At 51.5% G+C, this 100461-nt stretch carries 97 protein-coding genes, 1 other RNA gene, 2 pseudogenes and 1 other annotated feature; of the genes and pseudogenes, 54 read left to right on the plus strand and 46 right to left on the minus strand.

Annotation, left to right across the window (positions count from 1 at the left end; genetic code table 11):
* Window positions 1-8: 8 nt before the first annotated feature.
* A complete protein-coding gene (gene sppA / locus OGY19_RS07980; protein ID WP_115602155.1) occupies window positions 9-1865 on the minus strand; it encodes a signal peptide peptidase SppA in 1857 nt (618 codons plus the stop codon).
* 174 nt (window positions 1866-2039) lie between these two features.
* Here sppA and OGY19_RS07985 point away from each other — a divergent pair, with 174 nt between their 5' ends.
* The 3 genes from OGY19_RS07985 to OGY19_RS07995 all read left to right on the plus strand — a co-directional run bounded on the left by OGY19_RS07985 (window position 2040) and on the right by OGY19_RS07995 (window position 5702).
* Window positions 2040-2591, plus strand: a complete 552-nt coding sequence (locus OGY19_RS07985) for an NAD(P)H nitroreductase (protein WP_061067766.1) — start codon at window positions 2040-2042, stop codon at window positions 2589-2591.
* Between the two features lie 116 nt (window positions 2592-2707).
* Entirely contained in the window at window positions 2708-3751 is a 1044-nt protein-coding gene (gene selD / locus OGY19_RS07990) for a selenide, water dikinase SelD (RefSeq protein WP_115602154.1), read from the plus strand.
* A gap of 4 nt (window positions 3752-3755) precedes the next feature.
* Window positions 3756-5702, plus strand: coding sequence for a DNA topoisomerase III (locus tag OGY19_RS07995; RefSeq protein WP_115602153.1), 1947 nt, complete (start codon window positions 3756-3758; stop codon window positions 5700-5702).
* Between the two features lie 89 nt (window positions 5703-5791).
* Here OGY19_RS07995 and gdhA read toward each other — a convergent pair whose 3' ends face one another.
* Complete coding sequence (gdhA, locus tag OGY19_RS08000; protein WP_040233659.1) at window positions 5792-7135, minus strand: NADP-specific glutamate dehydrogenase; 1344 nt, start codon at window positions 7133-7135, stop codon at window positions 5792-5794.
* A gap of 252 nt (window positions 7136-7387) precedes the next feature.
* On the opposite strand from gdhA, the gene OGY19_RS08005 reads away from it, so the two are divergent.
* Window positions 7388-7648, plus strand: coding sequence for a YnjH family protein (locus tag OGY19_RS08005; protein ID WP_170973109.1), 261 nt, complete (start codon window positions 7388-7390; stop codon window positions 7646-7648).
* On the opposite strand, the gene OGY19_RS08010 is transcribed toward OGY19_RS08005, so the two are convergent.
* Window positions 7608-8021 carry a pyrimidine (deoxy)nucleoside triphosphate diphosphatase gene (locus OGY19_RS08010; protein ID WP_115602151.1) on the minus strand — a complete coding sequence of 138 codons (414 nt, stop codon included), beginning with the start codon at window positions 8019-8021 and terminating at the stop codon, window positions 7608-7610. The genes OGY19_RS08005 and OGY19_RS08010 overlap by 41 nt on opposite strands.
* A 79-nt stretch (window positions 8022-8100) precedes the next feature.
* Here OGY19_RS08010 and OGY19_RS08015 point away from each other — a divergent pair, with 79 nt between their 5' ends.
* Together OGY19_RS08015 and OGY19_RS08020 are read left to right on the plus strand one after the other, a co-directional pair.
* Window positions 8101-8670, plus strand: coding sequence for a carboxymuconolactone decarboxylase family protein (locus OGY19_RS08015; protein WP_115602150.1), 570 nt, complete (start codon window positions 8101-8103; stop codon window positions 8668-8670).
* Complete coding sequence (locus tag OGY19_RS08020; RefSeq protein WP_115602149.1) at window positions 8663-9286, plus strand: CDP-alcohol phosphatidyltransferase family protein; 624 nt, start codon at window positions 8663-8665, stop codon at window positions 9284-9286. Before OGY19_RS08015 ends, OGY19_RS08020 begins: the two co-directional genes overlap by 8 nt.
* Window positions 9287-9293: 7 nt before the next feature.
* On the opposite strand, the gene OGY19_RS08025 is transcribed toward OGY19_RS08020, so the two are convergent.
* The 7 genes from OGY19_RS08025 to xthA form a co-directional block, all read right to left on the minus strand.
* Window positions 9294-10601 (minus strand): sulfurtransferase, encoded by a 1308-nt coding sequence (locus OGY19_RS08025; protein WP_115602148.1) that lies wholly within the window; start codon window positions 10599-10601, stop codon window positions 9294-9296.
* 88 nt (window positions 10602-10689) lie between these two features.
* Window positions 10690-11322, minus strand: a complete 633-nt coding sequence (locus OGY19_RS08030) for an ATP-binding cassette domain-containing protein (RefSeq protein WP_115602147.1) — start codon at window positions 11320-11322, stop codon at window positions 10690-10692.
* Window positions 11322-12857 (minus strand): ABC transporter permease family protein, encoded by a 1536-nt coding sequence (locus tag OGY19_RS08035; RefSeq protein ID WP_115602146.1) that lies wholly within the window; start codon window positions 12855-12857, stop codon window positions 11322-11324. Before OGY19_RS08035 ends, OGY19_RS08030 begins: the two co-directional genes overlap by 1 nt.
* Window positions 12830-13999, minus strand: coding sequence for an ABC transporter substrate-binding protein (locus tag OGY19_RS08040; RefSeq protein WP_115602145.1), 1170 nt, complete (start codon window positions 13997-13999; stop codon window positions 12830-12832). The genes OGY19_RS08035 and OGY19_RS08040 overlap by 28 nt, the downstream gene beginning before the upstream one ends.
* 31 nt (window positions 14000-14030) lie before the next feature.
* The gene (locus tag OGY19_RS08045) at window positions 14031-14741 is read right to left on the minus strand and encodes a TVP38/TMEM64 family protein (RefSeq protein WP_115602144.1); all 711 of its coding nucleotides are present in this window, start codon (window positions 14739-14741) and stop codon (window positions 14031-14033) included.
* Complete coding sequence (locus tag OGY19_RS08050; protein ID WP_186336751.1) at window positions 14738-15394, minus strand: TVP38/TMEM64 family protein; 657 nt, start codon at window positions 15392-15394, stop codon at window positions 14738-14740. Before OGY19_RS08050 ends, OGY19_RS08045 begins: the two co-directional genes overlap by 4 nt.
* A 223-nt stretch (window positions 15395-15617) precedes the next feature.
* Complete coding sequence (xthA, locus tag OGY19_RS08055) at window positions 15618-16424, minus strand: exodeoxyribonuclease III (RefSeq protein WP_101741723.1); 807 nt, start codon at window positions 16422-16424, stop codon at window positions 15618-15620.
* A gap of 444 nt (window positions 16425-16868) precedes the next feature.
* Here xthA and astC point away from each other — a divergent pair, with 444 nt between their 5' ends.
* From astC to ves, 7 genes are all read left to right on the plus strand, one after another.
* Window positions 16869-18089 (plus strand): succinylornithine/acetylornithine transaminase, encoded by a 1221-nt coding sequence (gene astC, locus OGY19_RS08060; RefSeq protein ID WP_048211893.1) that lies wholly within the window; start codon window positions 16869-16871, stop codon window positions 18087-18089.
* On the plus strand, window positions 18086-19120 hold the full coding sequence (astA, locus tag OGY19_RS08065) for an arginine N-succinyltransferase (protein WP_101741722.1): 1035 nt from the start codon (window positions 18086-18088) through the stop codon (window positions 19118-19120). Before astC ends, astA begins: the two co-directional genes overlap by 4 nt.
* Entirely contained in the window at window positions 19117-20595 is a 1479-nt protein-coding gene (astD, locus tag OGY19_RS08070) for a succinylglutamate-semialdehyde dehydrogenase (protein ID WP_115602143.1), read from the plus strand. The genes astA and astD overlap by 4 nt, the downstream gene beginning before the upstream one ends.
* The gene (gene astB / locus OGY19_RS08075) at window positions 20592-21935 is read left to right on the plus strand and encodes an N-succinylarginine dihydrolase (protein WP_061067776.1); all 1344 of its coding nucleotides are present in this window, start codon (window positions 20592-20594) and stop codon (window positions 21933-21935) included. Before astD ends, astB begins: the two co-directional genes overlap by 4 nt.
* Window positions 21928-22893: a succinylglutamate desuccinylase gene (gene astE / locus OGY19_RS08080; RefSeq protein ID WP_115602142.1), complete on the plus strand. Its 966-nt coding sequence runs from the start codon at window positions 21928-21930 to the stop codon at window positions 22891-22893. Before astB ends, astE begins: the two co-directional genes overlap by 8 nt.
* Window positions 22894-23241: 348 nt before the next feature.
* On the plus strand, window positions 23242-23727 hold the full coding sequence (gene spy, locus OGY19_RS08085; RefSeq protein ID WP_115602141.1) for an ATP-independent periplasmic protein-refolding chaperone Spy: 486 nt from the start codon (window positions 23242-23244) through the stop codon (window positions 23725-23727).
* Window positions 23728-24079: 352 nt separating this feature from the next.
* Window positions 24080-24655: an environmental stress-induced protein Ves gene (gene ves, locus OGY19_RS08090; protein WP_286596332.1), complete on the plus strand. Its 576-nt coding sequence runs from the start codon at window positions 24080-24082 to the stop codon at window positions 24653-24655.
* A 57-nt stretch (window positions 24656-24712) separates the two neighbouring features.
* On the opposite strand, the gene nadE is transcribed toward ves, so the two are convergent.
* Entirely contained in the window at window positions 24713-25543 is an 831-nt protein-coding gene (gene nadE, locus OGY19_RS08095) for an NAD(+) synthase (protein WP_115602140.1), read from the minus strand.
* 210 nt (window positions 25544-25753) lie between these two features.
* Here nadE and osmE point away from each other — a divergent pair, with 210 nt between their 5' ends.
* From osmE to cedA, 8 genes are all read left to right on the plus strand, one after another.
* Window positions 25754-26095 carry an osmotically-inducible lipoprotein OsmE gene (gene osmE / locus OGY19_RS08100; protein ID WP_003030621.1) on the plus strand — a complete coding sequence of 114 codons (342 nt, stop codon included), beginning with the start codon at window positions 25754-25756 and terminating at the stop codon, window positions 26093-26095.
* 298 nt (window positions 26096-26393) lie between these two features.
* Window positions 26394-26714, plus strand: coding sequence for a PTS N,N'-diacetylchitobiose transporter subunit IIB (gene chbB / locus OGY19_RS08105; protein ID WP_115602139.1), 321 nt, complete (start codon window positions 26394-26396; stop codon window positions 26712-26714).
* 82 nt (window positions 26715-26796) lie between these two features.
* The gene (gene chbC, locus OGY19_RS08110; RefSeq protein ID WP_040233680.1) at window positions 26797-28155 is read left to right on the plus strand and encodes a PTS N,N'-diacetylchitobiose transporter subunit IIC; all 1359 of its coding nucleotides are present in this window, start codon (window positions 26797-26799) and stop codon (window positions 28153-28155) included.
* 54 nt (window positions 28156-28209) lie between these two features.
* The gene (gene chbA, locus OGY19_RS08115; RefSeq protein WP_101741716.1) at window positions 28210-28557 is read left to right on the plus strand and encodes a PTS N,N'-diacetylchitobiose transporter subunit IIA; all 348 of its coding nucleotides are present in this window, start codon (window positions 28210-28212) and stop codon (window positions 28555-28557) included.
* Window positions 28558-28570: 13 nt separating this feature from the next.
* Window positions 28571-29410 (plus strand): transcriptional regulator ChbR, encoded by an 840-nt coding sequence (gene chbR, locus OGY19_RS08120; RefSeq protein ID WP_005120798.1) that lies wholly within the window; start codon window positions 28571-28573, stop codon window positions 29408-29410.
* A 123-nt stretch (window positions 29411-29533) separates the two neighbouring features.
* Window positions 29534-30889, plus strand: a complete 1356-nt coding sequence (locus tag OGY19_RS08125; RefSeq protein WP_048211884.1) for a 6-phospho-beta-glucosidase — start codon at window positions 29534-29536, stop codon at window positions 30887-30889.
* Between the two features lie 12 nt (window positions 30890-30901).
* Window positions 30902-31660, plus strand: a complete 759-nt coding sequence (gene chbG / locus OGY19_RS08130; protein ID WP_101741715.1) for a chitin disaccharide deacetylase — start codon at window positions 30902-30904, stop codon at window positions 31658-31660.
* A 169-nt stretch (window positions 31661-31829) separates the two neighbouring features.
* Window positions 31830-32093 (plus strand): cell division activator CedA, encoded by a 264-nt coding sequence (gene cedA, locus OGY19_RS08135; protein ID WP_071887334.1) that lies wholly within the window; start codon window positions 31830-31832, stop codon window positions 32091-32093.
* Between the two features lie 65 nt (window positions 32094-32158).
* Here the strand turns inward: cedA and tcyP are convergent, their stop codons facing one another.
* The 4 genes from tcyP to hxpB form a co-directional block, all read right to left on the minus strand.
* Entirely contained in the window at window positions 32159-33550 is a 1392-nt protein-coding gene (gene tcyP, locus OGY19_RS08140) for a cystine/sulfocysteine:cation symporter (protein WP_061067781.1), read from the minus strand.
* A gap of 135 nt (window positions 33551-33685) precedes the next feature.
* Window positions 33686-34285, minus strand: a complete 600-nt coding sequence (locus OGY19_RS08145; RefSeq protein ID WP_086523651.1) for a metal-dependent hydrolase — start codon at window positions 34283-34285, stop codon at window positions 33686-33688.
* An 83-nt stretch (window positions 34286-34368) separates the two neighbouring features.
* Window positions 34369-35130 (minus strand): 2-dehydro-3-deoxy-D-gluconate 5-dehydrogenase KduD, encoded by a 762-nt coding sequence (gene kduD, locus OGY19_RS08150; RefSeq protein WP_115602137.1) that lies wholly within the window; start codon window positions 35128-35130, stop codon window positions 34369-34371.
* 147 nt (window positions 35131-35277) lie between these two features.
* Window positions 35278-35946, minus strand: coding sequence for a hexitol phosphatase HxpB (gene hxpB, locus OGY19_RS08155; protein WP_115602136.1), 669 nt, complete (start codon window positions 35944-35946; stop codon window positions 35278-35280).
* A gap of 167 nt (window positions 35947-36113) precedes the next feature.
* On the opposite strand from hxpB, the gene OGY19_RS08160 reads away from it, so the two are divergent.
* Window positions 36114-36650, plus strand: a complete 537-nt coding sequence (locus OGY19_RS08160; RefSeq protein ID WP_048211877.1) for a YniB family protein — start codon at window positions 36114-36116, stop codon at window positions 36648-36650.
* A 75-nt stretch (window positions 36651-36725) separates the two neighbouring features.
* On the opposite strand, the gene OGY19_RS08165 is transcribed toward OGY19_RS08160, so the two are convergent.
* Window positions 36726-37586 (minus strand): fructosamine kinase family protein, encoded by an 861-nt coding sequence (locus OGY19_RS08165; RefSeq protein ID WP_101741711.1) that lies wholly within the window; start codon window positions 37584-37586, stop codon window positions 36726-36728.
* Between the two features lie 270 nt (window positions 37587-37856).
* Window positions 37857-38786, minus strand: a complete 930-nt coding sequence (pfkB, locus tag OGY19_RS08170; RefSeq protein WP_115602134.1) for a 6-phosphofructokinase II — start codon at window positions 38784-38786, stop codon at window positions 37857-37859.
* A gap of 287 nt (window positions 38787-39073) precedes the next feature.
* Here pfkB and OGY19_RS08175 point away from each other — a divergent pair, with 287 nt between their 5' ends.
* Window positions 39074-39832: a DUF481 domain-containing protein gene (locus OGY19_RS08175; protein WP_048211874.1), complete on the plus strand. Its 759-nt coding sequence runs from the start codon at window positions 39074-39076 to the stop codon at window positions 39830-39832.
* Window positions 39833-39997: 165 nt separating this feature from the next.
* Here OGY19_RS08175 and yniD read toward each other — a convergent pair whose 3' ends face one another.
* On the minus strand, window positions 39998-40105 hold the full coding sequence (gene yniD / locus OGY19_RS08180; protein ID WP_003030590.1) for a small membrane protein YniD: 108 nt from the start codon (window positions 40103-40105) through the stop codon (window positions 39998-40000).
* 303 nt (window positions 40106-40408) lie between these two features.
* Here yniD and thrS point away from each other — a divergent pair, with 303 nt between their 5' ends.
* The 14 genes from thrS (at window position 40409) to selO (ending at window position 53201) form a co-directional block, all read left to right on the plus strand.
* Window positions 40409-42337, plus strand: coding sequence for a threonine--tRNA ligase (gene thrS / locus OGY19_RS08185; protein WP_040233697.1), 1929 nt, complete (start codon window positions 40409-40411; stop codon window positions 42335-42337).
* A 3-nt stretch (window positions 42338-42340) separates the two neighbouring features.
* The gene (gene infC / locus OGY19_RS08190) at window positions 42341-42883 is read left to right on the plus strand and encodes a translation initiation factor IF-3 (protein ID WP_048997935.1); all 543 of its coding nucleotides are present in this window, start codon (window positions 42341-42343) and stop codon (window positions 42881-42883) included.
* A gap of 96 nt (window positions 42884-42979) precedes the next feature.
* On the plus strand, window positions 42980-43177 hold the full coding sequence (gene rpmI, locus OGY19_RS08195; protein ID WP_003030583.1) for a 50S ribosomal protein L35: 198 nt from the start codon (window positions 42980-42982) through the stop codon (window positions 43175-43177).
* Between the two features lie 55 nt (window positions 43178-43232).
* The gene (gene rplT, locus OGY19_RS08200; protein ID WP_003030578.1) at window positions 43233-43589 is read left to right on the plus strand and encodes a 50S ribosomal protein L20; all 357 of its coding nucleotides are present in this window, start codon (window positions 43233-43235) and stop codon (window positions 43587-43589) included.
* A gap of 120 nt (window positions 43590-43709) precedes the next feature.
* Window positions 43710-43834, plus strand: a sequence feature (Phe leader region).
* The gene (gene pheM, locus OGY19_RS08205; protein ID WP_001386830.1) at window positions 43715-43759 is read left to right on the plus strand and encodes a pheST operon leader peptide PheM; all 45 of its coding nucleotides are present in this window, start codon (window positions 43715-43717) and stop codon (window positions 43757-43759) included. It overlaps the preceding feature by 45 nt.
* Window positions 43835-43958: 124 nt before the next feature.
* Window positions 43959-44942, plus strand: coding sequence for a phenylalanine--tRNA ligase subunit alpha (pheS, locus tag OGY19_RS08210; RefSeq protein WP_003832580.1), 984 nt, complete (start codon window positions 43959-43961; stop codon window positions 44940-44942).
* Between the two features lie 15 nt (window positions 44943-44957).
* A complete protein-coding gene (gene pheT / locus OGY19_RS08215) occupies window positions 44958-47345 on the plus strand; it encodes a phenylalanine--tRNA ligase subunit beta (protein WP_115602133.1) in 2388 nt (795 codons plus the stop codon).
* Window positions 47346-47349: 4 nt separating this feature from the next.
* The gene (gene ihfA, locus OGY19_RS08220) at window positions 47350-47649 is read left to right on the plus strand and encodes an integration host factor subunit alpha (RefSeq protein WP_003030571.1); all 300 of its coding nucleotides are present in this window, start codon (window positions 47350-47352) and stop codon (window positions 47647-47649) included.
* A 120-nt stretch (window positions 47650-47769) separates the two neighbouring features.
* Window positions 47770-48750, plus strand: a complete 981-nt coding sequence (gene btuC, locus OGY19_RS08225; RefSeq protein ID WP_101741707.1) for a vitamin B12 ABC transporter permease BtuC — start codon at window positions 47770-47772, stop codon at window positions 48748-48750.
* A gap of 74 nt (window positions 48751-48824) precedes the next feature.
* Window positions 48825-49376 carry a glutathione peroxidase gene (locus OGY19_RS08230; protein ID WP_048211871.1) on the plus strand — a complete coding sequence of 184 codons (552 nt, stop codon included), beginning with the start codon at window positions 48825-48827 and terminating at the stop codon, window positions 49374-49376.
* Window positions 49376-50125, plus strand: coding sequence for a vitamin B12 ABC transporter ATP-binding protein BtuD (gene btuD, locus OGY19_RS08235; RefSeq protein WP_115602132.1), 750 nt, complete (start codon window positions 49376-49378; stop codon window positions 50123-50125). Before OGY19_RS08230 ends, btuD begins: the two co-directional genes overlap by 1 nt.
* Window positions 50126-50202: 77 nt before the next feature.
* Window positions 50203-50667 carry an NlpC/P60 family protein gene (locus tag OGY19_RS08240; RefSeq protein WP_003832591.1) on the plus strand — a complete coding sequence of 155 codons (465 nt, stop codon included), beginning with the start codon at window positions 50203-50205 and terminating at the stop codon, window positions 50665-50667.
* Window positions 50668-50983: 316 nt separating this feature from the next.
* Window positions 50984-51694 carry an EAL domain-containing protein gene (locus OGY19_RS08245; RefSeq protein ID WP_048211869.1) on the plus strand — a complete coding sequence of 237 codons (711 nt, stop codon included), beginning with the start codon at window positions 50984-50986 and terminating at the stop codon, window positions 51692-51694.
* A gap of 64 nt (window positions 51695-51758) precedes the next feature.
* Window positions 51759-53201, plus strand: a complete 1443-nt coding sequence (gene selO / locus OGY19_RS08250; RefSeq protein ID WP_115602130.1) for a protein adenylyltransferase SelO — start codon at window positions 51759-51761, stop codon at window positions 53199-53201.
* On the opposite strand, the gene OGY19_RS08255 is transcribed toward selO, so the two are convergent.
* The 8 genes and pseudogenes from OGY19_RS08255 to ppsR all read right to left on the minus strand — a co-directional run bounded on the left by OGY19_RS08255 (window position 53198) and on the right by ppsR (window position 61322).
* Entirely contained in the window at window positions 53198-53977 is a 780-nt protein-coding gene (locus tag OGY19_RS08255) for a heme ABC transporter ATP-binding protein (protein WP_048211867.1), read from the minus strand. The two genes, selO and OGY19_RS08255, sit on opposite strands and share 4 nt — an antisense overlap.
* On the minus strand, window positions 53970-54962 hold the full coding sequence (locus OGY19_RS08260; protein ID WP_115602129.1) for a FecCD family ABC transporter permease: 993 nt from the start codon (window positions 54960-54962) through the stop codon (window positions 53970-53972). The genes OGY19_RS08255 and OGY19_RS08260 overlap by 8 nt, the downstream gene beginning before the upstream one ends.
* Window positions 54962-55783: a heme/hemin ABC transporter substrate-binding protein gene (locus OGY19_RS08265; RefSeq protein ID WP_286596314.1), complete on the minus strand. Its 822-nt coding sequence runs from the start codon at window positions 55781-55783 to the stop codon at window positions 54962-54964. The genes OGY19_RS08260 and OGY19_RS08265 overlap by 1 nt, the downstream gene beginning before the upstream one ends.
* Complete coding sequence (chuS, locus tag OGY19_RS08270; RefSeq protein WP_048211864.1) at window positions 55780-56811, minus strand: hematinate-forming heme oxygenase ChuS; 1032 nt, start codon at window positions 56809-56811, stop codon at window positions 55780-55782. The genes OGY19_RS08265 and chuS overlap by 4 nt, the downstream gene beginning before the upstream one ends.
* Before the next feature lie 47 nt (window positions 56812-56858).
* Window positions 56859-58844 (minus strand): TonB-dependent hemoglobin/transferrin/lactoferrin family receptor, encoded by a 1986-nt coding sequence (locus OGY19_RS08275; protein ID WP_286596317.1) that lies wholly within the window; start codon window positions 58842-58844, stop codon window positions 56859-56861.
* Window positions 58845-58917: 73 nt separating this feature from the next.
* Window positions 58918-59106, minus strand: a pseudogene (gene hemP, locus OGY19_RS08280) (hemin uptake protein HemP).
* Between the two features lie 209 nt (window positions 59107-59315).
* Complete coding sequence (gene aroH, locus OGY19_RS08285) at window positions 59316-60362, minus strand: 3-deoxy-7-phosphoheptulonate synthase AroH (protein ID WP_005120291.1); 1047 nt, start codon at window positions 60360-60362, stop codon at window positions 59316-59318.
* A 126-nt stretch (window positions 60363-60488) separates the two neighbouring features.
* Complete coding sequence (ppsR, locus tag OGY19_RS08290; protein WP_003030553.1) at window positions 60489-61322, minus strand: posphoenolpyruvate synthetase regulatory kinase/phosphorylase PpsR; 834 nt, start codon at window positions 61320-61322, stop codon at window positions 60489-60491.
* Window positions 61323-61651: 329 nt separating this feature from the next.
* On the opposite strand from ppsR, the gene ppsA reads away from it, so the two are divergent.
* Complete coding sequence (ppsA, locus tag OGY19_RS08295) at window positions 61652-64030, plus strand: phosphoenolpyruvate synthase (protein ID WP_115602126.1); 2379 nt, start codon at window positions 61652-61654, stop codon at window positions 64028-64030.
* A gap of 67 nt (window positions 64031-64097) precedes the next feature.
* Here the strand turns inward: ppsA and fadK are convergent, their stop codons facing one another.
* The 5 genes from fadK to OGY19_RS08320 form a co-directional block, all read right to left on the minus strand.
* A complete protein-coding gene (gene fadK, locus OGY19_RS08300) occupies window positions 64098-65735 on the minus strand; it encodes a medium-chain fatty-acid--CoA ligase (protein WP_115602125.1) in 1638 nt (545 codons plus the stop codon).
* An 81-nt stretch (window positions 65736-65816) separates the two neighbouring features.
* Window positions 65817-66110 (minus strand): ferredoxin family protein, encoded by a 294-nt coding sequence (locus OGY19_RS08305; RefSeq protein WP_048211858.1) that lies wholly within the window; start codon window positions 66108-66110, stop codon window positions 65817-65819.
* Window positions 66107-67396: an FAD-dependent oxidoreductase gene (locus OGY19_RS08310; RefSeq protein WP_115602124.1), complete on the minus strand. Its 1290-nt coding sequence runs from the start codon at window positions 67394-67396 to the stop codon at window positions 66107-66109. Before OGY19_RS08310 ends, OGY19_RS08305 begins: the two co-directional genes overlap by 4 nt.
* A 57-nt stretch (window positions 67397-67453) precedes the next feature.
* Window positions 67454-68389: an electron transfer flavoprotein subunit alpha gene (locus tag OGY19_RS08315; RefSeq protein WP_115602123.1), complete on the minus strand. Its 936-nt coding sequence runs from the start codon at window positions 68387-68389 to the stop codon at window positions 67454-67456.
* A gap of 21 nt (window positions 68390-68410) precedes the next feature.
* Complete coding sequence (locus tag OGY19_RS08320) at window positions 68411-69175, minus strand: electron transfer flavoprotein (protein WP_286596324.1); 765 nt, start codon at window positions 69173-69175, stop codon at window positions 68411-68413.
* 509 nt (window positions 69176-69684) lie between these two features.
* On the opposite strand from OGY19_RS08320, the gene OGY19_RS08325 reads away from it, so the two are divergent.
* A complete protein-coding gene (locus OGY19_RS08325) occupies window positions 69685-70575 on the plus strand; it encodes an AraC family transcriptional regulator (protein ID WP_048211854.1) in 891 nt (296 codons plus the stop codon).
* A 54-nt stretch (window positions 70576-70629) separates the two neighbouring features.
* Here OGY19_RS08325 and OGY19_RS08330 read toward each other — a convergent pair whose 3' ends face one another.
* From OGY19_RS08330 to ydiK, 9 genes are all read right to left on the minus strand, one after another.
* Window positions 70630-71781, minus strand: coding sequence for an acyl-CoA dehydrogenase (locus tag OGY19_RS08330; protein ID WP_040233722.1), 1152 nt, complete (start codon window positions 71779-71781; stop codon window positions 70630-70632).
* A 13-nt stretch (window positions 71782-71794) separates the two neighbouring features.
* Window positions 71795-73390 carry an acyl CoA:acetate/3-ketoacid CoA transferase gene (locus tag OGY19_RS08335; protein WP_115602122.1) on the minus strand — a complete coding sequence of 532 codons (1596 nt, stop codon included), beginning with the start codon at window positions 73388-73390 and terminating at the stop codon, window positions 71795-71797.
* Window positions 73391-73546: 156 nt separating this feature from the next.
* Window positions 73547-74305 carry a type I 3-dehydroquinate dehydratase gene (gene aroD, locus OGY19_RS08340; RefSeq protein WP_048211851.1) on the minus strand — a complete coding sequence of 253 codons (759 nt, stop codon included), beginning with the start codon at window positions 74303-74305 and terminating at the stop codon, window positions 73547-73549.
* A 34-nt stretch (window positions 74306-74339) separates the two neighbouring features.
* Window positions 74340-75206, minus strand: coding sequence for a quinate/shikimate dehydrogenase (ydiB, locus tag OGY19_RS08345; RefSeq protein WP_048211850.1), 867 nt, complete (start codon window positions 75204-75206; stop codon window positions 74340-74342).
* 21 nt (window positions 75207-75227) lie between these two features.
* On the minus strand, window positions 75228-76463 hold the full coding sequence (locus OGY19_RS08350) for an MFS transporter (protein WP_061067799.1): 1236 nt from the start codon (window positions 76461-76463) through the stop codon (window positions 75228-75230).
* Window positions 76464-76705: 242 nt separating this feature from the next.
* Window positions 76706-77926: an MFS transporter gene (locus OGY19_RS08355; protein ID WP_199962783.1), complete on the minus strand. Its 1221-nt coding sequence runs from the start codon at window positions 77924-77926 to the stop codon at window positions 76706-76708.
* 146 nt (window positions 77927-78072) lie between these two features.
* Window positions 78073-78429, minus strand: coding sequence for a YdiL family protein (locus tag OGY19_RS08360; RefSeq protein ID WP_061067800.1), 357 nt, complete (start codon window positions 78427-78429; stop codon window positions 78073-78075).
* Window positions 78430-78624: 195 nt separating this feature from the next.
* An RNA gene (gene rprA / locus OGY19_RS08365) (antisense sRNA RprA) lies at window positions 78625-78732 on the minus strand.
* A 188-nt stretch (window positions 78733-78920) separates the two neighbouring features.
* A complete protein-coding gene (gene ydiK / locus OGY19_RS08370; protein WP_048211846.1) occupies window positions 78921-80030 on the minus strand; it encodes an AI-2E family transporter YdiK in 1110 nt (369 codons plus the stop codon).
* 213 nt (window positions 80031-80243) lie between these two features.
* On the opposite strand from ydiK, the gene ydiJ reads away from it, so the two are divergent.
* The 3 genes from ydiJ (at window position 80244) to OGY19_RS08385 (ending at window position 83973) form a co-directional block, all read left to right on the plus strand.
* A complete protein-coding gene (gene ydiJ, locus OGY19_RS08375) occupies window positions 80244-83300 on the plus strand; it encodes a D-2-hydroxyglutarate dehydrogenase YdiJ (RefSeq protein WP_286596328.1) in 3057 nt (1018 codons plus the stop codon).
* Complete coding sequence (gene menI / locus OGY19_RS08380) at window positions 83297-83707, plus strand: 1,4-dihydroxy-2-naphthoyl-CoA hydrolase (RefSeq protein ID WP_005120251.1); 411 nt, start codon at window positions 83297-83299, stop codon at window positions 83705-83707. Before ydiJ ends, menI begins: the two co-directional genes overlap by 4 nt.
* Window positions 83708-83784: 77 nt before the next feature.
* The gene (locus OGY19_RS08385) at window positions 83785-83973 is read left to right on the plus strand and encodes a YdiH family protein (protein ID WP_005120249.1); all 189 of its coding nucleotides are present in this window, start codon (window positions 83785-83787) and stop codon (window positions 83971-83973) included.
* Window positions 83974-84043: 70 nt separating this feature from the next.
* On the opposite strand, the gene OGY19_RS08390 is transcribed toward OGY19_RS08385, so the two are convergent.
* Window positions 84044-84895 carry a Vmh family MBL fold metallo-hydrolase gene (locus OGY19_RS08390; RefSeq protein ID WP_101741696.1) on the minus strand — a complete coding sequence of 284 codons (852 nt, stop codon included), beginning with the start codon at window positions 84893-84895 and terminating at the stop codon, window positions 84044-84046.
* A gap of 122 nt (window positions 84896-85017) precedes the next feature.
* Between OGY19_RS08390 and OGY19_RS08395 the strand changes: the two genes are divergently transcribed.
* The 8 genes from OGY19_RS08395 to ldtE all read left to right on the plus strand — a co-directional run bounded on the left by OGY19_RS08395 (window position 85018) and on the right by ldtE (window position 93032).
* Window positions 85018-85893, plus strand: coding sequence for a LysR family transcriptional regulator (locus tag OGY19_RS08395; protein WP_115602119.1), 876 nt, complete (start codon window positions 85018-85020; stop codon window positions 85891-85893).
* Between the two features lie 491 nt (window positions 85894-86384).
* On the plus strand, window positions 86385-86753 hold the full coding sequence (sufA, locus tag OGY19_RS08400; protein ID WP_115602118.1) for a Fe-S cluster assembly scaffold SufA: 369 nt from the start codon (window positions 86385-86387) through the stop codon (window positions 86751-86753).
* 8 nt (window positions 86754-86761) lie between these two features.
* Window positions 86762-88249: a Fe-S cluster assembly protein SufB gene (gene sufB / locus OGY19_RS08405; RefSeq protein WP_061067803.1), complete on the plus strand. Its 1488-nt coding sequence runs from the start codon at window positions 86762-86764 to the stop codon at window positions 88247-88249.
* A 16-nt stretch (window positions 88250-88265) separates the two neighbouring features.
* Entirely contained in the window at window positions 88266-89012 is a 747-nt protein-coding gene (gene sufC, locus OGY19_RS08410) for a Fe-S cluster assembly ATPase SufC (RefSeq protein ID WP_061067804.1), read from the plus strand.
* Window positions 88987-90258: a Fe-S cluster assembly protein SufD gene (sufD, locus tag OGY19_RS08415; RefSeq protein ID WP_115602117.1), complete on the plus strand. Its 1272-nt coding sequence runs from the start codon at window positions 88987-88989 to the stop codon at window positions 90256-90258. The genes sufC and sufD overlap by 26 nt, the downstream gene beginning before the upstream one ends.
* A complete protein-coding gene (gene sufS / locus OGY19_RS08420; RefSeq protein ID WP_048211839.1) occupies window positions 90255-91475 on the plus strand; it encodes a cysteine desulfurase SufS in 1221 nt (406 codons plus the stop codon). Before sufD ends, sufS begins: the two co-directional genes overlap by 4 nt.
* A gap of 12 nt (window positions 91476-91487) precedes the next feature.
* Window positions 91488-91904 (plus strand): cysteine desulfuration protein SufE, encoded by a 417-nt coding sequence (gene sufE, locus OGY19_RS08425; RefSeq protein WP_115602116.1) that lies wholly within the window; start codon window positions 91488-91490, stop codon window positions 91902-91904.
* 123 nt (window positions 91905-92027) lie between these two features.
* Window positions 92028-93032 carry a L,D-transpeptidase LdtE gene (ldtE, locus tag OGY19_RS08430; protein ID WP_286596334.1) on the plus strand — a complete coding sequence of 335 codons (1005 nt, stop codon included), beginning with the start codon at window positions 92028-92030 and terminating at the stop codon, window positions 93030-93032.
* A gap of 68 nt (window positions 93033-93100) precedes the next feature.
* On the opposite strand, the gene lpp is transcribed toward ldtE, so the two are convergent.
* The 3 genes from lpp to ynhH all read right to left on the minus strand — a co-directional run bounded on the left by lpp (window position 93101) and on the right by ynhH (window position 95259).
* On the minus strand, window positions 93101-93337 hold the full coding sequence (gene lpp / locus OGY19_RS08435; RefSeq protein ID WP_003029373.1) for a murein lipoprotein Lpp: 237 nt from the start codon (window positions 93335-93337) through the stop codon (window positions 93101-93103).
* 307 nt (window positions 93338-93644) lie between these two features.
* A complete protein-coding gene (gene pykF, locus OGY19_RS08440; RefSeq protein WP_003029366.1) occupies window positions 93645-95057 on the minus strand; it encodes a pyruvate kinase PykF in 1413 nt (470 codons plus the stop codon).
* Between the two features lie 7 nt (window positions 95058-95064).
* The gene (gene ynhH, locus OGY19_RS08445) at window positions 95065-95259 is read right to left on the minus strand and encodes a protein YnhH (RefSeq protein WP_245163452.1); all 195 of its coding nucleotides are present in this window, start codon (window positions 95257-95259) and stop codon (window positions 95065-95067) included.
* 375 nt (window positions 95260-95634) lie between these two features.
* Between ynhH and OGY19_RS08450 the strand changes: the two genes are divergently transcribed.
* The 4 genes and pseudogenes from OGY19_RS08450 to OGY19_RS08465 all read left to right on the plus strand — a co-directional run.
* Window positions 95635-96657, plus strand: coding sequence for a methionine ABC transporter ATP-binding protein (locus OGY19_RS08450; RefSeq protein ID WP_048211836.1), 1023 nt, complete (start codon window positions 95635-95637; stop codon window positions 96655-96657).
* On the plus strand, window positions 96650-97318 hold the full coding sequence (locus tag OGY19_RS08455; RefSeq protein ID WP_048211835.1) for a methionine ABC transporter permease: 669 nt from the start codon (window positions 96650-96652) through the stop codon (window positions 97316-97318). Before OGY19_RS08450 ends, OGY19_RS08455 begins: the two co-directional genes overlap by 8 nt.
* A gap of 21 nt (window positions 97319-97339) precedes the next feature.
* Window positions 97340-98152: a MetQ/NlpA family ABC transporter substrate-binding protein gene (locus tag OGY19_RS08460; protein WP_048211834.1), complete on the plus strand. Its 813-nt coding sequence runs from the start codon at window positions 97340-97342 to the stop codon at window positions 98150-98152.
* 16 nt (window positions 98153-98168) lie between these two features.
* A pseudogene (locus OGY19_RS08465) lies at window positions 98169-98277 on the plus strand (hypothetical protein); the annotation flags it as partial.
* A gap of 65 nt (window positions 98278-98342) precedes the next feature.
* On the opposite strand, the gene OGY19_RS08470 reads toward OGY19_RS08465, so the two are convergent.
* Window positions 98343-98735, minus strand: a complete 393-nt coding sequence (locus OGY19_RS08470; protein WP_048211833.1) for a hypothetical protein — start codon at window positions 98733-98735, stop codon at window positions 98343-98345.
* A 59-nt stretch (window positions 98736-98794) separates the two neighbouring features.
* Window positions 98795-100204 carry a PAAR domain-containing protein gene (locus OGY19_RS08475; protein ID WP_115602114.1) on the minus strand — a complete coding sequence of 470 codons (1410 nt, stop codon included), beginning with the start codon at window positions 100202-100204 and terminating at the stop codon, window positions 98795-98797.
* Window positions 100205-100461 lie beyond the last annotated feature (257 nt).

Here is a 100461-nt window from a genome sequence, read left to right on the forward strand (position 1 = left end):
GTCAATAGTTAGCGAACGTTGGCGCAGGTCAGGCAAAACGCATAGCGGTTTTGCGGATCGTTGAATGCGGCCAGCTTATCGCTTTCGGCTTTTACTGCACTGGCCGCAGAGGCCAGCGGTGGCGGGAGCATAGCCTGAATGGCGTCAGGCAGCATGGCACGAACGGAGCCAGACATGCTGTCCATCACCATATCAACGAATGTTGGTTCGTCCTGATAATACTCAATGTGCCACTGTTTCAGTTTGCCAAGCTCAGCCGCTTTCGCGACGGCGTCGTCAAAATCACCGAGGCTGTCAACCAGACCGTTGGCTTTCGCATCCTGACCGGTCCAGACGTGGCCCTGCGCGATTTTGTCAATCTGCTCAGGCGTTGTCTTACGCGCATCCGCAACCAGCGTGATAAAGCGTTTGTAGCCGTTCTCAATGCTCAGTTGCATCATCTGCTGCACTTCCGGCGGTAACGCTTTGGTGATGGAGATATCCGCCAGTGGGGACGTTGCAACACCGTCAGTATGCACGCCAATTGAATCCAGGCTGTTTTCTATCGTGTTGATAACACCAAAGATGCCGATGGAGCCGGTCAGGGTGCTGGGGTTTGCCACGATGTAGCTGGCAGGCGTAGAGATCCAGTACCCACCAGAGGCCGCCATGCCGCCCATGGAAACGACAACCGGTTTGCCCGCCGCTTTTGCCGCTGCCAGCTCAGAACGGATTACTTCCGAGGCGCTGACGCTGCCGCCAGGGCTGTTAACGCGCAGAACAATGGCTTTCACTTTCGGATCAAGACGCGCTTCGCGGATCTGTGCGGCAGTGGTGTCGCCGCCCACATTCCCAGGGGTTTCTTCACCGTCCATAATCGCGCCATTGGCGAAGATAACGCCAATGCTGTCGCCGGTATCAGCCGGGGTTTTCAGCGTGTAATCGTAGTAGCTGACAGAGCGGTAGTTTTTATCCGCTTTACTCCAGCCAAACTGTTTGGTCAGCATTTTTTCGACTTCAGCGCTGGAGGCGAGTGCATCCACCAGTTTGTTGTCGAGCGCATATTTCGCGGTATCACCATCGACTCTCGTCAATCCGTCAAGCATCGCCTGCGCGCCCGGGAACACCTGCTGCGCAGGGATTTGGCGGTTGGCGGCGACCGTGTCGAGATAGTTCTGCCACAGCTCGCCTATCCAGCGGCTGTCGGCTTCACGCGCGGCAGGAGACATATCATCGCGGATAAACGGTTCTACGGCAGACTTATAGGTACCGACGCGGAACACGTGCGTGGAAACTTTCAGCTTGTCGAGCAGGGATTTGTAGTACAGACCGTTAGTGGCAAAGCCGTGCAGATCAACGGAACCCTGCGGAGAAAGATAAATTTTATTGGCGAAACTGGCGAGGTAGTACTGCCCCTGGCTGAAGTTATCGCCTACGGCGAAGACCGGTTTGCCGCTGTCGCGGAATTCCCGCAGCGCTTTACCGATATACTGCATGGAAGGCTGGTCGGCCCCGGCAAAATTTTTCAGATCCATCACGATGCCGGTGATGTTGCGATCATCTTTTGCCTGGCGAATAGTATTCACGATATCGAACAGGGAGTTTTCCTGCAGGCGATCGGAACTGGCGCCAAACAGTTGACGACCAATAACGCTTAAGCGACTGGTGCTCGATGGCTTATCGACAATCACCCCCGAGATATCCAGCAACAGTGCGCCTCGCTCAGCATGTTCGCTGGTACTGCTGCTACTGACCTGCATCCAGATACCCACGCCAACCAGCACCAAAAAGATGAAGAACAGGTTAAGCACAAATTCACGGACGAAATTGAGTAATCGCCATGTCCATTTAAAAAATCCGGCAATAAATCGCCACAGGGTTCGCATGTATTCTCCCTACCGATTAACAACACGCCACCCGAAATTCCGGAGAAAGGCGTTAAGATGAGGCTATCGTAATGACCCGGCAGGCACTTGTCAGCAGGAATCGCCGCCTGTGCTGTAACAAAATCCGCCCACGTGTTAATTTTGTGAACAAATATCATTGTTGGAGTTAAGCAAATGGATGCACTCGAATTACTTATCACCCGTCGTAGCGCTTCTCGTCTTGTCGAACCGGCCCCGGCCGGAGAGCAACTGCAAAACATTCTGCGGGCGGGAATGCGCGCACCGGACCACAAGTCGCTACAACCGTGGCAATTTTTTGTGATTGAAGGTGAAGGACGCGAACGCTTTAGTGCCGTGCTTGAAAAAGGCGCAATCGCCGCAGGTAGCGATGAGAAAGCTCAGGAAAAAGCGCGCAGCGCACCGTTTCGCGCGCCGCTGATTATTACCGTGGTGGCGAAATGTGAAGAAAGCGACAAGGTTCCTCTCTGGGAACAAGAAATGTCTGCCGGTTGTGCTGTGATGGCTATGCAGATGGCCGCAATTGCCCAGGGCTTTGGCGGTATCTGGCGCAGCGGCGCATTAACCGAAAGTGCGGTCGTTCGTGAAGCATTCGACTGTCGCCCGCAAGATAAAATCGTCGGTTTCCTCTATCTGGGAACGCCGCAGCTAAAAGCCTCCACGACAATTAACCTTGCCGATCCGAGCGCATTCGTCCGTTATTTCTGATATCAACGGCAAAACTGTCTGGATTATGAGCAAAGACACCCGAATTCAGACAGTCACTCTTACCACATCATGGAATGAGCGCTACCATATCCGGATTGCAATGACAGGAGATGTCCATGAGCGAGCACGCTATTCGTTTAACGCAATACAGCCACGGAGCCGGTTGCGGTTGTAAGATTTCCCCCAAAGTACTGGAAACCATCCTGCACAGTGAGCAGGCGAAGTTTGTTGATCCGAACTTACTGGTGGGTAATGAAACTCGCGACGACGCGGCGGTATACGATCTGGGGAACGGCACCAGCGTTATCAGCACCACCGATTTCTTTATGCCGATTGTCGATAATCCGTTTGATTTTGGGCGTATTGCCGCCACTAACGCCATTAGCGATATTTTCGCCATGGGTGGCAAACCGATTATGGCAATTGCTATTCTGGGCTGGCCGCTGGATAAGCTGGCGCCGGAAATCGCCCGCGAAGTCACCGAAGGTGGACGTTTTGCCTGCCGTCAGGCGGGTATCGCGCTGGCGGGTGGTCACTCTATTGACGCCCCTGAGCCTATCTTTGGCCTTGCGGTAACCGGCGTTGTGCCGACCGAACGCGTGAAGAAAAACAGCACCGCAGAGGCAGGGTGTAAGTTATTCCTGACCAAGCCTCTGGGGATTGGCGTTCTGACGACAGCAGAGAAAAAATCGCTGCTGAAGGACGAACACAAAGGACTGGCGACGGAAGTGATGTGCCAGATGAACATTGCCGGCGCGGCATTCGCCGATATCGACGGCGTGAAAGCCATGACCGACGTTACCGGTTTTGGTCTGCTGGGGCATCTGAGTGAGATGTGTCAGGGCGCAGGCGTTCAGGCGCAGATTGTCTACCAGGCTATTCCTAAGCTGCCCGGCGTTGAAGAGTACATCGCGCAGGGTGCAGTACCCGGCGGTACCCAACGTAACTTTGCCAGCTACGGACACCTGATGGGTGAAATGCCGCAATCGGTACGCGATCTGCTCTGCGATCCGCAAACCTCCGGCGGTCTGCTGCTGGCGGTAACGCCGGAAGCTGAAGCCGAAGTGAAAGCCGCAGCGGCGCAGTTCGGTATCGATCTCACCGCCATTGGTGAGTTAGTGGAAGCTCGTGGCGGTCGCGCCATGGTTGAGATTCGTTAACCCGATGCGGTTGTTTATTGCCGAAAAACCAAGTCTGGCGCGCGCCATCGCCGATGTGCTACCCAAGCCGCATCGCAAAGGTGACGGCTTTATTGAATGCGGAAATGGACAAGTGGTGACCTGGTGTATTGGTCACTTGCTTGAGCAGGCGCAACCAGACGCCTACGACAGTCGTTATGCTCGCTGGAGTTTGGTCGATCTGCCGATTGTCCCGGAAAAGTGGCAACTGCAACCGCGCCCCTCGGTGACCAAACAACTTAACGTCATTAAGCGCTTTTTGCATGAGGCCAGCGAAGTTATTCACGCCGGTGACCCCGATCGTGAAGGGCAACTGCTGGTGGATGAAGTGCTGGATTACCTGCAACTGGCGCCTGAAAAGCGCCAACAGGTGCAACGTTGCCTGATTAACGACCTCAACCCGCAGGCCGTGGAGCGGGCTATTGAGCGTCTGCGCGCCAACAGTGAGTTTATCCCGCTGTGCGTCTCGGCGCTGGCGCGTGCGCGTGCCGACTGGCTGTACGGCATCAATATGACGCGCGCTTACACCATTCTCGGACGTAACGCGGGCTATCAGGGCGTACTTTCGGTCGGGCGCGTACAAACGCCGGTGCTCGGGCTGGTTGTGCGTCGTGATGAAGAGATTGAAAACTTTGTCGCCAAAGACTTCTTTGAGGTAAAGGCGCATATCGTAACGCCCGCCGATGAGCGGTTTACCGCTATCTGGCAGCCGAGCGAAGCGTGTGAGCCGTATCAGGATGAAGAAGGGCGCTTGCTGAATCGCACGCTGGCTGAACACGTGGTAAACCGCATTAACGGTCAGCCGGCGATAGTCACCAGCTATAACGATAAACGGGAATCAGAATCCGCGCCGCTGCCTTTTTCGCTGTCGGCGTTGCAGATTGAAGCGGCGAAACGCTTTGGCTTAAGCGCACAAAACGTTCTGGATATCTGCCAGAAGCTGTATGAAACCCACAAATTGATTACCTATCCGCGTTCGGATAGCCGTTATCTGCCGGAAGAACACTTTGCCGGACGTCACGCGGTGTTGAACGCGATTAGCGTCCATGCGCCGGATCTGCTCCCGCAACCGGCGGTCAATCCCGATACGCGAAACCGCTGTTGGGACGATAAAAAAGTGGATGCACACCATGCCATCATTCCTACCGCACGCAGTGCATCCATCAACCTGAATGATAACGAAGCGAAAATCTACAACCTGATTGCCCGTCAGTATCTGATGCAATTTTGCGCGGATGCGGTATTCAGGAAGTGCGTTATTGAGCTGGACATCGCCAAAGGCAAGTTTGTTGCCAAAGCGCGTTTTCTGGCGGAGGCCGGATGGCGCACGCTGCTCGGCAATAAAGAGCGCGACGAAGATAACGACGGAACGCCGTTGCCGGTGGTGGCAAAAGATGACGAGCTGTTGTGCGAAAAAGGCGAAGTGGTTGAACGTCAGACCCAACCGCCACGACACTTTACCGATGCCACGCTGCTGTCAGCGATGACCGGGATTGCGCGATTCGTGCAGGATAAAGAACTGAAAAAGATCCTGCGCGCGACAGACGGACTGGGAACGGAAGCGACGCGCGCCGGGATTATCGAGTTGCTGTTTAAGCGCGGGTTCCTGGTGAAAAAAGGGCGTTATATCCATTCCACCGATGCCGGAAAAGCGCTATTTCACTCACTGCCTGAAATGGCGACGCGTCCGGATATGACCGCGCACTGGGAATCTGTCCTGACCCAAATCAGTGAAAAGCAGTGTCGTTATCAGGATTTCATGCAACCGCTGGTGGGAACGCTGTATCAGCTTATCGATCAGGCGCGCAGCACACCGGTACGACGCTTTCGTGGAATTGCTGCACCTGGCGGTAGTGGTGGCGATAAGAAAAAGAGTGCGCCGCGTAAACGTCCGGCGAAAAAAAGCCCGCCATCCGAAGATGCGGGCCTGTAAGTCTGTAGGCCTGGTAAGCGTAGCGCCATCAGGCTTAGCCGGATGCGGCACCCGTGCTTTATCCGGCCTACGGGTCTATAGAGACGATATTAAATCACACCCTGGCCCAGCATCGCGTCGGCAACCTTTACGAAGCCCGCGATGTTGGCGCCACGTACGTAGTTGGTCTGCTTGCTTTCGCCGCCGTATTCAACGCAGGCATGGTGAATATCCAGCATGATGTGGTGCAGGCGCGCATCCACTTTCTCCGCTTTCCAGCCCAGACGTGCGGCGTTCTGCGCCATTTCCAGACCGGATGTGGCGACGCCACCGGCGTTGGCGGCTTTACCCGGTGCGAACAGTACACCTGCCTCGAGGAACAGGTCGGTGGCTTCGATGGTGGTTGGCATGTTCGCACCTTCAGCCACGGCCTTGACGCCGTTGGCGATCAGCATTTGCGCGGCTTCCACATCGAGTTCGTTCTGCGTGGCACACGGCAGGGCGATATCGACCGGAACTGACCACGGTTGTTTGCCTTCCAGGTAGGTCAGGCCAAACTCACGGGCATAATCCGCTACGCGACCGTCGCGGCTGTCTTTGATTGCGCACAGACGCGCCAGTTTTTCTTTGGTAAATCCGCTTTCGTCAACTACGGTGCCGCTGGAATCGGAGGCGGTAACCACCCGCGCGCCAAACTCCATGGCTTTCTCAATGGCGAATTGCGCTACGTTACCGGAGCCAGAAACCGCCACGCGCATGCCTTCAAAGCCCAGACCATGGCGTTTGAGCATCGCTTCGGTGAAATACACCAGACCGTAGCCGGTCGCTTCCGGGCGGATCAGGCTGCCGCCGAAAGAAAGACCTTTACCGGTAAAGACGCAGGCGCTGTTGTTGGAGAGTTTTTTCATCATCCCGGCCATAAAGCCGACTTCACGGCCACCCACGCCTATATCGCCCGCCGGAACGTCGGTATCGGGACCTAAATGGCGGAACAGTTCGGTCATCAGCGCCTGGCAGAAACGCATGATTTCGCCTTCGCTTTTCCCTTTCGGATCGAAATCGCTCCCGCCTTTACCCCCGCCCATTGGCAGGGTGGTGAGGGCATTTTTAAACGTCTGCTCGAAGCCGAGGAATTTCAGGATCGACAGGTTCACGGACGGATGGAAACGCATACCGCCTTTGTATGGGCCAATGGCAGAGCTAAACTGCACTCGCCATGCGCGGTTGACCTGCACCTGATTGCGGTCGTCAAGCCAGACTACGCGGAACTGGATCACGCGCTCCGGTTCAACCAGACGTTCCAGCAATGACATCTGGCGATAACGCGGGTTTTGCTCGAGGAAGGGCCACAGCGTGGTCATTACCTCACGAACGGCTTGCGCGAACTCGGTCTGATTCGGGTCGCGCTTTTGCACATGGTTAAGAAATGACTCCAGAGAACATGTCTGATCCATAGATATAAGAACCTCTTATGTATTGATATGGTTATATTTTTGATATTTGTGTTAAGTGTTTTGCAGTTTTTGACTATACCACCAGCACTGTGACGAGACGCAAGAAAAAATTAATCCCGCTAAGTAAATTAATATTGCGTCGTGGGTCATAACCAAAAACGATGATCGAAGAGGCTAAAGTTTCTGCCGGTTTATACCGTTATACTGAGCATAGATGTCAGTTAAAAAGGAAAGAATATGCGCCGTTTAATCATGGCAGGTGCGTTGGTGATGTTATCCAACGGGGTACTGGCAAATCAGCTTTATCGTCCGGATGTGCAAGTGAATGTGCCGCCGGAAGTGTTTAGTTCCAGCGGCCAGCGCGCACAGCCATGTAATCAGTGCTGCATTTATCAGGATCAAAACTATTCAGAAGGGGCGGTGATTAAAGCCGATGGCGTTCTGTTGCAGTGCCAGCGTGATGATAAAACGATCAGCACAAATCCGCTGGTCTGGCGGCGCGTGAAAGGATAAACGCTTCTAACAACGGGATATCGGCAGGTGCCAGCGGATAACGCAGCGCCTCTTCGGGTGAACACCAGACGATATCCTGATGCTCATACGCCTTCAGTTCTCCCTGATATGACGGTACATGCCAGGCATGTAAGTGAATCAGTCGGCCCGAAACCTCGCGTTGATGGCTGGCAATGTAGCGCCCCACGACTGCCTCAATGCCCAACTCTTCACGCAGTTCTCGGGCCAGCGCATCTGGCTGACTTTCGCCCAGCTCAACCTTACCGCCGGCAAACTCCCACATGCCTGACTGATCCGCATGCTGCGGACGCTGAGCCAGTAAAATTTTGCCATCACGTTCAATAATAGCGGCGACCACGTCGAGGGTTTTCATTATATTCATCAAGATCTAACGACAGAAAATGACATACTATCGTTATCTTTGTTTTATCTAAAGTATTCAGGAGCAACCGTTGAACGATCCTCAGTCGTGGGTAAAACCGTTAACGCGCATCCCTTCAAGTTTAAAACCGCTCGTTGCTACGCAGAAAAAACATTATGGCGATGTGCTGCATCCCACGCGCTGGTGGGGGCGGATGCCGTTTCTGTTCTGGCTGGTGGCGCTGTTTGTCGGGTTTCTGGAGCGTAAAAAGGCGCGCTTAACGCCGGTGATGCGCGCGCTGTTGATGACCCGCGTTTCTCAGGTGTGCCACTGCGCTTTCTGTGTTGATGCTAATAGTTTACGGCTGGCTGAACGCTGTGGCGCGCTGGATAAAGTCTTACAGGTTGCCAACTGGCAAGAATCGGCGCTATTTAGCGCAGAAGAGCGAGTAGCGCTGGCCTTTGCCGATGCGGTCACTGCCACGCCTCCACAGGTTGATGCTGCGCTGAAAGCGCAGATGAAGCAGCATTTTACCGAGGACGCCATTACGGAAATGACCGCGTTGATTGCGTTTCAAAATCTCTCGGCGCGTTTTAATGCTGCTCTCGATATTCCTTCCCAGGGGCTGTGCGACAGCTTTAAAGGACGCCCGCATGCTTGATCGTCATATTCATCCGCGATTAAAACCGCTTTTGCATCGCTGCGTAAGCATTATTGATAAACCGGCGATTACCCCGGACGGGCTTACGCTGGTCGGTTTTGCCATTGGTGTGTTGGCCTTGCCATTTCTGGCGTTAGGCTGGTATCTGGCAGCGCTGGCGGCCATTGTGCTCAATCGGCTTTTTGATGGGTTGGATGGGGCGCTGGCGCGGCGCAGAGGGCTAACCGACGCAGGCGGATTTCTTGATATCTCGCTCGATTTTCTGTTTTACGCCTTAGTACCATTCGGTTTTATGCTCGCCGATCCGGCGGCTAACTCGCTGGCTGGCGGCTGGCTGCTGTTCGCCTTTATGGGAACCGGCAGCAGCTTTCTGGCCTTTGCCGCGCTGGCAGCGAAACATCAAATTGATAACCCGGGCTACGCGCATAAATCGTTTTATTATCTGGGGGGACTGACCGAAGGTACCGAGACGATTTTGCTGTTTGTGTTGGGGTGTCTGTTCCCGGAATATTTTGCCGTGATGGCGTGGGTCTTTGGCGCGCTGTGCTGGATGACGACGTTTACCCGGATCTGGAGCGGATACCTGACGCTGAAAACAGTTCAGCGCCAGGAATAATCAGAGATTACTTGCTGCTGTCCGGACCCCGTTCACCGCTGGCGACCGGGTTTTTCGGATTGCTGCTCCACTCGTACCAGCCACCATCGTAAACAGAGACGTTTTTCCAGCCCATCGCGCGGGCATACATAAACGTTTCTGAAGCGCGCCAGCCGGTACCGCAATAGAAAGAGACCTGTTGATTCGGCAGGATATTCCATTGCTTCCACATGGCGGCGATGTCATCCGCGCTGCGCATGGTGCCATCCGGGTTATGAAAATCTTCCATATGCGTGGAGTCGCTGCCTGCGTGGCCCCAACGTGCGCCTGCAATCTCACCTTTTGGCTTAATGTAGCTATAGCCGCTGGTGGTACCGACAAATTCTGGCCATGAACGAATGCTCACCAAAGACGCATCCTGGCGATGCAGCAGACCGCGAGCCTGTTCCATATCGAGCATCAACTGCGGCTGGGCAGGAATGGTCACGCCGAAATCTGGTTCTGGTTTCACCGATGGCGGAGTGCCGCGTTCGACCGGTAAGCCCGCGTCGGACCAGGTTTGCCAACCGCCGTCGAGCAGACGAACATCTTTCACGCCGGCGTACAGCATAATTTGCGCCACGCGCGCAGCGGCATAGACATCGCGGCCGTATAAAATCACCGTGGTGTCGTGGCGGATACCGTGTTTCGCCAGCATCGTTTTGAGCTGTTCGTCGGACACTTTGTTCCACAGCGGTTCGCTTTCGACTTCGTTGGTATCAATGTAGCCCGCACCAGGGATGTGGCTCAGCAGATACAACTTCGGCGCGCCCCAGGCGGCCTCAATCACTTTCCAGTCGCCCGCCGGTTTAGCAGTTACGTTTTTACCCTGCTGCAGGTCGTGCAGCCACTGCGGGTACACCAGCTGTTCGAAGTGCGGCAGACGTTGCAGGCGGGCTGGGTCCGTAAGCGCATCGCTGAGGGTGGAGATATGGTTAAAGCCCACTTTTTGCAGGCGGGCTTTGACAGCCTGTATGTCGTTATCGCTACCATACAGCGCTACTGGCGCATCAGTTTTCAACTGATGTGACTGAACCCAGGCGTTGAGTTGTTCATCATTCATCTTGTCGAGCCAGGCGGCAGACAGGTTCAGTGCGAAAGGTTCGTGTCCTGAAGGACCATTAAGCGACTGCGGCCAGCCGTTGTAAAAAGCGCTCTGACGGGTATCGATTGCCGCGCCTTGCTTTTGCTGTAACTGGTCGAGGGTGAGCGTCTGTGCTGTTTCAGCAGCCCAGGAAGAAGCGCAAGCGAGCCCTAAAGCCAGTGCCAGCGCGGTCATTTGAGAAACACGTTTCATCGAATAGCCCGACGTTGAAAAAAAGAGGACGACATTCTGTGCCGCCGGTTAAGTAAAAACCTTGCGTTAACGCAGCATATCGCCACATTCACGCCCAGTTTTCCATCTGAAGTACGCGGCCTGCTGGCGGAACGTCCTGCGCGTCATGGGTCACCTGTACCACCGGGATCCCCAACTTACGCACCTCGGTGAAGACCCATTGGCGAAAGGTGTCGCGTAGCGACGCATCCAGCCGACTAAAGGGTTCATCAAGTAACAGTGCCTGGGGCTGCGCCAGTAGCGCGCGGAGCAGGGCGACACGCGAGCGTTGTCCGCCGGAGAGCGATGCCGGATCGCGCGAATAAAAACCGGCCAGGTCAGCGCGTGCGAGAGCACTTTCCACCGCATGGCTTCTGGCGGGACCTTGCAGGCTGGCAGGTAGGGCCAGCAGTAAATTCTGCCCAACGCTGAAATGGTCAAACAACAACGCATCCTGGAACAGAATGCCAATCTGGCGCTGCGCCGTAGGCAGCGCGTCAACGCGTCGTGCGTTGAGCCACAGCTCGCCTGATGCCTGAAATTGAGGTGACAACGCCCCGACCATCCACGAAAACAGCGAAGACTTTCCACTGCCGGAGGAACCCATAATCGTGACAATGTCACTTTTATTAACCTGAAAGGTAACGTTCTTCAGCAGCGCAGTCGCACCCTGGTACAACGAAAGGTTTTGCACAATGAGCATTAGCGGAGTCCTTGTCGAAAGCGGCCAATCCACGCAGCGAGAAACGCCGTGAGTGCGAAAACTAACAGCGGTAACAGAAGCTGCCATAGCGCCTGAGTTGCCAGAATCGCAGTGCTACCGCCGCTGCTTAATGCCACCGCTTCGGTGGTCAACGTGGGAAAGCGTCCAGCGCCTAACCACAGCGTCGGCATATACAGGGCGATACTGACAGAGAATCCGACCGCGAAGGCAATCAGAGCCGGGCGAGCCAGTAGCGGGCATTTTACCTGCCAGAATATGCGGCCCCGCGTCCAGCCCAGCGTTTGCGCAATCAAAATCAATCGCGGGTCAATGCGCTGCCAGGCCGGTTTAAGCACAAATAGCATCCAGGGCATCACCCATAGCAGGTGTCCCCAGACAATGGTCCTCATCAGTCCATCCTGCCCGGCATATAACGCCAGCAAATACTGGCCGGTTACCAGCGGCAGTGCAGGCAAAATCAGCGGTAGCCAGACCCAACGGTGTCCGGTTTGCGGTCCCCATTCCAGCCAGGCAAAAAGTATCAGCAGCGCCAGCAGGCTGGAGACGAGTCCCAGTTGCAGACTATTGCCGAGCGCCTCGCTATTTAGCGATGAATAGTTGGCGAGCAGCGCCAGAACCAGTGCGCATAGCACACCGTTAAGGGGCAAAAGTTGTACTAATGAACGTTCGATTGTACAGGATGGAAAACGCAGGCGTTCACCGGTTGCCGCAGGAATGGTGTGGCGCCAGGCGCGCCATAACAGATACCCTGCCAGCGCGATGATGAAGAGCAACAGCACCAGCAACAGGCTGGCGAGCGCGCCTTTAGCCTGCTGCCCGGCATCGCCCTGACTGAGCCATTGCCAGCTCAACACGGCAAGCGTTGGCGGATTTCCGGGGCCAAGAACGATTGCCACATCCACAACGGAGAGTGACCAGGCAACAATCGCCAGCATAACTTTGCCTAATGCCGGGCCGATAGCGGGCAGTACCAGCCAGTTCAGGCATTGCAGTCGGCTGTAACCCAGCGAATCCAGCACGATAACCTGCTGCGAAAGGTGTTTTTCACTCAGTAGAGCCGAGAGGATCCATAACAAAAAAGCGCTCTCTTTCACCGCCAGCGTCACGCCAAGCCCAATGCCGTAACGGTCTGGCTGTGGGCTGAGGAACGGAAGCCATTGCCAGATTTTACCGCCTTCGGCAAAAATCAACAGCGCGCTGGTGGCGAAGGCAACATGCGGGATCGCCAGCAGCCACGGAAGACGGGTGCTTAGTCGCGCCCAGCCTGCACCGGGCCATAAAGCGAGGATCGCCAGCAGCGCGATGATTAGTGCGCCGCTGGCAGCCAGCCCTGTGGAAACCAGCGTCGCCAGTAACGCCTGCGGAAGTTGAGGGTCGGCAAAGAGAGCCAACCAATGGGTGAGGCTAAGGGCTGGCGCTATCAGAGAGAAAGCCGCTGGCGCCAGCGGCAGATAAACTGCCGCCATGATGGCCCAGAGTAGCAAAATTAATGCGTACCGTAGCGGCGTAGCCATTCTTGTTCCAGAGCGTTTACCCAGGCAGCATGCGGTTCCGGCAGAACGGCAGGGAGTCCTTGTGGGATCCGCGCCAGCAGCACATCACGCTGTTCGACAGGTAATTTTTGTGGATCAAGCACCGAAGGATCTCCCCAGACAGTTGAGTCGGCTTTACGCAGTTGTGCTTCGGGCGAAAGCAGGAAGTTTGCCACGACTTTTGCTCCGGCACTGGCGCGGGCATTCGCCGGAATGGTAACAAAGTGCACGTTGCCGAGCATGCCTTGTGAGAAACCAAAACTGTAGCTGCTTTTAGGCAATTCGCCGCTGGCTACTTTTTGCTGCGCGTGGGCAGGGTTAAAGGTCAATGACAAACGCAGGGTGCCGCTATTGAGCAGTACATCCATTCGTGCTGGCGTGGGCGGAAAATCTTTGCCTTCACGCCAAAGTACAGGGTGCAAGGTATCAAGATAATGCCACAATGGCGCGGTAACGTCGGCGAATGTCGCTGTATCAGGCGCGATTTTAAGTGCTTGTGGTTTGGTGGTGAGCGAAATTAACAACTGCTCCAGAAACGCCGTGCCGGTAAAGTCTGGCGGGCGCGGATAGGTCACCGTGCCAGGGTGCGCCTGCGCAAATTCAAGCAGTGCCTGCGGAGATTGCGGCGGCTGCGCGGTGAGATCGCGCCGGGCAATGAAGGTGAGTTGGGCACCGCCCCATGGTGATTCAGCTCCCTCCGTCGGAACGGAGAAATCTTCGGTCACCGGTTTCTGGGTATCAACATAGCGCCAGTTAGGCAGCGTTTGCGCCCACTGAGTTTGCAGCAGCCCGGCTTCTTTCAGGGTGCGGAAGTTTTCGCCGTTAACCCACAATAAATCGACAGAACCGCCGGTTTTTCGCCCGGATGCCGCTTCCGTCTGGATGCGTTTTACTGCGTCGGCGGCATCTGCCAGGCGTACGATTTTCAGGTTAATGGCGTAGTGCGTTTTCATCTCACCGCTAACCCAGTCGAGATACTGGTTAACTGCATTGTCGCCACCCCAGGCGTTGAACCACACCGTCTGACCGCGGGCATCATTTTTGATTTGCTGCCAGCCGTCGTTCTGGGCAAACGTCGCCAGCGGACAGAGCATTAAACTCAGGCACAATAAGCAGTAACGCATAGTATCTCCATGGCTAAAAATGGGGGAAGTCTCAGGTTTTTTTTCGTTGATGTTCAAGATAAAGGCTTCTCGCCACTGAAATTATTACGCTCAGAGCGAACAGGATGAACAGGCCGGTTACAAACCAAAATGTACCGCCGGTTAACAGGCTACCCGCCCATGAATAGACGATAGTAGCGGGTAACTGTCCGATGCCGGTGGCGATGAAAAAATGACGAAAACGAATCGAGGTCAGGCCTGCCGCGTAGCTTACCGGGTCGAACGGTACAAAAGGTAACAGGCGACAGACCAGAATGGTGTGCTTACCATAGCGCTCGAAAAAAGCGTCCATATTGTTCAGCACCGTTTTTCCGGTCAGCTTTTCTACCGCACCGCGACCTAAAATACGGGCAATAAAAAAGCACAGCGCCGCACCTGCCATCGCACTGCTCCAGGACAGTATGCCGCCCCAAAATGCGCCAAACAGCGAGGCGTTGGCAAAGGTGATCACAAACGCGGGAAGCGGGGCGACGATGGCCTGCAAGATCATCAGGAAGAATGAAACGATCGCCGCCTGAGGCCCCCAGGAACGAATGAAATCTTCAAGACCATGCTGATCAAGCGTGGTAAACGCAGTCAGGCTCTGCGTAAGAAAGTCTCTCACGTCGGGCAGCCATGCCCACGCTATCAACGCGACTACCAACAGGGCAATGAACCCAGCCCGGCAATACTTTCTGGTCTGCGTTTTATTCAGCGTTCTCATTTACCAGCAAGCTCTCGATTTGCAGAGGGGTCGACATGTTTGTATCGGGCCCAGGCTTTTGCCGCCTGCACGAGGGCAAACAAGGCAATGCCTGCAATACTGAGCTTACCGATAAATGCCCAACTAATTCCTTCGCTGGCGAGTTCATGCGACATCAGCGTATAGATAAAGATACCGGGTAAGGTGGTAAGTGCTGATATTACGGTAAATGACCAGAACGGAATGGCCGTCAGCCCATAGGCGTAATTTTGAATATTATAGGGGAACAGCGGCACGAGGCGGGTCAGGATCAGAAAGTCTATTCCGCTTTGGGCAATGCCTTTTTCGATAGCCTGAAACATTGTCGTGTGCCCAACGTATTTCAGGAGCAGATCCCGTCCAAGCCAGCGAGCCAGCAAAAACGACAGCGCCGAGGCCACGGTTGCTGCCACTAACGAGATAAGCGTCCCTGCCACGGGGCCAAACAGCACACCGCCGACAATCACCAGTATGCTGCCGGGTATCAGGCACAGCGCCGCAACGATAAATAGCAGAATATAAAGTGCGTAGCCGAACAGCCCGCTTTGGTGGATGACATCTTGCAAATGATGGAGATTGGTTATCAGGTCAGACAGACCAAAATAGTGGAAAACCCCAGCCAGGGCGCAGAACAGCACTGCCACAATCAGCAGTCGGTATTCTGCCTTATGCGAACTTCTTTTTCATGGGGGGTCTCCTGTAAATCCGTGGGCAATGATGCGTTTTCACCAGCGAAAAGTGCGCGCGAAGATATAGTAAAATCCCGCTCGCAACAATGTATTACCGCCGCTTTTTTGATTTTGCACAGAATATACTGACTCTCCAGGCGAGGCCCGGAGAGCGAAAAAATGCAGATAATTAGACGCGGAATTTAGCCCATACCGGCGCATGGTCGGACGGTTTTTCCATGCTGCGGATCTCATAGTCGATGCCGGTTTCTTCGCAGCGTTCCGCCAGCGGATTGCTTGCCAGCAGCAGATCAATTCGCAGGCCACGGTTATCGTCAAAACCTTTTGAGCGGTAATCAAACCACGAGAACTGGTCATTCTTTTCAGGATTTGCGTGACGATAGGTGTCCACCAGCCCCCAACCTAACAGACGTTCCATCCACTCACGTTCTTCTGGCAGGAAGGAACATTTCCCGGTACGCAGCCAGCGTTTACGGTTCTCTTCGCCAATGCCGATATCGAGATCGGTTGGGCTGATATTCATATCACCCATGATCAGCACCGGATTATCGCGTTTCAGTTCAGTCTCCAGATAGTTTTGTAAGTTCTGATAGAACGCCGCTTTCGCCGGGAATTTAGTTTCATGGTCACGGCTTTCGCCCTGTGGGAAGTAGCCGTTGATGACGGTGATGTTGCCAAGCGGAGACGGGATCTCCGCCATAATGATACGGCGTTGCGCCTCTTCGTCATCATTTGGGAAACCACGGCGCACTGCAATCGGCGTCTCTTTGGTCAACAGCGCCACACCATAATGGCCTTTCTGACCGTGATAGAAAACGTTGTAACCCAGTTTTGCTACCTCTTCGAGAGGGAACATATCGTCGTGAACTTTTGTCTCCTGTAAGCCAATCACATCCGGTTGGTGTTTTTCGACAATGGCTGCCAGTTGATGAGGACGGGCACGCAGGCCGTTGATATTAAAAGAGACAAATTTCATAGTCGCTGCCACTTTGTAAGATGAATAGTGCAAGGATGGTAGCAGAATTTCCACGAACTGACTGCTTCTTGTCACCTGATTCCAACAATGATTGCTAATGGTGTTAACGATGGAGCAAAAACTGCACCGTTTTGGCGCGAAGCGCGTCGCTATGGGGCAATAATTTCCGATAAATTTCGTATACGATCACAATTCCAGAATTATATTTGGCGACTGAATAAAATTTCGGTTTTTCCTCTAATTAGTCCCCTGTTACGCAAACATATTCACTTTATATGCACATGTAGTGAATATTGCCGTGTTGTAACCTGTTGATATTCCGTCCTCGACCTCCGTTTATGCACTTTTTTCGCTGGCTGGCACGAACCCTGCAATCTACATTTACACCGCAAACACTATATTTATTAACATATAAATAACCTTTTATTTACCGTTGAGGTCGCTATGTCTCTGTCAATTACGCGTGAAAATTTTGATGAATGGATGATGCCTGTATACGCTCCGGCCCCTTTTATTCCGGTGCGGGGTGAAGGTTCACGTCTGTGGGATCAGCAGGGTAAAGAGTATATCGATTTCGCGGGAGGCATTGCGGTTAACGCGCTGGGTCACGCCCATCCGGCATTGCGCGAGGTATTAAACGACCAGGCGAGTAAATTCTGGCATACAGGAAATGGCTACACCAACGAGCCGGTATTGCGTCTGGCGAAAAAGCTGATTGACGCCACCTTTGCCGAGCGCATTTTCTTCTGTAACTCAGGGGCAGAGGCCAACGAAGCGGCGTTAAAACTGGCGCGTAAATATGCTCACGATCGTTTTGGTAGCCAGAAGAGCGGGATTGTGGCGTTTAAAAATGCATTCCATGGCCGCACGCTGTTTACCGTCAGCGCCGGTGGTCAGCCCGCCTATTCACAGGATTTCGCGCCGCTGCCGCCGGATATCCGCCATGCCGTGTATAACGATCTCGATTCTGCCAGCCAGTTGATTGATGACACGACCTGTGCGGTCATCGTCGAGCCTGTCCAGGGCGAAGGCGGCGTGGTGCCGGCAACAAACGCGTTTTTGCAGGGGTTGCGTGAATTATGCGATCGCCATAATGCGCTGCTGATTTTTGATGAGGTTCAGACCGGGGTTGGCCGTACCGGCGAACTGTATGCCTATATGCACTATGGTGTGACGCCAGACCTGCTGACGACGGCCAAAGCGCTTGGCGGTGGTTTTCCTATTGGGGCGTTATTGACCACAGAACGTTGCAGCAGCGTGATGACCGTGGGCACTCACGGTACAACTTACGGCGGAAACCCATTAGCCACTGCCGTAGCGGGTAAGCTGCTGGAAATTGTTAACACGCCGGAAGTCCTCAATGGTGTGAAACAGCGTCATGACTGGTTTGTGGAACGTATTAACGCCATTAACGAACGTTTTGGACTGTTTAGCGAAATTCGTGGGCTTGGACTGCTGATCGGCTGCGTACTGAATGCGGAATATGCCGGGAAAGCAAAACTCATCTCGCAAGAAGCGGCCAATGCAGGGGTGATGGTACTGATTGCCGGCGCTAACGTGGTGCGTTTCGCGCCAGCGTTAAACGTCAGCCAGGAAGAGGTGGCAACCGGGCTGGATCGTTTTGCGCTGGCCTGCGAACGCATTAAAGCAGGAGGTTCATCATGATGGTGATTCGCCCCATTGAACGTGCTGATATTACCGCGTTGATGCAGCTTGCCGGTAAGACCGGCGGCGGATTGACCTCGCTACCGGCGAATGAAGCGACGCTAATGGCGCGTATCGAACGTTCGCTACAAACCTGGCGCGGTGAGTTGCCCAAAAGTGAGCAGGGATATGTGTTTGTGCTGGAAGACAGCGCCAGCGGAACTGTGGCGGGGATTTGCGCCATTGAGGTGGCGGTAGGACTTAACGATCCCTGGTACAACTATCGGGTCGGTACTCTGGTGCATGCCTCGAAAGAGTTGAATGTCTATAACGCATTGCCGACGCTGTTTCTCAGTAACGATCACACCGGAAGCAGTGAGCTTTGCACGCTGTTTCTCGATCCGGACTGGCGTAAAGAAGGTAACGGCTATTTGTTGTCGAAGTCGCGCTTTATGTTCATGGCCGCGTTTCGTGACCGTTTTAACGAAAAAGTCGTTGCAGAGATGCGGGGTGTCATTGATGAACACGGTTATTCACCGTTCTGGCAAAGCCTCGGAAAACGTTTTTTTTCAATGGAATTCAGCCGCGCAGATTTTCTCTGTGGCACCGGACAAAAAGCCTTTATTGCTGAGCTGATGCCTAAACACCCTATTTACACCCACTTCCTGTCGGAAGAAGCACAAAGCGTGATTGGCGAAGTGCATCCGCAAACGGCGCCAGCCCGTGCGGTGCTGGAGAAAGAGGGGTTTCGCTACCGTAACTATGTCGATATTTTCGACGGCGGGCCGACTCTGGAATGCGATATCGACCGGGTGCGGGCAATACGTAAAAGCAGGCTGGTGGAAGTGGCGGAAGGTCAGCCAGCAACCGGCGATTATCCGGCCTGTCTGGTGGCTAATGAAAATTACCAAAACTTCCGCGTCATGTTAGTGCGTGCCGACCCGAATACCCAACGACTGGTGCTGACGGCGGCGCAACTGGACGCCCTGAAATGTCACGCGGGTGACCATGTACGTTTTGTGCGTCTTTGTGCAGAGGAGAAAGCAGCATGACATTATGGATAAACGGCGACTGGGTAACAGGGCTCGGCGAGCGTCGGGTGAAAACCAATCCCGTCAGCGGAGATGTGCTGTGGCAGGGTAATGATGCCGATGCAACTCAGGTGGCGCAGGCGTGCCACGCAGCGCGTACGGCTTTTCCGGGCTGGGCAAGACAGTCTTTTGCCGCGCGTCAGGACATTGTCGAGAAATTCGCGACGCTGCTGGAGAGTAATAAAGCAGAACTGACGGCGATCATTGCACGGGAAACCGGCAAGCCGCGCTGGGAAGCAGCAACCGAGCTGACGGCGATGATCAATAAAATTGCCATCTCAATGAAGGCGTATCACACCCGTACCGGGGAACAGCATAACGCGCTGCCAGATGGCGCTGCGACGTTACGTCATCGTCCACACGGTGTTCTGGCCGTGTTTGGCCCGTATAACTTTCCCGGTCATTTACCTAATGGTCATATCGTTCCGGCGTTGTTGGCTGGCAATACGTTGATTTTCAAACCCAGCGAGCTGACGCCGTGGACCGGTGAAGCCGTGGCAAAGCTGTGGGCGCAGGCGGGATTACCGCCGGGCGTGCTGAACCTGGTACAGGGCGGGCGTGAAACGGGGCAGGCCCTGAGCGCGCTGGAAGACCTTGATGGTCTGCTGTTTACCGGCAGCGCCAATACCGGTTATCACCTGCATCGACAGTTATCTGGCCAGCCAGAAAAAATCCTCGCTCTCGAGATGGGAGGGAACAACCCGCTGATTATCGAGAACCCGGAAGATATTGATGCCGCCGTGCATCTGACCATTCAATCTGCGTTTGTTACCGCCGGACAGCGTTGTACCTGCGCCCGCCGCCTGTTAGTTAAAAAAGGCGCGCAGGGTGATGCCTTCCTGGCGCGTCTGGTGGAGGTCAGCCAGCGTTTAATGCCCGGTAACTGGGATGCAGAACCGCAGCCGTTTATGGGCGGGCTGATTTCCGAACAGGCCGCGCAGCACGTTTATGATGCCTGGCAGCGTCTGGCGTCTTTGGGGGGCCGTACGCTGTTAGCACCGCGTCTGGTGAAAGCCGGAACGTCACTGCTGGCTCCCGGTATCATCGAACTGACCGGAGCGGCGAACGTACCTGATGAAGAGGTTTTTGGCCCTCTGCTTGGCGTCTGGCGCTATGACAGCTTTGATGACGCGATTCGCATGGCGAACAACACTCGCTTTGGACTGTCGTGTGGGTTAGTTTCACCCGATCGCAGCCAATTTGATCAATTGCTGCTGGAGGCGCGGGCAGGGATCGTCAACTGGAATAAGCCGCTAACCGGCGCGGCAAGCACTGCACCGTTTGGTGGGATTGGTGCCTCAGGCAACCATCGCGCCAGCGCGTGGTATGCCGCAGATTATTGTGCCTGGCCGATGGCAAGTCTGGAATCACCAGCCTTAACGCTGCCAACGGCGCTTAGCCCAGGACTCGATTTTTCTCGTGAGGATAAGCGATGAAAGCCCGTGAGATTAATTTTGATGGCCTGGTGGGACTGACCCACCACTATGCTGGATTGTCATTTGGTAATGAGGCCTCAACCAAACACCGTTTTCAGGTGTCGAACCCACGTCTGGCGGCGAAACAGGGTTTGCTAAAGATGAAAGCGCTAGCGGATGCGGGATTTCCCCAGGCGGTGATCCCGCCCCATGAGCGGCCTTATATTCCGGTGCTACGGCAGTTGGGATTTAGCGGCAGTGATGAGCAGGTACTGGAAAAGGTGGCACGGCAGGCACCTCACTGGCTCTCCAGTGCCAGTTCCGCTTCGCCGATGTGGGTGGCGAATGCGGCAACGGTCTGTCCTTCGGCAGATTCGCTGGACGGAAAAGTGCATCTGACGGTCGCGAATCTGAATAACAAGTTCCACCGTTCACTGGAAGCGCCAACCACAGAAGCGTTGCTAAGCGCGATCTTCCGCGATGAGAGCCGCTTTACGGTCCATAGTGCATTGCCCCAGGTTGCGTTACTGGGTGATGAAGGCGCGGCAAACCATAACCGTCTCGGTGGTGATTACGGCGACCCCGGCATACAGGTGTTTGTCTATGGTCGTGAAGAGGGCAACGGCGCGCATCCGAAGCGTTATCCGGCGAGGCAATCCCGAGAAGCCAGCGAGGCTGTTGCGCGCCTGAATCAGGTGAACCCTAATCAGATTATCTTTGCTCAGCAAAACCCGGATGTTATCGATCTTGGTGTGTTTCATAACGATGTTATTGCGGTATCAAATCGTCAGGTGCTGTTTTGCCATGAATTGGCGTTTGCCAACCAGCAGGCTTTGTTACAGCAGTTGCATAGCCAGGTGGCGGGATTTACGGCGCTGGAAGTTCCCCTGGCTGAAGTGTCAGTGCAGGATGCCGTGGCAACATATCTGTTTAACAGCCAGCTACTCAGTCGTGATGACGGTTCAATGATGTTGGTCTTGCCGCAGGAATGCCGGGAGCATGCAGGGGTATGGCATTATTTAAACCGTCTGCTTGAAGATGACAACCCGATTGACGATCTACGGGTATTCGATCTGCGCGAAAGCATGTCCAACGGTGGTGGCCCGGCATGTCTGCGCCTTCGGGTCGTGTTAACCCCACAGGAGCAACAGGCGGTGAACCCGGCGGTTCTCATGAATGATGTGCTGTTTAACACGCTGAATAACTGGGTTGATCGTTACTATCGCGATCGTCTTACCGCGGCAGACCTTGCTGACCCGCAGTTGCTGCGCGAAGGGCGTGAAGCGCTGGATACGTTGACGCAATTACTCAACCTCGGTTCGGTGTATCCCTTCCAGCAGGAGCGTACACGCCATGGATAATTTCCTTGCGCTGACGCTTGCGGGGGGGGCGCCAGATGCCACCCGAGGGAAAGCTCACGGTTTTGACTGGCAATGGATCGGGCATGGCATGCTGGAGCTGACGCCGGTTGTTCCGGTTGAGCGTTCGCTGGTTTTGTCTGCGGGCATTCATGGTAATGAAACCGCACCAGTAGAAATACTGGATACATTGTTGGCCGGGTTGTTTAGCGGCAAGCTGCCGCTGACATGGCGGCTATTGCTGATCCTGGGCAATCCGCAGGCGTTAGCTGCGGGCAAACGCTACTGTCATAGCGATCTGAACCGTATGTTTGGCGGCCGCTGGCAGATTTTTACCGCGAGTGAAGAAACGCGCCGAGCCCATGAACTTGAGCTGTGTCTGGACGATTTTTACGCGCGGGCGCAAGAGTCAGTACGCTGGCATCTGGATCTGCATACCGCGATTCGCGGCTCACAGCATCTGCGTTTTGGCGTGCTGCCACAACGTAATGTTGCCTGGGACGAAGATTTTCTGGGATGGCTGGGAGATGCAGGACTTGAGGCGCTGGTGTTCCATCAGACGCCTGGCGGTACGTTCACCCATTTTAGCGCTGAACATTTTGGCGCGCTGGCCTGTACGCTGGAACTGGGTAAAGCGCTGCCGTTTGGACAAAACGATCTGTCCCAGTTTGCGCAGACGGCGGATGCGCTGGCGAAACTGCTGCAAGGCGAGCGAATCCCTACGGGAGAAACATCTCCGCTGCGCTATCGCGTGGTGGCGCAAATTACACGACGCAGCGACGATTTTATTCTCCATATGGATAACCAGACGCTCAACTTTACCCCCTTTAAAGAGGGGACCTTGCTGGCGCAGGATGGTGATGAACGTTTTATCGTCACCCACAACGTTGAATATGTTCTCTTTCCTAATCCAAATGTGGCCTGTGGTTTACGCGCGGGACTGATGCTGGAAAGGTTGTAAAAGATATATCCGCCCTCGGGTTAATCTCTGAGGGCTTATTATTGCGTGCTGTTTGTATTTATTACGGATTATTCCTGGTAAGCTGCTTTCTTAATAACCAGGTTTCAGGTATAGTTCTTCATAATTCTTTCAAAATCATCGTGTTGTGATTTTTTATTTCAACTCTCCGCAATTTATTCTTTTTTTCTTCATAATTGATGAAAGTTTGTTTTTTACACTTTCATTGTTTTACCGTTGCTCTGATTAATTGACGCTTAAGTCGGTAAAGTTAATCCCGTCAACACGACATCACATTGCATAAGCTTCGTATGAATGTCGTAAGAATAACTGAAAGGAAGGATAGAAATTATGCGTAAATTGACTGCTCTGTTTGTTGCCTCTACCCTGGCGCTGGGCGCTGCAAACCTGGCTCATGCTGCTGACACTACCACAGCAGCTCCGGCAGATGCCAAACCGATGATGCACCACAACGGTAAATTCGCCCCGCATCACGACATGATGTTTAAAGACCTGAACCTGACCGATGCACAGAAACAGCAGATCCGCGACATCATGAAAGGTCAGCGCGATCAGATGAAACGTCCTCCGCTGGAAGAACGCCGTGCAATGCACGATATCATCGCCAGCGATAGCTTCGATAAAGCGAAAGCTGAAGCGCAGATTGCGAAGATGGAAGAGCAGCGCAAAGCTAACATGCTGGCGCATATGGAAACGCAGAACAAAATTTACAACATTCTGACCCCGGAACAGAAAAAACAGTTTAATGCCAATTTTGAGAAGCGTCTGACAGAACGAGCAGCGCAGAAAGGTAAAATGCCACAAGCTGCCGAATAATCGGTAGGCGTCTATACTCAATCATTCATGCTGTGTCGGAGCAGATTGCCCCGGACAGCGTGAAAAAAAACTCAAGACCGCCGGCCTTGTCCACAACACGTTTAACGATGTGGGCAGGATCGGCGGTTTTTTCTTTCCTACCTATTGCACAGCGCTTGGGACAGGTTATGCTCATGAGGCCCGCGAAAATGCTACCTGGATCAGCGCGTTAAACTTTTTTGCAAAACGCCATGGTCATCGCTAAGGCAAATCAACTCTGCTGCCGATAACAACGAGCAGGGTGAATGATAACAATGATGATTTGGCTGCCTGATGACGGCATGTCGGCGCACAGTGCCTTTCTGGAGGGATGATGGAGTACTTTGATATCCGCAAAATGCCGGTTAATCTCTGGCGTAATGGTGCGGGAGAAACGCGTGAAATATGTTGTTTTCCGCCAGCAACGCGCGACTTTCACTGGCGGGCGAGTATTGCCTCCATTGCTGCGAACGGCGAATTTTCACTCTTCCCCGGAGTTGAGCGCGTTATTACACTGCTCGAAGGGGGAGAAGTCACATTGGAAGGTGCTAACACGTTACCGCATACGCTAAAACAGCATCAGCCTTTTACGTTCGCCGGTGACCGCGTGGTAAAAGCGAAGCTGACGGAAGGACAGATGTCGATGGATTTTAATATCATGACCCGTCGGGATGTTTGCCAGGCTAAAGTTCGTGTGGCTGACCGGACGTTTACGACCCTTGGTTCGCGTGGCGGCGTGGTATTTGTTATTAGCGGAGCCTGGCAACTGGGGGATAAGTTGCTGACGGCTGACCAGGGGGCGTGCTGGCATGACGGTAAGCATACGTTGCGACTGTTGGAGCGCGAGGGGAAGTTGTTGTTTAGTGAGATTAACTGGAAGCCAGGTTTTTCGCCTGATTCGGTGCAATGACGTCGTTTGGGCCGGATAAACCATTTTGTGGTTATCCGGCACGGGTAAATCAGCGAATTACGATTTTTTCCAGAAGTCGTCAAACACCGTAATCGGTGGGCGACGTTTGTGTTCTGTTTTCACGTACCAGCCTTCAATTTTCTTCGCAACGTCGGCATTCAACGTTTTTCCTTCCAGATAATCGTCAATGTTGTCGTAGGTAACGCCTAATGCGGCTTCATCTGGCAGAGAGGGACGATCGTCTTCGAGGTCGGCGGTTGGCGCTTTCTTGTATAAATGCTCAGGGCAACCCAATGTCGCAAGAAGCTGCTTACCCTGACGCTTGTTGAGGCGGAATATTGGGTTAATGTCAGTGCCGCCATCGCCATATTTGGTAAAGAATCCGGTAATGGCCTCTGCGGCGTGATCGGTACCCACGACAACACCGCTGGTCATTCCGGCGATACTGTATTGTGCCTTCATACGCTCGCGGGCTTTTTCATTGCCGCGCACAAAATCACTCAGTTCAATACCTGCTTCGCGCAATGCCTGCTCGCTGGCCAATACCGCGCCTTTGATGTTGACGGTGAGTACACGGTCAGGTTGTATAAACGCTATCGCGTCCTGACAGTCCTGTTCATCGGCCTGCACACCATAAGGCAGTCGCACGGCAATAAACTGCAAAGCATCGTTACCCGTTTCTTCACGTAACTCGGAAATCGCCATTTGGCATAACTTTCCGGTCAGGGTTGAGTCCTGTCCGCCGCTAATCCCTAACACCAGCGATTTAAGGAAAGGGTAGGTTTTGAGGTACGATTTCAGAAAATCCACGCTGCGGCGAATTTCCTCTTCTGCATTAATATGTGGTTTGGCGCCAAGTGCCCGGATTATCTCTTGCTGCAGAGTCATTTAACCCCCTATGGAAAATAAAATGATCAAAAATAACGATGTGTTAAAGCTAACGCGTTGACGTCCAAACGACAAGGGATGCAGCCGGATATAACATCATTTTGTTTTGATAGAATTTTCTGAAATGACCCGAGTATCAACTGACAGCTTGAAAAATGCGTTGTTGTGCTCCAGGCTTATATAACACGCTGAAAAACAAGAGGACGGAATATGAACAAGAATCTAACAGGAATTCTGAGTGCAGCGGCGGTATTGACTATGCTGGCCGGCTGTACGGCTTACGATCGTACTAAAGACCAATTTGTGCAGCCCGTGGTGAAAGATGTGAAGAAAGGGATGAGCCGGGCGCAAGTGGCGCAGATTGCCGGTAAACCTTCTTCTGAAGTCAGCATGATCCATGCGCGTGGTACATGTCAGACCTACATCCTGGGTCAACGAGATGGTAAAGCAGAGACCTATTTTGTTGCATTAGATGATACTGGGCACGTGATTAATTCCGGCTACCAGACCTGTGCGGAGTACGACACCGACCCGCAGGCAGCGAAGAAGTAACAACTGTTTATTGCCTGAGCACTCTGACGAACCGGCCGCTGTGCCGGTTTTTTTGTGTCACGCGATCTTATTTATTGTCGCGAATTATTTGCCCGAAGTGTGAGGGGTGTCATAACCACAGGTCAAGGAGAGACAATTTAGTTGGTCAATGAAATACCATCCGCGGGTGCAATCCCGTATACTCATTTCAGCCACCTAAAAAAGTAATTTAGCTGACGCAAGTTACCCAGAGCATGGATGCAGGTTATGGCTTGCGGAGTGTCTGGTACACAGATAATCGCACATGAGGATCGTTTTAATGGAAAAGAAACACATTTATCTGTTTTGTTCTGCGGGCATGTCGACTTCTTTGTTGGTCTCGAAGATGCGTGCTCAGGCTGAAAAATACGAAGTGCCGGTTATCATTGAAGCGTTTCCCGAAACGCTGGCCGGAGAAAAAGGCGCAGTAGCCGATGTCGTGTTATTAGGTCCACAGATTGCTTATATGTTGCCCGAAATTCAGCGTTTGTTACCCAACAAACCTGTAGAAGTGATTGACTCGCTGTTGTATGGCAAAGTCGATGGTTTAGGCGTGCTTAAGGCTGCAGTTGCAGCAATTAAAAAAGCCGCAGCAAATTAATTATTTTAAATTTTCCCGTCAAAGAGTTATTTCATTAACATTCACCGCAATTGTTAATTGCGGTATTTAAGGGTATTTTTCTATGAGTAACGCTATTGCTTCACTTGAAAAGGTACTCCTTCCTTTTGCTGTAAAAATTGGAAAGCAGCCACACGTTAATGCAATCAAAAACGGTTTTATTCGTTTAATGCCGTTAACCCTCGCAGGGGCTATGTTTGTATTAATCAATAACGTTTTCCTGAGCTTTGGGGAGGGGTCGTTTTTTTATTCCATGGGCATTCGACTTGATGCTTCAACTATTGAAACACTAAATAGTTTAAAAGGCATCGGTGGGAACGTCTATAACGGTACGCTGGGTATTATGTCATTGATGGCGCCATTCTTTATCGGTATGGCGTTGGCGGAAGAACGCAAGGTCGATGCGCTGGCTGCTGGTTTATTATCTGTCGCCGCATTTATGACAGTCACACCTTACAGTGTGGGTGAAGCCTATGCCGTGGGTGCTAACTGGCTGGGCGGTGCGAACATTATTTCCGGTATTATTATCGGCCTGGTGGTCGCGGAAATGTTCACCTTCGTCGTGCATCGTAATTGGGTTATTAAATTACCTGATAGCGTTCCGGCTTCTGTTTCTCGCTCCTTCTCTGCACTGATTCCTGGCTTCATTATCCTCTCTATTATGGGGATCATCGCCTGGGCGTTGAACACCTGGGGAACGAACTTCCACCAGATCATCATGGATTCCATTTCAACTCCGCTGGCGTCACTGGGTAGTGTGGTGGGTTGGGCATACGTGATTTTTGTTCCGCTGTTGTGGTTCTTTGGTATTCACGGTTCTTTGGCACTGACTGCACTGGACAGCGGTATCATGACCCCCTGGGCGCTGGAAAACATCTCTATCTACCAACAGTTTGGTTCCGTAGACGCGGCACTGGAAGCGGGTAAGACGTTCCACGTCTGGGCGAAGCCGATGCTGGACTCCTATATTTTCCTGGGAGGGAGTGGGGCAACGCTGGGTCTGATTATTGCTATCTTCCTGGCATCTCGTCGCGCTGATTATCGTCAGGTAGCAAAACTGGCACTGCCATCAGGTCTGTTCCAGATTAACGAACCCATTCTGTTCGGTCTGCCGATTATCATGAACCCGGTTATGTTTATTCCATTCATCCTGGTTCAGCCGATTCTGGCAGCGATTACCCTGGCCGCTTATTACACAGGCATTATTCCACCAATTACCAACATTGCACCGTGGACTATGCCAACCGGTTTGGGCGCATTCTTTAACACCAACGGTAGCGTCGCTGCTCTGCTGGTCGCGTTGTTTAACCTTGGCATCGCAACGCTGGTGTACCTGCCATTTGTGGTCGTCGCCAACAAAGCTCAGAACGTCATTGATAAAGAAGAAAGCGAAGAAGATATCGCTAACGCATTGAAATTCTAAATTTAATCCGGCATGGCTATGCGGCCATGCCGGACTGAACCAGAGGAAAAAAGTATGTTGGATATCGAGAACATCGTCGACACGCAGTCAGAAGCAGAAGAGCTTGAAGAAGTGGTGATGGGGCTCATCATCAACTCGGGTCAGGCGCGTAGCCTGGCGTATGGCGCGCTCAAAATGGCCAAACAGGGTGATTTTGAGTCAGCGAAGACCATGATGGAACAGTCTCGCATGGCGCTGAACGAAGCACACCTTGTCCAGACTAAACTGATTGAAGGCGATCAGGGTGAAGGTAAAATGAAAGTCAGCCTGGTGCTGGTCCATGCACAGGACCACCTGATGACGTCGATGCTGGCACGTGAACTGGTGACAGAACTGATTGAGCTTCACGAGAAGCTGAAATAGCGAGGAGTGCAGAATGCAGCTACAGATTAACGCACCGGAAATTAAAACCGTCTATGAGCAGCAGCTTTTTAATGGCAAAAATTTTCATGTGTTCATCTATAACAAAACTGAGAGCATCAGTGGGCTGCATCAGCATGATTACTACGAATTTACCCTTGTATTAACTGGACGTTACTATCAGGAAATCAACGGTAAGCGTGTACTGCTTGAGCGCGGAGACTTTGTCTTTATCCCGTTGGGATCGCATCACCAAAGTTTCTATGATTTCGGCGCGACGCGAATTCTTAACGTTGGTATCAGTAAACGTTTTTTTGAACAGCACTACCACCCGTTGCTGCCATTTTGTTTTGTCGCATCGCAGGTGTATCGGGCGAACAGCTCGTTTCTTACCTACATCGAAACGGTTATAGCATCACTGAACTTTCGTGAAAGTGGACTGGATGAATTTGTAGAAGTGGTCACCTTCTATATTATTAATCGGTTACGCCATCATCGGGAAGAGCAGGTGCTGGATGATATTCCACAATGGCTTAAAACTACCGTGGAAAGCATGCATGACAAAAGGCAGTTCAGCGAAAATGCGCTGGAAAATATGGTACACCTGTCCGCAAAATCCCAGGAGTATCTGACCCGTGCAACCCAGCGTTATTACAGTAAAACGCCAATGCAGATTATTAATGAAATCCGCATTAATTTTGCTAAAAAACAGCTGGAAATGACTAACTATTCTGTAACTGATATTGCCTATGAGTCTGGTTACAGTAGTCCGAGCTTGTTTATTAAAACGTTTAAAAAGCTGACGTCGTTTACACCAAATAGCTATCGTAAGAAATTAACGGAATTTAATCAGTAAATTTTATTTACCAATAACCAATTTTTATAGCTTGCCCAAAATAGCGCCGGGACTGCCACGCTATACCTGACGAATGGGTTGAGCATAATACGTGTCAGTGTTTTTACACTGAAGGGAGAAATTATGAGCCAGAAATTAAAAGTCGTCACTATCGGTGGCGGGAGCAGCTACACCCCTGAATTACTTGAAGGCTTTATTAAGCGTTATCATGAATTACCGGTCTCTGAATTGTGGCTGGTGGATGTCGACGGTGGTAAAGAGAAGCTGGACATTATTTTTGACCTCTGCCAGCGCATGATTGATAAAGCTGGCGTCCCGATGAAAGTGTATAAAACGCTGGATCGCCGCGAAGCGCTGAAAGATGCTGATTTCGTTACTACCCAGTTGCGGGTTGGGCAACTGCAAGCCCGTGAAAAGGATGAACGCATTCCTCTGAGCCACGGGTATCTGGGGCAGGAAACCAACGGCGCTGGCGGGCTGTTCAAAGGCCTGCGTACCATTCCGGTTATCTTTGATATTGTGAAAGATGTGGAAGAACTGTGCCCGAATGCGTGGGTGATCAACTTCACTAACCCAGCCGGGATGGTGACTGAGGCGGTTTATCGCCATACGAATTTCAAGAAATTCATCGGGGTATGTAATATTCCGATCGGCATGAAAATGTTCATAAGCGACGTGCTGGCGCTGAAAGAGAGCGATGACTTATCCATCGATCTGTTTGGTCTGAACCATATGGTCTTCATTAAGGATGTTCTGGTCAACGGTGTGTCACGCTTTGATGAACTGCTGGACGGCGTTGCGTCGGGTCAGTTGAAAGCCTCTGGCGTGAAGAACATCTTCGATCTGCCGTTCAGTGAAGGGCTGATTCGTTCACTGAGGTTGCTGCCGTGCTCGTATTTGCTGTACTACTTCAAGCCAAAAGAGATGCTGGCGATTGAAATGGGCGAATATTACAAAGGTGGTGCACGCGCACAGGTGGTACAGAAAGTAGAAAAGCAACTGTTTGATCTGTATAAAAATCCTGAGTTGAATGTTAAGCCGAAAGAGCTGGAACAGCGTGGCGGGGCTTATTACTCTGATGCCGCGTGTGAAGTCATCAATGCTATCTACAACGACAAACAGACCGAACATTACGTCAACATTCCTCATCATGGCCATGTTGATAATATTCCTGCGGACTGGGCCGTTGAGATGACCTGCACGCTGGGGCGCAATGGTGCAACTCCGCACCCACGTATCACCCATTTCGATGAAAAGGTTCTGGGGCTTATCTATACCATTAAAGGTTTTGAAGTGGCGGCGAGCAACGCAGCACTGAGCGGCGAGTTGAATGATGTGCTGCTGGCGTTGAACCTGAGCCCGCTGGTGCATTCCGACACTGATGCTGAAATTCTTGCCCGTGAGCTGATTCTGGCGCATGAAAAATGGCTGCCAAATTTCGCCGGATGCATCGAGAAACTTAAAAGCGAACAACACTAACTGAGGTTGGCTATGGAACGCGTACTGATTGTGAATGCGGATGATTTTGGCCTGAGCAAAGGACAAAACTACGGCATTGTTGAAGCCTGTCGCAATGGCATTGTCACCTCAACCACGGCCCTGGTGAATGGCGAGGCGATAGAGCATGCGGTACAGCTTAGTCGCGATATACCGGAGCTTGCCGTTGGGATGCACTTTGTCCTGACGCTCGGCAAACCGTTAACGGCTATGCCGGGTCTGACGCGTGACGGTGTGTTAGGGAAATGGATCTGGCAGATGGCAGAGGAAGAAACGTTGCCGCTGGAAGAGATTTCTCGGGAGCTGGCTGCACAGTATCAGCGTTTTATTGACCTGTTCGGGCGGGAGCCGACGCATCTGGATAGTCATCACCACGTGCATATGTTCCCGCAGATTTTCCCGATTGTCGCCAGTTTTGCCGCGGAGAGAGGGGTTGCGTTGCGGATCGATCGGCAGACGGTGTTCCAGGCGTCCGATTTACCGGAAACGTTGCGTACCTCCCAGGGATTTAGCAGTGAGTTTTATGGCGACGCGATTTCTGAGGCCCTGTTTTTGCAGACGCTGGACGCGTCCGCAGACCGGGGAGAGTCCTCGCTGGAAGTGATGTGTCATCCGGCGTTTATCGATGACATCATTCGACAAAGTGCCTACTGTTACCCCCGCTTAACTGAGCTTGACGTACTGACGTCTTCGTCATTGAAATACGCTATTGCGGAGCGCGGTTATCGTCTTGGCAGTTTTCTGAACGTTTAATTCCTGAGTTGGCGGCGCGTCGGTGCGCCGCATTTTTTTGTCTGCGTCATTGATGTTTGCTGCAACTTATCTGTTCCCCCCATTATCGCCACCCACTTCACGAATTCACTGTTTTTGCACCGTCCAGGGGTAAAATCAGCTAAGATAGCGTTTTTCAGATTTTTAGAATTTGTCTTTAGTGAAGCAACTGATTATGAAACCTCTTCGCCAACAAAATCGTCCGGTCATCAGCTATGTTCCTCGCGTGGAGCCCGCTCCGCCAGAGCATGCGGTGAAAATGGATGCGTTTCGTGACGTATGGATACTGCGCGGAAAATATGTCGCTTTTGTCTTAATGGGGGAGGCGTTTCAGCGTTCGCCTGCATTTACGGTTCCGGAGTCGGCCCAGCGCTGGGCTAACCAGATTCGCCAGGAAAACGAACTGAGCGATTAATCGGATATAAAAAAACCGCCGGAGCATAACTCACTGGCGGTTTTTTGTTTTGCGCAGACAGGCTTTTAGCGATGCGCCAGTTCGGCGTGATCGTCGCTGTCCAGAATCGATTTATCGGTCTGTTTCAGCCATTGGCTGGTCAGCGTACCAGCGGTCATGGAACCGCTAACGTTCAATGCAGTACGCCCCATATCGATCAGCGGTTCAACTGAGATCAACAGAGCAACCAGTGTGACCGGCAGACCCATGGCAGGCAGTACGATCAGTGCCGCGAAGGTCGCGCCGCCGCCCACACCCGCAACTCCTGCAGAACTGACGGTCACGATACCCACCAGCGTGGCAATCCACATTGGGTCCAGCGGGTTAATGCCGACAGTTGGTGCCACCATCACGGCCAGCATCGCCGGATACAGACCCGCACAACCGTTTTGACCAATCGTTGCACCAAAAGAGGCGGCAAAGCTGGCGATGGACTCAGGGACGCCCAGACGGCGGGTTTGCGCTTCAACGTTCAGTGGAATAGAAGCGGCACTGGAACGGCTGGTGAAGGCGAAAGTCAGTACTGGCCAGACTTTGCGGAAGTATTTCAGTGGGCTAACGCCGTTAATACCCAGCAGGATGCCGTGTACGACGAACATAATGCCCAGGCCGAGATATGAGGCAACGACGAAGCTACCCAGCTTAATGATGTCCTGCAGGTTGGAACCGGCAACCACTTTGGTCATCAGCGCCAGAACACCGTACGGAGTCAGTTGCATCACCAGACGAACCAGCTTCATCACCCAGCTTTGCAGGGTATCGATAGCCGTTAATACGCGCTCGCCTTTTGGCGCATCATCTTTCAGCAGTTTAAGTGCCGCAACGCCCAGGAAGGCCGCGAAAATAACGACGCTGATAATCGACGTCGGGTTAGCACCGGTCAGATCGGCAAACGGGTTTTTCGGGATAAACGACAGTACCAGCTGCGGAACACTGAGGTCAGCCACTTTGCCAACATAGTTGGCTTCAATAGCGTTCAGACGTGCAGTCTCGGCACCACCTTGCACCAGGCCTTCGGCGGTCAGGCCGAACAGGTTGGTTACCAGAACCCCGACCAGTGCGGCAATCAGCGTAGTAAACAGCAGCGTGCCGATGGTCAGGAAGCTGATTTTACCTAACTGAGAGGCGTTGTGCAGACGCGCAACGGCGCTGAGAATAGACGCAAATACCAGCGGCATGACAATCATCTGCAGCAACTGGACATAACCGTTGCCGACAATGTTGAACCACTGTACGGAATCTTTAAGAACCTGGCTGTCGGAGCCATAAATGGTATGCAGGGCGAGACCAAACACCACGCCCATGACCAGACCGACCAGTACTTTTTTGGCCAGACTCCACTGTTTGTGGCGGGCTTGCGCCAGCACGAACAGCAGTACTACGAACACGATAATGTTCGCGATTAATGGAAAGTTCATCCCCGTTCTCCTGATCTTATTATGCGTATCACCATGCAATGGTGATTCTGTTGGCGCAAGATTAGCAGAACTGTGACTTGCCTCTTATATTCAAATGGAATTGTTTATACCTAAAATGACATTTTGGCCGATTTATTAGTCAACCTGGTGCGTTATAAAACGATTAAACTGCATTTGCAGCGTATTAATCATCTGTGATGACCAGCGTACCGCGCTGTTCTCTTGTACGGTCTGCGGCATCCAGATAGCCCAGGCAAACAGCGCCATGCACAGGAACCGTTCCAGTTGGTTGCCTTTTTGCGGCACGAGGATGGGCAGACGAAAACGCCAGCGGCAGGGCCAAAGCAGGGGAACGCCTGCCGGAGTCAGCATGTCAGCCAGAATGTGACTGAGATAACCGAGAACCATACCTTGTAAGGCATCGGCCGGGATTATCCAGCTATCCGGAACTTTCAGGTAAAACGTGGCCAGCAGGGCAAAGACGGCCAGCAGGCTGTGAGTAAACCCGCGATGGCCAAATGCCCGGGCAATAGGCTTTGATATCCACTTCAGCCGCTGCCCGAGCAGGGATTTCGGGTGATCGATATCGGGTAGCAGGCAGGTTAAAATGGCCGAAGGTACAATATGCCACCAATCACCCTGAGCAAGAACGGGCGTCAGCTCGGCATTTTTGGCAAATACCGCACAGGCAATAGAAAAAAGAAGGTGGCCTTCCGCCGTCATGATAAAACCCAATGAACTGTCAATTCATACAGTATAGGGGTTTTATACAGTAGGCGGAAGAGGTGACGTTGTAACCCTTTGTCACAAATGCACGATTAACGCGCCAACCAACCGCCGTCCACGGCAAGCGTGTAACCATTGATATAGTCAGAAGCCTGGCTGGCGAGAAAAACGACCGGGCCTTGCAAGTCATCCGGTGTTCCCCAGCGCCCTGCGGGAATACGATCGACAATTTGCTGATTACGCGTACTGTCTTCGCGCAGCTGCTGGGTATTATTGGTCGCCATATAACCGGGTGCGATGGCATTGACATTAATTCCCTGAGCCGCCCACTCATTAGCCAGTAAGCGGGTGATTCCAAGCACGCCACTTTTTGATGCGGTGTAGGAAGGAACGCGGATTCCGCCCTGAAAAGAGAGCATTGAGGCAATGTTAATGATTTTTCCGCCGTTGCCCTGAACCAGAAACTGGCGCGCCACTGCCTGTGACAGGAAAAAAACGGATTTGAGATTCAGATTCATCACGTCATCCCAGTCTTTTTCACTAAAATCCAGCGCATCCTGACGACGTATGGTTCCCGCATTGTTGACCAGAATATCGACCCGGCCAAACGTGGCCACAGTTTGGGTCACTATGCCAGACAGCGCCTCTTGTTGGCTGAGGTCGGCCTGAATGGCCATAAAACGCCGACCGAGGGCGTTAATTTTCTCTGCGGTTTCATGTGGTATTTTACGATTCACGCCGACTACATCGCAGCCCGCTTCAGCCAGCGCCACTGCCATACCCTGCCCAAGGCCGGTGTCACATCCAGTGACGATGGCTACTTTACCTTCGAGACGAAAAGCTTCCTGAATCATGTTTACCTCAACTATTTATGTCATTAACGCTTGCTCTATAGGGCAAGGATAGGAGAGGTTAAACAGAAACACAATTAAAAGTGAAACGATGTTTTAAAAATAAAAAATCTGAGAGGGCGGGCAATACGATCATTGCCCGTTACAGGATTAGCCGCGCAGATGAACGGCAGTGAGTTCGGTGAGTGAGGTTAATTTGACATCGGCAAGAACGAAGCGAGGATCGTCCTGATTCTCATGCGCTGGTACGACGATGGAACGCATACGGGCGGCTTTTGAAGCAATCATGCCATTTACCGAGTCTTCCAGCGCAACGCAGTTTATAGGGTCAATGCCCAGTTTCGCCGCACAATCGAGGTAAACCTGCGGATGCGGTTTGCTGTAAGGCAGTTTTTCTGCAGAAGCCAGCGCGTCGAAGTCGTTGCGCAGATCAAACATGGTCAGCACTTTTTCCAGCATATGCAGCGGCGAAGCGGATGCCAGTCCTACTTTGATTCCCTGAGATTTGCACAACGCCACGGCTTCACGCACACCCGGCAGCAGCGGTTTTGTTTCTTCCACTAACGCAATGGCCCGGGTGATGATGCGCTCGGTGACCTCCTGACGTGAGGGACCGTTCCACGGTTGCTGCGCAAACCAAAGATCAACAACCATATCGATACGTAAACCAAGCGTGTCGGGAAGTTCATGGCGGCGGGTGATATCTACGCCTAAACTTGCTATCACATCCAGTTCGGCCTGATCCCAAAGCGGTTCAGAATCGACCAGTAATCCATCCATATCGAAAATTGCAGCAAGAATTTGACGCGGGGTTGACATCACAACCTCTCCTTTACGGTGATAACAGGGATTAAGAGCCCACCAGAACGAGCTCTAAGCGTTCATTATGGCTAATTTGGCAGTATACCGCCTTTAAAGATCAGGCGAAAACGGTTATCAACGGGTAAACTTAGGCCAAAATGACACGTCTTTATCAAGGGGAACTCATGACGTATCAACAAGCTGGACGCATTGCCGTCTTGAAAAGGTTGCTGGGATGGGTGATTTTCATCCCGGCGCTGATTTCAACACTGGTTTCAGTACTGAAGTTTATGTACGCGCACAGCGAAAAGCAGGAAGGGATTAATGCGGTCATGCTCGATTTTGCCCACGTGATGATCGACATGATGCGGGTGAATACACCGTTTCTCAATCTGTTTTGGTATAACTCGCCGACACCGGATTTTCAGACCGGACTGAATCTTGTTTTTTGGCTGATTTTCATTCTGATATTCATCGGTCTGGCATTGCAGGACTCTGGCGCCAGAATGAGTCGTCAGGCGCGTTTTTTACGCGAGGGCGTTGAAGATCAGTTGATTCTGGAACAGGCAAAAGGCAGTGAAGGGTTATCGCGTGAGCAAATTGAGTCGCGTATTGTCGTGCCACATCATACGATCTTTTTACAAATCTTCCCGCTCTATATTTTGCCGGTGATTGTTATCGTGATCGGCTATTTCTTCTTTTCATTACTGGGATTTTTGTAAGTCCGATATTATCAGGCCTGGACTACGTGAAGCGTCAGGCCTGATAAGCAAAGCCGCCTTCGGGCTATTTATACGTTAAGCCGCCAGTAACCTTTCCATCGCTTTTTGCGCCACCACCAGGTGCTGCCCGCCAAACAGAATTGCCCGATTCAGCAACGTATACAACTGATAGATAGGCTGCCTGTCGAGAAAATCTAACGGTAGCGGCGAGACAGACTGGTAACCGTCATAAATCTGCGGCGGTTGATCGGTATGTAACGGCAACATTGCCAGATCGCACTCTCTGTCACCCCAGTAACAGGCGGGGTCAAAGATGTAGGGGCCATTCGGCCCGAGCGCACAGTTTGCCGACCACAAATCGCCGTGCAGGAGAGAAGGTTGTGGCTGATGGGAGGAGAGTCGTTGCTGAACATGATCGACAATGGCGTCAATATTGCCAAACGCAATGCCTTTTTCCGCCGCAAGTTCCAGTTGCCAGCCGATGCGTTGCTCGGCGAAGAAGGTTGACCAGCGACGCTGCCAGGCATTGGGTTGTGGCGTAGTGGAGAGTGCATTATCGAAGTCGAGGCCGAACTGTGGTTGATCGCTCCATTCATGCAAATGCGCAAGCTGTTGTCCGAGAATAAACGCGTTATGGGCATCAAGCGGGCGGGGAGGGAGAAAATCCATTACCAGAAAACTGTAATCTCTGTCTGCTCCTACTGCCCAGACTTTGGGAACAGAGACGGTTTGACTCCGGGAAAGCAGTTCTAACTGGTCTGCCTCCGCCGTAAAGCCAGACAACAGCTCTCTTTCATCACATTTGACGAAAAAATCGCGCCCCGCATAGCGTAAATGCCATGCGGCGTGAATCTCTCCGCCGGGCAGTTCATTACGCAGTTCGATTTCGCCTTCACCTAATTGCTCGCTTAAAAGACGACTGATAGCCTGCCACATGATGTCTCTCCCCATGTTGTCTGCCAGATCATAAGGTTAGCGCAAGAATGCGGTAAAAAAACACGAACTGACGCACACCATAGACGCGTCATCGCTGGAAAGGCATTAATTGTATGTCGTTCTTCCACACCTCCCTGAGAAATTGCGACTTTAGGTTTAACATGATTCACTTCTTTGTAATCACATGATTTTTTATCATAGACGCATAATACGTATGCCGACAGTTTTGTGGGTAAATCCCCCTTATGCCTGATAAGGGGGAGTGCGTCATCATCGGGCAAGATACGAATATATTTTTTGCGTATCGTCCAATGCGCACAGCCGCGTGCCCTGATTCAGCGTTGCTGCACTACCCGCAGCGACGCCAAAACGCACAATCTCTTCAAACGAGGCATTTTCTGCCAGTTTCAACGTCATTGCGCCGACCATACTGTCGCCTGCACCAACGGTACTTTGGCTTTTCACCGGCGGAGGGACGACCTGGACGCACGTTTCTTGATTGACGCCCAACGCCCCTTGTGGCCCAAGAGAGACCACAACGCGAAGCGCTTTGCCGCTTTGTACAATCTCCTGTGCCGCTTTGCGGACGTCATCGGGCTGTGTCAGTTCGCGGTTTACCAGCGCACTCAGTTCTTTGAGGTTGGGTTTTACCAGTTCGATATTGCCGATGGCTAACGCCGCCGCCAGCGCCTCACCGGAGCTATCGACAATGCAGCGAATGCCCTGTTTTTGTGCGGTAGTGATGAGCCGGGTCAGTTTTTCTATTTGTACACCGGGCGGCAAACTGCCGCTAATGACCAGTATCGCACCCGATTCAATTTCCAGTACCTGATCCTGCAATTGGTAGAATTCGTCATCAGTCAGCGCTGCACCGGGCATGACAAAACGATACTGCTCGCCGCTGGATTCGACGTGGACATGGAGATTTTGTCGGGTCCAGTCTTTAGCCTCGATAGTCGAGACGGGAACATTTTCGTCGGCAAGTAAAGAAACTAAGTGCTCGCCGGTTGCACCACCGACCGGAAAGATGGCCGTTGCAGTTCCGCCAAGATGGGCAATGGCGCGGGCGACGTTGATGCCTCCGCCGCCAGGTTCAAAAACTGGTGAGGTACAGCGAAGTTTACCTTCGGGGTAGATTTGTGGAGTGGTTGTTGCGCTATCGAGAGAGGGCGCAAGTGTTAACGTATAGATACGTACCATCTTTACCTCCTGTTAGGCTGACCCCAGTCTGGCACTTAACGCCACGAAAGTGAAGTAATTAACAACATGATTTCTCGCAGCTTTATTTAAAATTCTCGTGCCAAAGATATATAAATAAAATAAAGGATTAGGAACGCTCTTATTCAAAAAATGAAATAAGAATTTATTGCTATGTTATTCGAGTCTTTTTATAATTTGTTACCTTTCAAGGGTCTTTTGTCATTGATCCACATGAAAGTTTCCGAGACCGTTATGGTCTCTTTTTTTGTTGTACGGACTCTTTATAAATGAAGCTTTTGAAGACAGTGCCCGCAGCAGTATTGCTGACGGGGTGCGTGTTTGCGTCAATGCATGCCGCCGCCGATGATTCCGTTTTTACTGTCATGGATGACCCTTCCAGCGCGAAAAAACCCTTTGAAGGTAACCTGAACGCGGGATATCTTGCCCAGTCAGGCAACACAAAAAGTTCTTCTTTAACCGCCGACACCACCATGACCTGGTATGGTCAATCTACGGCGTGGTCTCTGTGGGGAAATGCCAGCAACACCTCCTCAAATGATGAGCGTTCATCTGAGAAATATGCTGTAGGTGGTCGTAGTCGTTACAACATGACTGACTATGACTATCTCTTTGGTCAGGCCAGTTGGTTAACAGACCGTTATAACGGATACCGTGAGCGTGACGTGCTAACGGCCGGTTATGGTCGCCAGTTTCTTAATGGACCGGTACACAGTTTCCGCTTTGAATTCGGTCCTGGTGTACGTTATGACGAGCACACTGATGGCACCACTGAAACGCAACCGTTAGGTTATGCGTCCGGGGCTTATGCGTGGCAGATGACGGACAACACCAAGTTTACTCAGGGAGTGTCGGTATTTGGTGCAGATGATACAACGCTTAACTCTGAAACGGCCTTAAACGTTGCCATCAACGAACACTTTGGATTGAAGGTCGCGTACAACGTCACCTGGAACTCCGAACCGCCGGCAACCGCGCCGGAACATACCGATCGCCGCACGACGCTTTCGCTCGGCTATCGTATGTAATGACAAACCGGGCCAAATAATTGGCCCGGCTTTTATCTATTAACGTTAAGTTTATTTAAAAGTTAATCTGTGTTTTATTTTTAATGCTTATCGATAACTCGCTATTTTTCAGATGAATTCGATTTAATTGATAAATACAACGGAACCAGAAAAGCGGCCAGTATTTTAACCCCAGATCATTGCTGCCCAACGCAGCATCAGCATTGCCGCACAAATAACCAGCAGGATCACCACCATCTTCCAGTGTTTCTTCGCAAAGCGGTTTGTTGGCATTGTTTTTTCCTGCTCCGGTGAAATGACTTTCTACAAGTGTAACAAAGACGTCAGGGTGTCAGTGAATTGATTTACATCATAGAGTGCACGTTGATTGTTGCTTTGATCGCATCCTAATGCCGTGTACACTGTCAAACGGTGTTATCAAAAAACGGGCGTAGGTCCAGTGTTACCAGTCAGGTGACCTGTGACATATTTCGCAGAGTGAAGCGGGAATCAGCCCAGACCTTTTTGATAATTTTAAATATTGAATCTTTGTATGTGCTCTTACGTGTGGGGCACCACTGCAAATAAGGATATAACATGCCTGTTATTACTCTTCCTGATGGCAGCCAACGCCATTACGACCACGCTGTAAGCCCCATGGATGTTGCGCTGGACATCGGTCCAGGTCTGGCTAAAGCGACTATTGCTGGCCGTGTTAACGGTGAACTGGTAGATGCTTCCGATCTGATTGAACATGATGCGAAACTCTCCATCATCACCGCGAAAGATGAAGAAGGTCTGGAGATCATTCGTCACTCTTGTGCGCACCTGTTAGGGCATGCGATCAAACAACTTTGGCCGAACACCAAAATGGCGATCGGACCGGTTGTTGACAACGGTTTTTACTACGATATCGATCTTGACCGTACGTTAACCCAGGAAGATGTCGACGCGCTCGAGAAGCGGATGCACGAGCTCGCTGAGAAAAACTACGATGTCATTAAGAAGAAAGTCAGCTGGTACGAAGCGCGCGAAACCTTCGTGAAGCGTGGCGAGACCTATAAAGTCTCTATTCTTGATGAAAACATCGCCCATGATGACAAGCCTGGCTTGTACCATCATGAAGAATATGTCGATATGTGCCGTGGCCCGCACGTGCCGAACATGCGTTTCTGCCATCACTTCAAACTGATGAAGACCGCAGGGGCATACTGGCGTGGCGACAGCAATAACAAGATGCTGCAGCGTATTTATGGTACTGCATGGGCCGATAAAAAAGCCCTGAATGCCTACCTGCAACGCCTGGAAGAAGCGGCCAAGCGAGACCACCGCAAAATTGGTAAGCAGCTTGACCTGTATCATATGCAGGAAGAAGCACCGGGTATGGTGTTCTGGCATAACGATGGCTGGACTATCTTCCGCGAGTTGGAAGTTTTTGTTCGCTCGAAACTGAAAGAATATCAGTACCAGGAAGTTAAAGGTCCGTTCATGATGGACCGTGTGCTGTGGGAAAAAACAGGTCACTGGGACAACTACAAAGATGCAATGTTCACGACCTCGTCTGAGAACCGTGAGTACTGCATTAAACCTATGAACTGCCCGGGCCACGTGCAGATCTTTAACCAGGGTCTGAAATCCTATCGCGATCTGCCGTTGCGTATGGCTGAATTTGGTAGCTGTCACCGTAACGAGCCGTCAGGTGCGCTGCACGGTCTGATGCGTGTACGTGGCTTTACTCAGGATGATGCACATATCTTCTGTACTGAAGAGCAGATTCGCGATGAAGTTAACGCCTGCATTCGTATGGTCTACGATATGTACAGCACCTTTGGCTTCGAGAAAATCGTCGTCAAACTGTCCACTCGCCCCGAAAAACGTATCGGTAGCGATGAAATGTGGGACCGTGCTGAAGCTGACCTGGCCGTTGCGCTGGAAGAAAACAACATCCCGTTTGAGTTCCAACTGGGTGAGGGCGCATTCTACGGTCCGAAAATTGAATTTACCCTGTATGACTGCCTCGATCGTGCATGGCAGTGCGGTACTGTACAGCTGGACTTCTCTCTGCCGTCCCGTTTAAGCGCCTCTTATGTTGGCGAAAACAACGAACGCCAGGTGCCGGTTATGATTCACCGCGCAATTCTTGGGTCGATGGAACGTTTCATTGGTATCCTGACCGAAGAGTTCGCTGGCTTCTTCCCGACCTGGCTTGCGCCGGTTCAGGTTGTGGTCATGAACATCACCGATTCTCAGTCTGAATACGTCAACGAATTAACGCAGAAACTACAAAATGCGGGTATTCGTGTAAAAGCAGACTTGAGAAATGAGAAGATAGGCTTTAAAATCCGCGAGCACACTTTACGTCGTGTCCCTTACATGTTGGTCTGTGGCGACAAAGAGGTAGAAGCAGGCAAAGTTGCCGTGCGCACCCGTCGTGGCAAAGACTTGGGCAGCCTGGACGTAAATGAAGTGATTGAGAAGCTGCAACAAGAGATTCGCAGCCGCAGTCTTCAACAACTGGAGGAATAAGGTATTAAAGGCGGAAAACGAGTTCAAACGGCACGTCCGAATCGTATCAATGGCGAGATTCGCGCCCTGGAAGTTCGCTTAACAGGTCTGGAAGGCGAAGCTTTGGGTATTGTGAGTCTGAGAGAAGCGATCGAAAAGGCTGAAGAAGCTGGAGTAGATTTAGTTGAAATCAGCCCTAACGCCGAACCGCCAGTTTGTCGTATTATGGACTACGGCAAGTTCCTTTATGAAAAGAGTAAGTCTTCTAAGGAACAGAAGAAAAAGCAAAAAGTTATCCAGGTTAAGGAAATTAAATTCCGTCCTGGCACCGACGATGGCGATTACCAGGTAAAACTCCGCAGCCTGGTACGCTTTCTGGAAGATGGCGATAAGGCTAAGATCACGCTGCGTTTTCGCGGTCGTGAGATGGCCCACCAACAGATCGGTATGGAAGTGCTCAACCGCGTCCGTGACGATTTGAGTGAACTGGCAGTAGTCGAATCCTTCCCTACGAAGATCGAAGGCCGCCAGATGATCATGGTGCTCGCTCCTAAGAAGAAACAGTAAGGCCTTCAAGTAGCAATGTCTGTGGAGCCTACGGGTTCCACAGCCGTTGTTCGCCTACGTTTCGTTTATTAACAATGCGAAGTGGAAGTTATTAAAATGCCAAAAATTAAGACCGTACGCGGTGCTGCTAAGCGTTTCAAAAAAACCGGTGGTGGTGGATTTAAGCGTAAGCACGCAAACCTGCGTCATATTCTGACCAAAAAATCTACTAAGCGTAAACGTCACCTGCGTCCAAAAGGCCTCGTGTCTAAAGGCGATCTGGGTCTGGTTATCGCGTGCCTGCCGTACGCATAAGCCGTTAACGTTTAATTCATTTTTTTACTAAGAATATAGAGACAGGAGAGCACATATGGCTCGCGTAAAACGTGGTGTAGTTGCCCGTGCACGTCACAAGAAAATTTTGAAACAAGCTAAAGGCTACTACGGTGCGCGTTCTCGCGTATACCGCGTTGCCTTCCAGGCTGTTATCAAAGCTGGTCAGTACGCTTATCGTGACCGTCGTCAGAAAAAGCGTCAGTTCCGTCAACTGTGGATTGCGCGTATCAACGCAGCAGCACGTCAGAACGGTATTTCTTACAGCAAATTCATCAACGGCCTGAAAAAAGCCTCTGTTGAAATCGACCGTAAGATCCTGGCTGACATCGCAGTATTCGACAAAGTAGCGTTCACCGCTCTGGTCGAAAAAGCGAAAGCAGCTCTGGCATAAGCCGGTGAAAAGAGGGAGCCTGGCTCCCTCTCTTTTATTTGTAGTGCAATCAATTAGTTGACAATTTATCCGTAAGCCTTTTCAATAAAGGTTGTCCGGTTTTTACCACACAAGGTAACGCAAGCATGAATGCTGCTATTTTCCGCTTCTTCTTTTACTTTAGCACCTGAAATCAGGAGGCTTGCGCGTGAAAGAAGAAACGGAAAACAGCGCCTAAAAGCCTCCCTGGTGGAGGCTTTTTTTATACGCGTCATCCTTCAAGTTGTCTCTGTATTGGCTGCATTCGCTCTTTTGCTGCGTTGATACAACTTGAATGATTTTGCGTATATACGAGCGACTAGTGAATATCGCAACATAACGAGGAAAACCATGTCACATCTCGCAGAGCTGGTTGCCAGTGCAACGGCCGCCATTAACCAGGCTTCAGATGTTGCCGCGTTAGACAATGTCCGCGTCGAATATTTGGGCAAGAAAGGGCACCTGACCCTTCAGATGACAACCCTGCGCGAGCTGCCACCGGAAGAGCGCCCGGCAGCAGGTGCGGTAATCAATGAAGCCAAAGAGCAGGTACAGCAAGCGCTGAACGCGCGTAAAGCCGAATTAGAAAGTGCCGCGCTGAACGCGCGCCTGGCTGAAGAAACTATCGATATCTCCCTGCCGGGACGCCGTATCGAAAATGGTGGACTCCACCCGGTAACGCGTACTATCGACCGTATTGAAAGTTTCTTCGGTGAGCTGGGCTTTACCGTGGCGACAGGTCCGGAAATCGAAGATGACTATCACAACTTCGATGCGCTGAACATTCCTGGCCATCACCCGGCGCGCGCTGACCACGACACTTTCTGGTTTGATGCAACGCGTCTGCTGCGCACACAGACTTCCGGCGTGCAGATCCGCACCATGAAGGAAAAACAGCCGCCGATCCGTATTATCGCCCCGGGCCGCGTTTATCGTAACGACTACGATCAGACGCACACCCCGATGTTCCATCAGATGGAAGGCCTGATCGTTGATACCAATATCAACTTCACCAACCTGAAAGGTACGCTGCACGATTTCCTGCGCAACTTCTTTGAAGAAGACCTGCAGGTTCGTTTCCGTCCTTCTTACTTCCCGTTCACTGAACCTTCTGCGGAAGTTGACGTGATGGGCAAAAACGGAAAATGGCTGGAAGTACTGGGCTGCGGCATGGTTCACCCGAACGTGCTGCGTAACGTTGGTATCGATCCAGAAATCTACTCCGGTTTTGCCTTCGGAATGGGGATGGAGCGTCTGACCATGCTGCGTTACGGCGTTACCGATCTGCGTTCTTTCTTCGAAAACGATCTGCGTTTCCTCAAACAGTTTAAATAAAGGCAGGGTAATACAATGAAATTCAGTGAACTGTGGTTACGCGAATGGGTTAACCCGGCGATTGATAGCGATGCGCTGTCAAACCAAATTACGATGGCGGGTCTGGAAGTTGACGGTGTGGAACCTGTTTCCGGCGCGTTCAACGGCGTTGTGGTGGGTGAAGTGGTTGAATGTGGCCAGCACCCGAACGCTGACAAACTGCGTGTCACCAAAGTGAATGTAGGCGGCGACCGTCTGCTGGATATCGTCTGCGGCGCGCCAAATTGCCGTCAGGGGCTGAAAGTGGCCGTGGCAACCGTGGGTGCCGTTCTGCCGGGCGATTTCAAAATCAAAGCCGCAAAACTGCGCGGTGAGCCGTCTGAAGGTATGCTGTGCTCATTCTCTGAGCTGGGTATTTCCGACGATCATAACGGGATTATCGAACTGCCTGCCGATGCGCCAATTGGCACCGATATCCGTGAATACCTTAAGCTTGACGACAACACTATCGAAATTAGCGTCACGCCGAACCGCGCCGACTGCTTAGGCATTATCGGTGTCGCACGTGATGTTGCTGTGCTGAACAAAGCTCCGCTGGTTGAGCCGGAAATCGCGCCTGTAGTGGCAACCATTAGCGACGTCCTGCCGATTCAGGTCGAAGCCGTAGAAGCCTGCCCTCGCTATCTGGGCCGCGTGGTTAAAGGCATCAATGTTAAAGCGCCGACACCGCTGTGGATGAAAGAAAAACTGCGTCGTTGCGGTATTCGTTCAATCGATGCCGTGGTTGACGTGACTAACTATGTGCTGCTCGAACTGGGCCAGCCGATGCACGCATTCGACAAAGACCGCATTGAAGGCGGAATTGTTGTCCGTATGGCAAAAGAGGGTGAAACCCTGGTATTGCTGGATGGCAGCGAAGCGAAGCTGAATGCGGATACGCTGGTGATTGCGGACCATAACAAAGCGCTGGCGATGGGCGGCATCTTTGGTGGCGAACATTCCGGCGTGAATGATGAAACGCAAAACGTCCTGCTGGAATGTGCATTCTTCAGCCCGCTGTCTATTACCGGTCGCGCACGTCGTCACGGTCTGCACACCGATGCTTCTCACCGCTATGAGCGTGGTGTTGATCCGGCTCTGCAACATAAGGCCATGGAACGTGCAACGCGCCTGCTGATCGATATCTGCGGTGGCGAAGCGGGTCCAGTCATTGACGTGACGAACGAAGACACGCTGCCAAAACGCGCAACCATTACGCTTCGTCGTAGCAAACTGGATCGTCTGATCGGACATCATATTGCGGATGAGCAGGTGAGCGACATTCTGCGTCGTCTGGGTTGTGACGTGACGGAAGGGCAGGATGAGTGGAAGGCTGCCGCGCCGAGCTGGCGTTTCGATATGGAAATCGAAGAAGACCTGGTCGAAGAAGTCGCCCGCGTATACGGCTACGACAATATCCCGAATACCCCAATTCAGGCAGGACTTATCATGGGTGAGCATCGAGAAGCGGATTTATCGCTGAAACGTGTAAAAACCATGCTGAATGACAAAGGCTACCAGGAAGTTATTACCTACAGCTTCGTCGACCCGAAAGTCCAGTCGCTGCTGCATCCGGGTGAAGAGGCGCTGCTGCTGCCAAGCCCAATCTCTATCGATATGTCAGCAATGCGTCTGTCTCTGTGGACCGGTTTGCTGTCCACGGTGGTTTATAACCAAAACCGTCAGCAAAACCGTGTGCGTATTTTTGAAACAGGTTTGCGTTTTGTACCGGATACGCAGGCTAACCTCGGGATCCGTCAGGATCTGATGCTGGCGGGCGTTATCTGCGGTAACCGTCATGATGAACACTGGAATCTGGCGAAAGAGACGGTTGATTTCTATGATCTGAAGGGCGATCTGGAAGCGGTTCTCGACCTGACAGGCAAACTGGCGGACATCCAGTTCAAAGCTGAAGCGAATCCAGCCCTGCATCCGGGTCAGTCTGCGGCGATTTATCTGAAAGGTGAACGTATTGGTTTCATTGGGGTTGTTCATCCTGAACTGGAACGTAAACTGGATCTGAACGGTCGCACTCTGGTGTTCGAACTGGAGTGGAATAAGCTCGCAGACCGCGTGGTGCCTCAGGCGCGTGAAGTTTCTCGCTTCCCGGCGAACCGCCGTGACATCGCCGTTGTTGTGGCAGAAAACGTTCCCGCAGCGGATATTTTATCCGAATGTAAGAAAGTTGGCGTAAATCAGGTAGTTGGCGTAAACTTGTTTGACGTGTACCGCGGTAAGGGTGTTGCGGAGGGTTATAAGAGCCTCGCTATCAGCCTGATCCTTCAGGATACCAGCCGTACACTTGAAGAAGAGGAGATTGCCGCTACCGTCGCCAAATGTGTAGAGGCATTAAAAGAGCGATTCCAGGCATCATTGAGGGATTGAACCTATGGCGCTTACAAAAGCTGAAATGTCAGAATATCTGTTTGATAAGCTTGGGCTTAGCAAGCGGGATGCCAAAGAACTGGTCGAGCTGTTTTTCGAAGAGATCCGTCGTGCTCTGGAAAACGGTGAGCAGGTAAAACTCTCTGGTTTTGGTAACTTCGATCTGCGTGATAAGAATCAACGTCCGGGACGTAACCCGAAAACGGGCGAAGATATTCCCATTACAGCACGGCGCGTGGTGACCTTCAGACCCGGGCAGAAGTTAAAAAGCCGGGTTGAAAACGCAACGCCCAAAGAAGAGTGATTTAACGATAAGCAAAGTATGACGCGTATAACTAAAAAGGCCGCTATGCGGCCTTTTTCCTTTTCACTACTGAATCAGCACCGTAGAATCTCCCCATCTTTTTTCAGCAGAATGGAAAACATGCTGACTTTCGCCCATCAACAGCAGCGACGAAACGTGCGCTGGATACTGTCTCTGTCAGTGCTGATGCTGCTGGCAACCATGATAAGTTTATGCGCAGGAGAACAGTGGATTGCTCCCGGCGATTGGTTTAGCGCTCGCGGCGATCTGTTCGTCTGGCAAATTCGACTGCCCCGTACACTTGCCGTATTGCTGGTAGGCGCCGCACTGGCCCTGGCTGGCGCGGTGATGCAGGCGCTGTTTGAAAACCCGCTCGCGGAGCCTGGTTTACTCGGCGTGTCTAATGGCGCGGGGGTAGGGCTTATTGCGGCTGTGCTGTTGGGGCAAGGGCGATTGCCCGGCTGGGCATTGGGCCTATGCGCCATTGCTGGCGCGCTGATTATCACCCTCATTCTTCTTCGTTTTGCCCGCCGACATTTATCGACCAGTCGTTTGCTGTTGGCCGGCGTGGCGCTGGGGATTATCTGCAGCGCGCTGATGACCTGGGCTATCTATTTTTCCACCTCTTTTGATCTTCGACAGTTGATGTACTGGATGATGGGGGGCTTCGGCGGCGTAGACTGGCATCAGGCCTGGCTCATGGTGGCATTGATTCCGGTGCTGGTGTGGATCTGCTGTCAGTCACAGCCGATGAATATGCTGGCGCTGGGGGAAACCTCCGCGCGCCAGCTGGGGCTGCCTTTATGGTTCTGGCGCAACTTGCTGGTGGTTGCCACGGGATGGATGGTTGGTGTGAGCGTGGCGCTGGCAGGGGCAATTGGTTTTATCGGGCTGGTAATCCCTCATATTCTGCGACTGTGTGGATTAACCGATCACCGCGTTTTACTCCCTGGGTGTGCGCTGGCGGGGGCAATTGCACTACTGTTTGCTGATGTTGTCGCACGTCTGGTACTGGCATCGGCTGAATTACCCATTGGCGTGGTGACGGCCACGATGGGCGCACCGGTATTTATCTGGTTATTGTTAAAAGCTGCGCGCTAGAAAGCGCAGGTTCGGTCTATGCTTAAAAGCTGAACAGGGTCATCCCACTATTCACCTGTTGTTCTGGAGATGCTATGCAAAACACGCTTTTTAATACGGAAGTGACAACCATCGACGGCGAGGCGACCTCATTGCAGGCGTATGCCGGAAATGTACTGTTAATCGTCAACGTAGCCTCAAAATGTGGGTTAACGCCGCAGTATGAGCAACTGGAAAACCTGCAGAAAACCTGGCATGGGCAGGGTTTCACCGTTCTGGGATTCCCCTGCAACCAGTTTCTGGGGCAGGAGCCCGGCAGTGAAGACGAGATTAAGACGTATTGCAGCACAACCTGGGGCGTTACCTTCCCGATGTTCAGTAAGATTGATGTCAATGGCGAAGCCCGCCATCCGTTGTATCAGAAGCTGATTGATGCGGCACCCACTGCGGTTGCACCTGCAGATAGCGGATTTTATGCGCGTATGGCGAGTAAAGGCCGGGCACCGCTCTACCCGGACGATATTCTGTGGAACTTCGAGAAGTTCTTAGTCGGTCGGGATGGACAGGTGCTGCAGCGTTATTCACCTGATATGACGCCTGAGGACCCGGTTCTTGTACACGCTATAAAGACTGCATTGGCCAACTAATGTCCCGATTAATGCTGCTACAGGATGTTGCGGAATCGACCCGACTCGGCCCGCTATCTGGTGAAATTAAAGCAGGAGAGATCCTGCATTTAGTGGGCCCCAACGGCGCGGGGAAAAGTACGTTGTTGGCGCGAATGGCGGGACTGACGACCGGAGAGGGGAGCATCACCTTTGGTGATACACCCCTCGGTGACTGGCCGGCAGCGAAGCTGGCGCAATATCGTGCTTATCTTGCGCAACAGCAAAATCCGCCTTTTGCGATGCCGGTCTGGCATTTTCTGACGCTGCATCAGCCTGATAAAGCGCGAACAGACCTGCTGCAGGAGGTGGCTGATGCGCTTGGGCTGGGAGATAAACTAGGACGTGGTGTTAATCAGCTTTCAGGGGGTGAATGGCAACGTGTGCGTCTGGCGGCCGTCATCCTGCAAATGAGCCCCCAGTCTAATCCGCATGGGCAACTTTTGTTGCTGGATGAGCCGATGAATAGCCTGGACGTGGCGCAACAAAACGCGCTGGACAGATTGTTGAGCCAGCTGTGTCTGCAGGGAATCGCCATTGTGATGAGCAGTCATGATCTTAACCATACGCTACGCCATGCGCACAAGGCGTGGTTGCTCAAGCGCGGAAAGCTGCTGGCGAGCGGTGCGCGTGATGTGGTGCTAACGCCAGCCAATCTGTCGTTAGCCTACGGTGTAAATTTCCGTCGCCTGGATATTGAAGGCCACAGAATGCTCATATCAACCACTTAAGTTAAATGGGTTCTTGAAAATCACATAATTTCCACGCTAAATTGACACAAAAATAAAAATCAGAGGATTCGTCCTGAATGCGCTTTTGGCTCCTTTTCATCACAGCATTGTTTTTGGCGGGGTGCAGCAGCCATCGTGCTCCTGCGCCAAATGCCCGACTGTCGGACTCTATCGCCGTTATCGCAGGTCTTAACGATCAGTTGCAAACCTGGCATGGTACTCCCTATCGCTATGGCGGTATGAGCCGTAGCGGGGTGGATTGTTCGGGATTTGTGTTGATGACAATGCGTGACAAATTCGATCTGCAACTCCCGCGCGACACGCGTACGCAATCAAAGATTGGTACTGAGATCGATAAAGATGATTTGCTACCCGGCGATCTGGTTTTCTTTAAAACGGGTTCCGGTGAAAGTGGTCTGCATGTCGGGATTTACGATACCAATAATCAATTTATCCATGCTTCAACCAGTCGCGGAGTGATGCGTTCTTCGCTGGATAACGTCTACTGGCGTAAAAACTTTTGGCAGGCGCGCCGAATTTAATCATTGCGGGTGACGAGATCGGCTCGCGGCTTTCTCGTCATCCGCATTTTAAATGTCAACTTTCACTTCTGCTGTTTGTCGGTCTATAACCCTGAACATTAAGAGCGTATCTTGCTAAAAATATGATTTATCCCGAGATATTAAAAAGTGCAAGGCTGGATATTCGTTTATAATCAGGATAAGCTAAAAAAAAAGGATTCGATTTACTGGCTAAAAAGGGAAAAATGAAAGGGCCTCAATTTGTATCAGCAGCAACGTATTTTTCCATCCTTTGCTACAGGATGCCGGATTACACCCATGCAGAGGGGCTGGCACAATGATTGTTTCACTGGATTATCTTTATCATTCAGAGTTCTCTTTTCTTCCTGCACGAAGTGAAAAAGGTGACCTTGAGTTCGTCGATATTGTTACAAACTTTGTCAGCCCGGATGGCGACGTACACATGCCAACAGAGCTGGTTATGCCCCGGATGTCAGACGACGAGCAATGCCGCTTATTTGCCGAGAAGCTGGAATTAATCGAAACGTGCCAACACTTTTTTATTCAACGCAAAATTCCGGCCTGGATTAATTTAACGCCAGCGGTCGCTAATACTTTATTATCAGACGCTGAATATGCTTCACGTGTTGAACGATTTTCATTTATTGAACTGACGATTAATGAAAGTTATCCAGAGTTAAACAGTGGCAAAGAAAATCCCACACTGGCGGCTCTGGCTGCGCGATTCCCATTAATACTGACAAACTACGGTGCCGGGGGCATATCCACGCGGGCAATTTTTGATGGTCTTTTCAAACGGGTCGTGCTGGATAAAAACTTTGTTCAACAACGGATTACACATATTTCGTTTGAGCCGTTTATGCGGGCTATTCTGGCGCAATTATCTCCCTGCTGCGAATCAATCATCATTAGCGGTATTGATACACAAGAGATGCTGACGCGGGTATTACCTTTGGGATTCAGCGCGATGCAAGGGGGACTGTGGCCGGCGGTATCACCGGCAAAAATTATTTCACTGGTAAAATGATAACCCTTTTATTTGCTGGTGTTTAACAGGCTATTAACAGTCTACACTAGAGACAGGAGGCCCTATGACCCTGTCTTTTACTACTCGCTGGCGTGATGAATTACCAGCAACCTATACCGCTCTTTCGCCCACCCCCCTGAAAAACGCGCGCATCATCTGGCATAACGATGCTCTGGCTGCGCAATTGGGTATTCCAACTGCGTTGTTTGATGTTTCTGGTGGGGCAGGTGTATGGGGGGGCGAATCGCTATTACCTGGGATGTCGCCTTTGGCGCAAGTTTATAGCGGGCATCAGTTCGGTGTCTGGGCTGGGCAGCTTGGCGATGGACGAGGGATTCTGCTGGGTGAGCAATTGCTTGCAGATGACACAACCCTTGACTGGCATCTGAAAGGCGCTGGATTAACGCCTTATTCCCGCATGGGGGATGGGCGCGCTGTGCTGCGCTCGACGATTAGAGAGAGCCTGGCCAGTGAAGCCATGCATTATTTGGGGGTACCTACAACCCGGGCCTTGTCGATTGTCACCAGCGAGACTCCGGTGCAGCGAGAGACCACTGAAGCAGGCGCGATGCTCATTCGCGTGGCACAAAGCCATATGCGTTTTGGCCATTTTGAGCACTTTTATTATCGTCGTGAACCGGAAAAAGTACGTCAGCTTGCTGACTTTGCGATCCGTCATTACTGGCCACAATGGCAGGAAGAGGCAAATAAGTATCAGTTGTGGTTTACGGATGTTGTTACACGTACCGCGACGTTAATGGCCGACTGGCAAGCCGTAGGCTTTGCGCATGGCGTGATGAACACGGACAACATGTCGATTCTTGGTCTGACGATGGATTATGGTCCCTTCGGTTTCCTTGATGATTACGTGCCAGATTTTGTCTGCAACCACTCCGATCATCAGGGGCGCTATAGTTTTGATAATCAGCCTGCTGCAGCTTTGTGGAACCTACAACGTCTGGCGCAGACGCTGTCGCCATTCATCCCGGTTGATGTGCTCAATGATGCGCTGGACGGTTATCAACTGGCCTTGCTAACCCGCTATGGGCAACGAATGCGGCAAAAACTGGGTTTCTTTAGTGAGCAGAAAAACGATAACGAAATCCTTAGCGAACTGTTTAGCCTGATGGCGCGGGAAGGTAGCGACTATACGCGAACGTTCCGCATGCTCAGCCAAACTGAGCAACACAGCACCTTGTCCCCACTGCGCGATGAGTTTATTGACCGTGCGGCATTTGACGACTGGTTCACTCGTTACCGCACGCGCCTGCAACAAGACAATGTGGCTGACGTAGTCAGACAAGCGCAGATGAAGACGGAGAATCCGGCTATGGTGCTACGTAACTGGCTGGCACAGCGAGCAATTAGCCAGGCAGAGCAGGGTGATTATACCGAACTACATCGGTTACACGCTGCGTTACGTACGCCGTTTATCGATCGGGATGATGATTATATCAGCCGTCCACCTGACTGGGGCAAACGGCTGGAGGTGAGCTGTTCGAGCTAAGGCGCGAGAAAAACTTGTGGGGATGCGTTGGCCGGGTGTTGGCCAACGTGAACCTGAGCACCGTACCAGCGTATCAGATCATCAGCCTGTAACACGGCGTCGGGCGTCCCTTGAGACACAATGCTTCCTTGATGGAGCAGTATGATCCGGTCAGCCCACAGTGCTGCCAGATTGAGATCGTGAAGGATGATGCAAACATGCAATTCTCCTGAAGCGGTGAGTGTCTTTAGTAATCTCAGCAGATGTTGCTGATGGTACAGATCTAACGCTGACGTCGGTTCGTCGAGAAATAGCCAACCGCGAGGTCCGGCGTTGCACCACAATTGTGCCAGCGCACGGGCTAACTGAACGCGTTGTTGTTCGCCACCGGAAAGCGCGGCGTATTGCTTGCCCGCCAACGGTGTGCAGCCGGTGACTGCCATTACCTGTGCGATAAGCTCGTGCTCGGGATGTTGGGACCAGGGGGCACGGCCCATCGCGATAACGGCTTCTGTCTGCCAGTCAAAACCTACCTGCGTTTGCTGACGCATAACCGCGCGATGGCGTGACAGCGACTGCGTACTCCAGTCAGCCAGTGATTTGCCATCTAACAAACAGCGTCCGGCAGTCGGTTTAAGAAAGCCGGTCAACAGACGTAGCAGGGTGGATTTTCCCGCACCATTCGGCCCGATTAACGCGACCAGTTCACCTTTAGCGAGTTTGAGCGATACGTCGTCAATTACTGAGCGATAAGCAAGGCGATAGTGAAGTCCTTCGGCAATAAAATGTTCAGCCATGCGCTCCTCGCTGACGAAAAATAAGCCATAAAAACCACGGTGCGCCGAGAAGACTGGTCAACAGACCGACCGGCATTTCCGCAGGCGCAACTGCGGTGCGGGCGAGAGTATCGGCAATCAGTAGTAAAAATGCGCCAGCCAGAACGGAACCGGGGATCACGGCCCGATGGTCTGATCCGAGCCACATACGCATTAAATGCGGAACAACCAAACCGATGAACCCAATGACTCCGCTGACCGCTACAGCAGCGGCCACGAGTAATGCGCTGCACAACAACAAAATACGTTGGATCATCCGAACATCAACGCCGAGATAATGCGCCTCCTCCTCACCCAGTTGTAGCAGGTTCAGCGCCGGAGCCAGACGCCAGATGATCAGCACCGTCGGGATAGTCAGTGACGTGACAGCTAGTAGCGTGGACCACTGCGCGGCTCCCAGACTTCCCATCCCCCACAACGACAACTGGCGCAACTGCGCATCATTGCTGATCCACGACAAAACGCCAACCGCCGCTCCGCAGAGCGCATTAATAGCAATACCGACCAGTAACAGACGTGAGAGCGAACCGTCGCGCTGTTGGCTGAGGATAAAAATCACTACCGTTGCCGCCAGCGCACCGAGAAAAGCGGCCAGCATCGGGGCGTACAGCATCAACAGCGCGGGTAAAGAGACAGGCAGCACTACCCACAAAGCGACGGCGCAGGCCGCACCGCTGCTAATACCCAGTAGCCCTGGATCGGCAAGCGGGTTGCGAAACAATCCCTGCATGACGCAACCTGCCAGTGCCAGTGAGCCGCCAATCACCAGCGCCAGCAGAACGCGCGGTAGCCGAATGGTGAGCCAGATTTGACGCAAAGCATCATCTCCGTCCTGCCAGAGCAGGCTTACCGGCAGGCGCAACGCGCCAAAACCGGTCGCCAGTATCGTCATTACACCCAGCATAAAGGCCAGAGTCCATAACGAGCAGGTGATTCGTCGGGCCATCAGGGCAATTGCTCCGCTTTGGCGCGTAGCTGCAAAATGGCCTGTGGCGTGCGAACGCTGAAGCCCAGTAATGCCATATCATCAATCTGCAGTACCTGCTTATTGCGCCCGGCAGGCGTTTGCGCAAGTCCAGGCAGTGCCCACAGGTTAGCTTCACCACCAACGGCCTGAATACCATCCCGTGAGATCACCACCAGGTCGGGCTGGCTGGCAATGACGCCTTCTTGTGATAACGGCTGGTAACGGCTAAAACCCTGCATTGCGTTACGTAAGCCGGCTGCGCGAATAGCGGCATCAGCCCCCGTATCCTGTCCTGCAGCCATTGCGGTCATTCCACCATGATTGAGAATAAACAGAACGCGTTTATCAAGCTTCGTGGCGGGTAATGCCGCGAGTTCCTGCCGTAATGTGTTGCGCAGGGCTTCGCCTTTAGCCTCCTGGTGTGTCGCCTGCGCAATGACCTGCACTTTCTCATCAATCAGGCTAAGCGTATTACTGGCAGGGACCGTGACAACCCTGACGTTGCTGTGTTCGACCTGCTTCAGGGCCAGAGAAGGCTGCGCTTGTGCGCTGGCTAACACCAGAGTAGGGCGGGTAGCCAGGATACCTTCGGCGTTGAGCTGACGTAAATAGCCTACATCGGGTAATTGGGTCGCTTCCTGTGGCCACTGACTGGTGCTGTCACGTGCCACGAGGGATGATTGCGCATCCAGCGCATACACAATTTCGGTGACGTCGCCACCGAGAGCCACAACGCGTTCTTCGTCAGCAGCCAGCGCTGCGATGGGCAGCAGCGCAATCAGGACCAGCAGTTTTTTCATGCGGCCAGTCCTTTTGGCGTTAAGGCATCGATCTGCGCTCGCCATTGTGTTTGCTCTGGTTCCCCTTCCGTACGCTGTCCATAAAGCTGGGCAATTTGCGTGCCATCGGCAGCAAACAGTTCCAGACTGGTGACGTGGCCATCGGCGGTCGGTTTGCGCGTTACCCACGTTTCGGCTACACACTCTTCCAGCAGATGCAGGGTAAAGGTCGGGTTGAAAATATTCAGCCAGCCTTTCATCGGCACCAGTTTTTCTATTACGCCGGTAAAAATCTGTACGCAGCCGCGATTACCCACGAAAACCATAATTTCATTGCCATCCTGGCGCGCGGTATCAAGTAACTGCGCCAGTGCGCTATTAGAAACTTTACAGGCCAGATCGTCGCCCACCAGATTAAATGCCTGTTGACGGGTGAGATCGTGGCGTTTCAGCAGACCGAAGAACTGATGTACATCGGTCATCGCTCGCCACTCTTGATCAACAGTCTGCGCATCGACCGTGATGACGGCTGGCGCAGAAGTGTTGGCAGGTTGCAGTACCAGTGGCGGGTTTTCAGCGAAGATGAAACGGGTCAGCAACGCAGCCCATTCCTCAACGAGGGTATTCTGTGTGGCATAGACTTTCAGCAGCGCATCCCCCTGATGGTCAAAGAACTGAATGCTCTGACGCTCGCCGTGGGCGGTGGTCTCACTGATATGAAAAGCGCTTGCCCACTGATTAAGGAACAGGCGCAGGTCGAGGGCGCGCGGATTAAGAACCAGTCCGGCATGACCGTTCAGGTGTTGATTGGTAAAAGCGCCAACCTGTTCATGCACCGCATATTCGTTGCGGCAAATGCATTTGGTTTCGCCTACGGCTTCCAGTGCGCCGAGTATTTCGCGGACTTCGCCACGTAAGCGCCAGGCGTCATGGCCGACGCGCGCAAAGGTCAGTTCGGCTTCGCTAATATTCATCAACCCTGCAATGTCACGTGCGTATTTACCGGGATTTTCTTTCTTCAGTTCCAGCCAGCGTGTGTAATGATTCATTGTCTCTTCCTTCCAGATTGCTACCCCGGCGAACCGGGGAAAAGTGATTACCACTGATAACTCACGAAAATTTTGCCATTGCGACCATCCTGTGGGATGCCCTGCGGCGACCAGTACTCTTTGTCGAAGGCGTTGCCCAGCACCAGCGTGGTGGTCATGCCTTTCAGCGCTTGTTGCCCCTGATAGCTCACGTAGAAATCGTTTACCGCATAGCCAGGCTGTTTAGCGTAGCTGCTGCTGATATGCGTGGAGCGGTCCGCAAATGTGCCTATCCAGCCGACTGAGAAACCGCTGTGTGCCACGGGTATGTTCAGTTTGCTGGTGACGGTATCCGGGTTAATGCTGGAAATGTATTCGCCCGTGTCAGTATCTTTGCCGCGTGTGCGGTTATAGGCCATATCGAGACTGAACAGATCGGCGGAGTACTTCGCCATCACGTCCCAGCCCCAGATTTTGGCGTTGGGGACGTTATAGGACATGGTTGTCGCGGCAGCAAAGTCGACGCTGGTGGAGATGTAATCTTTCGCTTTGGTGTCGAAATAGCTGGCTTTAAATTCGAGCGAATCGCTCGCCATCAGCAGATCGTCAAAGCGCAGGCCAAATCCGTACTCCTGCGTTTCGTTGGTTTCCGGGCGCAGGTTAGGGTTTGGCACCCAGTAGTTAGTGTAGAAACGACCAATCGAGAAGTGTTTTGCATCGTTATACATCTCGCCCATAGTCGGGGCGCGGAAGGCCTGAGCCCAGGACCCGAACAGCATCAGCCAGTCGGCTGGCGTAACGGTCATTCCTGCGCGGGACGACCATTTGTCGGCATCGACATCCGCGTAACCATCGCTGCTACCGCGATATGAGTCATAGCGTGTACCACCCAGCAATGTTACGGGCAGATCTCGCAGGGTGATTTCATCCTGCAGCCAGCCGGAGCTAAAATCAATTTTTGCCTCAGGGAAACCGGTCGTCGCACCTCCGGGGCGTTGTTCCTGGCGATAGTACTCACCACCGTAAGTTAACAGGTGAGAAGCAAAGGAGTCGGTAAACAACCGGCTGCGGTTATCAATTTTTCCGCCTTTGGTCGTTTGTTTGCGAAACTCATTAGTCGCATCCGGATTCTGGGCATTAATGCGAGCCTCGGACCAGTAAAGGCGAGCATCAGCGTTCAGCCAGTCATTGTCCACAGGGGCGAGCGTGTAGGTCAGTTGCGCATCACGCTGGATGGTTGAACGGTCGGTCATCGGGTTGCTGGTGGCATCCGCCGCGCTGGTTTGTGGGTTCTTAGGTTCACGGGCGTCATTGTTGTAGTAGCGCAACGAGCCTGCCAGCGTCTGGGCGCTGTCAATTTCCCAACTGCCTTTCGCCAGCATATTGTTGATCGCTTCATCGTTTGGCGCTGTAGTGCCGTCGCTCTGGCGCAAATCACCGCGATCGCGACTCGACCATGCAAGCAGTCCGTCCAGCGTATCGGTACGCCCAAATGCGCTGGCGCCCATACCGAGGCTGTGATCGCCGGTTGCCGCAGTACCGAACACGCGGTAACCGCTGTTTTGTCCGGCTTCCAGCAGATCTTTGGCATCCGCAGTGTCATAGGCGATCACGCCGCCGAGCGCACCGCTGCCATACAGCAGAGCAGAAGGGCCGCGCACGACTTCGATGCGTTTGATAAGCGCCGGGTCGAGGAAGGTACTGTTCAGGTGTCCGGTGTCGGTGCCCTGACGAACGCCGTCAACCAGCACCAGAACGCCGCGGCGGTCATAGCCGCGCAGATTCACGTCCTGGCCGTTGGTGCGGCCCGTGCCATCGAGGGTCAGACCCGGAACCGTCCGCAACAGATCGGCTGCCGAACTGGCGGTCTGGTTTTCCGGGGCGGTGGCATCAATCACGCTGACCATCATCGGTGCTTCAAAGGCACTACGGGCATTGCCGGTGGCGGTGACGGTCATATCTTCGACCGCCGCATACGCGAAAGTGGGCAGGCTACTGACAATCGCCAGCGCCAATAGCGAGGGACGCAGGGATGCAGTGTGCAGGTATGGCATAGCAACTCTCCATTAGGAAATCGAAAGCGCTGGCTGCCTGGGTATCACCTGGGTGGCTGGCGAAAGGTGTTGTTTATTTGGTCAGAATGAGTTTTCCGGCTTGGGTCTGGCGCAGCAAGTAATGCTGACCATCATGTTCTATGATCACGCGTCCTTATTTACCCAGCAGGCTTTTACTGTCAATTCGACGCTCATTTGGCATGACAGAAGGCGGTGTTTTTTCTTTTGCAGGCGTTGCTGTAGTGTTATCCATACGTGACATAGTGTTTAAAAATAACAATCAATGTAACAATGATAATCATTATCAATAAACTGAGAATTTGCATCAAGTCTTTTTGTGAAATAATTGTGACGGGATCAAATTTGCGGGATTGTGCTGCATTAAAAAAGCCCGGTCGCATTACGCTGACCGGGCCTGGATGGGCACGAACCTTAGGTCGGGTCAGGCGAAACCACCGCCCGGGCATGATGTTAGAATCGACTGTCTACCGCCGCGGCGAGTTTTTCGACCAGCAGTTCCGTATCTTCCCAGTTCAGGCAGGGATCGGTGATTGACTGACCATAAACCAGTGGCTGGCCGCTGACGATTTTTTGCGTACCTTCGCGTAAGAAACTTTCCGCCATGATCCCGGCTATTGCCGTCGAACCATTGCGAATCTGCTGACAGACGTCATCGCACACTTCTAACTGACGGCGATGCTGCTTCTGGCAATTGCCATGGCTGAAATCCACCACCAGATGCTCCGGCAGAGAGAATTCATGCAGCGTATCGCACGCAGCGGCAATATCTTCGGCAGAGTAGTTCGGCTTTTTACCACCGCGCATGATGATATGACCGTAGGGATTGCCGCTGGTCTGATAGATAGTCATCTGCCCGGTTTTATCCGGTGAGAGGAACATGTGGCTGGCGCGTGACGCGCGAATAGCATCGACGGCGATACGCGTGTTGCCATCTGTTCCGTTTTTGAACCCGACAGGGCAGGAGAGCGCGGAAGCCATTTCACGGTGAATTTGGCTCTCTGTGGTGCGTGCGCCAATTGCGCCCCAGCTGATCAGATCAGCAATAAACTGACCTGTCACCATATCGAGGAATTCAGTGGCCGTCGGTACACCCAGTTCGTTGACCTGTAACAGCAGTTTACGTGCCAGCTCAATACCATGATTTACACGATAGCTGCCATTCAAGTCCGGGTCGGAAATGAGGCCTTTCCAGCCCACGACGGTACGCGGTTTTTCAAAATAGGTACGCATCACGATTTCCAGACGCGCCTGGTGTTTAGTGCGCAGTGCCTGCAAACGCGTGGCGTATTCCATGGCGGCATCGAGATCGTGAATCGAGCATGGTCCAACGATGACCAGCAAGCGAGGATCTTCACCATTCAAGATTTTTTCTATCCGGCGTCGGGAATCCGTAACATGGCGGGCGACGGAGGACGAAACAGGATGCCGTTGCGCAAGCTCTGCTGGAGTGACCAGGTTGTCAATACGCGCAGTACGGAGTTCATCGGTTCTGTTCATTACTTATCTCAGAAATTTGTTGCTTCAACGGCAGGACTACCGGGAAGTGATGTACATCACAATATCACACTCATCCTGCCTGGTGGCGAGCATAATAACAAAAAATCGAACCAATGCACTAGCATTCTAGTACATGCGGCGATTCAGCCCCATAATGTCGAGGATCTTGGTGGCAATCTCTTCTACCGAGTAATTGGTACTGTTCAGCCATGGGATCTGGTTTTTTCGGTACAGCGCTTCTACCTCAGCAACTTCCATTCGGCACTGGCGCAGCGAAGCGTACCGGCTGTTCTCCCGGCGCTCTTCGCGGATCGCCGCCAGGCGCTCAGGGTCGATGGTCAGGCCGAATAATTTATGCTGCAACGGCTTCAGAGAGGCGGGCAGCACCAGATTATCCATATCATCGGCAATAAAGGGGTAGTTGGCCGCACGGATACCAAACTGCATAGCCAGATACAAACTGGTCGGGGTTTTGCCGCAACGAGAAACGCCAAGCAGGATCACCTGCGCCTGATCGAGGTTGCGCAACGAAATACCGTCGTCGTGCGCGAGGGTATAATCAATGGCGGCAATACGCGCATCGTACTTGTTGAGGTTGCCGGGATTCAGGCCGTGCGTGCGATGTGCGATCGGCGTGGGGTCGAGTTTCATCTCATGTTGCAGCGGCGCGACCAGTGCCTGGACGATGTCCTGGCAAAAACCTTCACTTTGTAAAATGATCGAGCGAATTTCCGGCAACACGATGGAGTAGAACACCAGAGGACGCACACCCGTTTGTTGATAAATGGCGTCAATCTGGTCTTTAACCGCCCGCGCGCGACTCTCATTTTCAACAAACGGCAGCGTAATGCTGCTGATCGTGACCGGAAATTGCGACATTACCGCGTGACCCAATACCTCTGCGGTGATGGCTGTGCCATCAGAAATATAAAATACATGACGATCAACAGCATTATCCATTTTGCTCATCCTGGGGGCAGACATAATTCTCTGAAAGCATAAATTAAAATTCGTCAGAAGCGAATATTGCTGCATCAGTTTTATAAAGTGAAACAGTATTTTTATATTTAATGAAAAGTACATTTCATTTTTCGGAACAAATGTTTATACCGACTGATTTTGTGGTGATCCCGTGCCGTTCGCGGGTTTGCGCAAATGCGGAAAGAATCTGAAAAAATAAAAAATAAAGTTGCTTGAACGATTCACCGTTTTTTTCGCTGAGGTAAATATGCCAAGATAATTACGCAAAATTGAGTTTCCTAACCTCGTTCATATATAAGGATTGTTCGATGTCCAACAATGGCTCGTCACCGCTGGTGCTTTGGTATAACCAACTCGGCATGAATGATGTAGACAGAGTTGGGGGCAAAAATGCCTCCCTGGGTGAAATGATTACTAACCTTTCAGGTATGGGCGTTTCCGTACCGAATGGTTTTGCAACGACCGCCGATGCGTTTAACCAGTTTCTGGACCAAAGCGGCGTAAACCAGCGCATTTATGAGCTGCTGGATAAAACGGATATTGACGATGTCACCGAGCTTGCAAAAGCGGGTGCACAGATCCGCCAGTGGATTATCGACACTCCTTTCCAGCCTGAACTGGAAAATGCCGTCCGCGATGCCTACGCGCAGCTGTCAGCGGACGATGCCAATGCTTCTTTTGCCGTGCGTTCCTCCGCTACAGCAGAAGATATGCCAGATGCGTCATTCGCGGGCCAGCAGGAAACGTTCCTCAACGTCCAGGGGTTTGATGCCGTACTGGTTGCTATCAAACACGTGTTTGCCTCGCTGTTTAACGATCGCGCAATCTCCTATCGTGTTCATCAGGGCTATGATCACCGCGGCGTCGCGCTCTCTGCGGGCGTTCAGCGGATGGTGCGCTCAGATCTCGCGTCTTCCGGTGTCATGTTCTCCATCGATACCGAATCCGGTTTCGATCAGGTGGTGTTTATCACGTCTGCATGGGGCCTGGGCGAGATGGTGGTGCAGGGCGCTGTGAACCCGGATGAATTCTACGTGCATAAACCGACGCTGGCGGCTAATCGTCCGTCCATCGTGCGTCGTACTATGGGCTCTAAGAAAATCCGCATGATTTATGCGCCGACTCAGGAGCATGGCAAGCAGGTTACCATTGAAGACGTTCCGCAGGCGCAACGCGATGTTTTCTCACTGACCAACGAGGAAGTGCAGGAACTGGCGAAGCAGGCGGTGCAAATCGAGAAGCATTACGGTCGTCCGATGGACATCGAATGGGCGAAAGACGGTCATACCGGCAAGCTGTTCATTGTACAGGCTCGTCCGGAAACCGTACGTTCTCGCGGCCAGGTGATGGAGCGTTATACGCTGCATGCGCAGGGTAAAATTATTGCTGAAGGTCGTGCCATCGGTCACCGCATTGGCGCGGGTCCGGTCAAAGTCATCCAGGACATCAGCGAAATGAACCGTATCGAGCTAGGCGATGTGCTGGTTACCGACATGACCGACCCGGACTGGGAACCGATCATGAAAAAAGCGGCGGCAATCGTCACCAACCGCGGCGGTCGTACCTGTCACGCGGCGATTATTGCCCGTGAACTGGGAATTCCGGCGGTTGTTGGCTGTGGCGATGCGACCGAACGCATGAAAGACGGTGAGAAGGTCACTGTCTCCTGTGCGGAAGGCGACACTGGCTACGTGTATGCCGACATGCTGGACTTCAGCGTGAAGAGCTCCAGCGTGGAAACCATGCCGGATCTGCCGTTGAAGGTGATGATGAACGTCGGTAACCCGGACCGTGCTTTTGACTTCGCTTGTCTGCCAAACGAAGGTGTCGGCCTGGCGCGCCTCGAATTTATTATCAACCGTATGATTGGCGTGCACCCGCGCGCTCTGCTGGAGTTCGATGACCAGACGCCTGAGCTGCAAAACGAAATCCGCGCCTTGATGAAAGGTTTCGATTCCCCACGTGAATTCTACGTGGGTCGTTTGACGGAAGGGATCGCGACGCTGGGTGCGGCGTTTTATCCAAAACGCGTCATCGTGCGTATGTCTGACTTTAAGTCCAACGAATATGCCAACCTCGTCGGCGGTGAGCGTTATGAACCGCATGAAGAGAACCCGATGCTGGGCTTCCGTGGGGCGGGCCGTTATGTTGCCGATAGCTTCCGCGACTGCTTCGCGCTGGAATGTGATGCCGTAAAACGTGTCCGTAACGACATGGGCCTGACTAACGTTGAAGTGATGGTACCGTTTGTACGTACCGTTGCCCAGGCGAAAGCGGTGGTGGAAGAGCTGGCACGCCAGGGGCTGAAGCGCGGTGAGAACGGGCTGAAGGTAATCATGATGTGTGAGATCCCATCCAACGCCTTGCTGGCTGAACAGTTCCTCGAATACTTCGATGGCTTCTCTATCGGGTCTAACGACATGACACAGCTGGCGCTGGGTCTGGACCGTGACTCTGGCGTGGTTTCTGAACTGTTTGATGAGCGTAACGATGCGGTGAAAGCACTGTTGTCGATGGCGATTCGTGCCGCTAAGAAACAGGGTAAATACGTGGGTATTTGTGGCCAGGGCCCATCTGACCACGAAGACTTCGCGGCCTGGTTGATGGAAGAAGGGATCGACAGCCTGTCGCTCAACCCGGACACCGTTGTGCAGACCTGGCTGAGTCTGGCTGAACTGAACAAGTAACATCATGCCTTATCCGGCCTATTCAACGTAGGCCGGATAAGATGCGCTAGCGTCGCCATCCGGCACTTTATCCTGCAACACTCTCCACGCTCAAACGCTGAATAATATCCTGGCGCAGTTGGTATTTTTGTACTTTACCGGACGCTGTGCGCGGTAATTTCTCTACGATCACAATGTGCTCAGGGTATTTGTACTTTGCCACCCGCTTGCGACTAAAAAAGGCTACCACTGACTCCAGCGACAGCGAATGGTGCGGAGGTTTTAGCACCACATACGCACACGATCTTTCGCCTAAACGATCGTCCGGCATTGCCACAACGCAGGCATCATGGATACGCGGATGCTGCAACAGAATATCCTCGACCTCGCGGCTACTGATATTTTCTCCACCGCGCACAATAATATCTTTCTTACGCCCGGTGATTTTGATGTATCCGGCATCGTCCATTCGGCATAAATCGCCGCTGTAATACCAGCCGTCTTGATCCAGCGCACGGGCGGTGAGTTCGGGTTCATCGAGATAGCCCATAAACACATTGGGCCCGCGGGAGGCCTCTTCTCCTTCCATACCCGCAGGCAACGTGTTACGTGCCTCATCGACGACTTTAATTTCCACGCCGGCTGCGGCATATCCGTCGGTGTTCATCATGCGGGAAAGCGAATCATCCAGATTGACCACCGCGTGCGGCGAGCTTTCTGTTGAGCCATAGACGCTTAAAAGTTTAATGCCGAGCTGCTGACAATCGCGGGCTATTTTTTTCGGAATAGTGGTGCCGCCGCATAAGAAAAAGCGTAATGACGAGAGATCGTAGGGATGTTTTTCCACGCTACACAGCATGTCATAGACGAACGGCGTGGCGCCGAGTACGCAGGTACAGCGCTGCTGTACCAGTAATTCGAGACAGGCTGCTGGAGTAAAAATATCCAGCAGTACGCTGCGTGCGCCAATTAAAAACGGTGCGGTCACGCCATGTAAAAAACCGGTAGCATGGCCAAGTGGCGCGGGCATTAAAAATACATCCAGCCAGGTAAGATTAAGACGGGCACAATAGGCGCGTTCACTGGCCAGGATGTTGTTGTGGGTCAGCATTACCCCTTTGGGCATCCCCTCTGTTCCGGAGGTAAACAGCACCGCAGCCAGCTCATCGGCATGCACACTAATTGGCTGGGTTAATGGTGGTGATAAAAGAAGCTGGCTGAGTGCCAGTGAGTCTGTCGCGGGTGCCAGCTTATCGACGGCAACAATCTGTTGCAGATGCGGCAGCTGGTTTTGCAAGGGCAGGATCAGATCTACCGGCCGGGTTTGTTTAAACAGCGTAGGTGCGAAAAAAATCTTTGCCTTGCATTTGTTCAGTACCCATACCAGCTCGGCTTCGCGCCAGGCAGGAAGTAGTGGTACGGAAACCGCTCCGGTTTTCAGACAGGCCAGATAGATAAGGGTAAATTCACACCAGCCGGGCAGTTGAAAGGCGACGCGGTCACCTGGCTGGATTCCGCAGGCTAACAACCAGGTCGCCAGACAGCTGGCCGCGCTGTCGAGCGCGGCGTAGGTGTATGAATCGCCGTGATTATCGACCACAGCGATTTTGTCCGGCATCGCCTGGGCTGTTTGGCTCCAGTAATCACCCAGCGATGCATCCCCCCAAAACCCTTGTTGTCGATAAGCTTCCCGACGTTCGGCATTAAACGTTAATGTGACACTCATGAGTTATTCCCTGGATAATTTCGGTACACGTCCTGCCGAATAACAGATGTGCTGTATCCGGCGTGCAACAGGCGATACGTGTTAGCCGTAACGGAAATCCACACCAAATGTCCCAACCGGGTATTCCCATTGTTCGAGGATAGTAGAGCCGCACAGAACCCGGCAGGTACCACATTCCAGGCAGCCTGCGGAATCAAAATGAATATTTCCACTTTCGTCCTGCTTATACAGTCCAGCAGGACAGGCTTTCAGCAGTTTGCGAAATTCTTTCATGTCAGGATGTTCGGTAAGGATGATGTGCGGATGCCCCTCATCGACATTGAATTTATTAACGCCCAGTTTGACGTCAACATTTACGGTGTTGTCCTGACTCATAGTGCGGTTGCTCCCTTGATGCCGTCTTTCAGTAGGTTCATCAGCCCAATCTGCTTCGCGTGGGATAAAATGGTCTTGCGAATTGGCTGGTTTGGGCTGCCATCAACGGTGAACATATCGCTCATGATATCGGCCACCATGCGCGGGTATTGGGTAAACAAACGGGGGTTTTCCATTAGCGCGGGGATCTTACGGAAATGCTGTAAATCACGCATCACACAACCCTGTGCAAGGGCGCGTTTGTAGTCCATCAGGCTGTTGGCGGAGAAATCCTGACGTTCTTTCGCTGCAATGGCGGTTTTGGCCGCAGCCTCTGCTGAAGCAATCGCCAAATCCATGCCACGCACGGTGTAACCCAGGTTCAGACAAAAACCGGCGGCGTCGCCGACTATCATCACACCGTCATCAACCAGCTTCGGTACCATCGCCAGGCCGCCTTCCGGCACCATGTGTGCGGAATACTCCAGCAATTCACCGCCGGCGATCAGTGGGCGAATAGTGGGGTGTTGTTTAAAATCTTCCAACATTTGCGGAATGCTTTTTGTCGCATGCCCGATATTGCCCAGACCACATACCAGTCCCAGAGAGACGGAGTCTTTGTTGGTATACAGGAAACCTCCGCCCATCAGGCCATTAGATGGCGAACCGGCAAACAACCAGGCGGCACCTTCATTTCCTGACAGATTAAAACGATCTGCAATGACTGCTGGCGGCAGGCCGATCAGTTCTTTTACGCCAACGGCATAATGATGTGCCGAAGAAGGCGGTACCATTCCCAGTGAACGTCCCAGCATGGAGTTGACGCCATCAGCAAGGATAACGATATTGGCTTCCAGGATATCGTCACCCGCCTGCACGCCAGTGACTTTGTTGCCTTCCCGGATCAGGGAATCGACGCGAACGCCCGGAATAAACTGAGCCCCGGCCTGTTCGGCTTTTTCCATCAACCAGGGATCGAGCCTGTTGCGCAATACGGTATATGAGTCCTGCGCTGGGGTATTGTCTTTTTCACGGTGGAAATCGAGAGTGACAGCACTTTCTTCCGTCAGGAAAGAGATTTTTTCGCGGGTCACTTTCCGTTCGACAGGGGCTTCCTCTGCAAAGCCGGGCATAATGTGCTCCAGGCTATGCGTGTAGAGTCGTCCTCCGGTCATGTTTTTGCTGCCGGCACTGTTTCCGCGCTCAATAACCAGCACGTCCAGCCCGGCCTGGGCCATCACGTAACCTGCTACCGCACCCGCCACGCCAGCACCGACCACAATGGCATCAAATTTTTCATCTGACATGTTCTTTGCTCCTTTCCCGCTGCGAATGCAGCGGGATATGTGCGTTAAATGTGGCCGTTAGCGACTGAGCTGTTCGATAAGGGCCGGGACGACTTTGTAAATGTCACCAACCAGACCGTAATCGGCGTAGTTGAAGATCGGGGCTTTTTTATCTTTATTGATGGCGACTATGATCTTCGCGCCGTTCCCGCCGACCATATGTTGAATTTGCCCTGAAATGCCCAACGTCAGGTACAGATCTGATTTCAACAGCACGCCGGAAACGCCAATATAGCGCTCGCGCTCCATCCAGTTTTCACCTTCGGCAATAGGGCGTGAACAACCCACTTCGGCACCCAGAACGGCGGCAAGATTGCGTACCATCTGCAGGTCGCTCTCGGCCACCAGGCCACGACCGACGCCAACCACGCGTTTGGCTTTGCTGAGATCGACACTGCTGAGAGATTTGGCGCGACGTTCCTGGCAAACAATCTCATGAAGTGGCGTGATATAAGGTGCTGAGATGACAGGGCAAGTGTGCGCAGGATTGGTTTCTGCTGGTTCAAACATACTAGGGGCAAGCGTGATAATCGCCAGCGCGCTATTCAGTTTTTCTTTACCGAATGCCAGACCGCCATACATACGGTGTTCTGCAAACAGCGCACCTGCATCGAGAGTGACCGATGTGGCGTCGTTTACCATCGCCGCATTGAGTTGCATGCTTAACCGCGCGCCCAGTGATTTTGTGCGTTTAGACGCAGGCATCAGCAACAGGCCGGTGTGCGTTTGCAGTAAGGCTGAGACAGTCTCGGCGTAGTTTTCAACACGCTGCAGTTCACTGGCGTGTTCGAGCACGATGATGTCATCGGCACCCAGCGCTTTCACCTGATCGGCCTGTTCGTTGCCCTGCACAATAAGGTGTACCTGCTCGCCCCACTGGCGGGCGGCGGTCATTAATTCCGCATAGCGTTCTACGTTATCGCTAAACACCCATACGTTGGCTAATTTACTCATGATGATTGTTCTCCGTTGGGCTTAGTTCAGGGCTTTTTTCAGATGTTCGGCCAGTTCGGCAATGGCTTCTGCTGAGTCATTTTCCAGAATGATGTGCTTACGTTCTGTCTGCGGTGGAACGCTAAGGCTGACTAATTCCGCCAGCGGTGACGCTGGCGTCCAGCCAATATCGCTGGCCTGCCAGGGGGTGACGGGTTTTTTGCCGGCACCAAGAATAGCTTTCATTGCCGGAATCCGCGGTGTATTGATATCCGAGGTCACGCAAATTACTGCCGGGAGCGGCAGGTCAATGACTTCGACTTCATCTTCAAGGGTTCGCTCAACCAGAATGCGGTCGCCGTTACGTTGGATGTTGCTTACCGCGTTAACCACAGGAAGCTGCAGGAGCTCACCTACCAGTAAACCGACCTGTTGTGCGTAGACATCGCCGGACCCTTCCCCGAACAGCAAAAGATCGAATTTAATGTTTTTAGCCGCACAAGCCAGCGCCTGGGCGGTATCGCGCGGCAGCGCATGCTCCAGCTGAGGGTCCTGCACCATAAACAGGCTATCCGGACCGCGGGATAGCACGTCTTTACGTACTTTAGAGTTTTGCAACAAGGAGCCGCCCACGGTTAAGGCGACAATCTCATCGCCTTCGGCGGTAAGTTGTGTGGCGGCTTCAATCGCATTCAGATCAAATTGACTGATTTTGGCATCGGCCCGATCAAAGTTAAGCGAGCGCTCTGGGGTAATAACAATGTCCTGTTCTTCAGGCACCAACTTAAAGCAGGTTATTATTTTCATGGCATCTCCAGTGAGTCACGTTCGGATGATGACGAAGTGCGTCATTATCGGCAGTAGGGAAAATTTGACTGAAAATAGTGTGCGGCAGAGTGGGGCCTGTTTTCGACGGGGCAATCTGTTTTCATTCCCAACAATCTTGCAGAAAAATGTGCAACGGCGATGCGGAGTTTCTAAGCGAGGAGTAAAAGTTGTGTACGCAAGGTTACACCGTGAAAACAGTAAACGAGGGTGTAATTGAGAAATGCATCCTATTTTTAAGCGATATCTGCCCGCATTTGTTTCTGATATGTAAATCGTTAATGTTGAATTAATAACATTTATTCTTTTCAATTAGTATAAAACGTAAATAACGCACGCTAACAGTGTTCCTGGACAAGAAGTGTCATCTTGCAGACGGCGCAAATAATTTTGTTTCGCTTGGATAGAATATCGTTGTATAACGTGGTTAATCGTTATCATTTAACACTATTAATTTTCCGCACATTTACCATCTAAAGGTGGAGGCTGTCATGTATCAACGATGTTTTGATAATGCCATGGAAACCCTTTTTGAGCAGGGGAAGACCCCCAGATTTTCGCGATTCGTCATCAGTGATGATCCTAACTGGGAGTCGGGCCACCATGTGCATGACAATGAAACCGAACTTATCTATGTCAAAAAAGGTGTCGCGCGCTTAATTATTGATTCTTCACTGTATGTCGCTCACGCCGGGGATATTGTGGTGATAGAACAAGGACGGTTACATGCTGTCGCCTCGGATAGCAACGCACCTGCCACGACCTACACCTGTGCACTGTACGGTTTTCGCTTCAATGGTTGGCAGGATAACCAGCTGTTGCAGTTACACTCGTGTCCGGTCATCAGCGTCGGCCAGGGAAAGGAGGTTATTAAGAGTATTTTTAATGAACTGAGTATTATGATACCGCAGTGTAAAAATAATCTGTCATCCTCTGCTTATGATGCCTTTGCCTACGCATTAACCGTCTTGTATTACGAAAACTTTAAAAATGCTTATCGTTCGGAGCAGGGGTATATTAAAAAAGACGTGTTAATTAAAGATGTTCTGGTGTATTTGAATAACAACTTTCGCGAAAAAATCACACTCGATCAGTTGTCGAAAAAATTTCGCGCCAGTGTGAGTTATATTTGTCACGAATTCACTAAAGAGTATCGTATTTCGCCGATTAATTATGTTATTCAGCGACGGATGACGGAGGCAAAATTTTCGCTGACGAATACGGAAGCGTCGTTAGCGGAAATCTCGTGGCGGGTGGGGTATGAAAATGTTGATCACTTTGCCAAACTCTTCCAGCGACACGTAGGCTGTACTCCCAGCGATTATCGTAAGCAGTTTAAAAATAATCTGACTGAGCAGGAATGCCTGCAGCCGGAAATCTGATTTTCTGGCGTAAGTCCGGATAGCGTTTATCCGCTATCCGGATGATAGTTCGGCTTACTTGTTTTGATAATCTTTCAGGATCTGACGTCCGGCGACGTAGATCATGATTTCATCGGTGCCACCGCCAATGCGTTCGCAGCGTACATCCCGCCAGAACCGGGATACCCGGGCTTCATCGGTATAACCCAGACCACCCATTATCTGAATCGCGTCGTCGATAACTTCCATTGCTGTGCGCGCGCAGTACAGTTTTGCCAGCGCCGCGCTGGTACGCAGTGATTGTTCCTGATCGGCCTGCCAGGCGACTTTCAATACCATATTGCGCATGTTTTCGATTTTAACCGCCATCAGCGCCAGTTTTTCCTGGATCATCTGGTTGTGGCCAATCGGTTTACCAAAGGCGATACGCTGGTTGGCGTAACGTGCGGCATCCTCGAAAGCGCATTCGGCAAAGCCGGTGCTGCGTGCTGCGTTGATCAGTCTCTCCATTTCGAAGTTGTACATCACGTTGAGGAAGCCCATACCCTCTTCGCCGACCATATCACTTTCGTCAACTTCAACGTCATCAAGATAGACTTCGCAGGTACTTAACATGTGCCAGCCGATTTTGTGCAGCGGATTAACTTTGATGCCGGGTTTCTTCGAATCCACCCACCACAGGGTAAAGGCTTTCTTCGGATCTTTCGGCTCGGGATCGCGAGCCAGAACCAGCATATACGGGTACTCTTTGGCACCGGTAATAAAGGTTTTTTGCCCGTTAAGGTACACCTTGCCGTTTTTGCGGGTGTAGCTGGTGGTGGCGCTGTTGTTATCTGAGCCAGCTCCCGGTTCGGTTAACGCCAGCGCATAGGCCGGATCGCCCGTTTCCATGGTGCTTTCAGCGGTTTTACGTAGCTGCTCCGCGGAGCCAAAACGGCGCATACTGTGGATACACTGGCCGTTAGTGATCAGAAAGGCAGGCGCACCGCATTTTGAGACTTCCATCAGCGCCAGCATTTGCGTGACGTAATCTGCCGGAATGCCACCGAACTCTTCCGGCACGCCCAGCATCGAAATACCGTTATCCGCAAGCGCGCGCATAAATTCTTTAGGGTAGGTGGAGGTCTGATCGCAGGTGCGGAAATATTCTTCCGGGAAATTACTGGTGATCAGTTCCCGAATGCTGGCAAGCAGCAGCTCTTGTTCTTCAGTTAATGAAAAGTCCATCAGGGTACTCCTTTTAATTGGCGGCGTCGGGCAAAACAAAACCCATCGTGGCATCGATAAATAATCTTTCGTCCATCAGTTTCAGGTCTGGAGAAATAACGGGGGTGAATTCCATTTTGTCCAGAATGTCTTCTTGTAAAGAAACACCTGGGGCAATTTCCACTAAATGGAGGCCATCTTCTTTTAACGTAAATACGGCGCGTTCGGTGATGTAACGCACATCCAGTCCACGTTCGAGGGCAATTTTTCCACTGAAGGTGATTTCAGGTAATTCGCTAACGAATTTCTTCACCCGACCTTCCTGCACGATATTCAATTTGCCTTCGGCAACATCTGTTTTCAGACTTCCGGCTGTCAGGGTGCCGCAGAAAATAATTTTCTTCGAGGTGGCGCTGATATCAATAAAACCGCCAGTGCCCATGATCTTGCCATTGAATTTATGCACACCGACGTTGCCGTGCTGATCGACTTCGGCGAAACTTAAATAGCACACATCCAGACCGCCACCGTGGTAGAAGTCAAACTGGGAGGTCATATCCAGAATAGCGCGGGTATTGACGTTGGCCCCAAAAGCGATGCCCTGCGAGGTAATACCGCCGATTGGCCCGGTTTCAACCGTCAGTATGAAGTCATCGGCGCAGCCTTCTTCACGCGCGACGAGACCAATACCATCGGCAATTCCTACGCCAACGTTACCCACTGCACCTTTGCGCATTTCGAACAGCGCACGTCTGGCCACCAGTTTACGTTGGTTAAGCGGCAGGGCAGTTTGCAGGCTGTCATCAAGGATGAAATCGCCTGAAATAAAACGGTTAACCGGCGCTCCGCCATACAACTGAGTCTGTTCTGGATCGATAACGACGATATCCACCAGATAGCCAGGGATCCGCACGGCTTTAGGGTGCAGTGTGGCTTTCTTCACCATTTTTTGTACCTGCATCATGACGATGCCGCCGTTGTTATGCACGGCCTGCGCGATGACCAGCGCATCGAGATACATCACTTCATCTTCAAAGGTGGCGTAGCCTTCGCTATCACAGGTTGTGGCGCGAATAAAGGCGATATTCGGCGCAATGGCTTTGTAGTAGAGATACTCTTTGTTATCAATTTCTACCAGTTTGATCAGATCTTCGGTGGTCACTTCATTGAGTTTGCCACCTTGTTGGCGGGGATCGACAAACGTGCCAATGCCGATATCACTCAAAATACCTGGCTGATGGGCCGCAGAGGCACGCAGGGTTTGAGTTAATACGCCTTGTGGATAGTTGTAGGCGGCTATTTTATTTTGTTCCGCGAGGTCGGATATCCGTGGGGATTGTCCCCAGTGACCGCACAACGCCCATTTAACTAAACCTTCCTGTGCCAGTGGACTAATACCCCGGTCTGCACGGTCGCCCAGTCCTGTCGGGCTAATTAGCGACAAATTACGTGGCGATTGGCTATTTTTATATTTCTCGGCTAGTGCATTAATTAATGTTGTGGCTTCAAGTATCCCACCGCCAGCGCCTAATACGCAGAGTGTGGCTTCATCCGGAATATAATCAATTGCGTCAGCTGCAGATAATACCGGTACCCGACCATTTAAGCGTGTTGGTCTTGAAAGTTTCATATAAACTCCAGGTTATATTCGTGCGAATGCCTATCGCTATATTCGATAATAGTATTTTGCGTTATTTGAAAATATTTAATCGTCTGCCAGATATTCGTGGTAAAACGAATATCTGGGGCAGGGCGTTATTTATTGCAATTTAAAAATATTGGGCTATTAAGCCTGGTGTAATATTGTCAGAACGGTACGTAGATCGGTTACGGAGATTTGTCCTGGGGCCGAGGCTTTTTTCACCGCACCAAACGTCGCCGCTGAGCCGAAAACTTCGCCGGACAGTCGTGAGATCACACCGGTTTTCGCCATTGACATGGTAATAATTGGGCGGTCGGCGTAGCGTTCCTGCATTTCCAGCGTTGCGCTAAGCAATGTCAGCACATCCGCTTTGCTTTGCGGCATCAACGCGATTTTGGGAATATCTGCACCAAGTTCCTGCATTTTACGCAGTCGCTGGACAATATCATCGGCTGCTGGTGTCTTGTGAAAATCATGATTCGACATAATAACGAAGACATTTTTTGCGTGCGCATGCTCGACGGTCGCTTTAACCAGTTCATCACCGGTGAAAAGCTCCAGGTCGATCATATCTACCAGACCGCTGTCCACTGCTGCGCGGTTTAATGCAATATAGTTTTCGACGGACAGAGCCTGTTCACCCCCTTCTTTGGCACTACGGAAGGTGAACAGCAACGGTTTATCCGCCATCACATCACGGATCGCACGTGCGGCTTCCAGTACTGCGTCAATGGAAGCGACATCTGCGAAATGGTCAACACGCCATTCCAGGATGTCGAAATCCGCTTCGCGATAGGCCAGTGCTTCGCTTTTTACCGTTGAGATGTCTTTACCCATCAGTGAGACAATGATCTTCGGCGCACCCTCGCCAATCACGAGGTTTCTTACGGTTACGGTTTTCATTGATTACCCTTTAACTATTCACAAATACTGCCCATCAGGCTGCAAAACCCATAACCTGTTTGACATACTCCAGCGGGAAATCTTTCCCGGTCCAGAGCTTGAACTGCTCAGCCCCTTGCCACAACAACATGCCGTAACCATCAATCGTTTTGCAACCGGCATGTTGTGCCTGTTGCAACAACCTGGTCATATGCGGGTTATACACGCATTCGGTCACCAGCAGTTCCGGGCGAAGCAGGGAAACGTCGGTCACAATAGATTCGTTATCCAGCGGTTTCATGCCGACTTTCGTGCCGTTGGTCAAAATATCCGCGCTGGCGAGTGCCTCGGCAAATGCCTGTCGATCGGCAAGGTCGATCACGGTGACAACGCAGTCGGTGTTTTCATTAACACGTTTAGCGAATGCCTGCGCCTTTTCAAAGAACTCATCTTTACGGTTAAAGATCTTAATTTCTTTGATGCCTTCAATGGCTGCCTGAGCGCCAATGGCTGTAGACGCGCCGCCCGCGCCCAACAGTACCATGGTTTTACCTTTAATATCGAAGCCGCTTTCTTTAATCGCGCGAATATGGCCGGTGCCGTCGGTGTTGTAACCACGCAGGTAGCCATCATCATTAACGATGGTGTTGATTGCGCCAACCAGTTTGGCGGCAGGTGTTAATTCATCAACATATTCACAGGCCAACTGTTTATTGGGCATTGATACCCCGGTGCCGCGCATTTTTAACGCTTTTAAACCAGCAATTGCATTAGCAAACGTTGAGTTATCGACTTCAAATGCCATGTAGGTAAAAGGCAGACCCGCTTTTTCTAATGCTTTATTTTGCATTTCAGGGGACAGACTGTGTCTGATAGGGTAGGCCATCAGACCAATCAGTTCATATTTTGCAGTTACGTCCATTTGATACTCCTTCTAAACAATTTATTGAAAATAACGTTCGCCCAACCGCACATCATTTTGGGGGATATCAAATACGCGGTAATAGCGAATAAAGACGATGATGGCGGTGATGAATGCCAGCAGAGCAAATGCAAGGTCCAGCAAAATGATGTATTGCAGGCCGATGTTAGAAAGGTATCCGGTGATCAGTGGGATAATAAAGTTGGCTACACCACCCATCATCATATAAACACTGGTGACTTTGGCTTTGCTCTTCGGGAAAAACTCTGACATCACCGAGACACCGAGCTGTAAAATACCGCCAGCAGCAGAAAAGCCAATCAGAAACGAACCTGCGTTACAAACCAGCGGAGAGGGATACAGATAAATGACCGCAGCGGTAATGCTTGCCAGACCAGCGTTAAAAACGTTAGCCCAAATGGGGCGAACCATTTTCTTCAGGAGGGCAGCAAAGATGAATACGCAGACCAGCGATCCCATGCTGTAGTAAGAGATGGTTTTTAGTGCGTCAGTTTCTGCCATGCCAGCAAATGCCATGGCATATTTCGGCATCCAGACCACGATGACATAAAAGGTTGAGAATGCGGCAACCCCAAACAGCACGGAAGCGACACCTTCCAGCCAGACCAGGGGTTTACTGTTCATCTGTGGCAGATCTTTGGCGAGACCCGCGTCCACCATCTGGCTGGGAAAGCGACTTTTTAACAGCATCAGGGTGATGACCACGAACAGTACACCCGGGATGATGACCGCATAGCCGTACCAGACATGGTTGAGCAGCATGGTGCTGACGACGATGGGGTAAATCATCTGACCAAACGACACCATGGCTTTAACCAGAATAACCGCCGAGCCGGATGCTTTAGGGAAACATTCCATTAACGCCGGATAACCGCCGGTATCCAGCGCTGAATTCGCTACGCCAACGCATACAGCCAGAATAAAGGCAATCATCAGATTGGGGCTGGCGGGAATACCGAAGAAGAACAGCATATATAGAATAACGCCTAACAGAATGATAGCCCGACGACCGAACTTATCTGAGAGAACGCCAAAGAATAAAATACTGACCAGTCGACCAAGACCAATGCCGGAAATTAGATAGGCAATCCCTGCATTATCGGTTGAAAACTTTTCAGCCAGAGAGGTCATGTTTTGCGCCAGTGTGATGACGCTAATGCCGTGTAAAAAATAACTTAAATAAATACAGGTTATCGCCAGAAGAAATGGCGTGTTAAAGGTCTTTTTCTGAGACATTTTTTCACAACTCCTTGCGGATTTTAAAATTATTCTGTGCTCGTCGGTGTAGTTTAAATTTCGGCGACCTTGTGATTAATATACCGGGCAGTAGTTATTGTACCTACATAGCATGGCGTTTAAGTTACCAGGTATATTGCATATCAAACTGTGAAATCTAATTCGTCAGACCGACGTTTTGCCGTTATTTTAAAAATACGTCCAATTATTTTGCAGAAGAGGGGAACAATATTGCACCCGCGTTATTGTGCGAGTGGTGCCATGTTTAACTGACGCTTTGCTGCAAGCCGGCTGCGATAACCAATAAACAGTGCCAACAGGAAACCGAACGCAGCGATACCCGCATCAAACCACATGATGTGCGCAATACTGGTTTCGGAGAGCCTGGCGGTAATCAGTGGGATCGTGAAGGTCGCGATACTGCCCGCGCTGTAGTAAATACCGGTAGCTTTACCTTTCGCCTGCGGGAAGCGAGCGGCCATTAGCGTTAGACCGATTTGCACGACGCCTCCGGCTGATGAGAACCCGATGACAAAGGCGAATGTAATCACGACCCAGGTCGTTGGATGCAGGCAAACTGCCAGCAGCGCGACAAAGGAGATAAAGGTGTACAGCATCAACAGAGACGTGGCACGACCCGCTTTTATCGCCAGGGGAGCAGTAATGAATACGCACAGCAGAGAACCACAGGTGTAAATACTTAACAGCTTGATAGATAACGTATACGGCATACCGGCGACAAACTGACCATACTGTGCCAGCCACTGGCTAACCAGATAAAATGTGGCCATCGAGATATAGCCATACAGGGTGTAACTCCCCAGATCGAGAAGGGAACAACCATGCTTCGGCTGAATAGGTTCCTGTAAAGAGGATGATGGCATGATGGAATGCTTCGGCCCCGGATGTGCAGGGAAGCGGCAGCGAAACAAAAATATGCCGTTGACCGCCATAATTCCCGCCGCCAGCAAGAAAGACCAGCCAAACCAGAGTTCAGCCCACACCAGCAGGCTGATAACCATCGGCAACAGAAACTGGCCGCTGGACACAAAGGCTTTAATCAGGATATTGGCGGTGCCGGGTGAACGGGGGAAGGCTTCCATCAGGCTGGGGTAGGTTCCGGCATCAAGAAAACTGTTTGCCATTCCCGCTAAAAAACCGAAGGCGTAGGCAATCACAATGCTGTGAGTATTGATGATGCCAAAAAAGAAGATGAGGTAGCAGATCATGCCAAAAATGATAAACGGTCTGCGGCCATAGCGATCGGAGAGCATGCCTGCAACTAATAAGACGCTTAACCGACCGATACCAAGGGAGGAGATGACAATCGAGACCCCAGCTGCATTGGTTTGCCACTGCTGTTCAAGTGAGGACATATTGAGGGACATCAGAATGACCCCCATACCGTGTACCAGGTAATTAAGGTAGAGCCCTATCGCAGTAGAGAAATAGGTGTTTTTCATAATGTGTTACTCGGCGAAGAGGCTAAATGGATGTTGTATTTTGTGTCGCCTAGGGCGTGTTAGCCCAAATAGTATGCAGACTGCGCGTGAGCGAGGGCATAATGTCGGGTGCCCGTGTTGCAACGTAGTGCTGGCGTTATGACCGCCTAACACAAACGCTCGAGGTTGTGTGCATAGAGCTCCACTGCAGCAGATTGGTAGATTTTCCAGTCGAGAAAATTGTCGTGGTGATAAACTGCCTGAAAAGAAACCAGATCGGGGAAAAAACGCATTGTGTTATTACCAATACGATTATTTATTTTTTCGATGATCGCGTTAATTCTTAACTTTCTCTTTGCTTTCATTTCTGCACAAATGCGCGCGATGTTTTCCGGGATTTCTTTTTCCCCACTTTCCCATTGTTGCCAGGCAACAATGTCGCCATCACGCGCGATATACGCGGCGCTTTCTTCTACCGTCATAGCAAAAATATGGCGGATAGCCTGCAATTCTAATGCGTTCATTATTTCATCACTTAATAAAAGACGGTGGAATAGTAATAACATTGTTGTGGATATTTCGGCTTGAAGAGAGTCACAGTATCTTGTGCAATATTATTTGTTATTAATCTGTGAAGTTGGTGCATTTGGCGTGAGAGTGAAATAAAACAATTGGCTAGCTGATGTGATGTAGGCCGTGATGGGACGTGGAAATGCAGGATAAAAAAAAGCCCATCGTGGGAGATGGGCAAAGACTACACACAGCAATTCGTTGTTTCACTCAGGGGATTTCCATGCTTATAAATCAATGTGTTGATCTAAAGCCTTGAGGTAATAGTAGGCATGCTGGTTTTTCACGTCGATCAGATTCATCTCAATAGTTTAAAAACTGTAAAGAATTTGCGACATAAATGAGTACTCCCACAGGGCTGGGGCTGGGGTTGGTTCGGGGAGCTGCGATGTATTTATCAGCAATAGTAAACAATCAGGCGGCAATGTTGCCGCCTGATGTTGTATTACTTATTGCTTTCGATTTCAGCGATTTCTTCGAGAATTTTATCCGGGTCAGTGCCCGGTGCAGGGGCTTCATTGACCCATGCGGAGAACAGGCGCCATGAAACAGCCAGTACCACTGGGCCGATAAACAGACCAATCATACCGAATGCAATCAACCCGCCGATAACCCCGGAAAGAATAAGGATCAACGGCAAATCAGCCCCCATACGGATCAGCATGGGACGAATAACGTTATCCAGTGTTCCGACCACGCCACTCCACACCAACAGCACCGTGCCCCAGGTAGAATCACCTGTCCAGTAAAGCCAGATAATGGCCGGAATCAGCACCGGTAAAGGCCCCAGTTGCACCAGACAGGAGAGGATCATCAACACCGCCAGTAGCGTCGCGTAAGGTACCCCCGTTACCGCCAGACCAATACCGCCGAGGACGGCCTGTACCAGCGCGGTGACGACCACGCCTAATGCAACCGCACGAATGGCCTGTGCTGCCAACAGGATTGCCGCGTCACCGCGTTTTGATGCAAGACGGCAGGCGAAGTGGCGAATGCCTAGCGCCACCTGCTCACCGCGCCAGTACAGCAGGGCGCTGAATAGCAACATCAAGCCACAGTGCATCATAAAGCGGCCAATATGCGCGGCCTGACCAACAAACCAGGTGGTTGTGGTACCGATATAGGGACGAACCTTAGCCATGATAGCCGAACCGCCCATATCCAACAGGCTGTGCCATGCGCCATAGAGTTTGGCACCCACCAGAGGAATACTGTTTAACCACGCCAGATCCGGCAGCGTCATATCACCGGCGGTAACGGCATGAATCAGGGGACCACTGCCATCAACGATGCTGTTGACCAACAGAGCGATAGGAATAATAAATAACAGAACTAACAACAGGGTCATCACCAGCACGGCCAGCGAACGGCGTCCCCACAGCAATTTTTGTATACGTATCAGGATGGGCCAGGTCGCAATGACCACCGTACCTGCCCAGGCAAAACCGAGGATAAAGGGTTGCACAATCCAGAGACAGGCCACAATCATGATGGCTAAAAACAGCACCGATAGCAGCACTTGTGCAATATCCCTGGGCTGACGGAAATTTACCATAAATACTTTTCACCTTTGTCTTTGCGTCAGAACGTTGACGCGACGTGAACACGTTAATCACACTCTATAATGATGAGCAATTTCAGCGGTTTTGAACAGGCGGATTCTGCCTGTAAATCTGCTGAGCGTATTAGAAAAAAATGTGATACAACAAACAAAGCAACACGCAAACGATTAAATTCACAACACAGACCGCAGGAAAGGGTCACTATAATGATTCCACAAATTTCTCAGGCGCCAGGTGTCGTTCAACTGGTGCTCAATTTTTTGCAGGCGCTGGAGCAGCAAGGGTTCACGGGCGATACGGCAACGAGCTATGCCGATCGTCTGACAATGTCGACGGATAACAGTATCTATCAGCTTCTGCCTGATGCCGTGGTTTTCCCTCGTTCGACGGCTGATGTGGCGCTTATCGCCCGCCTGGCGTCAGAACCGCTCTTTTCGTCGTTGATTTTTACCCCTCGCGGCGGCGGCACAGGCACCAACGGGCAGGCGCTTAATCAGGGCATTATTGTTGATATGTCCCGTTACATGAGCCGCATCATTGAAATCAATGTGCAGGAAGGTTGGGTGCGGGTAGAGGCGGGGGTGATAAAAGATCAGCTTAACCAATATCTGAAACCCTACGGCTATTTCTTTGCGCCTGAATTGTCCACCAGTAACCGGGCGACGTTGGGGGGAATGATCAACACCGACGCTTCCGGGCAAGGTTCGCTGGTCTACGGTAAAACCTCCGATCACGTGCTGGGTATTCGCGCGGTATTGATGGGCGGGGATATTCTCGATACCCAGCCGATGCCGGTTGAATTTGCCGAAATGCTCGGTAAAAACAATACGGCGATTGGGCGCATCTATAAGACGGTTTATGAACGGTGTCGTGAGAACCGGCAGTTGATCATTGACAAGTTTCCAAAGCTCAATCGCTTTTTAACCGGCTACGACCTGCGGCACGTCTTCAATGATGAGATGACCGAGTTTGATTTAACCCGCATCCTTACGGGTTCCGAAGGTACGCTGGCATTTATCACCGAATCCCGCCTTGATATCACGCCGCTGCCTAAAGTTCGGCGACTGGTCAACGTCAAATACGATTCGTTTGACTCTGCATTGCGTAATGCGCCAGTGATGGTGGAAGCGCGCGCGCTGTCGGTCGAAACCGTCGATTCAAAAGTGCTTAATCTGGCGCGTGAAGATATTGTCTGGCACTCCGTCAGCGAATTGATTACCGATGTCCCGGATAAAGAGATGCTCGGGCTGAATATCGTCGAGTTTGCTGGTGACGATGAAGCATTAATTGATTCTCAGGTCAGTGCGCTGTGTGAACGTCTGGACGGGCTAATTGCCCGGCAGGAAGCCGGCGTAATTGGCTGGCAGCTGTGTACCGAACTGGCTGGTGTCGAGCGCATCTACGCCATGCGGAAAAAGGCCGTTGGTCTGCTGGGTAATGCCAAAGGCTCTGCGAAGCCGATTCCGTTTGCCGAAGATACCTGCGTACCGCCGGAACACCTGGCCGACTATATTGCCGAGTTCCGTGCGCTACTCGATAGTCATGGCCTGAGCTATGGCATGTTTGGTCACGTGGATGCCGGGGTGCTGCACGTCAGACCCGCGCTGGATATGTGCGATCCGCAACAAGAAGTGCTGATGAAACGCATCTCTGATGATGTGGTGGCGCTGACGGCCAAATACGGTGGTCTGCTATGGGGCGAACACGGGAAAGGTTTCCGTGCTGAGTACAGCCCGGCATTCTTTGGCGAGGAACTGTATCGCGAACTGCGCAAAGTGAAGTCGGCGTTTGATCCGCAAAACCGGCTCAATCCGGGGAAAATTTGCCCTCCGGAAGCCATCGATGCGCCAATGATGAAAGTGGATGCGGTTAAACGTGGAACTTACGATCGTCAAATCCAGCTGGCCGTTCGACAGGAGTGGCGTGGGGCAATGGAGTGTAACGGCAACGGGTTATGCTTTAACTTCGATGCCAAAAGCCCGATGTGTCCGTCGATGAAAATTAGCCTCAATCGCATTCACTCGCCAAAAGGGCGGGCAACGCTGGTACGGGAATGGTTGCGTCTGTTGGCCGATCGTGGGATCGACCCCGTGAAACTGGAAAAAGAGTTGCCAGAAAAACGTGCCAGTTTACGTACGCTAATCGCCCGAACCCGGAACAGCTGGCATGCACGTAAGGGCGAGTATGATTTCTCGCATGAAGTGAAAGAGGCGATGTCCGGGTGTTTGGCATGTAAAGCCTGTTCTACGCAGTGCCCGATAAAAATTGACGTTCCGGAATTCCGCTCGCGCTTCCTGCAGCTGTATCACACGCGCTATCTGCGCCCGCTTCGCGATCACATGGTCGCCACCGTTGAGAGTTATGCACCGCTGATGGCGCGCGCACCTAAAACGTTCAACTTTTTCATCAATCAACCACTGGTACGTAATCTGGCTAAAAAACACATCGGCATGGTGGATTTGCCGCTGTTGTCTGCACCATCATTACAACGACAGCTGGTCGGGCATCGTTCGGCCAATATGACGCTGGAACAGCTTGAAGCTCTCAGCCAGGAGCAAAAAGCACGTACGGTGCTGGTGGTGCAGGACCCTTTCACCAGCTATTACGATGCAAAGGTAGTGGCTGATTTCATCCGACTGGTAGAAAAATTGGGTTTGCAGCCGGTGTTGTTGCCATTCTCGCCTAACGGCAAAGCGCAGCATATAAAGGGCTTTTTAAACCGGTTTGCAAAAACGGCGAAAAAGACCGCTGAATTCCTCAACCGGGTGGCAAAGCTGAATATCCCAATGGTCGGTGTCGATCCGGCGCTGGTGCTATGTTATCGCGATGAATACACGCTGGCGCTCGGCGAGCAGCGCGGTGATTTCCATGTCTTACTGGTCAATGAGTGGTTATCGGCTGTACTAGCGTCACAACCGCCGGTCGCTATCGGTGGCGAACCGTGGTACTTCTTCGGACACTGTACCGAAGTGACCGCTCTGCCGGGAGCGCCTGCGCAGTGGGCCGCGATTTTTGCCCGGTTTGGGGCCAAACTGGAAAACGTCAGCGTGGGGTGCTGCGGGATGGCGGGCACCTATGGTCACGAAGTGAAGAATCATCAGAACTCACTGGGGATCTATGAGTTATCATGGCACCAGGCAATGCAACGATTGCCGCGTAACCGTTGTCTGGCTGCCGGGTATTCATGTCGAAGCCAGGTTAAACGCGTAGAAGGCACAGGCGTTCGCCACCCATTACAGGCATTACTGGAGATTATAGGATGATCTGGAAACGTGAAGTCACACTCGAGGCGCTCAACGCCATGGGTGAAGGAAATATGGTCGGGCTGCTCGATATTCGTTTTGTGCATATCGGTGACAATACTCTGGAAGCCACAATGCCCGTGGACCATCGCACCAAACAACCCTTTGGTTTGCTGCACGGCGGGGCGTCTGTCGTGCTGGCTGAGAGCATTGGCTCGGTGGCTGGATATCTGTGTACGATGGGCACTCAAAAAGTGGTGGGCCTTGAGATTAACGCCAACCACGTTCGTTCTGCACGTGAAGGGCTCGTCAGAGGGGTGTGCAGCCCTGTGCATACCGGTTCACGTCATCAGGTGTGGCAAATCGAGATCTTTGATGAGCAGGGGCGGTTATGCTGCACCTCGCGACTGACGACCGCTATTTTGTGAAGCATGTTGAGTTTGGTCATTATCTGCGCAGGTAATGGTGTTATACTGTGCAGGTTCTGAACACAAGCGAGGATGATATGTCTACCCAATTAGACCCGGCCCAACTGGCAATAGAATTTTTACGTCGTGATAAAACCGATCTTTCACCAGCTCAGTACCTGAAAAGATTGAAACAATTAGAGCTGGAGTTTGCCGATTTATTAACGCTCTCTTCGACTGAACTGAAAGAAGAGATCTATTTTGCCTGGCGCCTGGGCGTTCATTGATTCCGGTATGCCTGTCGTAATAAAAACCCCGACACATGTGTTCGGGGTTATTTTTTGCCTTAAACCTTGTTTACCACTTCATCTCACCGGTATTCACTTTCGCACTCAGCTCCAGAGAGCTTTCGTCTGCAAGGCCCGGCCATGCTGCGGTCATTGTTTTTATCACGTAGGCTGAACCTTTTTTCGCGCCCAGCGCCTGCTCAAACGACTGCAAATAATCCTGGGTGAAGTGAATCGCTTTATCACCCGTCGGGCGTTCACCAATATAATGACCGGGAATCACCTGAGTGGGATGTAATTGCTGCATTTCACTCAGCACGTTTCGCCATGCCGTGCGCTCTGCCGATGACTGCGTGTCCGCTGTCCAGACGTGAATACCTGAAGCGATACCGGTTCCGCCAATGATGGCGCGGTTCGCCGGGATCCAGACATACGCCGCATAGTCATTAGGATGGCGTAATTCCAGCGTTTCGCCATCAACCGTAAAGCGTGTTTGCGTGGTGGCCTGCGGTACAGTGAGCGATGTTGGCGCACCATCTTTCATCTGTGGGCCCCAGAACTGTAATTTGGCTTCTTTGGTGGCACGAATATGATCCACCACGTGCGGCGTAGCCAACACCTTGACACCGGGGAAGGCTTTGACAAGTGGCTCAAGGCCAAAGTAGAAATCCGGATCGCCAGACGTGATCACAATGGCTTTCAGCGTCTTACCGCTGGTGCGAATCAGTTGCACCAGTTTTTCACTGTCTTTGGTGCTGAATTGGGCATCAAACAAAATCGCTTCTTTCGGGCCGGACACCAGCGTAGAAGAGACCGGGAAAATAGCCTTTTCCTGCGGATTGTAGACATCCAGCTGTAGTGGAGCGGCAAATGCCGAAGAGGCAAACAGGGGTAACAGCATAGCCAGTGTATTGATTTTCATAACGGGGAACCTTGTGCAGGACATTGTCTTTTGATCGTTCCCGTATTTTAAGGAAATTCGGATCTGTTAGAATTCCCATATCAGGACATGCTGAGTTTCATAAAACGATCGGATGGGATGCAATGGACAGAGTCATGGCGGCAACAGTTTTTAACCATATCTGTGATTTAGGCAGTTTGAGTGCCGCCGCGCGCGCGCTGGGGCTTTCCCGGCCGATGGTCAGTCGCTATCTGGATGAGATGGAAAAGTGGACCGGGGCGCGGCTTATCCATCGTTCGTCACGGCGCTTGACAATCACGCCTGCCGGTGAAGAGGCATTGGTGAAAACCCGCACCCTGGCACAGCTTTCGCGAGATATCGGTGCCGCCGGGCTCGCGCAAACTCCATCGGGCACGCTACGTGTGGCGTGTGCACATTTTACCGCCATACATATTCTGGCGCCGGTGCTGCCCGCGTTTCTTGCTCGCTATCCTGACCTCCGCATTGAAGTTGAGATCAACAATCAACCGGTAAGCCTGGTTGGAGAGCGTATCGATGTGGCGATCCGCATCACGGAAAACCCCGAACCCGGAACGATTGCCCGGCGCTTAGGGGATTGTGAATCGGTGTTATGTGCCTCCGTGGATTATCTTAACCAGCATGGCATCCCAAAAAACGTCGACGATCTTACGCAGCATAATTGCCTTTATTACAGCGGATTCGCCGGAAAGTCATGGCATTTTCTGGATGCGCAAGGGCAAGCCGTCACTGTGGCCATTAAAGGTAATTTAAGCGCCGGTATCTCGTCACTGCTATGTGAATCCGCCCTGGCGGGGATGGGGATTGCGTTGGTACCTGAGCAGGAGGCGAGAGAAGGGCTGGCGCAGGGGAGATTAATACGACTTCTACCCCAACTACAGCCTAAACGCCTGCCGATTTATGGTTTATATCTTTCCCGCGATCACCAGCCTGCGGGGTTGCGACTGTTGCTGGACGCACTGAATGAGACACAGTGCTAACTATGTGATTGAGTGTGTTTATCAAATAGTCAAAGCGCAATTTGTGTTAAAAAAAATTTATCAGTGTATGAGATTCTTCTGATCGCCCCTTCAAGAGCTAAGCCATTGTGAGTGCCGGAGATAAGCGCCGGATGGGGCCGGAACCCTTAAGCCTGCCAGCAAGCAGACTTAAGGGTTTTTTATGGCCCACATGCGCTTTGGGCCGTATTGCTCCCCCGTAGTCATCCCCACCTATCCCTTAAATAGACATTATCTATACATCTTTTAGCATTTGACCTGCCGGAACGATTACACATTCATAATCTATTATTAATCAATGTATTGAATAAAAAAATCCATCCCTGTTAACCCTCGCCGCAGGGTCTATGCTTAATAAAAGTCGTCAAAAAGGGCGGTTAACCCGAATGCCCCTGCTGTTGAGGGGTTGAAGTGATAATCATTATCACTAACATGGTGTTATAGCTTAAAAGCTAGTGACTCGAGGTAACCCTATGGAATTGCATTCAGGAACATTTAATCCCAACGATTTTGCGTGGCGCGGGCTGACGTTAACGCCAGCGGCAGCGGCGCATATCCGTGAACTGGTGGCAAGGCAACCCGATATGTTGGGTGTGCGGTTAGGCGTGAAACAAACCGGGTGCGCGGGATTCGGCTATGTGCTGGACACCGTCAAGCAACCTGAGAAAGACGATCTTCTGTTTGAAACGGATGGCGCCAGACTGTATGTGCCTTTACAGGCGATGCCGTTTATCGATGGAACTGAAGTCGATTTCGTGCGTGAAGGATTAAATCAGTTATTTAAATTTCATAACCCGAAAGCCCAGAACGAATGTGGCTGTGGCGAAAGCTTTGGGGTATAGGCGGTACTATGTCTCGTAATACTGAAGCAACTGACGATGTCAACACCTGGGCTGGCGGGCACCTCAATTACAAAGAGGGGTTCTTTACCCAACTCAAAACCGATGAGCTGGCCAAAGGGATCAACGAAGAGGTCGTGCGCGCGATTTCGGCAAAACGAAATGAACCGGACTGGATGCTGGAATTCCGTCTGAATGCGTTTAACGCGTGGCTGACGATGGAAGAACCACACTGGCTAAAAGCGCACTATGACAAACTGAACTACCAGGATTACAGCTATTACTCTGCACCGTCCTGCGGTAATTGTGATGAAACCTGCGCCTCTGAACCGGGCGCGGTGCAACAAACGGGCGCGAATGCATTTTTAAGCAAAGAGGTTGAGGACGCGTTCGAGCAGCTTGGCGTACCGGTCCGTGAAGGCAAAGAGGTGGCGGTGGATGCCATTTTCGATTCGGTGTCAGTCGCAACGACCTACCGCGATAAGCTGGCGGAACAGGGTATTATTTTCTGCTCGTTCGGCGAAGCCATCCACGATCATCCTGAACTGGTAAAAAAATACCTCGGTACCGTCGTCCCGGGGAATGACAATTTCTTTGCCGCGCTGAATGCGGCGGTAGCATCAGACGGCACGTTTATTTATGTGCCGAAAGGCGTGCGTTGCCCAATGGAACTGTCGACCTATTTCCGTATCAATGCAGAAAAAACCGGACAGTTTGAACGCACGATTCTGGTGGCGGATGAGGGGAGTTACGTCAGCTATATCGAAGGTTGTTCGGCGCCGGTGCGTGACAGTTACCAGCTGCATGCGGCGGTGGTTGAGGTGATCATCCATAAAGATGCTGAGGTGAAGTATTCAACGGTACAAAACTGGTTCCCCGGCGATGGCAATACTGGCGGCATCCTGAATTTCGTGACCAAACGTGCGCTGTGTGAAGGCGAAAACAGCAAAATGTCATGGACGCAGTCAGAGACCGGTTCTGCCATTACCTGGAAGTACCCGAGCTGCATTTTGCGTGGTGATAATTCGATCGGCGAATTCTACTCCGTTGCGCTGACCAGCGGTCATCAGCAGGCCGATACCGGCACCAAAATGATCCACATTGGCAAGAACACGAAATCGACCATTATCTCGAAAGGGATTTCTGCCGGACATAGCCAGAACAGCTACCGCGGCTTAGTGAAAATTATGCCTACCGCCACTAACGCCCGCAACTATACCCAATGTGATTCGATGCTGATCGGGGCGGACTGTGGGGCGCATACTTTCCCGTATGTGGAGTGCCGTAACAACAGCGCTCAGCTTGAACATGAAGCGACGACCTCGCGCATTGGCGAAGATCAGCTGTTTTACTGCCTGCAACGTGGCATCAGCGAAGAAGATGCTATCTCGATGATCGTCAATGGTTTCTGTAAAGACGTGTTCTCTGAGCTGCCGCTGGAATTTGCTGTGGAAGCGCAAAAACTTCTCGCCATAAGTCTTGAACACAGCGTCGGCTAAAATTTAAGGAAAGCACATGTTAAGCATTAAAGATTTACAGGTCAGTGTGGAAGATAAGGCGATACTGCGTGGGCTGAGTCTTGAGATTCGCCCCGGAGAAGTCCACGCCATTATGGGGCCGAACGGTTCCGGGAAAAGCACGTTGTCTGCGACACTCGCCGGACGAGAAGATTATGCAGTCACTGGCGGGACGGTAGAATTCAACGGTAAGGATTTACTGGAACTGTCACCGGAAGACCGTGCCGGTGAAGGCATCTTTATGGCATTTCAGTATCCGGTAGAAATCCCCGGCGTCAGTAATCAGTTTTTCCTGCAAACGGCACTGAATGCTGTGCGCAGCTACCGTGGCGAAGAGTCGCTGGACAGGTTTGACTTCCAGGATCTGATGGAAGAAAAAATTGCGTTGCTGAAGATGCCGGAAGATTTGCTCACCCGTTCGGTCAACGTGGGCTTCTCCGGCGGAGAGAAAAAGCGTAATGACATTTTGCAAATGGCGGTACTGGAGCCTCAGTTGTGCATTCTTGATGAGTCTGACTCTGGTCTGGATATCGACGCGCTGAAAATCGTCGCAGACGGCGTGAACTCGCTACGCGACGGGCAACGCTCATTTATTATCGTCACCCACTACCAGCGAATCCTCGACTATATCAAACCCGATTACGTCCACGTTCTCTACCAGGGGCGCATTGTGAAGTCCGGTGATTTTACGTTGGTTAAACAGCTGGAGGAGCAAGGGTATGGCTGGCTTAGTGAACAGCAGTAACGTGCTCCAGCAGTGGCATCATCTGTTTGAAGCGCAGGGTGAGCGTCGCTCACAGCATGCGCAACAACACCTGCAACAGATGTTGCGGCTGGGGTTGCCGACGCGTAAACATGAGGACTGGAAATACACGCCGCTGGAAGGGTTAACCAACAGCCAGTTTGTCAGTGATGTTGCTGAGATAACGTCAGCCCAGTGTGAAGCGTTGGCACCGGCTATTGATGCCATACGACTGGTATTTGTCGACGGGCAATTCTCTCCAACGCTAAGCGACAGCATGGACGACAGCGGCTTTGACATTACCGTTGATGATGCGCGTCAGGCGCTCCCTGCGGCTATCCAGCCAGAAGTGTTCCTGCATCTGACCGAAAGCCTCTCACGCAGCGTCACGCACATTCAGGTCAAACGATATCAACGTCCAGCGAAACCGCTGCTGTTGATGCACATCACCCAGGGGCTGGCAGGTGATGAGGTGAATACCGCGCACTATCGTCACCATCTTGAACTGGCCGAAGGTGCAGAGGCTACCGTCATTGAGCACTATGTTAGCCTGAATGCGCATCGACATTTTACCGGTGCGCGCTTAACGATGAACGTGGCGGCAAATGCCCATTTGCACCATATTAAACTGGCGTTTGAGAATCCGGTTAGCCACCATTTCGCGCATAACGATATCCAGTTAGGGGCAGATGCCACGGCGGTGAGCTACAGCTTCTTACTCGGTGGTGCGGTATTACGCCATAACACCAGTACCCAGCTTAATGGGGAGAACAGCACACTGCGCCTTAACAGCCTGGCGATGCCGGTGAAAAATGAAGTTTGCGATACCCGAACCTGGCTTGAGCATAACAAAGGATATTGCAACAGCCGGCAACTGCATAAAACCATCGTCAGCGATAAAGGCCGGGCGGTGTTCAATGGCTTGATCAACGTGGCGCAGCACGCGATTAAAACCGACGGTCAGATGACCAACAATAATTTGCTGCTCGGTAAACTGGCGGAAGTGGATACTAAGCCGCAGCTTGAAATCTATGCCGACGACGTGAAATGCAGCCACGGAGCGACGGTAGGGCGGATCGACGACGAGCAGATGTTCTATCTGCGTTCGCGCGGGATCGGCCAGCAGGATGCCCAACAAATGATTCTCTATGCGTTTGCCGCTGAGCTAACGGAAGCCCTGGGTGAGGAAACGCTGAAACAACAGGTACTGGCGCGGATAGCCCAACGTCTGCCGGGAGGCGTAGCATGACATTTCCCATTGAAAAAGTACGGGCGGACTTTCCGGTCCTGACGCGTGAGGTCAACGGCTTACCGCTGGCTTACCTCGACAGTGCTGCCAGTGCGCAAAAGCCCAACCAGGTGATTGATGCCGAGGCAGAGTTTTATCGGCATGGCTATGCGGCTGTCCATCGGGGGATTCATACGCTCAGCGCTCAGGCGACGGAAAAAATGGAGAATGTCCGTAAGCTGGCGTCATTGTTTATTAACGCGCGTTCAGCCGAAGAGCTGGTGTTTGTCCGCGGTACGACGGAGGGCATCAACCTGGTGGCGAACAGCTGGGGCAATAGCAATGTTCGGGCGGGTGATAACATCATCATCAGTGAAATGGAACACCACGCCAATATTGTCCCCTGGCAGATGCTGTGCGCCCGTGTAGGTGCGGAACTGCGTGTTATCCCACTGAATGCCGACGGGACGTTGCAACTGGAAACGCTATCGACGCTGTTTGATGACCGTACGCAACTGTTGGCCATTACCCACGTATCTAATGTGCTGGGCACTGAAAATCCGCTGCCGGAGATGATCGCGCTGGCGCATCAGTACGGCGCAAAAGTGCTGGTAGACGGCGCGCAGGCGGTCATGCACCACCCGGTGGACGTGCAGGCGCTGGATTGCGACTTTTATGTCTTCTCCGGACATAAGCTGTATGGACCCACCGGCATTGGCGTGTTGTATGCCAGAGAGTCGCTGCTGCAGGAAATGCCACCGTGGGAAGGCGGTGGCTCGATGATAGCAACCGTCAGTCTGAGCCAGGGAACGACGTGGGCTAAAGCCCCCTGGCGGTTTGAAGCCGGAACGCCGAACACCGGAGGGATTATCGGTCTGGGAGCGGCCATTGAATATGTTAGCGCGTTGGGTCTTAGTGAAATCAGCGAATATGAACAGTTCATGATGCGCTATGCGCTGGAGCAACTGGCGGAGGTACCTGATCTGACGCTCTACGGCCCGGAAAACCGTCTGGGCGTGATTGCGTTTAACCTCGGCAAACATCACGCGTATGACGTCGGTAGCTTTCTTGATAACTATGGAATTGCAGTGCGGACTGGGCATCACTGCGCTATGCCATTGATGGCTTATTATCACGTTCCCGCGATGTGCCGGGCTTCCATTGCCATGTATAACACCCATGAAGAAGTGGATCGCCTGGTAACGGGCCTCAAGCGTATTCATCACTTGCTGGGATAACAGGGAGGCATTATGGCTGCGCTACCGGATAAAGAAAAACTGTTGCGTAATTTTCTGCGTTGCGCTAATTGGGAAGAGAAATACCTGTACATCATTGAACTGGGTCAGCGCCTGCCGGAATTAACTGCCGACGATCGCTGCCCGGAAAATAGCATTCAGGGATGTCAAAGTCAGGTATGGATTGTTATGCGTCAGAATGACGAAGGGATTATTGAATTACAGGGCGACAGTGATGCGGCAATTGTGAAAGGACTTATCGCCGTCGTCTTCATTTTGTATGACCGGATGACGGCTCAGGATATTGTGAATTTTGATGTGCGTCCGTGGTTCGAAAAAATGGCGCTCGCACAGCATCTCACACCTTCACGTTCACAGGGACTGGAAGCGATGATTCGGGCGATCCGCACCAAAGCCGCAACTCTTAGCTAAACTGATAAAACACGTCATCTTTCAGGCTGACTGGAATGATTCCGTGCAAGGCATCGCAATGACTCGTAGGCCGGATCGGACGTTTGCCGTCATCCGGCAATAACGCCAGGGGGGTGAGTGAGTATGAAACGCGCGTCTGTTATTACGTTAATGCTGATCGGCGCCTACAGCGCTATTCAGGCCGCCTGGGCGGTCGATTATCCTTTGCCACAGGCTAACAGCCGTCTTGTCGGGCAAAATCAAACCTACACCGTGCAGGAAGGCGATAAAAACCTACAGGCGATTGCCCGTAAGTTTGATACCGCCGCAATGCTGATCCTTGAAGCCAACAATACTATTGCCCCCGTCCCTAAACCCGGAACGCTGATCACTATTCCCTCGCAATTATTGCTGCCAGATGCGCCACGCGAAGGCATTATTGTGAATCTGGCGGAATTGCGTCTGTATTACTTCCCGCCGGGAGAGAATAGTGTTCAGGTATTCCCGATTGGTATCGGTTTGCAGGGGCTGGAAACGCCGGTAATGGAAACGCGGGTTGGTCAGAAAATCCCCAATCCGACCTGGACCCCTACACCGGGCATCCGTAAACGCTCTCTGGAGCGCGGCATAACATTACCGCCGGTAGTGCCTGCGGGGCCAAATAATCCGTTAGGGCGCTTTGCACTGCGTCTGGCGCATGGAAACGGTGAATACCTGATCCATGGCACCAGCGCGCCGGACAGCGTGGGCCTGCGTGTGAGTTCCGGCTGTATTCGCATGAATGCACCGGACATCAAAGCGTTGTTCGAGCAGGTGCGACCAGGTACGCCTGTCAGGGTGATTAATGAGCCGATAAAGTACGCCGTCGAGCTAAATGGTATGCGCTATGTTGAGGTGCACAGGCCATTGTCACCGGAAGAGGAACAAAACGTCCAGACCATGCCATATGTACTACCAGCCGGTTTTACCTCGTTTAAAGACGACAAAGCCGTGGATAATAGCCTGGTGGAACGAGCGTTGTATCGCCGTGCGGGCTATCCTGTCACCGTGACAGCCGGGCAAGCCTCGGTCGTGAGCAATGGTGCGGATGTGAAGTCTGCGCGTAATGGTGTACCAGGAGGGGATGCAGAGGTGCGCGTAACGCAATAGCAGGGAAGGGAAATTCAGAGCAAAAAAAATGGCGCACAATGTGCGCCATTTCTATTACACAGATACTATTACTTACGGTATTTAGTAGCTGCGTTGTCCAGACGCTGGTTAGCGCGAGCTGCGTCATCTTTAGCAGCCTGAACGTCGGAACGCATTGCGTTCACGTCGTTGCTCAGCTGGTCAACTTTAGCGTTCAGAGTCTGAACGTCAGAAGACAGCTGATCGATTTTAGCGTTGCTGGAGCAACCTGCCAGCAGAGTAGAACCCAGGATTACCGCGCCCAGTACCAGTTTAGTACGATTCATTATTAATACCCTCTAGATTGAGTTAATCTCCATGTAGCGTTACAAGTATTACACAAAGTTTTTTATGTTGAGAATATTTTTTTGATGGGAATGCACTTATTTTTGATCGTTCGCTCAAAGAAGCATCGAATTGTGCAAAAACAGCTAAAAACTCGTGAGAAAACAGAAAGCTTCCATCGGATTCATCTTAGATAATCTCGGATTGGATAGTGAAATCCGATTTGATTTTTTATTAATCGTGGCTATCAAGAAAATTAAAAAGCGCCGCAAGGGCGCTTTTTAAGCAAATTAATTCGCGATGGAATTATTACAGCACGTGAACAGATGCCGTATTGGTGGTGCCGCTCGGAACCAGCGCACCGGAAACCATCACCACAACGTCACCTTTCTGTGCCAGACCGCTTTCCAGAGCCACTTCTTTGCCCAGACGGTAGAAATCATCGGTAGAGCTGATTTCTTTAACCACCTGTGCAACAACGCCTTTGCTCAGCACCAGCTGACGCGCGGTAGTTTCGTTGGTGGTCAGCGCCAGGATGGTGGCATCCGGGAAGTATTTACGTACTGCGCGAGCAGATTTACCGCCCTGGGTTGCGACGACGATCAGCGGAGCATCCAGTTTTTCTGCAGTTTCAACCGCGCCACGGCAAACGGCTTCGGTGATGCGCAGTTTGCGGCTGTCGTTGTTGAAGTCCAGACGGCTGGTCATCACGCGGTCAGTACGCTCACAGATGGTCGCCATGATGGTAACGGCTTCCAGCGGGTATTTACCTTTTGCAGACTCACCAGACAGCATGACTGCGTCGGTACCGTCGAGGATGGCGTTAGCAACGTCACCAGCTTCAGCACGGGTCGGACGCGGGTTTTTGATCATGGAGTCCAGCATCTGGGTCGCAGTGATAACGACTTTACGTGCGCGGATACATTTTTCGATGATCATTTTCTGCGCGAAGATAACTTCTTCAACCGGGATCTCAACGCCCATATCGCCACGAGCAACCATGATGCCGTCAGACGCTTCGAGGATTTCGTCGAAGTTGTTCAGGCCTTCCTGGTTTTCGATTTTGGAGATGATCTGGATGTTTTCGCCGCCGTGCGCTTTCAGGTGCTCGCGGATTTCAACGACGTCAGAACGTTTACGGATAAAGGAGGCTGCAACGAAGTCAACGCCTTGTTCGCAACCGAAGATCAGGTCTTGTTTGTCTTTTTCAGCCAGTGCTGGCAGGGCAATGGAAACGCCCGGCAGGTTAACGCCTTTGTTTTCGCCCAGGTCGCCGTTGTTCAGCACTTTACAAATAACTTTGTTACCTTCGATAGCGGTAACTTCCATGCCGATCAAACCATCGTCGACCAGAACGGTGTTACCGACGGACAGGTCTTTAGTGAAGCCTTCATAGGTAACAGCAACGATTTCATTGTTGCCCACAACAGATTTGTCGGTAGTGAAAGTGAAGGTCTGGCCCGCTTTCAGAGAAACGTCGTTGCCGCCTTCCAGCTTAATGGTACGGATTTCCGGACCTTTGGTGTCGAGCAGAATAGCGGCTTTTTTACCGGTTTTGCTCATGACGTTGCGCAAATTCTTGATGCGCTGACCGTGTTCTGCGTAATCACCGTGGGAGAAGTTCAGACGCATGACGTTCATGCCCGCGTCCAGCATTTTGGTTAACATCTCTTCGGATTCGGTTTTCGGACCGATGGTGCAAACAATTTTCGTCTTTTTCATGACAGTCTTAGTCTTTAAGTTGAGAAGGATATGGAAATCTGGCTTCCATCGCGCACGGATGGAAAGCTAAACCTGAGTTACGAAAGTTGTGATGCCTCGCTCTAAGAATAGGTGACATCGATAAAGCGTGCAGAGGAATGTGTGCTTGCGTTTCAGCCCAACGGGATGGTGAGTTTTGTAGTCGTTGAGTTTTACAGGTCAATGTGCTGAAACCATTCAAGAGACAATTGGCGCGCATTATACGCTGAAAATTATCAAAAAGGAAAATGGAAACAGCGTTTCAAAAGAGTTCTGTGCAGTTTCACAAGAAATATTCACTAATTTGTTCATAGGTATGGATAAAGAGGTTGTCCACCGTCGAGGTTTGTTGCGCAACAACCTGCATTTGTCCTCTCAGATGAGGGTTATCCTGTCATCCCGGCTCGAATGTCTTCATATTTCTAAAAGTTATATCAAATTCTTTTTAATTCATTTTAAAAGTCAATCTCGCTGATTACACTCATTTGGACATCCATACTGCTAAACAGCCAAAAGCACTAGCAGGATAACAATAAGCAGCAGCGGATACCCAAACGACATGATTGTCCTGAAAAATATTTCGAAAGTGTTTACGCCAGGCAGGCTTTCTATTACCGCTGTCGATGATGTCAACCTGACGGTTGAGCAGGGGCAGATTTACGGGATCATTGGTTACAGCGGGGCGGGAAAAAGCACCTTAATACGTTTGCTCAATGGTCTGGAAAAACCGTCCTCCGGTAGCGTGACGATTAACGGCCAGGATATTTCCGCCGCCCGCGGGGAATCGTTGCGTCAGGCACGGTTGAAAATCAGCATGGTGTTTCAGCACTTTAATTTACTGTGGTCACGCACCGTCAGTGAAAATATCGCTTTCTCTATGCAAATTGCCGGTGCGCCGAAAGCGATGATTAAGGCGCGAGTGGCCGAGCTGATTACCCTTGTCGGTCTGAGCGGTCGCGAAAATGCGTATCCATCGCAGCTCAGTGGCGGCCAAAAGCAGCGCGTAGGGATCGCCCGCGCGCTGGCGAATAATCCTGATGTACTGCTCTGTGACGAGGCTACGTCAGCCCTGGATCCGCAAACTACCGATCAGATTCTGGAGTTACTGCTCGATATTAACCGTCGCTTCAAATTAACCATCGTGCTGATCACCCATGAAATGCACGTGGTACGCAAGATCTGCGATCGCGTCGCGGTAATGGAAAACGGCAGGGTGGTTGAAGAGGGCGATGTACTTACTGTCTTTACCCATCCACAGCAACCGATCACCCGACAGTTCGTTCGTCAGGTGAGTCAATATGCCGAGGAAGACGAATTCAACCCGCAGCTGGCCAGCGAACTTGGCGGCGTGGTGATCAGGCTTACGTTTACCGGGCAACGTACGCATCGCCCAGTGGTCGGCGAATTGACCTTACGCTATGGCCTGCCGTTTAACATTTTACACGGCAAGATGACGCAAACCGCGCACGGTGTGTTTGGTCAGCTCTGGGTGCACGTTGTGGCCTCTGAGGAACAATTGAACAATATTTTGGCCGACCTGCGCCAGAGCGACATTGAAGGCGAGGTGATTCAACATGCCTGAAGATCTGTTTCCCCATCTGAAGTGGGACCAACTGCTGGCAGCAACCCAGGAAACGCTCTATATGACGGCACTTTCTGGTGCGGCAACGTTTGTCCTTGGGATTGCACTCGGGCTGGCGCTGTTCCTGACCGCTCGCGGTGGACTATTCCAGAACCGCGCCTTGTATAGCGCGATCTCGCTGGTGGTCAATATTTTCCGCTCGATCCCGTTCATCATTCTGATCGTATTGCTAATACCGTTTACCAAAACGATCGTTGGCACCATTCTCGGCGCCAATGCCGCGTTGCCCGCGTTGATTGTGGGGGCTGCACCTTTTTACGCACGCCTGGTCGAAATCGCCCTGCGTGAAGTCGATAAAGGCGTTATTGAAGCGACGCGCTCGATGGGCGCACGTCTGACGACGCTTGTTTTTCGGGTTTTACTGCCGGAATCCTCACCCGCTCTGGTGTCCGGGATCACCGTGACGCTGATTGCACTGGTTAGCTACAGCGCGATGGCGGGGGTGATTGGTGCAGGTGGTTTAGGGAACCTGGCTTATCTGGAAGGATTCCAGCGCAACCACAGCGACGTCACGCTGGTGGCGACGGTAACGATTCTGCTCATCGTCTTCATCATTCAGCTTTGCGGCGATGTGATCACCTCTCTGTTAGATAAACGCTAATAAAATACGGAAACCATCATCATGAAAAAATCACTGACATTACTCGCAGCTGCAACCTTAAGCGCCCTGAGCTTTGCCTCGTGGGCAGATACGCTGACCGTTGGCGCGTCCAACGTGCCGCATGCAGAGATCCTCGAGCAGGCTAAGCCTATACTGGCGAAGCAAGGGATAGACCTGGAGATTAAACCATTCCAGGACTACATTCTGCCGAACACCGCGCTGGCGGGTCGTGAGATTGACGCTAACTACTTCCAGCATATCCCGTACCTGAATAGCGTGATTAAAGATCATGCTGGCGACAAATCCTATGATTTCGTCAGCGCAGGGGCGATTCATATTGAGCCGATTGGTATCTATTCGAAAAAGGTGAAGTCACTGAAGGATCTGCCGGAAGGTGGCAAGGTGATCATGCGTGATGCGGTATCTGAAGAAGGTCGTATTCTGTCGATTTTTGAAAAAGAGGGCGTGATCAAGCTGAAGCCGGGTGTGGATAAAGTGACGGCGCGCATTAGCGACATCGTAGAGAACCCGAAAAAGTTGAAGTTCTTACCTAACGTGGAAGCGGCGCTGTTACCGCAGATGTATAACAATGAAGAAGGGGATGCGGTGGTGATTAACGCCAACTACGCAATCGACGCCGGACTGGATCCAGTGAAAGATCCGATTGCCGTAGAAAGCGGTGAAAACAACCCGTATGCCAATATCATTACCGTGCATCGCGGTGACGAGAAGAAAAAGGATATCGTGGCGCTGGTTGATGTGCTGCACTCCAAAGAGATCCAGGACTGGATCCGTACCAAATATAAAGGCGCGGTGATCCCGGTTAATAACTGATCCGCTTTTTGCTGAGTGGCGTATGAACGGTAACACATTGATGATGTCAACGATTGGTGTGTTGACCAGTTCATACCAGATGGACCGGAACGCTGATGTCTATCGATCCGGTTAACCATATGGCTGGATAGTTGATCAGATATATGGGGCATTGAAATAAAAACTATAAAGGGACTCTGATGGAGTCCCTTTATTTATTCAAGTATGCCATTATCACCAATGCAATAAATGAAATTGCTACGGATATATTAAAATAATGAGTTATCACATAAATTCTTGTTAATTTTTTCGGTAATGATTTTATAAACTTCACATCGCAAGGGTTGGAACTATCTAAGGCCTTTTTATTGAGTATCAAGGGGCTTGTGATAAAATTCGTTTTTATATTATAACCAGTTAAAAAAAATGGTGATGATTTATAAAATAGTATGGTGTTAAATGGCAATTCGCCAAATTCTTTCTTATATAAACCACATATTACATAAAAATTCTTATTGCCAATAAACATTAATATATACATGATTATGACACTGAAAACAACTATTCCAGTTAAAATTAATATGATTAATCCATTGTTAGTCATATACTTCCTTATTATTTAACCATGGCAGAGGAAGCTAATTAATTGCTTCTGATTGGGTACTAATTAGTAGTGTTATATATTGATTCACCTATAAATGTCCCTCCTTCTTCGCCAGCCTTACCAACTCCAAATGATGTTATTGCTGGTACAACAATTTGGCAAGCTAAAGCTCCCACGCCTCCCTCTGTAGCACTTATAGCAGCCAGTACAATTGAACAGACGGCTGTCGATGTTCGTTTAATGGCAAAGTTAAATGCTACCGGAGCAGCTAACCCGCCAGTAAATTTACCAATTTCAGTGTAAGCCATTTTTTCACAATCTCTACCAATTGTACAGGCATCATAAATAGAATTAGCACCATTCAATGCTGACAAGACAATACCAACTTTATTGAATGTTTTCATCAACTTTACCAGTTTTGCTGATTTTTCTATATAAGTTGCGTAACCTTCAATATCGTCAACCCCGGTCTGATTCCATTTATGAATAATAGACGATGACGACAATCTCAGTGCTTTTTTTATATCATCATACTGAGCAAGACCAATATGCTCTCTAAATATTTTTAAAAATATCCCATCCAGCTTTTTGAATAATCGCCTACGTTCTACAAAAAATTGCTCGCCAATTAACATACCACGCGTTGCATATTGATTTTTATATGCATCCTGAATTTGCTTTAACGTACTTTCAATTTCACCAAAATATTTTTCTGACATATCACTAAGAATACCACCATAGTCAGAACCATATGAAGTAAACATGTCTATTGCATGTCTGTTTTGATACAAAAACCTTGCTTCATCTAATGTTAATGGTTCCAGCGCATTATCAATTTTATCTCTGGCTTTCTCGATATGTTTGATTTGATCTGCATCCTGTTTTTCTGGATCTGCAATAATTAAAATTGAACCCGGTTTTTTCTTCATGTCTGGATTTAATTTTTTATATAGTTCGCGCGTTCCCTCTGGCGGATTAATAAAAATATAAGGTTCATATGATGATGGTGTGGCCCCGTAAGGTAATACGCAAAATCCAGCATCTACAGGTTCGCGTGACGGTTCATCTTCATCTTCATCTTCTTCTACTGGACAGGATGGCCCCGGTCTCATAGTTAGCGGGGGTGGTGCGTTCTGTGGCGCTACAGACGCTACTCTGGTTACTGGTTGAGGAGCGGAGACAATTTTGCTTTCGTAATCGTATGACGCATAAATATACGAGTTAATAAATCGACATCTACACAAGCATGTTCCAACACTATGCGCAGTTCCGGCAGCACTTCTGCCATGAATAAAGTAACCAGGTTGTCCCCCCACTATTTGGTAAAGTTGTTTATCTGAGCCACATATATAGTGATCACCTTCACAAGCGGTTGGTTGCCCATTAATAATATGATTTGCACAACCAGTAACAATAGTTCCTCCACACGTTGTTTTATCGCCAACGATTAAAAAATATGCGCGTCCCATTTGCGTACTCCTTATTTTATTAAATTTAAATTCTCTGGGTTACAAAAAATCCATGAGTTTTCCCAGGTTGCCATATAAACACAATTATCTATTCTACTGGACTCCTTTAGTTTTATTCTATTGTATGCAATTAAACTTTGTTCTTTCAAATAATCAATATCATAACTACACAGTGATTTAGGGAAGGTGCGAATAAGCGGGGAAATTCTTCTCGGCTGACTCAGTCATTTCATTTCTTCATGTTTGAGCCGATTTTT

The organism is Citrobacter sp. Cy070 (genome assembly GCF_030332245.1).
Classification (GTDB): Bacteria; Pseudomonadota; Gammaproteobacteria; order Enterobacterales; family Enterobacteriaceae; genus Citrobacter; species Citrobacter youngae.

Coding starts and splice junctions, on each gene's coding strand:
- sppA (WP_115602155.1), bottom strand. CDS start 1,865: ATGCGAACCCTGTGGCGATTTATTGCCGGATTTTTTAAATGGACATGG.
- OGY19_RS07985 (WP_061067766.1), top strand. CDS start 2,040: ATGGATGCACTCGAATTACTTATCACCCGTCGTAGCGCTTCTCGTCTT.
- selD (WP_115602154.1), top strand. CDS start 2,708: ATGAGCGAGCACGCTATTCGTTTAACGCAATACAGCCACGGAGCCGGT.
- OGY19_RS07995 (WP_115602153.1), top strand. CDS start 3,756: ATGCGGTTGTTTATTGCCGAAAAACCAAGTCTGGCGCGCGCCATCGCC.
- gdhA (WP_040233659.1), bottom strand. CDS start 7,135: ATGGATCAGACATGTTCTCTGGAGTCATTTCTTAACCATGTGCAAAAG.
- OGY19_RS08005 (WP_170973109.1), top strand. CDS start 7,388: ATGGCAGGTGCGTTGGTGATGTTATCCAACGGGGTACTGGCAAATCAG.
- OGY19_RS08010 (WP_115602151.1), bottom strand. CDS start 8,021: ATGAAAACCCTCGACGTGGTCGCCGCTATTATTGAACGTGATGGCAAA.
- OGY19_RS08020 (WP_115602149.1), top strand. CDS start 8,663: ATGCTTGATCGTCATATTCATCCGCGATTAAAACCGCTTTTGCATCGC.
- OGY19_RS08025 (WP_115602148.1), bottom strand. CDS start 10,601: ATGAAACGTGTTTCTCAAATGACCGCGCTGGCACTGGCTTTAGGGCTC.
- OGY19_RS08030 (WP_115602147.1), bottom strand. CDS start 11,322: ATGCTCATTGTGCAAAACCTTTCGTTGTACCAGGGTGCGACTGCGCTG.
- OGY19_RS08035 (WP_115602146.1), bottom strand. CDS start 12,857: ATGGCTACGCCGCTACGGTACGCATTAATTTTGCTACTCTGGGCCATC.
- OGY19_RS08040 (WP_115602145.1), bottom strand. CDS start 13,999: ATGCGTTACTGCTTATTGTGCCTGAGTTTAATGCTCTGTCCGCTGGCG.
- OGY19_RS08045 (WP_115602144.1), bottom strand. CDS start 14,741: ATGAGAACGCTGAATAAAACGCAGACCAGAAAGTATTGCCGGGCTGGG.
- xthA (WP_101741723.1), bottom strand. CDS start 16,424: ATGAAATTTGTCTCTTTTAATATCAACGGCCTGCGTGCCCGTCCTCAT.
- astC (WP_048211893.1), top strand. CDS start 16,869: ATGTCTCTGTCAATTACGCGTGAAAATTTTGATGAATGGATGATGCCT.
- astA (WP_101741722.1), top strand. CDS start 18,086: ATGATGGTGATTCGCCCCATTGAACGTGCTGATATTACCGCGTTGATG.
- astD (WP_115602143.1), top strand. CDS start 19,117: ATGACATTATGGATAAACGGCGACTGGGTAACAGGGCTCGGCGAGCGT.
- astB (WP_061067776.1), top strand. CDS start 20,592: ATGAAAGCCCGTGAGATTAATTTTGATGGCCTGGTGGGACTGACCCAC.
- astE (WP_115602142.1), top strand. CDS start 21,928: ATGGATAATTTCCTTGCGCTGACGCTTGCGGGGGGGGCGCCAGATGCC.
- spy (WP_115602141.1), top strand. CDS start 23,242: ATGCGTAAATTGACTGCTCTGTTTGTTGCCTCTACCCTGGCGCTGGGC.
- ves (WP_286596332.1), top strand. CDS start 24,080: ATGGAGTACTTTGATATCCGCAAAATGCCGGTTAATCTCTGGCGTAAT.
- nadE (WP_115602140.1), bottom strand. CDS start 25,543: ATGACTCTGCAGCAAGAGATAATCCGGGCACTTGGCGCCAAACCACAT.
- osmE (WP_003030621.1), top strand. CDS start 25,754: ATGAACAAGAATCTAACAGGAATTCTGAGTGCAGCGGCGGTATTGACT.
- chbB (WP_115602139.1), top strand. CDS start 26,394: ATGGAAAAGAAACACATTTATCTGTTTTGTTCTGCGGGCATGTCGACT.
- chbC (WP_040233680.1), top strand. CDS start 26,797: ATGAGTAACGCTATTGCTTCACTTGAAAAGGTACTCCTTCCTTTTGCT.
- chbA (WP_101741716.1), top strand. CDS start 28,210: ATGTTGGATATCGAGAACATCGTCGACACGCAGTCAGAAGCAGAAGAG.
- chbR (WP_005120798.1), top strand. CDS start 28,571: ATGCAGCTACAGATTAACGCACCGGAAATTAAAACCGTCTATGAGCAG.
- OGY19_RS08125 (WP_048211884.1), top strand. CDS start 29,534: ATGAGCCAGAAATTAAAAGTCGTCACTATCGGTGGCGGGAGCAGCTAC.
- chbG (WP_101741715.1), top strand. CDS start 30,902: ATGGAACGCGTACTGATTGTGAATGCGGATGATTTTGGCCTGAGCAAA.
- tcyP (WP_061067781.1), bottom strand. CDS start 33,550: ATGAACTTTCCATTAATCGCGAACATTATCGTGTTCGTAGTACTGCTG.
- kduD (WP_115602137.1), bottom strand. CDS start 35,130: ATGATTCAGGAAGCTTTTCGTCTCGAAGGTAAAGTAGCCATCGTCACT.
- hxpB (WP_115602136.1), bottom strand. CDS start 35,946: ATGTCAACCCCGCGTCAAATTCTTGCTGCAATTTTCGATATGGATGGA.
- OGY19_RS08160 (WP_048211877.1), top strand. CDS start 36,114: ATGACGTATCAACAAGCTGGACGCATTGCCGTCTTGAAAAGGTTGCTG.
- OGY19_RS08165 (WP_101741711.1), bottom strand. CDS start 37,586: ATGTGGCAGGCTATCAGTCGTCTTTTAAGCGAGCAATTAGGTGAAGGC.
- pfkB (WP_115602134.1), bottom strand. CDS start 38,786: ATGGTACGTATCTATACGTTAACACTTGCGCCCTCTCTCGATAGCGCA.
- OGY19_RS08175 (WP_048211874.1), top strand. CDS start 39,074: ATGAAGCTTTTGAAGACAGTGCCCGCAGCAGTATTGCTGACGGGGTGC.
- yniD (WP_003030590.1), bottom strand. CDS start 40,105: ATGCCAACAAACCGCTTTGCGAAGAAACACTGGAAGATGGTGGTGATC.
- thrS (WP_040233697.1), top strand. CDS start 40,409: ATGCCTGTTATTACTCTTCCTGATGGCAGCCAACGCCATTACGACCAC.
- rpmI (WP_003030583.1), top strand. CDS start 42,980: ATGCCAAAAATTAAGACCGTACGCGGTGCTGCTAAGCGTTTCAAAAAA.
- rplT (WP_003030578.1), top strand. CDS start 43,233: ATGGCTCGCGTAAAACGTGGTGTAGTTGCCCGTGCACGTCACAAGAAA.
- pheS (WP_003832580.1), top strand. CDS start 43,959: ATGTCACATCTCGCAGAGCTGGTTGCCAGTGCAACGGCCGCCATTAAC.
- pheT (WP_115602133.1), top strand. CDS start 44,958: ATGAAATTCAGTGAACTGTGGTTACGCGAATGGGTTAACCCGGCGATT.
- ihfA (WP_003030571.1), top strand. CDS start 47,350: ATGGCGCTTACAAAAGCTGAAATGTCAGAATATCTGTTTGATAAGCTT.
- btuC (WP_101741707.1), top strand. CDS start 47,770: ATGCTGACTTTCGCCCATCAACAGCAGCGACGAAACGTGCGCTGGATA.
- OGY19_RS08230 (WP_048211871.1), top strand. CDS start 48,825: ATGCAAAACACGCTTTTTAATACGGAAGTGACAACCATCGACGGCGAG.
- btuD (WP_115602132.1), top strand. CDS start 49,376: ATGTCCCGATTAATGCTGCTACAGGATGTTGCGGAATCGACCCGACTC.
- OGY19_RS08240 (WP_003832591.1), top strand. CDS start 50,203: ATGCGCTTTTGGCTCCTTTTCATCACAGCATTGTTTTTGGCGGGGTGC.
- OGY19_RS08245 (WP_048211869.1), top strand. CDS start 50,984: ATGATTGTTTCACTGGATTATCTTTATCATTCAGAGTTCTCTTTTCTT.
- selO (WP_115602130.1), top strand. CDS start 51,759: ATGACCCTGTCTTTTACTACTCGCTGGCGTGATGAATTACCAGCAACC.
- OGY19_RS08255 (WP_048211867.1), bottom strand. CDS start 53,977: ATGGCTGAACATTTTATTGCCGAAGGACTTCACTATCGCCTTGCTTAT.
- OGY19_RS08260 (WP_115602129.1), bottom strand. CDS start 54,962: ATGGCCCGACGAATCACCTGCTCGTTATGGACTCTGGCCTTTATGCTG.
- OGY19_RS08265 (WP_286596314.1), bottom strand. CDS start 55,783: ATGAAAAAACTGCTGGTCCTGATTGCGCTGCTGCCCATCGCAGCGCTG.
- chuS (WP_048211864.1), bottom strand. CDS start 56,811: ATGAATCATTACACACGCTGGCTGGAACTGAAGAAAGAAAATCCCGGT.
- OGY19_RS08275 (WP_286596317.1), bottom strand. CDS start 58,844: ATGCCATACCTGCACACTGCATCCCTGCGTCCCTCGCTATTGGCGCTG.
- aroH (WP_005120291.1), bottom strand. CDS start 60,362: ATGAACAGAACCGATGAACTCCGTACTGCGCGTATTGACAACCTGGTC.
- ppsR (WP_003030553.1), bottom strand. CDS start 61,322: ATGGATAATGCTGTTGATCGTCATGTATTTTATATTTCTGATGGCACA.
- ppsA (WP_115602126.1), top strand. CDS start 61,652: ATGTCCAACAATGGCTCGTCACCGCTGGTGCTTTGGTATAACCAACTC.
- fadK (WP_115602125.1), bottom strand. CDS start 65,735: ATGAGTGTCACATTAACGTTTAATGCCGAACGTCGGGAAGCTTATCGA.
- OGY19_RS08305 (WP_048211858.1), bottom strand. CDS start 66,110: ATGAGTCAGGACAACACCGTAAATGTTGACGTCAAACTGGGCGTTAAT.
- OGY19_RS08310 (WP_115602124.1), bottom strand. CDS start 67,396: ATGTCAGATGAAAAATTTGATGCCATTGTGGTCGGTGCTGGCGTGGCG.
- OGY19_RS08315 (WP_115602123.1), bottom strand. CDS start 68,389: ATGAGTAAATTAGCCAACGTATGGGTGTTTAGCGATAACGTAGAACGC.
- OGY19_RS08320 (WP_286596324.1), bottom strand. CDS start 69,175: ATGAAAATAATAACCTGCTTTAAGTTGGTGCCTGAAGAACAGGACATT.
- OGY19_RS08325 (WP_048211854.1), top strand. CDS start 69,685: ATGTATCAACGATGTTTTGATAATGCCATGGAAACCCTTTTTGAGCAG.
- OGY19_RS08330 (WP_040233722.1), bottom strand. CDS start 71,781: ATGGACTTTTCATTAACTGAAGAACAAGAGCTGCTGCTTGCCAGCATT.
- OGY19_RS08335 (WP_115602122.1), bottom strand. CDS start 73,390: ATGAAACTTTCAAGACCAACACGCTTAAATGGTCGGGTACCGGTATTA.
- aroD (WP_048211851.1), bottom strand. CDS start 74,305: ATGAAAACCGTAACCGTAAGAAACCTCGTGATTGGCGAGGGTGCGCCG.
- ydiB (WP_048211850.1), bottom strand. CDS start 75,206: ATGGACGTAACTGCAAAATATGAACTGATTGGTCTGATGGCCTACCCT.
- OGY19_RS08350 (WP_061067799.1), bottom strand. CDS start 76,463: ATGTCTCAGAAAAAGACCTTTAACACGCCATTTCTTCTGGCGATAACC.
- OGY19_RS08355 (WP_199962783.1), bottom strand. CDS start 77,926: ATGAAAAACACCTATTTCTCTACTGCGATAGGGCTCTACCTTAATTAC.
- OGY19_RS08360 (WP_061067800.1), bottom strand. CDS start 78,429: ATGAACGCATTAGAATTGCAGGCTATCCGCCATATTTTTGCTATGACG.
- ydiK (WP_048211846.1), bottom strand. CDS start 80,030: ATGGTAAATTTCCGTCAGCCCAGGGATATTGCACAAGTGCTGCTATCG.
- ydiJ (WP_286596328.1), top strand. CDS start 80,244: ATGATTCCACAAATTTCTCAGGCGCCAGGTGTCGTTCAACTGGTGCTC.
- menI (WP_005120251.1), top strand. CDS start 83,297: ATGATCTGGAAACGTGAAGTCACACTCGAGGCGCTCAACGCCATGGGT.
- OGY19_RS08385 (WP_005120249.1), top strand. CDS start 83,785: ATGTCTACCCAATTAGACCCGGCCCAACTGGCAATAGAATTTTTACGT.
- OGY19_RS08390 (WP_101741696.1), bottom strand. CDS start 84,895: ATGAAAATCAATACACTGGCTATGCTGTTACCCCTGTTTGCCTCTTCG.
- OGY19_RS08395 (WP_115602119.1), top strand. CDS start 85,018: ATGGACAGAGTCATGGCGGCAACAGTTTTTAACCATATCTGTGATTTA.
- sufA (WP_115602118.1), top strand. CDS start 86,385: ATGGAATTGCATTCAGGAACATTTAATCCCAACGATTTTGCGTGGCGC.
- sufB (WP_061067803.1), top strand. CDS start 86,762: ATGTCTCGTAATACTGAAGCAACTGACGATGTCAACACCTGGGCTGGC.
- sufC (WP_061067804.1), top strand. CDS start 88,266: ATGTTAAGCATTAAAGATTTACAGGTCAGTGTGGAAGATAAGGCGATA.
- sufD (WP_115602117.1), top strand. CDS start 88,987: ATGGCTGGCTTAGTGAACAGCAGTAACGTGCTCCAGCAGTGGCATCAT.
- sufS (WP_048211839.1), top strand. CDS start 90,255: ATGACATTTCCCATTGAAAAAGTACGGGCGGACTTTCCGGTCCTGACG.
- sufE (WP_115602116.1), top strand. CDS start 91,488: ATGGCTGCGCTACCGGATAAAGAAAAACTGTTGCGTAATTTTCTGCGT.
- ldtE (WP_286596334.1), top strand. CDS start 92,028: ATGAAACGCGCGTCTGTTATTACGTTAATGCTGATCGGCGCCTACAGC.
- lpp (WP_003029373.1), bottom strand. CDS start 93,337: ATGAATCGTACTAAACTGGTACTGGGCGCGGTAATCCTGGGTTCTACT.
- pykF (WP_003029366.1), bottom strand. CDS start 95,057: ATGAAAAAGACGAAAATTGTTTGCACCATCGGTCCGAAAACCGAATCC.
- OGY19_RS08450 (WP_048211836.1), top strand. CDS start 95,635: ATGATTGTCCTGAAAAATATTTCGAAAGTGTTTACGCCAGGCAGGCTT.
- OGY19_RS08455 (WP_048211835.1), top strand. CDS start 96,650: ATGCCTGAAGATCTGTTTCCCCATCTGAAGTGGGACCAACTGCTGGCA.
- OGY19_RS08460 (WP_048211834.1), top strand. CDS start 97,340: ATGAAAAAATCACTGACATTACTCGCAGCTGCAACCTTAAGCGCCCTG.
- OGY19_RS08470 (WP_048211833.1), bottom strand. CDS start 98,735: ATGACTAACAATGGATTAATCATATTAATTTTAACTGGAATAGTTGTT.
- OGY19_RS08475 (WP_115602114.1), bottom strand. CDS start 100,204: ATGGGACGCGCATATTTTTTAATCGTTGGCGATAAAACAACGTGTGGA.